The sequence below is a fragment of the Rhodococcus sp. ACS1 genome, from assembly GCF_002300155.1.
Classification (GTDB): Bacteria; Actinomycetota; Actinomycetes; order Mycobacteriales; family Mycobacteriaceae; genus Rhodococcus_F; species Rhodococcus_F koreensis.
Genome location: NZ_NSDZ01000007.1, coordinates 1 through 109,687, shown reverse-complemented (window position 1 = coordinate 109,687; position 109,687 = coordinate 1). Strand labels below are relative to the sequence as shown.

120 protein-coding genes and 5 pseudogenes (1 of these 125 cut by a window edge) are annotated in these 109,687 nt (G+C 66.5%); 74 read left to right on the top strand and 51 right to left on the bottom strand.

Going from position 1 to position 109,687, the window contains the following annotated elements; all coding sequences use genetic code 11:
- The 5 genes from CJ179_RS32035 to CJ179_RS32015 all read right to left on the bottom strand — a co-directional run.
- Positions 1-195: the 5' end (the start) of an ATP-binding cassette domain-containing protein gene (locus CJ179_RS32035; protein ID WP_095864112.1), read on the bottom strand. The gene continues 768 nt to the left of window position 1, outside the view; only the first 195 of its 963 coding nucleotides appear in the window; the start codon lies at positions 193-195; its stop codon lies off the left edge, out of view.
- A complete protein-coding gene (locus tag CJ179_RS32030; protein WP_095864111.1) occupies positions 195-1,073 on the bottom strand; it encodes a DUF4097 family beta strand repeat-containing protein in 879 nt (292 codons plus the stop codon). Before CJ179_RS32030 ends, CJ179_RS32035 begins: the two co-directional genes overlap by 1 nt.
- 51 nt (positions 1,074-1,124) lie before the next feature.
- Positions 1,125-1,643: a toxin-antitoxin system HicB family antitoxin gene (locus CJ179_RS32025; protein WP_095864110.1), complete on the bottom strand. Its 519-nt coding sequence runs from the start codon at positions 1,641-1,643 to the stop codon at positions 1,125-1,127.
- A 102-nt stretch (positions 1,644-1,745) separates the two neighbouring features.
- A complete protein-coding gene (locus CJ179_RS32020; RefSeq protein ID WP_095864109.1) occupies positions 1,746-2,795 on the bottom strand; it encodes a sigma-70 family RNA polymerase sigma factor in 1,050 nt (349 codons plus the stop codon).
- Positions 2,796-2,836: 41 nt separating this feature from the next.
- Complete coding sequence (locus tag CJ179_RS32015) at positions 2,837-4,039, bottom strand: serine hydrolase (RefSeq protein ID WP_095864334.1); 1,203 nt, start codon at positions 4,037-4,039, stop codon at positions 2,837-2,839.
- A 379-nt stretch (positions 4,040-4,418) separates the two neighbouring features.
- On the opposite strand from CJ179_RS32015, the pseudogene CJ179_RS32010 reads away from it, so the two are divergent.
- The 13 genes and pseudogenes from CJ179_RS32010 (at position 4,419) to CJ179_RS31950 (ending at position 11,646) form a co-directional block, all read left to right on the top strand.
- A pseudogene (locus tag CJ179_RS32010) lies at positions 4,419-5,271 on the top strand (cupin domain-containing protein).
- A gap of 65 nt (positions 5,272-5,336) precedes the next feature.
- Entirely contained in the window at positions 5,337-5,546 is a 210-nt protein-coding gene (locus CJ179_RS32005; RefSeq protein ID WP_095864108.1) for a hypothetical protein, read from the top strand.
- Between the two features lie 148 nt (positions 5,547-5,694).
- Complete coding sequence (locus tag CJ179_RS32000; RefSeq protein ID WP_083395884.1) at positions 5,695-6,024, top strand: hypothetical protein; 330 nt, start codon at positions 5,695-5,697, stop codon at positions 6,022-6,024.
- 266 nt (positions 6,025-6,290) lie between these two features.
- A complete protein-coding gene (locus CJ179_RS31995) occupies positions 6,291-7,004 on the top strand; it encodes a hypothetical protein (protein ID WP_095864107.1) in 714 nt (237 codons plus the stop codon).
- A gap of 5 nt (positions 7,005-7,009) precedes the next feature.
- Positions 7,010-8,185: an SRPBCC family protein gene (locus CJ179_RS31990; RefSeq protein ID WP_095864333.1), complete on the top strand. Its 1,176-nt coding sequence runs from the start codon at positions 7,010-7,012 to the stop codon at positions 8,183-8,185.
- Complete coding sequence (gvpJ, locus tag CJ179_RS31985; RefSeq protein WP_072943470.1) at positions 8,182-8,598, top strand: gas vesicle protein GvpJ; 417 nt, start codon at positions 8,182-8,184, stop codon at positions 8,596-8,598. The genes CJ179_RS31990 and gvpJ overlap by 4 nt, the downstream gene beginning before the upstream one ends.
- The gene (locus CJ179_RS31980; protein ID WP_072943468.1) at positions 8,598-9,386 is read left to right on the top strand and encodes a GvpL/GvpF family gas vesicle protein; all 789 of its coding nucleotides are present in this window, start codon (positions 8,598-8,600) and stop codon (positions 9,384-9,386) included. The genes gvpJ and CJ179_RS31980 overlap by 1 nt, the downstream gene beginning before the upstream one ends.
- Positions 9,387-9,389: 3 nt before the next feature.
- Positions 9,390-9,641, top strand: coding sequence for a gas vesicle protein GvpG (locus CJ179_RS31975; protein WP_072943467.1), 252 nt, complete (start codon positions 9,390-9,392; stop codon positions 9,639-9,641).
- A 6-nt stretch (positions 9,642-9,647) separates the two neighbouring features.
- Entirely contained in the window at positions 9,648-9,938 is a 291-nt protein-coding gene (locus CJ179_RS31970; protein ID WP_072943466.1) for a gas vesicle protein, read from the top strand.
- Positions 9,935-10,342: a gas vesicle protein gene (locus CJ179_RS31965; protein ID WP_095864106.1), complete on the top strand. Its 408-nt coding sequence runs from the start codon at positions 9,935-9,937 to the stop codon at positions 10,340-10,342. The genes CJ179_RS31970 and CJ179_RS31965 overlap by 4 nt, the downstream gene beginning before the upstream one ends.
- On the top strand, positions 10,329-11,108 hold the full coding sequence (locus CJ179_RS31960) for a GvpL/GvpF family gas vesicle protein (protein WP_095864105.1): 780 nt from the start codon (positions 10,329-10,331) through the stop codon (positions 11,106-11,108). The genes CJ179_RS31965 and CJ179_RS31960 overlap by 14 nt, the downstream gene beginning before the upstream one ends.
- Before the next feature lie 3 nt (positions 11,109-11,111).
- Positions 11,112-11,321, top strand: coding sequence for a gas vesicle protein (locus CJ179_RS31955; RefSeq protein WP_072943463.1), 210 nt, complete (start codon positions 11,112-11,114; stop codon positions 11,319-11,321).
- Positions 11,314-11,646 (top strand): gas vesicle protein K, encoded by a 333-nt coding sequence (locus CJ179_RS31950; RefSeq protein ID WP_072943462.1) that lies wholly within the window; start codon positions 11,314-11,316, stop codon positions 11,644-11,646. Before CJ179_RS31955 ends, CJ179_RS31950 begins: the two co-directional genes overlap by 8 nt.
- 26 nt (positions 11,647-11,672) lie before the next feature.
- Here the strand turns inward: CJ179_RS31950 and CJ179_RS31945 are convergent, their stop codons facing one another.
- The 3 genes from CJ179_RS31945 to CJ179_RS31935 all read right to left on the bottom strand — a co-directional run bounded on the left by CJ179_RS31945 (position 11,673) and on the right by CJ179_RS31935 (position 13,720).
- Positions 11,673-11,867 carry a CsbD family protein gene (locus CJ179_RS31945; protein WP_072943461.1) on the bottom strand — a complete coding sequence of 65 codons (195 nt, stop codon included), beginning with the start codon at positions 11,865-11,867 and terminating at the stop codon, positions 11,673-11,675.
- 90 nt (positions 11,868-11,957) lie between these two features.
- Positions 11,958-13,016 (bottom strand): S-adenosylmethionine:tRNA ribosyltransferase-isomerase, encoded by a 1,059-nt coding sequence (locus tag CJ179_RS31940; protein ID WP_072943460.1) that lies wholly within the window; start codon positions 13,014-13,016, stop codon positions 11,958-11,960.
- Positions 13,013-13,720, bottom strand: coding sequence for an SDR family oxidoreductase (locus CJ179_RS31935; protein WP_095864104.1), 708 nt, complete (start codon positions 13,718-13,720; stop codon positions 13,013-13,015). The genes CJ179_RS31940 and CJ179_RS31935 overlap by 4 nt, the downstream gene beginning before the upstream one ends.
- Before the next feature lie 240 nt (positions 13,721-13,960).
- Here CJ179_RS31935 and CJ179_RS31930 point away from each other — a divergent pair, with 240 nt between their 5' ends.
- Positions 13,961-14,281 (top strand): hypothetical protein, encoded by a 321-nt coding sequence (locus CJ179_RS31930; RefSeq protein WP_072943458.1) that lies wholly within the window; start codon positions 13,961-13,963, stop codon positions 14,279-14,281.
- Between the two features lie 20 nt (positions 14,282-14,301).
- Here CJ179_RS31930 and CJ179_RS31925 read toward each other — a convergent pair whose 3' ends face one another.
- The 4 genes from CJ179_RS31925 to CJ179_RS50725 form a co-directional block, all read right to left on the bottom strand.
- The gene (locus CJ179_RS31925) at positions 14,302-14,892 is read right to left on the bottom strand and encodes a class I SAM-dependent methyltransferase (RefSeq protein WP_095864332.1); all 591 of its coding nucleotides are present in this window, start codon (positions 14,890-14,892) and stop codon (positions 14,302-14,304) included.
- A gap of 273 nt (positions 14,893-15,165) precedes the next feature.
- Positions 15,166-16,167 carry a nitrilase-related carbon-nitrogen hydrolase gene (locus CJ179_RS31920; protein ID WP_083395883.1) on the bottom strand — a complete coding sequence of 334 codons (1,002 nt, stop codon included), beginning with the start codon at positions 16,165-16,167 and terminating at the stop codon, positions 15,166-15,168.
- A 13-nt stretch (positions 16,168-16,180) separates the two neighbouring features.
- Positions 16,181-17,734 carry a sodium:solute symporter family protein gene (locus tag CJ179_RS31915; protein ID WP_167372228.1) on the bottom strand — a complete coding sequence of 518 codons (1,554 nt, stop codon included), beginning with the start codon at positions 17,732-17,734 and terminating at the stop codon, positions 16,181-16,183.
- Entirely contained in the window at positions 17,731-17,955 is a 225-nt protein-coding gene (locus tag CJ179_RS50725) for a hypothetical protein (protein ID WP_143051476.1), read from the bottom strand. The genes CJ179_RS31915 and CJ179_RS50725 overlap by 4 nt, the downstream gene beginning before the upstream one ends.
- A 137-nt stretch (positions 17,956-18,092) precedes the next feature.
- On the opposite strand from CJ179_RS50725, the pseudogene CJ179_RS54105 reads away from it, so the two are divergent.
- A pseudogene (locus CJ179_RS54105) lies at positions 18,093-18,230 on the top strand (LacI family DNA-binding transcriptional regulator); the annotation flags it as partial.
- Positions 18,231-18,314: 84 nt separating this feature from the next.
- On the top strand, positions 18,315-19,085 hold the full coding sequence (locus tag CJ179_RS31910; protein WP_257015890.1) for a substrate-binding domain-containing protein: 771 nt from the start codon (positions 18,315-18,317) through the stop codon (positions 19,083-19,085).
- 43 nt (positions 19,086-19,128) lie between these two features.
- Here the strand turns inward: CJ179_RS31910 and CJ179_RS31905 are convergent, their stop codons facing one another.
- Together CJ179_RS31905 and CJ179_RS31900 are read right to left on the bottom strand one after the other, a co-directional pair.
- Positions 19,129-19,650 carry a hypothetical protein gene (locus CJ179_RS31905; protein WP_095864103.1) on the bottom strand — a complete coding sequence of 174 codons (522 nt, stop codon included), beginning with the start codon at positions 19,648-19,650 and terminating at the stop codon, positions 19,129-19,131.
- Complete coding sequence (locus CJ179_RS31900; protein WP_095864102.1) at positions 19,647-20,234, bottom strand: hypothetical protein; 588 nt, start codon at positions 20,232-20,234, stop codon at positions 19,647-19,649. The genes CJ179_RS31905 and CJ179_RS31900 overlap by 4 nt, the downstream gene beginning before the upstream one ends.
- A 128-nt stretch (positions 20,235-20,362) precedes the next feature.
- Between CJ179_RS31900 and CJ179_RS31895 the strand changes: the two genes are divergently transcribed.
- Complete coding sequence (locus CJ179_RS31895) at positions 20,363-21,397, top strand: Gfo/Idh/MocA family oxidoreductase (RefSeq protein ID WP_072943449.1); 1,035 nt, start codon at positions 20,363-20,365, stop codon at positions 21,395-21,397.
- Between the two features lie 343 nt (positions 21,398-21,740).
- Here CJ179_RS31895 and CJ179_RS31885 read toward each other — a convergent pair.
- Both CJ179_RS31885 and CJ179_RS31880 read right to left on the bottom strand, forming a co-directional pair.
- Positions 21,741-21,943, bottom strand: a pseudogene (locus tag CJ179_RS31885) (hypothetical protein); the annotation flags it as partial.
- The gene (locus CJ179_RS31880) at positions 21,940-22,749 is read right to left on the bottom strand and encodes an alpha/beta fold hydrolase (RefSeq protein WP_095864101.1); all 810 of its coding nucleotides are present in this window, start codon (positions 22,747-22,749) and stop codon (positions 21,940-21,942) included. The pseudogene CJ179_RS31885 and the gene CJ179_RS31880, both read right to left, overlap by 4 nt.
- A 311-nt stretch (positions 22,750-23,060) precedes the next feature.
- Here CJ179_RS31880 and CJ179_RS31875 point away from each other — a divergent pair, with 311 nt between their 5' ends.
- Positions 23,061-23,345, top strand: coding sequence for a hypothetical protein (locus CJ179_RS31875; RefSeq protein WP_257015889.1), 285 nt, complete (start codon positions 23,061-23,063; stop codon positions 23,343-23,345).
- On the opposite strand, the gene CJ179_RS31870 is transcribed toward CJ179_RS31875, so the two are convergent.
- Positions 23,336-23,812: a DUF6194 family protein gene (locus CJ179_RS31870; RefSeq protein WP_095864099.1), complete on the bottom strand. Its 477-nt coding sequence runs from the start codon at positions 23,810-23,812 to the stop codon at positions 23,336-23,338. The two genes, CJ179_RS31875 and CJ179_RS31870, sit on opposite strands and share 10 nt — an antisense overlap.
- 77 nt (positions 23,813-23,889) lie before the next feature.
- Between CJ179_RS31870 and CJ179_RS31865 the strand changes: the two genes are divergently transcribed.
- Positions 23,890-24,639, top strand: coding sequence for a TioE family transcriptional regulator (locus CJ179_RS31865; protein ID WP_095864098.1), 750 nt, complete (start codon positions 23,890-23,892; stop codon positions 24,637-24,639).
- On the opposite strand, the gene CJ179_RS31860 is transcribed toward CJ179_RS31865, so the two are convergent.
- Positions 24,590-25,219 carry a bifunctional 2-polyprenyl-6-hydroxyphenol methylase/3-demethylubiquinol 3-O-methyltransferase UbiG gene (locus tag CJ179_RS31860; protein WP_072943512.1) on the bottom strand — a complete coding sequence of 210 codons (630 nt, stop codon included), beginning with the start codon at positions 25,217-25,219 and terminating at the stop codon, positions 24,590-24,592. The genes CJ179_RS31865 and CJ179_RS31860 overlap by 50 nt on opposite strands.
- A 129-nt stretch (positions 25,220-25,348) precedes the next feature.
- Between CJ179_RS31860 and CJ179_RS31855 the strand changes: the two genes are divergently transcribed.
- On the top strand, positions 25,349-25,768 hold the full coding sequence (locus CJ179_RS31855) for a nuclear transport factor 2 family protein (protein ID WP_095864097.1): 420 nt from the start codon (positions 25,349-25,351) through the stop codon (positions 25,766-25,768).
- Positions 25,769-25,781: 13 nt separating this feature from the next.
- Here the strand turns inward: CJ179_RS31855 and CJ179_RS31850 are convergent, their stop codons facing one another.
- Positions 25,782-26,885: a substrate-binding domain-containing protein gene (locus CJ179_RS31850; RefSeq protein WP_257015888.1), complete on the bottom strand. Its 1,104-nt coding sequence runs from the start codon at positions 26,883-26,885 to the stop codon at positions 25,782-25,784.
- Between the two features lie 137 nt (positions 26,886-27,022).
- Between CJ179_RS31850 and CJ179_RS31845 the strand changes: the two genes are divergently transcribed.
- Both CJ179_RS31845 and CJ179_RS31840 read left to right on the top strand, forming a co-directional pair.
- Positions 27,023-28,387, top strand: a complete 1,365-nt coding sequence (locus CJ179_RS31845; protein ID WP_072943437.1) for a hypothetical protein — start codon at positions 27,023-27,025, stop codon at positions 28,385-28,387.
- A complete protein-coding gene (locus CJ179_RS31840; protein WP_072943436.1) occupies positions 28,387-29,376 on the top strand; it encodes a glutamate ABC transporter substrate-binding protein in 990 nt (329 codons plus the stop codon). Before CJ179_RS31845 ends, CJ179_RS31840 begins: the two co-directional genes overlap by 1 nt.
- A 19-nt stretch (positions 29,377-29,395) precedes the next feature.
- Here CJ179_RS31840 and CJ179_RS31835 read toward each other — a convergent pair whose 3' ends face one another.
- A complete protein-coding gene (locus CJ179_RS31835) occupies positions 29,396-29,809 on the bottom strand; it encodes a hypothetical protein (RefSeq protein WP_072943434.1) in 414 nt (137 codons plus the stop codon).
- Between the two features lie 424 nt (positions 29,810-30,233).
- Between CJ179_RS31835 and CJ179_RS31825 the strand changes: the two genes are divergently transcribed.
- A complete protein-coding gene (locus CJ179_RS31825; protein ID WP_095864096.1) occupies positions 30,234-31,376 on the top strand; it encodes an RNA-guided endonuclease TnpB family protein in 1,143 nt (380 codons plus the stop codon).
- Between the two features lie 111 nt (positions 31,377-31,487).
- Here the strand turns inward: CJ179_RS31825 and CJ179_RS31815 are convergent, their stop codons facing one another.
- Together CJ179_RS31815 and CJ179_RS31810 are read right to left on the bottom strand one after the other, a co-directional pair.
- Complete coding sequence (locus CJ179_RS31815; RefSeq protein WP_257015887.1) at positions 31,488-31,955, bottom strand: HAD family hydrolase; 468 nt, start codon at positions 31,953-31,955, stop codon at positions 31,488-31,490.
- Positions 31,956-32,036: 81 nt separating this feature from the next.
- On the bottom strand, positions 32,037-32,480 hold the full coding sequence (locus CJ179_RS31810; RefSeq protein WP_095864095.1) for a DoxX family protein: 444 nt from the start codon (positions 32,478-32,480) through the stop codon (positions 32,037-32,039).
- A 219-nt stretch (positions 32,481-32,699) separates the two neighbouring features.
- Between CJ179_RS31810 and CJ179_RS31805 the strand changes: the two genes are divergently transcribed.
- Positions 32,700-33,149, top strand: coding sequence for a DUF5990 family protein (locus CJ179_RS31805; protein ID WP_095864094.1), 450 nt, complete (start codon positions 32,700-32,702; stop codon positions 33,147-33,149).
- A gap of 8 nt (positions 33,150-33,157) precedes the next feature.
- Here the strand turns inward: CJ179_RS31805 and CJ179_RS31800 are convergent, their stop codons facing one another.
- From CJ179_RS31800 to CJ179_RS31790, 3 genes are all read right to left on the bottom strand, one after another.
- Positions 33,158-34,561 carry a CHASE3 domain-containing protein gene (locus CJ179_RS31800; RefSeq protein WP_257015886.1) on the bottom strand — a complete coding sequence of 468 codons (1,404 nt, stop codon included), beginning with the start codon at positions 34,559-34,561 and terminating at the stop codon, positions 33,158-33,160.
- 161 nt (positions 34,562-34,722) lie between these two features.
- Positions 34,723-35,088 (bottom strand): MmcQ/YjbR family DNA-binding protein, encoded by a 366-nt coding sequence (locus tag CJ179_RS31795; protein WP_072943505.1) that lies wholly within the window; start codon positions 35,086-35,088, stop codon positions 34,723-34,725.
- Positions 35,089-35,217: 129 nt separating this feature from the next.
- Entirely contained in the window at positions 35,218-35,922 is a 705-nt protein-coding gene (locus CJ179_RS31790; protein ID WP_095864092.1) for a FadR/GntR family transcriptional regulator, read from the bottom strand.
- Positions 35,923-36,132: 210 nt separating this feature from the next.
- On the opposite strand from CJ179_RS31790, the gene CJ179_RS31785 reads away from it, so the two are divergent.
- From CJ179_RS31785 to CJ179_RS52215, 15 genes are all read left to right on the top strand, one after another.
- A complete protein-coding gene (locus CJ179_RS31785) occupies positions 36,133-37,734 on the top strand; it encodes a bifunctional 3-(3-hydroxy-phenyl)propionate/3-hydroxycinnamic acid hydroxylase (protein ID WP_095864091.1) in 1,602 nt (533 codons plus the stop codon).
- Positions 37,735-37,758: 24 nt separating this feature from the next.
- Complete coding sequence (locus CJ179_RS31780; RefSeq protein ID WP_095864090.1) at positions 37,759-38,640, top strand: fumarylacetoacetate hydrolase family protein; 882 nt, start codon at positions 37,759-37,761, stop codon at positions 38,638-38,640.
- A 12-nt stretch (positions 38,641-38,652) separates the two neighbouring features.
- Positions 38,653-39,579, top strand: coding sequence for a VOC family protein (locus CJ179_RS31775; protein WP_095864089.1), 927 nt, complete (start codon positions 38,653-38,655; stop codon positions 39,577-39,579).
- 34 nt (positions 39,580-39,613) lie between these two features.
- Complete coding sequence (locus CJ179_RS31770; protein WP_095864088.1) at positions 39,614-42,016, top strand: LuxR C-terminal-related transcriptional regulator; 2,403 nt, start codon at positions 39,614-39,616, stop codon at positions 42,014-42,016.
- A gap of 141 nt (positions 42,017-42,157) precedes the next feature.
- Entirely contained in the window at positions 42,158-42,589 is a 432-nt protein-coding gene (locus CJ179_RS31765; protein ID WP_072943420.1) for a nuclear transport factor 2 family protein, read from the top strand.
- Positions 42,586-43,095, top strand: coding sequence for a nucleoside deaminase (locus CJ179_RS31760; protein ID WP_095864087.1), 510 nt, complete (start codon positions 42,586-42,588; stop codon positions 43,093-43,095). Before CJ179_RS31765 ends, CJ179_RS31760 begins: the two co-directional genes overlap by 4 nt.
- Complete coding sequence (locus CJ179_RS31755; RefSeq protein ID WP_095864086.1) at positions 43,092-43,796, top strand: dienelactone hydrolase family protein; 705 nt, start codon at positions 43,092-43,094, stop codon at positions 43,794-43,796. Before CJ179_RS31760 ends, CJ179_RS31755 begins: the two co-directional genes overlap by 4 nt.
- A 155-nt stretch (positions 43,797-43,951) precedes the next feature.
- A complete protein-coding gene (locus tag CJ179_RS31750) occupies positions 43,952-44,914 on the top strand; it encodes an ABC transporter substrate-binding protein (protein ID WP_095864085.1) in 963 nt (320 codons plus the stop codon).
- Between the two features lie 6 nt (positions 44,915-44,920).
- Entirely contained in the window at positions 44,921-45,748 is an 828-nt protein-coding gene (locus CJ179_RS31745) for an ABC transporter permease (RefSeq protein WP_095864084.1), read from the top strand.
- Positions 45,745-46,533, top strand: coding sequence for an ABC transporter permease (locus CJ179_RS31740; protein ID WP_072943413.1), 789 nt, complete (start codon positions 45,745-45,747; stop codon positions 46,531-46,533). The genes CJ179_RS31745 and CJ179_RS31740 overlap by 4 nt, the downstream gene beginning before the upstream one ends.
- Entirely contained in the window at positions 46,530-47,345 is an 816-nt protein-coding gene (locus tag CJ179_RS31735) for an ABC transporter ATP-binding protein (protein WP_095864083.1), read from the top strand. Before CJ179_RS31740 ends, CJ179_RS31735 begins: the two co-directional genes overlap by 4 nt.
- A 93-nt stretch (positions 47,346-47,438) precedes the next feature.
- Complete coding sequence (locus tag CJ179_RS31730; protein WP_072943410.1) at positions 47,439-47,966, top strand: flavin reductase family protein; 528 nt, start codon at positions 47,439-47,441, stop codon at positions 47,964-47,966.
- A gap of 26 nt (positions 47,967-47,992) precedes the next feature.
- Complete coding sequence (locus tag CJ179_RS31725) at positions 47,993-49,201, top strand: acyl-CoA dehydrogenase family protein (protein WP_072943409.1); 1,209 nt, start codon at positions 47,993-47,995, stop codon at positions 49,199-49,201.
- Positions 49,202-49,242: 41 nt separating this feature from the next.
- A complete protein-coding gene (locus tag CJ179_RS52220; protein ID WP_206012363.1) occupies positions 49,243-49,548 on the top strand; it encodes an NADPH-dependent FMN reductase in 306 nt (101 codons plus the stop codon).
- On the top strand, positions 49,545-49,703 hold the full coding sequence (locus tag CJ179_RS52215; RefSeq protein WP_206012364.1) for a hypothetical protein: 159 nt from the start codon (positions 49,545-49,547) through the stop codon (positions 49,701-49,703). The genes CJ179_RS52220 and CJ179_RS52215 overlap by 4 nt, the downstream gene beginning before the upstream one ends.
- Before the next feature lie 57 nt (positions 49,704-49,760).
- Here CJ179_RS52215 and CJ179_RS31715 read toward each other — a convergent pair whose 3' ends face one another.
- Both CJ179_RS31715 and CJ179_RS31710 read right to left on the bottom strand, forming a co-directional pair.
- Entirely contained in the window at positions 49,761-50,216 is a 456-nt protein-coding gene (locus tag CJ179_RS31715) for a hypothetical protein (protein WP_095864082.1), read from the bottom strand.
- Between the two features lie 33 nt (positions 50,217-50,249).
- Entirely contained in the window at positions 50,250-51,482 is a 1,233-nt protein-coding gene (locus CJ179_RS31710; protein WP_095864081.1) for a DUF6745 domain-containing protein, read from the bottom strand.
- 329 nt (positions 51,483-51,811) lie between these two features.
- Between CJ179_RS31710 and CJ179_RS31705 the strand changes: the two genes are divergently transcribed.
- The 3 genes from CJ179_RS31705 to CJ179_RS31695 all read left to right on the top strand — a co-directional run bounded on the left by CJ179_RS31705 (position 51,812) and on the right by CJ179_RS31695 (position 53,797).
- Positions 51,812-52,408 carry an FHA domain-containing protein gene (locus CJ179_RS31705; RefSeq protein WP_095864080.1) on the top strand — a complete coding sequence of 199 codons (597 nt, stop codon included), beginning with the start codon at positions 51,812-51,814 and terminating at the stop codon, positions 52,406-52,408.
- 117 nt (positions 52,409-52,525) lie between these two features.
- The gene (locus CJ179_RS31700; protein ID WP_095864079.1) at positions 52,526-52,957 is read left to right on the top strand and encodes a hypothetical protein; all 432 of its coding nucleotides are present in this window, start codon (positions 52,526-52,528) and stop codon (positions 52,955-52,957) included.
- Positions 52,958-53,092: 135 nt separating this feature from the next.
- A complete protein-coding gene (locus CJ179_RS31695; protein WP_095864078.1) occupies positions 53,093-53,797 on the top strand; it encodes a hypothetical protein in 705 nt (234 codons plus the stop codon).
- 32 nt (positions 53,798-53,829) lie between these two features.
- Here the strand turns inward: CJ179_RS31695 and CJ179_RS31690 are convergent, their stop codons facing one another.
- Positions 53,830-55,860 (bottom strand): TerD family protein, encoded by a 2,031-nt coding sequence (locus tag CJ179_RS31690; protein WP_095864329.1) that lies wholly within the window; start codon positions 55,858-55,860, stop codon positions 53,830-53,832.
- 428 nt (positions 55,861-56,288) lie between these two features.
- Here CJ179_RS31690 and CJ179_RS31685 point away from each other — a divergent pair, with 428 nt between their 5' ends.
- The 7 genes from CJ179_RS31685 (at position 56,289) to CJ179_RS31655 (ending at position 63,768) form a co-directional block, all read left to right on the top strand.
- Positions 56,289-57,362, top strand: coding sequence for an agmatine/peptidylarginine deiminase (locus CJ179_RS31685; protein ID WP_083395879.1), 1,074 nt, complete (start codon positions 56,289-56,291; stop codon positions 57,360-57,362).
- On the top strand, positions 57,359-58,354 hold the full coding sequence (locus CJ179_RS31680) for a nitrilase-related carbon-nitrogen hydrolase (RefSeq protein ID WP_095864077.1): 996 nt from the start codon (positions 57,359-57,361) through the stop codon (positions 58,352-58,354). Before CJ179_RS31685 ends, CJ179_RS31680 begins: the two co-directional genes overlap by 4 nt.
- A 71-nt stretch (positions 58,355-58,425) precedes the next feature.
- Entirely contained in the window at positions 58,426-60,066 is a 1,641-nt protein-coding gene (locus CJ179_RS31675) for an ABC transporter substrate-binding protein (protein ID WP_072943404.1), read from the top strand.
- A 1-nt stretch (position 60,067) separates the two neighbouring features.
- Positions 60,068-61,015 carry an ABC transporter permease gene (locus CJ179_RS31670; RefSeq protein WP_095864076.1) on the top strand — a complete coding sequence of 316 codons (948 nt, stop codon included), beginning with the start codon at positions 60,068-60,070 and terminating at the stop codon, positions 61,013-61,015.
- The gene (locus tag CJ179_RS31665) at positions 61,015-61,899 is read left to right on the top strand and encodes an ABC transporter permease (protein ID WP_095864075.1); all 885 of its coding nucleotides are present in this window, start codon (positions 61,015-61,017) and stop codon (positions 61,897-61,899) included. Before CJ179_RS31670 ends, CJ179_RS31665 begins: the two co-directional genes overlap by 1 nt.
- The gene (locus CJ179_RS31660) at positions 61,896-62,948 is read left to right on the top strand and encodes an ABC transporter ATP-binding protein (RefSeq protein ID WP_095864074.1); all 1,053 of its coding nucleotides are present in this window, start codon (positions 61,896-61,898) and stop codon (positions 62,946-62,948) included. Before CJ179_RS31665 ends, CJ179_RS31660 begins: the two co-directional genes overlap by 4 nt.
- A complete protein-coding gene (locus CJ179_RS31655) occupies positions 62,941-63,768 on the top strand; it encodes an ABC transporter ATP-binding protein (protein ID WP_095864073.1) in 828 nt (275 codons plus the stop codon). Before CJ179_RS31660 ends, CJ179_RS31655 begins: the two co-directional genes overlap by 8 nt.
- A 16-nt stretch (positions 63,769-63,784) precedes the next feature.
- Here the strand turns inward: CJ179_RS31655 and CJ179_RS31650 are convergent, their stop codons facing one another.
- The 4 genes and pseudogenes from CJ179_RS31650 to CJ179_RS31635 all read right to left on the bottom strand — a co-directional run bounded on the left by CJ179_RS31650 (position 63,785) and on the right by CJ179_RS31635 (position 68,150).
- Entirely contained in the window at positions 63,785-64,360 is a 576-nt protein-coding gene (locus CJ179_RS31650) for a TetR/AcrR family transcriptional regulator (RefSeq protein ID WP_095864072.1), read from the bottom strand.
- Between the two features lie 67 nt (positions 64,361-64,427).
- Complete coding sequence (locus tag CJ179_RS31645; protein ID WP_095864071.1) at positions 64,428-65,549, bottom strand: agmatine/peptidylarginine deiminase; 1,122 nt, start codon at positions 65,547-65,549, stop codon at positions 64,428-64,430.
- A gap of 137 nt (positions 65,550-65,686) precedes the next feature.
- Positions 65,687-66,709 (bottom strand): glutamate ABC transporter substrate-binding protein, encoded by a 1,023-nt coding sequence (locus CJ179_RS31640; RefSeq protein ID WP_095864070.1) that lies wholly within the window; start codon positions 66,707-66,709, stop codon positions 65,687-65,689.
- Positions 66,709-68,150: pseudogene (locus CJ179_RS31635) on the bottom strand (hypothetical protein). The gene CJ179_RS31640 and the pseudogene CJ179_RS31635 overlap by 1 nt, the downstream one beginning before the upstream one ends.
- A 276-nt stretch (positions 68,151-68,426) precedes the next feature.
- Between CJ179_RS31635 and CJ179_RS31630 the strand changes: the two are divergent.
- Positions 68,427-68,753, top strand: a pseudogene (locus CJ179_RS31630) (sugar ABC transporter substrate-binding protein); the annotation flags it as partial.
- Positions 68,754-68,824: 71 nt separating this feature from the next.
- Here the strand turns inward: CJ179_RS31630 and CJ179_RS31625 are convergent.
- Positions 68,825-69,250: a hypothetical protein gene (locus tag CJ179_RS31625; RefSeq protein WP_095864069.1), complete on the bottom strand. Its 426-nt coding sequence runs from the start codon at positions 69,248-69,250 to the stop codon at positions 68,825-68,827.
- Between the two features lie 199 nt (positions 69,251-69,449).
- On the opposite strand from CJ179_RS31625, the gene CJ179_RS31620 reads away from it, so the two are divergent.
- A complete protein-coding gene (locus CJ179_RS31620; RefSeq protein ID WP_072943393.1) occupies positions 69,450-70,322 on the top strand; it encodes a hypothetical protein in 873 nt (290 codons plus the stop codon).
- Between the two features lie 3 nt (positions 70,323-70,325).
- Here CJ179_RS31620 and CJ179_RS31615 read toward each other — a convergent pair whose 3' ends face one another.
- Complete coding sequence (locus CJ179_RS31615; protein WP_095864328.1) at positions 70,326-71,408, bottom strand: aldo/keto reductase; 1,083 nt, start codon at positions 71,406-71,408, stop codon at positions 70,326-70,328.
- A 155-nt stretch (positions 71,409-71,563) separates the two neighbouring features.
- Here CJ179_RS31615 and CJ179_RS31610 point away from each other — a divergent pair, with 155 nt between their 5' ends.
- The gene (locus CJ179_RS31610; RefSeq protein ID WP_095864068.1) at positions 71,564-72,487 is read left to right on the top strand and encodes an AraC family transcriptional regulator; all 924 of its coding nucleotides are present in this window, start codon (positions 71,564-71,566) and stop codon (positions 72,485-72,487) included.
- 84 nt (positions 72,488-72,571) lie between these two features.
- Here the strand turns inward: CJ179_RS31610 and CJ179_RS31605 are convergent, their stop codons facing one another.
- Positions 72,572-73,315, bottom strand: coding sequence for a Clp protease N-terminal domain-containing protein (locus tag CJ179_RS31605; protein ID WP_095864067.1), 744 nt, complete (start codon positions 73,313-73,315; stop codon positions 72,572-72,574).
- Between the two features lie 141 nt (positions 73,316-73,456).
- Here CJ179_RS31605 and CJ179_RS31600 point away from each other — a divergent pair, with 141 nt between their 5' ends.
- The 3 genes from CJ179_RS31600 to CJ179_RS31590 all read left to right on the top strand — a co-directional run bounded on the left by CJ179_RS31600 (position 73,457) and on the right by CJ179_RS31590 (position 76,266).
- Positions 73,457-73,819: a PadR family transcriptional regulator gene (locus tag CJ179_RS31600; RefSeq protein WP_072943389.1), complete on the top strand. Its 363-nt coding sequence runs from the start codon at positions 73,457-73,459 to the stop codon at positions 73,817-73,819.
- A complete protein-coding gene (locus tag CJ179_RS31595) occupies positions 73,819-75,165 on the top strand; it encodes a permease prefix domain 1-containing protein (protein WP_095864066.1) in 1,347 nt (448 codons plus the stop codon). Before CJ179_RS31600 ends, CJ179_RS31595 begins: the two co-directional genes overlap by 1 nt.
- A 111-nt stretch (positions 75,166-75,276) precedes the next feature.
- On the top strand, positions 75,277-76,266 hold the full coding sequence (locus tag CJ179_RS31590) for a rod shape-determining protein (protein WP_072943386.1): 990 nt from the start codon (positions 75,277-75,279) through the stop codon (positions 76,264-76,266).
- Here the strand turns inward: CJ179_RS31590 and CJ179_RS31585 are convergent, their stop codons facing one another.
- From CJ179_RS31585 to CJ179_RS31575, 3 genes are all read right to left on the bottom strand, one after another.
- On the bottom strand, positions 76,267-79,098 hold the full coding sequence (locus CJ179_RS31585) for an FtsW/RodA/SpoVE family cell cycle protein (RefSeq protein WP_095864065.1): 2,832 nt from the start codon (positions 79,096-79,098) through the stop codon (positions 76,267-76,269).
- Between the two features lie 14 nt (positions 79,099-79,112).
- Positions 79,113-80,333, bottom strand: a complete 1,221-nt coding sequence (locus tag CJ179_RS31580) for a hypothetical protein (protein ID WP_257015885.1) — start codon at positions 80,331-80,333, stop codon at positions 79,113-79,115.
- Between the two features lie 188 nt (positions 80,334-80,521).
- The gene (locus tag CJ179_RS31575; RefSeq protein WP_083395876.1) at positions 80,522-82,057 is read right to left on the bottom strand and encodes a hypothetical protein; all 1,536 of its coding nucleotides are present in this window, start codon (positions 82,055-82,057) and stop codon (positions 80,522-80,524) included.
- Positions 82,058-82,229: 172 nt separating this feature from the next.
- Between CJ179_RS31575 and CJ179_RS31570 the strand changes: the two genes are divergently transcribed.
- The 5 genes from CJ179_RS31570 to CJ179_RS31550 all read left to right on the top strand — a co-directional run bounded on the left by CJ179_RS31570 (position 82,230) and on the right by CJ179_RS31550 (position 86,787).
- Positions 82,230-82,712 (top strand): DUF1931 family protein, encoded by a 483-nt coding sequence (locus tag CJ179_RS31570; RefSeq protein WP_095864064.1) that lies wholly within the window; start codon positions 82,230-82,232, stop codon positions 82,710-82,712.
- 186 nt (positions 82,713-82,898) lie between these two features.
- Positions 82,899-83,297 (top strand): hypothetical protein, encoded by a 399-nt coding sequence (locus tag CJ179_RS31565; protein ID WP_095864063.1) that lies wholly within the window; start codon positions 82,899-82,901, stop codon positions 83,295-83,297.
- A gap of 278 nt (positions 83,298-83,575) precedes the next feature.
- Positions 83,576-85,045, top strand: a complete 1,470-nt coding sequence (locus CJ179_RS31560) for an APC family permease (protein WP_095864062.1) — start codon at positions 83,576-83,578, stop codon at positions 85,043-85,045.
- 7 nt (positions 85,046-85,052) lie between these two features.
- Positions 85,053-86,456, top strand: a complete 1,404-nt coding sequence (locus CJ179_RS31555; RefSeq protein ID WP_095864061.1) for an FAD-binding oxidoreductase — start codon at positions 85,053-85,055, stop codon at positions 86,454-86,456.
- 31 nt (positions 86,457-86,487) lie between these two features.
- Positions 86,488-86,787 carry an HNH endonuclease gene (locus CJ179_RS31550; protein ID WP_083395875.1) on the top strand — a complete coding sequence of 100 codons (300 nt, stop codon included), beginning with the start codon at positions 86,488-86,490 and terminating at the stop codon, positions 86,785-86,787.
- 22 nt (positions 86,788-86,809) lie between these two features.
- Here CJ179_RS31550 and upp read toward each other — a convergent pair whose 3' ends face one another.
- From upp to CJ179_RS31535, 3 genes are read right to left on the bottom strand one after another with little or no spacing between them, the layout of a single operon-like run.
- A complete protein-coding gene (gene upp, locus CJ179_RS31545) occupies positions 86,810-87,439 on the bottom strand; it encodes a uracil phosphoribosyltransferase (protein WP_072943378.1) in 630 nt (209 codons plus the stop codon).
- A 20-nt stretch (positions 87,440-87,459) separates the two neighbouring features.
- Positions 87,460-88,725 carry a URC4/urg3 family protein gene (locus CJ179_RS31540; protein WP_072943377.1) on the bottom strand — a complete coding sequence of 422 codons (1,266 nt, stop codon included), beginning with the start codon at positions 88,723-88,725 and terminating at the stop codon, positions 87,460-87,462.
- The gene (locus tag CJ179_RS31535) at positions 88,722-89,993 is read right to left on the bottom strand and encodes a GTP cyclohydrolase II (protein ID WP_072943375.1); all 1,272 of its coding nucleotides are present in this window, start codon (positions 89,991-89,993) and stop codon (positions 88,722-88,724) included. Before CJ179_RS31535 ends, CJ179_RS31540 begins: the two co-directional genes overlap by 4 nt.
- A gap of 175 nt (positions 89,994-90,168) precedes the next feature.
- Between CJ179_RS31535 and CJ179_RS31530 the strand changes: the two genes are divergently transcribed.
- Positions 90,169-91,554: a DUF2252 domain-containing protein gene (locus CJ179_RS31530; RefSeq protein ID WP_095864327.1), complete on the top strand. Its 1,386-nt coding sequence runs from the start codon at positions 90,169-90,171 to the stop codon at positions 91,552-91,554.
- A gap of 148 nt (positions 91,555-91,702) precedes the next feature.
- Here the strand turns inward: CJ179_RS31530 and CJ179_RS31525 are convergent, their stop codons facing one another.
- Entirely contained in the window at positions 91,703-92,083 is a 381-nt protein-coding gene (locus tag CJ179_RS31525) for a hypothetical protein (protein WP_095864060.1), read from the bottom strand.
- Between the two features lie 107 nt (positions 92,084-92,190).
- Here CJ179_RS31525 and CJ179_RS31520 point away from each other — a divergent pair, with 107 nt between their 5' ends.
- The 3 genes from CJ179_RS31520 to CJ179_RS31510 all read left to right on the top strand — a co-directional run bounded on the left by CJ179_RS31520 (position 92,191) and on the right by CJ179_RS31510 (position 94,542).
- Entirely contained in the window at positions 92,191-92,790 is a 600-nt protein-coding gene (locus CJ179_RS31520; RefSeq protein ID WP_095864059.1) for a TetR/AcrR family transcriptional regulator, read from the top strand.
- A 45-nt stretch (positions 92,791-92,835) separates the two neighbouring features.
- The gene (locus tag CJ179_RS31515) at positions 92,836-93,933 is read left to right on the top strand and encodes a calcium:proton antiporter (protein ID WP_095864058.1); all 1,098 of its coding nucleotides are present in this window, start codon (positions 92,836-92,838) and stop codon (positions 93,931-93,933) included.
- Positions 93,934-94,011: 78 nt separating this feature from the next.
- On the top strand, positions 94,012-94,542 hold the full coding sequence (locus tag CJ179_RS31510; RefSeq protein WP_072943368.1) for a hypothetical protein: 531 nt from the start codon (positions 94,012-94,014) through the stop codon (positions 94,540-94,542).
- A gap of 39 nt (positions 94,543-94,581) precedes the next feature.
- Here CJ179_RS31510 and CJ179_RS31505 read toward each other — a convergent pair whose 3' ends face one another.
- On the bottom strand, positions 94,582-95,100 hold the full coding sequence (locus CJ179_RS31505) for a PadR family transcriptional regulator (RefSeq protein WP_095864326.1): 519 nt from the start codon (positions 95,098-95,100) through the stop codon (positions 94,582-94,584).
- Between the two features lie 103 nt (positions 95,101-95,203).
- On the opposite strand from CJ179_RS31505, the gene CJ179_RS31500 reads away from it, so the two are divergent.
- On the top strand, positions 95,204-95,686 hold the full coding sequence (locus CJ179_RS31500) for a DUF1707 domain-containing protein (RefSeq protein WP_074933972.1): 483 nt from the start codon (positions 95,204-95,206) through the stop codon (positions 95,684-95,686).
- A 37-nt stretch (positions 95,687-95,723) separates the two neighbouring features.
- Here the strand turns inward: CJ179_RS31500 and CJ179_RS31495 are convergent, their stop codons facing one another.
- On the bottom strand, positions 95,724-96,434 hold the full coding sequence (locus tag CJ179_RS31495; protein WP_095864057.1) for a tyrosine-protein phosphatase: 711 nt from the start codon (positions 96,432-96,434) through the stop codon (positions 95,724-95,726).
- Positions 96,435-96,639: 205 nt separating this feature from the next.
- On the opposite strand from CJ179_RS31495, the gene CJ179_RS31490 reads away from it, so the two are divergent.
- The 4 genes from CJ179_RS31490 (at position 96,640) to CJ179_RS31475 (ending at position 98,506) form a co-directional block, all read left to right on the top strand.
- The gene (locus tag CJ179_RS31490; protein WP_072943340.1) at positions 96,640-97,395 is read left to right on the top strand and encodes a GntR family transcriptional regulator; all 756 of its coding nucleotides are present in this window, start codon (positions 96,640-96,642) and stop codon (positions 97,393-97,395) included.
- Positions 97,396-97,624: 229 nt separating this feature from the next.
- Positions 97,625-97,954: a hypothetical protein gene (locus CJ179_RS31485; protein WP_072943339.1), complete on the top strand. Its 330-nt coding sequence runs from the start codon at positions 97,625-97,627 to the stop codon at positions 97,952-97,954.
- 97 nt (positions 97,955-98,051) lie between these two features.
- On the top strand, positions 98,052-98,246 hold the full coding sequence (locus CJ179_RS31480; RefSeq protein ID WP_043824059.1) for a hypothetical protein: 195 nt from the start codon (positions 98,052-98,054) through the stop codon (positions 98,244-98,246).
- 5 nt (positions 98,247-98,251) lie between these two features.
- Entirely contained in the window at positions 98,252-98,506 is a 255-nt protein-coding gene (locus CJ179_RS31475) for a hypothetical protein (RefSeq protein WP_072943337.1), read from the top strand.
- On the opposite strand, the gene CJ179_RS31470 is transcribed toward CJ179_RS31475, so the two are convergent.
- From CJ179_RS31470 to CJ179_RS31450, 5 genes are read right to left on the bottom strand one after another with little or no spacing between them, the layout of a single operon-like run.
- The gene (locus CJ179_RS31470; protein WP_244163816.1) at positions 98,498-98,989 is read right to left on the bottom strand and encodes an OsmC family protein; all 492 of its coding nucleotides are present in this window, start codon (positions 98,987-98,989) and stop codon (positions 98,498-98,500) included. The two genes, CJ179_RS31475 and CJ179_RS31470, sit on opposite strands and share 9 nt — an antisense overlap.
- Positions 98,986-100,350, bottom strand: coding sequence for an LLM class flavin-dependent oxidoreductase (locus tag CJ179_RS31465; RefSeq protein ID WP_072943336.1), 1,365 nt, complete (start codon positions 100,348-100,350; stop codon positions 98,986-98,988). The genes CJ179_RS31470 and CJ179_RS31465 overlap by 4 nt, the downstream gene beginning before the upstream one ends.
- Positions 100,351-100,362: 12 nt before the next feature.
- A complete protein-coding gene (locus CJ179_RS31460) occupies positions 100,363-101,448 on the bottom strand; it encodes an NrtA/SsuA/CpmA family ABC transporter substrate-binding protein (protein WP_072943334.1) in 1,086 nt (361 codons plus the stop codon).
- A gap of 32 nt (positions 101,449-101,480) precedes the next feature.
- The gene (locus CJ179_RS31455) at positions 101,481-102,212 is read right to left on the bottom strand and encodes an ABC transporter ATP-binding protein (protein WP_072943333.1); all 732 of its coding nucleotides are present in this window, start codon (positions 102,210-102,212) and stop codon (positions 101,481-101,483) included.
- Positions 102,212-103,072 (bottom strand): ABC transporter permease subunit, encoded by an 861-nt coding sequence (locus CJ179_RS31450; RefSeq protein ID WP_095864056.1) that lies wholly within the window; start codon positions 103,070-103,072, stop codon positions 102,212-102,214. Before CJ179_RS31450 ends, CJ179_RS31455 begins: the two co-directional genes overlap by 1 nt.
- 222 nt (positions 103,073-103,294) lie before the next feature.
- Here CJ179_RS31450 and CJ179_RS31445 point away from each other — a divergent pair, with 222 nt between their 5' ends.
- Entirely contained in the window at positions 103,295-103,918 is a 624-nt protein-coding gene (locus tag CJ179_RS31445; RefSeq protein WP_095864325.1) for a GntR family transcriptional regulator, read from the top strand.
- Between the two features lie 52 nt (positions 103,919-103,970).
- The gene (locus CJ179_RS50720) at positions 103,971-104,150 is read left to right on the top strand and encodes a hypothetical protein (RefSeq protein WP_143051475.1); all 180 of its coding nucleotides are present in this window, start codon (positions 103,971-103,973) and stop codon (positions 104,148-104,150) included.
- Positions 104,151-104,174: 24 nt separating this feature from the next.
- Here the strand turns inward: CJ179_RS50720 and CJ179_RS31440 are convergent, their stop codons facing one another.
- Positions 104,175-105,365, bottom strand: coding sequence for a hypothetical protein (locus tag CJ179_RS31440; protein WP_095864055.1), 1,191 nt, complete (start codon positions 105,363-105,365; stop codon positions 104,175-104,177).
- A gap of 130 nt (positions 105,366-105,495) precedes the next feature.
- Positions 105,496-106,368 (bottom strand): alpha/beta fold hydrolase, encoded by an 873-nt coding sequence (locus CJ179_RS31435; protein WP_373560164.1) that lies wholly within the window; start codon positions 106,366-106,368, stop codon positions 105,496-105,498.
- Positions 106,369-107,097: 729 nt separating this feature from the next.
- Here CJ179_RS31435 and CJ179_RS31430 point away from each other — a divergent pair.
- The 3 genes from CJ179_RS31430 to CJ179_RS31420 all read left to right on the top strand — a co-directional run bounded on the left by CJ179_RS31430 (position 107,098) and on the right by CJ179_RS31420 (position 109,614).
- Positions 107,098-108,294 carry a hypothetical protein gene (locus tag CJ179_RS31430; protein ID WP_095864053.1) on the top strand — a complete coding sequence of 399 codons (1,197 nt, stop codon included), beginning with the start codon at positions 107,098-107,100 and terminating at the stop codon, positions 108,292-108,294.
- Between the two features lie 163 nt (positions 108,295-108,457).
- Entirely contained in the window at positions 108,458-108,787 is a 330-nt protein-coding gene (locus CJ179_RS53010) for an FCD domain-containing protein (protein ID WP_257015883.1), read from the top strand.
- Between the two features lie 104 nt (positions 108,788-108,891).
- Complete coding sequence (locus tag CJ179_RS31420) at positions 108,892-109,614, top strand: DUF3105 domain-containing protein (RefSeq protein WP_095864052.1); 723 nt, start codon at positions 108,892-108,894, stop codon at positions 109,612-109,614.
- The last annotated feature ends 73 nt before the right edge of the window (positions 109,615-109,687 follow it).

The window sequence follows — 109,687 nt, the reverse complement described above, 5'->3', positions numbered from 1 at the left end:
GCCGCCGTCGGGAGCGATGAGGGTGGACAGAATCTGCACCATGGTGGTCTTGCCTGCGCCGTTGGGCCCGAGGAGCGAGAAGATCGTTCCCTCACCGATGTCGAGGTCGATGCCGTCGAGGACGACTTTGTCGCCGTAGGACTTTCGCAGCCCGGTGGTGGTGATTGCGGACCGGGTGGTGATCGATGCTGTCATCACTCTGCCTTTCGACTGGTCGACTTCGGGGAATCGGGGCGGCGAATCACGATGTCGCCGAAACCGGTACGGGCGCGCACCTCGACCGTGTCGTCCGTCGATTCGGGCCGGTCGACGGAGTCCAGACGGTTCTGGACCTTCCCGAAGGACGTGTGCGCGTCGAGCCGGGCGGCGGTCCCGGAGCGGATGCCGATCTCGATTCGACCGTGACCGGTTTCGAGCGACGCCGCGCCCTGCGTCACCTGCCCGATGCGGATGTCGCCGTTCGCGGTTGCGGCGGCGAGGTCGGCGCGGGCGTCGTCGACGGAGATGTCCCCGTTCGCCGTCTTCACCCGCAGTCCGCCGCCGATCGCGCCGATCCAGTTGTCGCCGTTGGAGTTCTTGATCACGGCGCTGCCGTCGATCGCGCCGACGCGGAGTTTTCCCGACCCCGTGCTCAGGTCCGCATCACCTGCAACGTAGTCCACGGTGACCGTGCCGGCCCCGGTGTGCACGTCGAGCGGGCCCGTGTCGCCGAGTTGGACGTCCCCCGCCGATGTCTTGACGCGGCACGCGCCGAGCCGTCCGGCGCCGCGGAACGTCGCCACCGACGCCTCGCCCTCGAACTCGGAGCCGGTCGGCAGCGCGATGGTGACGTCGACGGAACCGGCCTTGCCGAACAGGCCGAGACCGCGCTGCTTCGGCGCCTTGACCAGCAGTCTCCCTGCGGAGTACTCGACGCGGGTCTGCTCGGCGGCGCGAACGTCCGATTCCCGCGAGCCGTCGCTGGGGCGCACGTCCACGACCGTGTCGTGGCGGTCGCTCGCCGTGATCCGTGCGTCGCCGACGACGAGTTCGACCGTCGCCGAGATCGGCGCCGGGGTGCTGAAAGTGGGCATGGTTGTCCTCCGGAATGTGGTGGTGGCGAATGAAAGGACGGGCCGGTCGGGTCAGCGCACCCAGCCCGTGAAACGGTCATTGCCGCGTGGAGCACGCCGTTCGGAACGATTACTGCCGCCGTCGGACTCCAACCCCGCGGCCGCGGACCGGACGAGCCAGGCGTTCACAGACAGCCCTGCCTCCCGAGCGGCCTCCTCGACGCGGTCCTTGAGGTCTTGCGGGAGACGAAGGTTGATCCGGGTCATGGCGCCGTCTTCCAATTCCGGGATCCGAGGCGGCGACATGTCCGGACCGGATGCGGCCTGCTCCTCGAACAATCGCTCGACCGGCGCGGGAGTGACGACGAACGTGGGCTCACGTCCGCGGAGACGAAGATCCACCGAACCCGGTGCGAGGTCACGGGTGATTTCACTGGCGGCCGCCGACAGCGCGTCGAGTAGCGCGAGCCGGACCCCGGACTCCAGTGGTGCGGTGAGTCGCTCGGCGAGGGCACGGGCGTCGTCTCCCCCGGCCTCGGCGGCTACGGCGAGTTCGTGACGGAGGGATGCGACGTAGGGCGTGAGATCCATGGTGCCATCATGGCATCACATTGGCACCATCGCAAGACTCGGCCGAAGATCGATGTGCCACCGTGGTGTCACGGCGGCACAATCGGTCACCGCGCGCGCAGGTCACGGCAGGAATTCAGGCAGCCCGAACGGCTCGAAGTGCTCCGCACCGATGAACGAGGTCAGCTCCGCGATCTTGGTGCCACGCAGGGTCAGCACCGTGATCGACCAGCGGAGGTGGGTGCCGGCGTCCTCGTCCCACAGATAGAAGGCCACGGCGGGCTGGCCGTTGGCACCGACCGGCAGGTGGCGCCACGAACCACACCCCGTGAGCGGGACCCGGACCGCGAAATCCGTGACCGCGGCCATGCCGCGATACCAGTGCGCCATCGGTGGCATCGACCAGGTGACGTCCTCGGTCAGCAGAGCGACCAGAGCATCGGCATCACCGCGTTCCAACGCGGTGGAGTACCCGGCGACCAGGGCACGCAGATGCGCGTCGTCGATTTCTCGCAAAGTTCGAGACTGGGTCACCGAGGGAATCTTCTCCGCCACGATCGCCCGGGCCCGCTGCAGCGCGCTGTTCACCGACGCCGTCGTCGTGTCCATGGCGGCGGCGATCTCGGCGGCGGAGAACCCCAGGACCTCGAAGAGCAGCAGGGCCGCCCGCTGATTGCCCGGCAGATGTTGCAGTGCCGCAACGAATGCCAGTTCGACGGCCTCGCGCTGCTCGTAGCGGGCGGCCGGCCCCACCGCACCGGCGGCCAGTCCCGCATCGGCGTAGGGACCCAGCCACGCCACTTCGGTGAGCGGGACGTCGCCGACGACGGCGCGATCACTGGACGGACCCAGGTCGACGGGCAGGGCCCGCCTACCGCGCGATTCGACGGCGTCCAGGCACGTGCGCGTCGCGACGGTGTACAGCCAGGAGCGCAGTGCGCTGCGGCCTTCGAATTTCGCGAATCCGCGCCACGCCCGCAGCAGAGCGTCCTGCAGGGCGTCGTCGGCATCGTGGCTGGAGCCGAGCATGCGATAGCAGTGGGCGTGCAGCTCCCGGCGCAACGGTCCGACCAGCCGCGTGAACGCGGCGTCGTCTCCGTCCCGTGCTCTGGCCAGGTCGGGATCGTCGGCATCTGCCGGCGCGTGCGGTGTTCGAACGGAGTTGTCGCTCACAGGGGACGATTCTGCCCCACCGGCGACTCACGCATCTGGCATCACCTGGTGGGGGTAGGGGCCGGTGTCGGCGCCAGCGACATCCCGGCGTAGATCTCGTCGAGAACGGTGGGCAGCAACGCGTTCGCGGTGGTTTTACCCTCGGGCGACAGAGTCAGATTCGCCCAGATCACGAGCGCGACGTCGTTGTCCGGGTCGTACCCGATGAACGAGTTGAAGCCCGGCAGCTCACCTCCGTGGTAGTACATCGACGCGTTCGGCCCGAAACGCTGGTAGCTGATCCCGTAACCGTATTGCTGCCCGTCGGGTGCGTCCGGGTCCTCGGGTTGCAGGCTGTCCCGCCATTGTTGCTGGTATTCCGGATTCAACACTTTGCCGGAGACCAGCGCCCGGATCCATGTGGCCAGGTTGTCCGCGGTGGAGATGGCGCCCCCGGCGGCAGTGGCGTAGGACGGATTCTGGTTGGTGTAGTCGAGGGGTTGCAGTGTTCCCGCCCGCGCGGCGGCCTGCATGTCGGCGGGATACGGCTCGTCCACTAGAGCGTAGGCCGATTCGCCGTACATGTAACCGTGCGAATACGGATCCGGGATCGCCGTATCGTCGGCGGCGGGTAACGAGGTCTGGTTCAGCCCGAGCGGCCCGAGCAACCGTTCCTGGAACTGCTCGGCCAGTGGGCGACCGCCGACCTTCTCGGCGATCAGACCCAGCAACGCGTAATTGGTGTTGTTGTATTCGTACGACGTGCCTGGTGGGAAGTTCGGCGGCCGGCTGAACGCGATGTCCAAGACCTCCTGAGGTGTCCAGGCCTTCGCCGGGTCGCTGTCCAAAGTCGCCGCCAACTCGGGCGAACTCGTGTAGTTGTACAGCCCGCTGCGCATCGTCAACAGCTGTGCGATGGTGATGTTCTCGCCGTTGGGCACGTCGGCGACGTAGGTCGACACCGGGTCGCTGAACCGGAGCTTGCCGTCCTGTGCCAGCAGGACCGTCAGGGCCGCCGTCAAGGTCTTGGTGTTCGAGGCGATCCGGAAATGAGTCTGCGCAGCCGGCGGTGTGTCCGCGCCCAGTTCCGTGGTGCCGACCGCCGCGACGAAGTCTCCCTGCGGGGTGCGGAGCTGCACCACCGCGCCGGGGATCATCAGCTCCTCGGCGGCAGCGTCGACCGCAGCCTGGAATGTGGCCGGATCGATGGAATTGAGCGCCGAACCCGAAGCAGTGGTCCCCGTCGCCGTCGTCGCGGCAGGCAGTGAACCGTTCTCCGAGGTCGTCGGCTCGGACGTCGGCGAGCACCCAGCGATCACGAGTGCGCCGCACGCCGCGATCACAACGAGGCGGGTGGCGCGCAGTGTGCGGAACCGACCCACTCCATTTCTCCGGCCCCGCATGTACTCCACCGGGAAATCCCTCATCGTCGCCATCACCGCCTCGGCGCCATGGTTCGAGTACCGCGCCGACGGGCGGCACCAGCTGGCAGGCCTTCTTCGAATCCTAGCCCGAGAGCCCACTCACTCCGTCGCGATCACCGGAACATTTCACTGCGGAAAGACATACTTCTACCTGTATGCGCGAACTGCTTCCCACCGCCGAGGCCGTCCCAGGCAACCGTCCGACACGGAAGGCACATCCATGAGCACGCGACGCAGCATTCACAACACCTCGTTGACCGACGGCGAGATCGTCGAGCAATCCGACATGGGCTCGATCACCCGGGTGACAGCGGACACCTTCCCGATCCTGAAGCGCCTGTCGATCAACCCCGGAGCGATGCGCACCTCGCATTGGCACGCCAACGCCAACGAACTCACCTATTGCCTGTCCGGAACGTCACTTGTCTCCGTGCTCGACACCGGCAGCGTGTTCTCCACCTTCACTGTCGGCGCCGGAGAGATGTTCCACATCGATTCGGGATCGCTGCACCACATCGAGAACATCGGCGACGAGGTCGCGGAATTCTCATCGCCTTCCGGAGCGAGCGCCCCGAGGACTTCGGTGGAGCCGCGTTCGGCGCGATGACCGATGCCGTCCTCGGCAACACCTACGATCTCGACGCCTCCGACTTCACCGCTCTCCGACGCGACACCGCGGACCGCGCCCTGGCGGCGCGAATCGGCGATCCCGTGGTGCCGTCGGCGGCGAAATGGGTTATGTGCGGCGCGGATCGGCGCGGATGACGGTCATGGACCCGGACGGCTCCCTCGACACCTGGTATCTCGAGCAGGGGGACGTGTATTTCATTCCCCGCGCATACCCACACCACATCGAGGTCGCGGGGTCCGACGACATCCATTTTCTGATTTTCTTCGACCAGCCGACGCCCGGTGACATCGGATACCGCGCATCGGTCAGCGCGTACTCCCGCGAAGTCCTCGCCGCCACGTTCGGCACCCACATCGGCGATCTGCCGAATTTCCCGTTCACCCCCGCCGACCCGCTCATCGTCACCCGCAACAACCCGCTCGACGAACGCGGAGAGCGGTAACCCGTCGTACCCGGATTGCCGCCGTTCCCGCTCCGGTTTCAAGAATTTCCCCGAGGGTAATTGGGGTGTATGGGCGCACGAGAGAGGACGACGACACGGTCGACGGCGCTCGCCGACGCTCCCCCGGGTCGACTGCCGCGGAGGCAGCCACTCCCGCCCAGGCGGCCGGCAAGCTCGACATCAGCGTCGGCCGGATCGCGGCACGGCCTTCCCCGGCGGACCGAGACGGCGGCCCGGCCGACGCGTACGGATGCCGGCACCGAATCCGCGACTAAGCCGACGGGGAAGCGTCCCCGGGACACAGGGTCCCCCGCACCGGCCCACACCCGATCCTCCGGCGCCGGCCGCTCGCGCCTGCCCGATCCGGTTCCGCAGGACTTCGGGGACGTCACCGAGTGGCTGAAGGACCAGGTTCGCCACCTCGTGGACGCACTGCGGGACCGCGGCGAGATGGAGGCGCAGAATCTTCGGCAGAAATTCAAGAAATGGTTGGCGTCGCTCGTCCACGAGGTGATACACAGCAACGCCGGGGTCGGCGCCGGACTCGAAGGCATTCGCGCCGCCTTGACGGGTAAGAATCCGGTGTGGGCCGCGATCAAGGCGCTGGTATCCGGCTTGAGCGGAAAGGCCAAGTTCGGCCTTGTTCTCCTTCTGATCGTCGCGCTGCTGCTCGGACCCGTATTACTCGTGGTTCTTCTGCTGGTGCTCCTTGTCGCAGTGATCGTCGCTGCGGTACGAGCCGCCGCCCAGTGACATTTTCCCGCTGTCACAGGGAACGCGTTGCAACTCAACGACTCTCGAAATACGACAACGACGCGTCGATATCGCCACCGCCCGTGTAAATACGCAGAAAGCGTGCTCCGCGGCACGCCGGCCGAACCGACTTTTCTGCCGCTGGTTGAGCGTCGTGCGGCTGGGGTAGTCGGGAGACGGCGCCCCCTTACCGCGCACGGTATTGCGACACATTGCCGAAGTTGGCGAGAGGTGCGCCGGCGACTACTCGGTAAAGGGGTTCGACGATGAAAACCAAAGGTCAGGTGGCGTTGGCCGTCGGCGCGGGGTACATGCTGGGCCGAACACACAGGATGAAAATGGCACTGATGCTGGCGGCTGCGGGTGCGACCGGACGCTTCCCCGGCGGGCCACGCGACTTGTTGGAACGCGGCACGAAGGTGCTCGCGAACTCCCCCGAGTTCGCCAAGATCAGCGATTCGGTTCGACAAGAGCTGGTCAGCGCGGCGAAGGCCGCGGCGGTCACCGCAGCAAGTCAGCGCATCAACCAGCTCAACAACCGGATTCTGTCGGGCGGCGGCGAAGCCGTCAGCGACGTGGGCGACACAGTCGACGACACTGTGGGTGGTGTCGGTAACTCGGTCGGCAAACTCAGCAGTCTCGGAAAACTCGGCCGCAAGCGACGCGGTCGGTCCAAGGACGAGGAGTACGACGAATCCGAAGTCGACGAAGAGCCGGACGAACAGTACGCCGACGAGGACGAGGACTACGAGGAGCCCGAACCCGACGAGGAGGAAGCCGCCGACGAGGAGGCACCCGCTCCACGCAAGCGACCCGCCGCACGTCGACGCGCGTCCAGCACCAACGGCAACTCCCGGCCGTCGAGCAGGTCGCGCAGCGCGAAATCCGACGAGGACGACGAGGAAGCCCCGACCCGCGGCCGCCGGACACGGGCCAAAGCGACGACTGATTCCGCGCCCGTCCGGCGCGGCGGACGGTGAGCACGATGACGAACGCCGCGAACAAACTGCGAGAAGCCGCACCGGGAGACGGGGGCGGATCGTCGGGTGTGCTGCAGGAGGCACTGCAGAAGCTGGTCGGCACGGTGACGGAGAAGGCGCTCACATCGGTCTCCGACAAGGTGCAGAACGCGTCCGGCAGGCTCACCGATTACGCCGAGGGCGGCGGAGGCGGGCTGCTCGCCGCCGTGACCGGTTCCGAGAAGCTGGCCGAGGGTGAATCACCGATCAAGTCGGCGGTGAGCGGTGGCTGGCAGGGCGCCAAGCAAATGGTCAAGGACACCGCCTCTGACGTCAAGGAGGCCGTCACCGGTGGTGGCGGCAGCAAGGGCAAGAAGCTCAAGTTGACCAACATCGTCGAAACGCTCGATGTCGGGGTCCCGGTCCAGCTCGCCTACAACCAGTGGACCCAGTTCGCCGACTTCCCCTCCTTCATGAAGAAGGTCGAGCGGGTGGAGCAGGAATCGGACGAAAAGCTCGAGTGGAAGGCGCAGGTGTTCCTGTCGCACCGCACGTGGGAAGCGTCGATCATCGAGCAGGTTCCCGATGAGCGGATCGTGTGGCACTCGAAGGGTGCCAAGGGTTATGTCGACGGCGCGGTGACGTTCCACGAGGTGACTCCCGATCTCACCCGCATCGTCCTCATCCTCGAGTATCACCCGAAGGGTCTGTTCGAGAAGACGGGCAACATCTGGCGGGCCCAGGGACGACGAGCGCGACTGGAGTTGAAGCACTTTGGACGCCACGTCATGACGCAGTCCGTTCTCCATCCCGACGAGGTGGTGGGCTGGCGCGGGGAGATCCGGGACGGCGAGGTGGTCGAGCCCGACGAGGAAGAGACGCAGCCGGACGAGTCGGACGAGCTCGACGAAACCGACGAAACCGACGAAGCCGAAGGCGAGGAGAGCGAAGACGAGGAGCCCGAGCAGGACGAGTCGGAGCAGGACGAGTCGGAGCAGGAAGAGCCCGAGGAAACCGACGAAGACGAGTCCGAGGAGGAAGAGGAAGAAGAGGAAGAGGAAACACCCCCGCGGGCACGTCGAGGTCGCCCACGCAAGACCGCTGCGGCCGCCGAGGACAAGGCAGCCCCGAAGAGGCGGGGCCGCCCGCGTAAGACTGCCGCCAAGAAATCCGCCGGCTCGCGTCAAGGAGCGCGGCAATGACGGCAATACAACCGGCGGGAGGCGGCGGAGGTGGTGGAGTCAGCGGCGGCCCCAGCTCCAGTAGCCTCGCCGACGTCATCGACACCATCCTCGACAAGGGCCTGGTTATCGATGCCTACGTGCGGGTGTCACTGGTCGGTATCGAACTGCTGACCATCGACGCGCGCGTCGTCGTCGCCAGTGTCGACACCTATCTGCGGTTCGCGGAGGCCGTGAACCGGCTCGAGATCGGCAGTGGCGAGCCGAAGGGTCTGACGGACCTGGTCGGCGACGTCACCGAGGGTGGCGCCAAATCGAAAACCAAGGGTGCGCTCGAGGCCGCGGGTGACAAACTCGGCGACATCCTCGGCGGCGGGCAGGAAGAACCCGAGCGCGAGCGGGTTTCGCGCAAGTCCAGTCGAGGGGACAAGTGATGTCTACGTCAGAAAAGTCCAACGACGCACCCGAGGAGCCGCGGACCAGCGGTGTCTACGTGTACGGCATAGTGCCCGCGGATGTGGAAGCCGAAGAGGACGCGGTCGGCGTGTGTGACGGACCGGTCAGCATCGTCAAGCACGGCGACATCGCGGCGCTCGTCAGCGAGATCTCGGTGGACAGGCCGCTCGGCAAGCCCGAGGACCTTCGAACCCATGCGCACGTGCTGGACGGTACCTCGCGTGTGGCACCGGTGCTCCCGCTTCGTTTCGGGGCGGTCATGACCGATGAGGACGCCGTCGAGAAGGAACTGCTCGAAGCACACGCCGACGAGTTCGCGGCAGCGTTGAAGGAACTCGAGGGTCGAGCGCAGTACGTCGTGAAGGGGCGGTACGTCGAGGAAGCGATCCTCCGGGAAATAATCGAGGAAAACCAACAAGCGGGCGAACTGGTCGACGCGATCCGAAATCAGCCCGAGGAGACCACCCGCGACGCCCGGATGGCGCTGGGCGAGATCGTCAGCAACGGCATCGAGGCCAAGCGGGACGAAGACACGCGCACGGTGGTCGAGGCGCTCGAGTCGCTGTCCGATTCGGTCAACGTGCGGGAACCGACTCACGAGGAGGAGGCCGCGCAGGTGGCCGTGCTCGTCGAGGTCGCCCGGCAGGACGAACTCGAGAAGGCAGTCGGAGACCTGGCCGAACGGTGGGACGGCCGCGTCGAGATGCGCCTGCTCGGACCCCTCGCCGCCTACGACTTCGTGGTGACGCAGAAGCCGGAGGGCTGACCGATGGGCCTGCTGTCGTTCATCGCCACGCTGCCGCTCGCCCCCGTTCGTGGAGTGATCTCGCTTGCCGAGCTGATTCAGCGGCAGGTCGAGGAGGAACTCCACAACCCCGCGAGTGCGCGGCGCGCGCTCGAGGAGTTGGAGGACGCACGCGCGGCGGGCGAGATCTCCGCCGAGGAGGAAGAGCAGGCCCAGCAGGCCATCCTCGACCGCATGACCGGAACGACACGGCCCAGCAGTACGGAGAGGGAGTGATCGGCGATGGCAGAAGAGGAGCCACCTCCGTTGCCGGCACCCGAGATCGCGGAGATCGCAACGCGTGACATTGCGCAATTGACCGGCAAGAAACCCCTGGGTGCCACATCGGTCATGCCCACCGACGACGGCTGGACGGTCGAGGTGGAAGTGGTCGAGGATCGGCGGATCCCGTCGTCGACGGACATGCTCGCGTTGTACGAGGTGGTCGTCGATCTGGATGGAGAACTGTTGTCCTACCGCAGAACCCGCCGCTACATCCGCGGTGTCGGTGACAGCGGGAGCACGCAGTCATGACGATCGCCGGCGGCGGTACGAGCAACCTTCCGCAGAGTTCGGGCGGCGGATTCGGCGGCGGGCATCAGTCGACGAATCTCGGCGAGATCCTCGAGCGGGTGCTCGACAAGGGGCTCGTGATCGCCGGAGACATCCAGGTCAACCTGCTCGACATCGAACTGTTGACCATCAAGGTGCGGTTGGTCATCGCCTCGCTGGAGACGGCAAGGGAGGTCGGGATCAACTGGTGGGAGAACGACCCCTGGCTGACCGGCAAGAGCAGCGACCTCGAACTCGAGAATCGAAAGCTCAAGGAGCGGATTGCCGCACTCGAGTCCGACAGGTCGGTCCGCCCTGCCGTCGAGGCCGCCGACACGGTCGAGGTGGAGGCGAGGCGTCAGGAGCGCGACGATGACCGCGGATGACGGTGTCTGGCTCTACAGCATCACGACGGACGGCGTCGGCGATGCGCAACTCGCCGGGGTCACCGGCGTGGCAGGCGAGCCGGTCCGGGCGGTGACGTCGTCGGGTCTGGTCGCGGTGGTGGGGACGGTGAGCCTCGGCGAATTCGGGCAGGAGCCTCTGCAACGCAAACTCGAGGACCTCGACTGGCTCGCCGCAACCGCGAGAGCCCACGACGCCGTGGTGGCGGCCGTGTTGCGCAACGGCCCCACCGTTCCGTTGCGATTGGCGACCCTCTATCTCGACGACGAGCGCGTCCGCCGCCTCCTCACGGAACGACAGGAGGAGTTCGGTGCGACGCTGCGCCGGGTGACCGGTAGGAGCGAATGGGGCGTCAAAGGATACGGCGACGCCAAGACGCTGTCGCAGGACGTGAAGGAGGAGCCGCCCCCGACGGGTGCGGCCGGAAAGGGAACCGCGTATCTACTGCGACGCCGTGCGGAATTGAGCGCGCAGCAGGACGTCGAACGCAAAGCGGCCGGCCACGCGGGAGAAATTCACACCGCGCTCCTGGACCGGGCCGTCGACGGGGTACGCCGGCAAGTCACCGACCCGGTGCTGACCGGCAAGCGGGCCTGGATGATCTTCAACGGCACCTACCTCGTCGACAATGATCGCGTCGAGGGTTTCGCTGCACTCGTCACGGCACTCGACACCCAACGTCCGGGCATCACATTGGAATTGACCGGACCGTGGCCGCCGTATTCGTTCGCCGGGATCGACGGGTGAGCCATGAGTGAGATGGTCCCCGCGGACGACACTCGACGCATCGCGCTCGTCGATCTACTCGACCGGGTGCTGGGCGGCGGTGTCGTCATCACCGGTGAGATCACGCTGTCGCTCGCCGACGTCGACATGGTCCGCATCTCCCTGCGCACGCTCATCGCGTCGGTGAGCGCACTTGTCCCAGATCCGGCCGAGCAGGATTCCACCGATGGCTGAGCCCGAGCCTGTCGATTCGGATGTCCCGAGCGACATCGGTCGCCGGGTATTGCCGCAGCGGATCGACGCGGATCCCGAATCGGTCGAGAAGGGCCTGGTCACCCTCGTGCTGACGATCGTCGAGCTACTGCGGCAGTTGATGGAACGGCAGGCGCTGCGCCGAGTCGAGCACGGCGATCTCAGCGACGACCAGATCGAACGCATCGGGACGACGCTCATGCTGCTCGAGGAGCGCATGGCGGAGCTGCGTGATCATTTCGATCTCACACCCGAGGACCTGAACATCGATCTCGGACCGCTGGGGCCGCTGCTGTCGAACGAATAGGCCGGACCCTGAAAGCGTCGTCGATATCAATGTTTGAGGGCGTTCTTGATCTTCTTTCCGGCGTCCTTGACCTTGTCTCCCATCTGCTTGGCGTTGCCCCTGGCCTGTTCTTTGCTCCCCTCTGCTTCGAGGTGGGCGTTGCCGGTGGCCTTGCCGACCGCCTTCTTGGCGGCGCCCTCGGCGGTTTCGACCTTGTGCCGGATCTTCTTTCCCATGTTCATGACGCTGTCCTGTCCTCTGCGGTCCCTCCCGATTGCCCTGCGCCACCGGTTTCAATCACGCCCCGTGCGGCGTCGCATCCGATCGTGCGATCACCGCCGCAGCAACAGCGCGCTGTCCCCGAACTCGTGCCACAGGTATCCGCGCGCGAGTGCCTCGTCGTAGGCGCGTCGGACGGCCGCCGCGCCCACCACCGATTCGAGCAGCATCAGGTGGGAAGCCCCGGGCGCGTGCCAACCCGTGATCAGCCCGTCCACCACGCGGGCCGGCCGCCCCGCGCTCAGCACCAGGTTCGTCCAGCCCCCGCCCGCCACCGCCAGCCCGTCCGGCGTTGCCCGGGTCTCGAGAGCCCTGGTCACCGTGGTGCCGACCGCGATCACGCGCCCGCCCGCCGCGCGACGATCATTGATCAGCCGCGCCGTGTGCTCCGGCACCTCGTACCGCTCGGGGATCGGCGGCTCCCCGCGCTCGGGCGAGGACACACCCGTGTGCAACAGGATCGGCGCTGTCACCACCCCCGAGGTCGCGAGATCGGTGACGATCGGATGCGTGAACGGCCGCGCGGCGCTGGCCATCTCGGCGCTCCCACCGGTCCGGCCGAAGATCGTCTGGTAGTAGGACAGGGGCCATCGCTCGTGGACGTACGCGTACGTGATCGGACGGCCCGCGGTGGCGAGCAGTTCCGCGGCTACGTCCGTGACGCCGTCGACCGAGGCCCGCCACAGCCGGGTCGAACCACGGGGCCAGGGCTCCTGGAGTGTCGCAACGGCGCCGCGCGACAGCCTGATCCGCGTTCCCTCCGTGACCGAGTCGAGGGCTCCGGATACCGGGCCCGGCGCTCGCACCTCGACCGCCCAGTCGCCACCCTCGAGTTCGGTGGAGAAGTGCACGACCACCGGTCCTACCGTGTCGACGGTGCCGTCCATTGCCGCGGCCAACGTCGCCGACGCGTTCACCACCACCACGTCGCCCGGCCGGAGAAAGCGGGGCAGGTCGTGAAATGTGCTGTGCACCAAGTTGCCCCGGTCGGACACGAGCAGCTTCACCGAGTCCCGCAGCAGGCCCCGCTCCTCCGGCGGGCCGCTCGCCTCCAACCGCTGCGGCAGGACGAACCGGAATTCGGTCACGGAGTCGCTGCCCGACCGGGTCACGACGACACTCCGGTGTTCGCGGCCGCGACGTCGGATGCACGGTACCGGCCGCTGGGCGGTCTCGTGTCGAGCAGCCTCAGCAGGGCCGGGACCACGGTCTCCGGCTCGGGCCGATCCGAGATGTCCTCGCCGGGGAACGCCGCCTGGTGCATCGCGGTGCGCATGTCGCCGGGATCGAACGCGTAGATCGCGAGATCCGGCTCCTCGACCGCCAGTACCGCGGTCGCGTGGTCGAGCGCCGCCTTCGCCGCACCGTAGCCGCCCCAGCCCGCATAGGCCTCGACCGCGGCGTCCGACGAAATGTTGATCACGATGCCGTCCGCGGCCTTTATCTGCCCGATCAGCGCGCCGATCAGCGCGAGCGGGGCCAGTACGTTCGTCGTGAAGACCTGGGCCAGTGCGTCCTCCGGGTACCGGGTCAGTGCGGGCATGGGGCTGGGGCCGAGCGCGCTGGCGTTGTTGAGGAGCAGGTCCAGTCGCCCCTGCGCCTCGATCACCTCGGCGATACGCTCGCGATGCCGCGGATCCGTCACATCACCGGGGACGGCGGTGATGGTGCTCCCCCGCGAGGCGACCCGATCGAGCGGTTCGACCCGCCTTCCGGTGACGATCACCTCCCAGCCGCGCTCCGCGAGCGCGAGTGCGCTCGCCCGTCCCAATCCTGCCGATCCCCCAGTGATCAGCGCCGTTCTGGTGCCGTTCATCGCGGACTCCTTGCCTCCAGTGACATCTGGCACCATCTTGAAACCTGAAGTCCACTTCATGTCAAGGGCCGCTGTCCTGCGGGGCCGGTCCGGGCGGGGCGCCCGCACCGAGGGGTGGGATTCCGAGGTCGATCGGACGATAATGAGTCCCTACCGTGAGACGAATGCGCCACGTGCCACGACCCGCGCTGAAGCCTGCGAGCCGAACCGGGGCGCCAACAGAATCGAGAGTGACTTCGCATGAACACAGTCGCAGTGCGCTCGGCGATCGCAGCGGCCGCTGCATTCGCCGCCTTCGCCGCACCCGGTATCGCGGCCGCAGCACCGAACCTGCACGGGGATCCGACGACTCCCGGCACCCAGGTTCAGGTGGAGAGCGAGCCGGGCGACTCGAACAGCTACACCTGTGGGGCAGTCGGCGTCGCGGGAGCCGGAGTCGGCTCGAATTCCTCCGGTAGCGCCGGTTCGGTCAACGGCGCCTATTTCGGACCCGGCCCCGTCCAGGGCGGCTGCGTCGGTAGCGACGGGTCGGTCTACTTCCCGACCGGCAACGCCGAGTAACAGCGCGCCGCACGCGATATCTAGATCCGCGTGACGGTCGCGAGCCAGGCCGGTGCGCCGTCGCCGTGGAATCGCGTGTGAATCCGGTCCGGTTGGATGGCTGCGATGGTCCATCCGGCTCCGGGGTTGAACGCTGCTCTCAACTCCTCCCGGCTGACGGGGTGCGGGCCGGCATCGGGTCCGTCATCACTGAAGCACAGCACATACAGGATCCCGTCGGGTTCGGTCACCGAGGCCAGACTCGCCACGTAGCCCGGCCACTCGCCGGCGTCGAAGGTGTGGAACAGTCCGCAGTCCAGCACTGTCGCGAACCGGCGTCCCAGCGTCTCCAGCCGGAGTGCGTCGGCCGCGGCGAACTCTATCTCGATCCGACGATCCTCGGCCTTTGCCCTAGCGATCGCCAGCGCCGTCTCTGCCACATCCACGCCCACAACCGACAGTCCCAGCACGGCGAGGTGAAGTGCGTTTTCGCCGGTTCCGCAGCCCGCGTCGAGGACCGCTCCGGCGAATCCGCCCTCGGATGCCACCCGCACGATCGCCGGCTGGGGCCCGTCGATATCCCAGGGCGCACGGCCCTCGTGGTACGACGCATCCCAGGGCAGCCCCGTCATCCGCTCGTGGCTGGTCGGTTCCCGACCGCCGAACGGATCGTCGGCTGGAGGTCCTGATCGCTCCGACACCACCGCCCCCTTCCTGCACCCGATCGCGCCAACCCATCGTGACACGGCAATGCGTGACACTCGGCCGGTTCCTCGTACACGCGATCCGCTCATTCGCCACCGTCGCAGGCCGTCACATTCCTCACAAGGTCACGGCCCGCACCCGGAGGTTCGGGTGCGGGCCGTGCACGAAGGGATGAACGAACCGCACCTTCGGCGTCTGGGTCAGAACGTTCCTACCGATACGGTCCGACGACCCCCTTGATGCTGATCTGAACTCGAGTTGTTCGGTGAAGGGTGAGATCCAGCCGTCAGGTCTGCGTAAGCATTTGGGCGGCGGTCGCGGAACAGGCCCCAACTCGCTCGCTGAGTGCGCAGCTGCTCCAAATCGTATTCGTGAAGGATGACGCCCTCGCCGTCGCCGCTGAGTTCCTCGACGACTTCTCCCCGTTGATTTGTCATGAAGGATTGTCCGAAGAAGTCGATGTGCGTGGAACCCTGGCTTTCGCAGCCAACCCGATTTGCGGCCACTACGGGCATCATGTTCGCGGCAGCGTGTCCGCGTTGCACGTTCTGCCAATGGGCGTGTCGCAGAGCAGTGTCCTGCAGGTCTCCCGGTTCCGTGGCGTGTTCACCGTGACCGTCATCGGCGATGGGACTCGATCCGATTGCCGTGGGGAAGAGCAGGATCTCTGCGCCCTGCAACGCCATGATCCGTGCCGATTCGACGAACCACTGATCCCAGCAGATGCCGACGCCGATGGTGGCGTAACGCGTGCGCCACACCGACAAGCCGGTGTCGCCGGGATTGAAGTAGAACTTCTCGTGATATCCGGGACCTTCCGGTATGTGAGTTTTCCGGTACGTTCCGAGCTTCCTGCCGTCGGCGTCGATGATGGTGACGCTGTTGAAGTACTTCTGGCCGTCACGTTCGAATGTGCTCACAGGGAGGACGATCTGCAGTTCATGGGCGAGGTGACGGCACAGTTCGACGGCCGGATTCTCGTCGATGGGCACAGCGAGGGCGAAGTACTCGTCGCCGAGGGTCTGGCAGAAGTACGGCGTTTCGAACAGCTCAGGGAGGGCTACGATCTGAGCACCCGAGTCGGCTGCGTGGCGCACGAGTCGTTCGGCCGTCTCGAGGTTCGTGTGCGGGTCCCAGGTGCAGGCGAACTGGGTGGCCGCCACGGTCACCGACCGTGGGTTCGTTGCGAGGGTGTGTCTCATTGGGCGTTGCCTTCTACTGGTGGGTGTACTGGCTGGTGGTGTCGGAATCGGATTCGGTGTCGGGGCTCGACCGGCTTTCGGGGTCCGGATCGGCCTTCGATTCGCTCAATCGGTCGAACAGCTGGCCGACTCGGTTGCGTTCGGTATCGTTCATCGGCGCCGAGTAAGTCACCGCCACATAGACGGCAGCGTTGACGGCCAAGGCTGCGACGCCGGAGGTCAGGCCCCCGAGCCATGGGATCGACACCGGGTAGAGCCACTGCAGCACGGCTGCCGTAGCGAAGCCACTCGACATCGCGGAGACTGCCGCGGCTGCAGTGCCTTTCCTCCAGAAGATGCCCAGGAACAGGGTCGGGGCGAGTTGGCAGATGCCCTGGTATGAGATGAGAGCGAGGGTGATCAGTCCGGAGGAGATACCGACGGTGGCGGAAGCGCCGAGGGCCGCCAACAGCGTCAGCACCCCCACCGCGATGCGTCCGATCCTTGGATCGGTGACCCGAACCCCCTTGGCGACACCGATGATATCGTTCGCGGTCTGAGTGCCGAGCGCCTGAAGGTTGGCGCCGACATTGCCCATGGTGGCCGCGACCACGCAAATGCCGGCGACGGTGATCAAGCCGATGCCGCCGACACCGGCGGCGATGAACCATACATCGTCGGGTGCCTCCGCGACACCGGGGACGCTGGACGCTGCGATCGCCATCAGGGTCAGTGCCGCCCCGAAGATCAGCAGGACCGGCGCCGCCTGTACCGCCGAACGTTTGATCGTCGCGGCGCTTCTCGCAGTGAAGAGTCGAACAAAGATGTCCGGCCAACACCACCCTCCGAGCGCACCGGTCAGTATCAGCGACGAAAGGTACAAAGGCCCCAAGGCGCTCCCCGGACCCGGCAACTCGAAGTGGGTCGGGTCGACGTCACCGAATCCGTGGCCGTTACTGACCAGCCAGGTGAGCAGGCCGAGAATGACGAGGGTGCCGACGAAGTAGGCGACGATTCCCTGCACCATGTCGCTGATGATCACACCGCGCATCCCGAATCGGATTGTCCAGATCTGTCGCAGCCCGATCACCATGATCCCGATCAGAACGGCGGTCGCTCCGCCGATTCGCCCGAACGACAGGTACTGGAACACCAGTGCCAGCGACTGCATCCCCAGAACGATCCACGGGAAGGATGCAGCGATGCCGATCAGCGCTGCGACCACCCGCACGGCTCGTGAGTTGTAGCGGGCGCCGAGGAGATCCGCCTGAGTTCGCAGGTCGTACCGCTTACCCCAATCGTGCACGGGTTTGGCGAGGAAGAACATCAGCACGACGGCGAGCAGCGAATAGATCAGTGAGTAGAAGCCGATGACCCCCGCGCCCGCCGCGAGACCTGCAAACGAGATGAACATCGTTCCGGGCAGCCAGGTGTTGAGGAACGCCATCGTTCCGAAGAACGATCCGAACGAGCGTCCTGCCGTCGCGTATTCGCTGAACGTCGCGTCTTTCCGCTTGGTCAGCTCCAACGCGGCAACGACGATCAGGAAGAAGACGGCGACGCTGCCATATCCGACGAGCATGTTCATCGACGATCACCGGGGTCCGAGTCGAGGGCGAACATTACGAGCAGGCTCAGGGTGATGGACACACCGGCTGCGAGGAAGTACCCCATCGACAGCAAGGCGGTGCCGTTGCCGGCAAGCCAATGCAGCGGCGGCGCCAAGCCGACGGCCAAATCGAGCATCAGCAGCCCCGCGATGACAGGGGAACGCCACCTACTCGCGGGCGAGCGGGTCGAATGTGTCATGTGCAAACTCCGAGGTAGAGCCGCCGAAGGCGGATGCCGGAACGTTCCGGCACGCATTAATCGTGCTCGTAACCCATGTCACATGTCAAGAGGTGTTACCGAGGTTTCCCGAATCGCTGGGTCGGTAGGATCGGGGCATGCCCACAGTGACGATCGTCGATCTGGCTCGCGAACTCGGCCTGTCGAAGACGACGGTGTCCGATGCATTGGTCGGATCCGGGCGGGTGTCGGAGGCGACTCGCCAGCGGGTGATGACGGCCGCGCAATCGATGGGGTACGTGTCGAATCGGGCAGCCCGGTCTTTGCGTCGGCGAAGCACCGGGGCTTTCGGGTTGTATATCCCGTCCGAGGTTCGAGGATTGTCCTTCTACATGCATTTCGCTTTCGGGGCGGCGGACGCGGCGGCGGCGGTGGGGCGAGATCTCACACTGCACACGCGAACGTCCGAACATTTTCAGGTCGACGGCGCGGTCGTCATCGATGCCCTGGACGAGGATCCGGTGGTCGAGAGAATGCTCAGCGCATCGATCCCGATAGTCTTTGCCGGGCGAAGCGGCCCACTGCCCACGGAGCCGCAGGGAACGATCGAGATCGACCATGCCGCGGTCGTCGATTTCGTTCTTGGGCAACTCGAGTCAACGGGAACGCGGCGTCCAGGATATATCGGCTTGGAGTCGTTCCACGGCCCCAGGTGGGCGGCGGACTCGGCGCGCAGCTTTGAACAGTGGTGCCTGCGAGAGCGCTTCGAGCCGCTTGTGTTCAGTCTGCCAGCCGACCCGAGCGAGGCCGAGTTGTTCGCCGTTCTCGAGAGGTTGGTCGGCGAATGTGAAGTCGACGCAATTGTTTTCGGACCTCAAGGATTGGCAGCTCGCGCCGTGCCGATGCTGCACGCGCTGGGGAAGGCGCCCGACGCCGACAGCGAGAACGGTTTTCGGGTGGCATCCCTTGCAGGTGACCCGGTCAGCGAGTTGGGAAGTTCGCAGATATTCGCAGTGGATCTCGCTCCTCGCAGTTTCGGTCGAGAGGCCATGGAGCTCCTCGTCGAGCTGTCCACCTCACTGCCGGCCGCGCCGCTACACCGATATCATTCGGCGAACCTGTCACGCACGTCTCCCTCGTCTGTGCAGTAATGGAATCAGGCCCTCCCCACTTACTTGCCCTCGAACTCCTCGCTCAGAGCTCGAGCAATCGCTGGAAGAACTCGCGATAGCGCTTCAGCGCAAGACGAAGGTCCTCCGTCGAGCCCTCTTCACCTCGGGCCCACTGCTCCTCGAGCCGCGAACGCGCCTCCGAGAACCCGGTCGTGATCCGGTCGACGACGTCCGACACGAGACCGTCCGCCTTCTGCACACACTCTCGGGGATCGTCGACGAAGCCCGCCTGAACCTCGTCCCAGCGCAAGCGAAGAACCGAAAGTTCATCCTCGGCGAACAGTGTCTGCCCGACCGGCGTGTCGGCGTCCTGTGCGGACGGTCGAGCCCCCTCGGCCGACGCGGGTCGGGCCTCGCCCGCCGAGTCCGGGACCTCCGTCGGCCGCTGGACACCCTCGGCCGGCGCGGCGGCAACCTCGGGGGCAGATTCGGTTGTTCCGGTGGGTGATCCGGTTCCCTCGACCGCCGAGGCGGGGTTCTCGGTGGACGTTTCGCCGCTCCCGGCCGGGCTGGTGCCCTCGGGTTGCCGGTCTGGGGTTGTCATGCGCGCGTCTCCTTCGACTCGTCCTTGTTCGGCTCGTCTTTGCTCTCATCCGTCTCGAGCAACTTCTCGAAAAGTTCGCGGTAGTGCACGAACGCCTCCCGCTGTTGCTCTGTACCGATGTCGCCCTGCTCTTGCGCGAGATAGATACCGTGCGCCGTGCGGTAGTTCTCGACGACCTTCGGGTGGTCTACCGAAATGTCGGCCGCGCGCTGATCGAAGTCGTCGATCGGGTAACCACGTTCGCGCATGACGTGTATTACGAGCCGGTCCGCAGCGGCGACCGCGCTCGACGGGTTGTCGACGAACTCGATCTGAACCGTCCGCCAGGAATCGGTGTACTTCGCGCGCGCCTCGGGTGGCAGCGGGACGATGTCGAGCTTCTCCCGCTTTCGTTCGCGGGCGGCGAGCTCCTTCTCGGCGGCGCCTTGGTCGCCCGCCTCACCGACCGTCCGCTCGTATTCGGGGCCGAACCGCCCTTTCAGCCGTTCCGTCCTCTTGCGACTGCTGATCGAGCGGGACGCGAAGATCGCCAGCACCGCGATCACGACGAGCACCGCGATCAAGATCCATCCCCAAACAGGCATTTCCTCAAACCTCCTCGTCCCTCGACCGTGTACCCCGATGGCTCATTCGAAAACGGCGCCACCACTGCGGACCCTTGCGTCCGCGCACACCGGTGGATTGTTCGAATGTCTTAACATAGACTCATGGCATGACCGTAAAGATTGGAATTGCCGGGTACGGCCTGGGTGGCCGGTATTTCCACGCGCCGTTCATCGAGGCGGCGGAGGGAATCACACTGGGCGGCATCGTGACCCGCTCCCCCGACCGCGTCGCCCAGGCTACCGCCGACTTCCCCGGAGTGCCGGTGTTCCCGAGCCTGGGCGAGCTCATCGATTCCGGCGTCGATGCCGTCACCATCACCACCCCACCGCAGACGCGACGCGAACTCGTGCTCGAGGCGGTCGGGCGGGGTGTGCACGTGGTCGCGGACAAGCCGTTCGCACCGGATGTCGCGACGGCCTCCGAGTTGATCGCCGCCGGCGACGAAGCCGGGGTGCTGCTCAGCGTTTTTCACAACCGTCGCTACGACGCCGATATCCGCACGCTGAAGTCGGTGTTGCCGCGGCTCGGCGACATCTGGCGTGTCGAGTCGCATTTCGACCTGGACGGTGCCGACACCCTCGAAGCGGGCCCGACCGGTGGGCTGTTGCGGGACATCGGCGCACACGTCGTCGACCAGATGCTGTGGTTGCTCGGTCCGGCCGAGCGGGTGGACGCACATCTCGATTACGTCGACCGGCCGGAGGGACGCACCGACGCCGGCTTCGTCGTCAACATCACCCACCGCAGCGGCGTCTATTCGACCGTCTCGTCGACCAAGGTCAACCATCTCGAGGGACGGCGGCTGCGCGCGTTCGGCAGTGCCGGCAGCTATGTGGCGGACGGCACGGACGTTCAGGCGCAGGCGCTGTTCGCGGGGAGTCGGCCCGTCGACGATCCGACCGGGTGGGGTCTCGAACGACCGGAACGGTGGGGTGTCCTTCACACGGCGCGAGGACCGGAAACGATCCCGTCTCAGCGGGGTGCGTATCAGGACTATTACACCGAGTTCGCGGCGGCAGTGGCCGGCGCCGGCCCGCAGCCGGTTCCGGCGCGCACCGCACTCGGCACCATCGCGGTGCTGGCGGCGGCACGTGAGGCCGCCGAGACCGGCCGCACGGTCGCCGTGCCGCCCGTCGACTGACGGGCAACTACTGCCGCTGAACCGCCGCGGTGCACCAAGCTCACGGGGCGAGGCACTCCTCTACGAAAGCCAACTGCCGCAGTACGTACGCACGTGCCCCATGGTGCAGTTCGATCGAGTGCCCCGCTCGGGTCCACCGAGTCTTGCCGCCGGAGGTGCCGCCTCCGGCGCGACCGCCCGCGACGACGGCGTCGAATCCGTGTTGCCGGAGGAAGACGTGACCGGCCGCCATATCGAGCAGCGCCTGCTCGTGCAGCAGCGTCAGATCGTTGCCCGTGGTGCGAGCGCCCTGCGTCCACACTGCGCATCCGCAAGCGAGGAACTCGGAAACGAGCACGTGAGCGATGCGCGAGTCTTCTAGGCCTGCAACGGAGCTGCACCAGACGGCGTGACGGCATCCGGTGGCTCGCCGGTCGATGACGATGTCCTGATCGGCGGTGATGCGGAATTTGGGGCCCACCGTGTCGACTGTGATTGCCGGGTCCTGTATTGCGACGTCGGTGAGCCGACGTTCTCCGGAACTCCGAGGACGTAGAGTCGGCTCAGCGTGCCGAGGAGAGGAATTCGGCGACAGCCGTGTTGACCGGATCCGGTCGCTCCATGTTCGTTGCGTGTCCCGCACGCGGGACAACGATCGACGCCCCCTTCGGCGACAGTGCCGCGGCCGCCTCCGCGTGTGCCGACGGCCAGAATTCGCTCTCGGAACCGGCGACGAAAAGCACCGGAAGATCACTCGAGCGGATTGCCGGACGCCAATCGCGTTTCGCGTGGTCGTTCAACAAGGCGAGTTCCGGTTGCGACAGTTTCCAGTCGACGCGGCCCATCGCGGCGATGAAACGGACCAGCCGCATCCCGCGCTTCCAGATCGGGGTGCCGTGGCCGGTCGAGGGAATTCCGTCCTCGAAGAACGTGTCCACCCCGTCCCCGTCGTAACCGTAGAACCCGTATTCCCAGTCCGGTGTGTTGAGCATCCTCGGTGTCTGGTCGACCACGACCGCGGCGCGAAGCCGCCCCGTGCCGTACGTGTCGACATACGACCAGATCGTGTTCCCGCCCATCGAGCCCCCGATCATCGCCGCATCCCGGAGGTCGAGTTCGTCGAGGAGCGCGTGCACGTGGTCGGCCCGTGTCTGCATCGTCGTTCCGTGCGGCATGGCCGGAGCAGTCCCGTGGCCCGGCAGATCCACGGCGACGACGCGGTGGCCGGCCCGGATCAGCGACGGGATCTGATAGCGCCACGAGGTGGCGGGCGCTTTGAACCCTGCCAGCAAGATCACGTTCGACGAGGACCGGCCGCCGTCACCGTGCACGGTGTAGTCGATTCGAGCTTCGCCGGATTCGATGGATGGCACCTTTTCTCCCGTCGCCCTCCTGCCAGGTGGCACGGTGTCCGCCTGCGTCACTGCGACGGTAGTACAGCGCGAGGGAGACAATCCATGGAGAACTTCTCCATGGCACAAGCATTCCTGTGTGGAGTTCAGCCCGGCTTTGTGGGAGGGCCACGTTGGCGGAATTCGTCGACCACCGGGTGTAACGTTTCGGGCCCTCACGGACACCATTCTTGTAGCTGTGGACGTCGGGTCCACGCATTCGGACAGGACACTTGAAAATGCACACCTCACTTCCCCACGAGGCTTCGCACGCGTCGAATCGTTCGGGCGCAGTGAACGCTCCCCGTCGAGTCCCGCTGCGGAACCGGCTCGTCACGGTCGTTGCCACCGCCGCACTCGCGGTCATCCCTGTCGGGGCGGCCACCGCCGTCGCGGCGGCGACCGAACTCCCCGCAACGACGGTCTCCGCGCCGACCATTCCCGGCGACCGCGGCGACAACGGTGACGGCCCCCGCCATGATCGGCAACGCGATCAACGGCAAGAGCGCAGGGACCAGGGCATGACGCTCGACGAACTCCTCGTCGGGTGGAACAGCAGCCAGATTCATCAGATGTGACGACGCACGGCATCCGCTTTTCGCTCGTACCGCGATCGGGCGACGGCGTATGCCGTGCGCAGTAACTCGCGGGTAAGTTGACTGGTGCGTGTTGCGGGATTCACGACGGCCAGCCAGGAGCCGTAGACGGGATGGGCGATGACCGTGTCGGGCGCGCCGGCGTCGACGTCGGCGGACCCTTGTTCTCGAGGTGCGTGACCGAGCGCCACGATGAACGGCTCCCTCCCGGCGTGGATATTTACTCGGAATGCGCCCGCACGGTCGAGCCGCGAATCTTCGTCACCCGGATAGTTCTTCGTGACGATCGTAGCGAACGGCTGGGTCGTCGTCGGTACGACCCCATCCGGTGAGTAGTAGAAGAAGGTGTCGCCCCAGCTGATCTCCGGCGAGCCGTCCCCCGGGACCGGCCTGAGGGTGAGGACGTCGTCGAGTCCTTCCACGAAGTCGATGATGTCGTCTATCGTCATGGTTCCAGCGTTTCATTGAGGTGCATGTGGAGACTCTGTAGTGCGTCTACAGGAGAAACAGGGGGTCGAGTCTCCACATGCAGAATTTCCGAACCGTGGACGTGGCCCGCCGTGCGGGGTGCTCCGTCCAGCAGATCCGCAACCTCGAACGCGACGGTGTGCTGCCTCCCGCCACCCGCACCGCCACCGGATACCGGATCTACACCGAGGTGCATCTGCAGTCCGCGCTGGCCTATCGAGAACTCACCGTCGCCGCCGGTCCGGTCGACGCCAAAAGGATCGTGCGCAGCGTGCACACGTGCCCGGCCTCGACGACGGTTGCTCTCCTCGACGCCGCGCACGCCCGGCTCCACGCCGAACGCGCCGAACTCGCGCTGGCGAAGAAGGCCGCCGCGGTGATCTCCACCGAGCCGATCGAGGACGTCCGGGCATCCGACTGGATGAGTGTGGCCGAACTCGCCGCCGCGCTCGGTGTCCGCTCGTCCACGTTGCGACACTGGGACGCAGAGGGACTCGTCATCCCCGATCGGAACGCACCCACGGGAGCGCGCCGATACTCCCCGTCCCAGGTCCGCGATGCCCGCATCGTGCATCAGTTGCGCAAAGCCGGTTACCGCATCGCACCCCTCTGCGCTGTGATGGCACAACTGCGGCACCCACCCGGATCGGGCGACGTCGGCGCCGCACTCGCCGTCCGTGACGAGACCCTCACGACCCGCTCCAGAGCCTTGGTCGACGCCACCGCCGCGCTCGCCGGGCTTCTGCCGCCCCACAGTGTCAGTCCGCGCGCGACAGCACCGCCACCAGAAAATCGGAGTCGTCGGTGAACGGACGCAGATCCCACGTCGAGAGCAGCAGATCCACCCTCAGACCGTTGGCTGCGGCGTCCGCGAGGAATTGCGGGAACTCGTAGCCCCGGTCGGCGCCGAACCCGACGATCACCCGGCCGGTCGGGGCGAGATGAGCGGCGAATCCCGCCAGCACCGACTCCCGTGTCGACGGCGCCAGGAAGGTCATCACGTTGCCCGCACACGCGATCACGTCGAAATCGGCCGCGACGCCGCGGGAGGGCAGATCCAACTCCGCGAGGTCGCCGACCAGCCACGTCGGGCCGGGGTGATCCTCCTCCGCGACGCCGATCAGCACCGGATCGACATCGACCCCGACCACGACATGACCTGCATCGTGCAGATAACCACCGAGCCGGCCCAGTCCGCACCCCGCATCGAGAACCCGGCCGCCACGGCCCAGCATCGCATCGACCAGCCGGGCCTCGCCCACGATGTCCTGGCCCTTCGCCTCCATCGCCCGGAACCGTTCGACATACCACGTCGAATGACCCGGGTCGGCCGCGGTGATCTCCTCCCACCTGCTGGGAGTGCGTCCACTGGGGGTGCGCTCGCTCATTGTCGATTCCTCCTCGATCCGGCCCGTTCGGCGGGCCAGTGCCACCGTAGCGAACCCGGTTCGCGCGAAAGGTCTCGGTCAACGGGACGCCGGGGCCCACCCGGCAAGGTCTCCGGGGAGAATCGAGCCATGAGCGAGTCTCTACCCGAACGCGTCCAGATCAGCGACCGCCTGCACACCGTGGCAACCCTGCTCGACACGAAGGACTGGCCGGGGTTCGCCGCGACCCTCACCGAGGACACCGTGGCCTACGGTCGGACCGGGCCCGCTGACGTGGTCGCGCGTGTCCGCTCCCACCTCGACGTCTGCGGCGCCACCCAGCACCTGCTCGGCAACATCCGCATCGACCTCGACGGCGACACGGCACGCACGACGTCCTATTTCCGGGCCTTTCACGTCGGCCTCGGCGACCGTGCCGGCGCGACGTACGAATGCCTCGGCGAATACCGGGACGAGTGGCGGCGCGGCCCGTCGGGCTGGTTGCTGTCCGGGCGGGAGATCGATGTGCGCGCCGAGATCGGCGACCGGAGTGTCATCGCGCCCCGCTGACCAGTCGTATGGCTCAGTCGTGCTCCCGGCACACTATGGAGGCCGGATCCGGTGCGCAGATCTGCTGCCAGGTGTAGAAGCCGGAGTTGACCACCACGTGGAGGTTGTCCTTCGTGATGTTCTGGACGGGCAGGAACACCGTCGGCACCGCCATGTACTGGTTGTCGATCGTGCCGTTGATCATGTCCTCGGGCACGCCGTCGCCGTGGAGAATCGACGTGGTCAGCTGCGCGGCGACCTTCGCCTGGTCGGACAGGTTCTTGAAGATCGTGTTGTCGAGGGAGCCCTGTGCGATGAGTTGCAGGGCAGCGAGATTGGCGTCCTGTCCCCCGGTGACGGGAATCCGACCGGCGAGCCCGCGGCCGGCAAGGGCGGCGACGATTCCGCCTGCCAGGTCGTCGTTCATGGTGACGAACAGGTCGATGTCGTTGTTCTCCCGGGTCAGGCATTCGTCCGCGAACGCTTGACCTTCGGCCGGGTCCCAGTCGTCGATCGTGGTCTCGCAGACCACGCGGATCTTGCCGCTGTCGATGAGGGGCTGCAGATACTCGTTCTGGCCGAGCTGAAACTGGCGGGTTCCGTATTCACCCAGATTGCCCTGCACCCTGGCGATTTTCAGACCGTCACCGGGCATCGCGGCGATCAGATCCGCGGCGCGACTTCCCTGTCGTCGGCCGACCTCGAGTGGATCGAAGATCACCTGGACCTCCGCCGGTCCGCCGACCGCGTCGTGGTCGTAGAGCACCACCGGAACATTCGCGTCGGCAGCGGCGGTCAATGCTCCCCCCGAAAATCTCGCGTCCGCGGAGATCAACACGAGCACCGACGCGCCGTCCGCGATCGCCGACTCGACCTGACTCTGCTGCCGGCCGGGATCACCCTCGGCGTTGCGGACCGTCACGGTCGCCTTCGGCGCGAACAGTTCGAGGAAGTCGGTGAACAAGGGTTCGTCTCGCTCCATGAACCGGGTCGTCGTGGTGTTCGGCAGAAAAAAATACACCTTCTTCGCCCCGTCGTCGCCGGGCGGCGGGGCCGCGCACGCCCCGAGCACCATCGCGGCGACCGAGGCTGCGACACCGAACGCGCGCACCCTTGCGTTCACGATGCTTGTCTTCATGAGTCGAGAACCTCCAGCCTGATCATGCCTGGTTCGGACATACCCGCGGGCGAGGACGGCTACGCGCGCTCGTCGATGCTTTCGGTGTTTTCCGGCACCGATCGGCGCACACTGAGGGCAGGGATGAGGAGGAGAGGGTGTTCGACCAGGACCGCGGCACCGTATCCAGCGAAGAGCGTGACACTTCGCCGGCGGACGAGCACCTCCTGAAAGAATCCCTGCTCGTCGAACCCGACATCCGCCGACGCCCGTGGCGCGAATTCCTGGAGTCGACGCCCGGGCGCCTTTCCGTCCTCGCTGTCGTCCTCGTCGCGGTGGCGCTGACGGCCGGTGTCGTGACGTCCGCCGTGATCGGTGCACGACAGCAGCGAATGGAAACCCTTCGCGCCCATACCGAACCGCTGGCGGACTCCGCGCAGAACCTCTTCAGCTCCCTTTCGATCGCCGACGCCGCCGCGACGTCGTCGTTCATCGCGGGCGCCATCGAACCGCTCGCGGTCCGCGACCGGTACAACCAGGCGATCGGCGACGCGTCGAACGCACTCGTCACCGCTTCGTACGGCGTCACCTCCGGTGATGTGGACTCGCTGCGCCTGCTCACCGAGATGTCGCGGCACCTCGCCGTCTACACGGACCTCGTAGCGACCGCACGGTCCAACGACTCCGCGGGAAATCCGGTCGGGGTGGCGTACCTGGGAACCGCGTCAGCCCTGATGCAGGACACCATCCTGCCGCTGGCCGAACGCCTCTACAACGATCAGGCCGGCGCGGTCGCCGACACCCAGTCCCACACCGCGCGACTGCCCGTCACCGCCATCGTGGTTGCGTCGGCGGGGGTCGTCGTCCTCGCCGTCGCGCACGTGTACGTGGCGCATCGAAGTCGCCGTCGGGTCAATCCGGGGCTTGCGTGCGCGACGGTCCTGCTCACTGCGCTCGTCGTGTGGATCGTGGTCGCGGGGCTGTTGTCGACGTCGGCGAGCGAACGCGCGCGGATCGACGGCGCCGAGCCTCTCGCGGCGGTCACGAAGGCGCGGATCCTCGCGCAGCAGGCACGCGCCGACGAGACGCTCGGACTGCTCCGGCCGGGGTTCGATCCGGCGGGCAGCGACTACACCCGGCACACGGACGCCCTGACCGCGATTCTGAGCTCGGACGCATCACCGGACGCCGTCGACGTGCCGGCGATCGACGATGCGTCCGCTGCGTTCGAGGGATGGCGGAGCGCGCACCGGGATTTGCTGCGCAAGCTTGCGGACGGCGACTACCAGGGTGCGGCGGACGTCGCGGTCGGCCCGGGATCGACGGCGTCGACGGCCCAGTTCCGGGCCCTCGACGAATCGCTCGAAGATGCCATCATCGCGCTGCGTGCCGAGGAACTCCACGCGATGCGTGAGTCGTACCGGACGATGGCGGCGCTCGCCGTGGGTGCCGTCGTGCTCGCCGTTTCCGCGGCACTCGCCGTGATCGCGGGGATCGAGCCCAGAGTGAGTGAGTATCACTGATGGTGCGACCTTTCCGCGCACGGCGACCGGGGCTCACTCGGCTGCTCGGCAGCCTCGCGTTCGAAACTGTGCTGATCGCCGGTTGCGGGGCACCCGATGCACCCACCCCGATGTTCTCCGGGGACTTCACGGAGTTTCCCGTGTCCGTCGGCGCCCGGATCATCGAACCGTCCGAATCGCCGCCACCCGCCGCGGAGCCGTCGTCCTGCGCACCAACGGCGAGCCTCCGTCCGGGGATCGCCGGCGTCGGCGGCACTCTCGACGAGATCCGGGCCCGCGGAACCCTGGTCGTCGCCGTCGATCAGAACACCAACCTGTTCAGCTTCCGCGATCCGACTACCGGCACCCTCACCGGCTTCGGCGTCGACCTCGCGAGGGAGGTCGCCCGCGACCTACTCGGCGACCCCAGCAAGGTCGAATTCCGGCCGCTCGGTTCCGACGACGGCGCCGACATGCTCGCGCACCGGGACGCGGACCTGATTGTGCGCCCAGTGGCACTGCCCTGTGAGAGCCCCCCGGATCTGGCCTTCTCCACGGTGTACCTCGAGACGCCCCGTCGGCTCGTCGTGCGGGACGGATCCGGGATATCCGAACCCGCGGACCTGGCACGGCGACGGGTCTGCACGCACGACGATCCGGCCTCGATATCGGCGCTGTCGCGGATCGCCCCCAAAGCCACGATCCTTGCCGTACCCGACTGGGACGACTGCCTCATGGCCATCCAGCAACGGCAGGTCGACGCCGTCGTGGGTGCTGCCCTCCTCGCCGGCCTCGTCGCCCAGGATCCGAATCTCGACATCGTCGGTCCCGACTCCGATTCCGCCCGGTACGCCATCGCCCTCGCGCCCGGCAACGACGACCTCGTCCGGTTCGTCAACGGCACCTTGGAGCGACTGCGCACAGACGGAACCTGGACTGCCCTCTACGATCGCTGGTTGTCGCCGCTCGGCCCGGCACCCGCACCGCCGTCCCCGGAGTACCGGGACTGATCACCTCGCGTAGCCGCAATTAGCGGGCCACCTCGGGATCATCGTCGGCAACGGTCCGCGGAAGGCCGGTCCCCATCGGGTCGAGCAGGGCGGTCGTGCGGGCACCCCATCGCTCGTGCGCCGACTGACGGGTCATTCCGGCGGCCTTCCCGATCGTTGCCCATGTCGCACCCTGAAAGCGCAGTCCGAGAACAGTTTCGATGCCGTCCAGTCCCGCCGCCAGTTGGATGCGAAGACTCAGCAGATGCCAGGCCAGGGTGCGCTGGTTCGGAATGTCCGTGCCCTGCTCGGCATCCCATTCGGCCGTGCCGGGAAGCGGCCCGGTGCCGATGATTTCGTCGGCGTGACGGCTCGCTTCGGCTGCCGCAGCCGTGATCACGGCGCGCGCAGCGGCGTCGATGTCGGCGCTGACGGCGCGTTCGACGAGTTCCATGACGATCTCCCATTCTGTCAGGACAAGCCTGACAGGTGTCGGCGTCGGCGTCAAGGATTACCTGACACGCGTCGGGATCAGCACGCACGGAGCTGTGCTGCGAGATCGGTGATGTCTGTCGCCGAAATGTCCCAGCTGCCCGTCGGCGCGAGATCAGTGGTCTGGTGAGGTCCGTGTTCGAGGGGCCGGAGAATGAACGCTGTCGCCAGGCCCGCGGCTTGTGCAGCCTCGAGGTCGCCGTTGTGCGCGGCCGCAAGCATGACTTCGCCCGGGTGGAGGCCGAGAAGTTGTGCGGTGTGCAGATAGGCCCGGGGATGCGGTTTGTAAATTCGGTTGATCCGTGAGTCTTTCGGCGCAAACCCGGTTCTTCAGGGCCGGGTGAGCCGATCTGGTTTTGTCGGACCGTGGGGTTAGTGTCTGGGGCATGGCGGGGAGGGTGGTGAAGCGGGCGTTCAAGTTTCGTTTCTATCCGACTGCGGTGCAGGCGGAACAGCTTGCTCGGACGTTCGGGTGCACCCGGTATGTCTACAACCGGGCGTTGGCCGAGCGCTCGCGTGCCTGGTTGCAGGAGCAGCGTCGGGTGACCTACGCGGACACCTCGAAGATGCTCACCGGATGGAAGCGGGACACCGAGACGGAGTGGTTGGCGGAGCCGTCGAAGGGGCCGCTGCAGGAATCGCTGCGGCAATTGCAGGGCGCCTTCGACAGGTTCTGGCGCGGGCAGTCCCGCTACCCAAAGTTCAAGAAGAAGGGGCGGTCGAAGGAGTCGGCGACCTACTACTCGAACTGCTTCACCTACCGGGGTGGGCAGATCCGGTTGGCCAAGCAGTCCGAACCTCTGGATATTCGGTGGTCGAGGCCGCTGCCGGAGGGGGCCGTGCCGTCGCAGGTGACGGTGTCGCGCAATGCTCGTGGTCAGTACCACATCTCGATTCTCGTCGAAGACGTGATTCCCGAGCTCGAACCGGCCGATCGGGTGGTCGGGCTCGATGCCGGGATCACCAGCCTGTACACGCTGTCGACGGGGGAGAAGATCGCCAACCCGCGACACGAGCGCACGGACCGCGAGCGGTTGGCGAAGGCGCAACGGGCGCTGGCCAAGAAGCAGAAGGGATCCCGGAACCGGGCCAAGGCCCGACTGAAGGTCGCGAAGATTCATGGTCGGATCGCCGATCGGCGTCGCGATTATCTGCACACACTTTCCACTCGTTTGGTGCGCGAAAATCAAGTGATCGCCATCGAGGATCTGAGTGTGCGGAACATGGTCAAGAATCGGTCGTTGTCTCGGGCGATCTCGGATGCGGGGTGGTCCGAGTTCCGGTCGATGCTCGAGTACAAGGCCGACTGGTACGGGCGGCGGGTGGTGGCGGTCGACCGGTTTCATCCGTCGTCGAAGACCTGCTCGGCGTGCGGGGAGGTCGCCTCGGCGATGCCGCTGAATGTGCGGGAGTGGACGTGCCGATGCGGCGCCGTCCACGACCGGGATGTGAACGCGGCGAGGAACATTTTGGCCGTCGGACTGGCGGTGGCAGCCTGCGGAGACGGTGTGAGACCACCCCGCACCTAAAGTGTGGGGAGGCGACTGTCGGTGAAACAGGAACCTCGGGACGCGAGTCCCGAGGAGAATCTCGGTCGTACACGGCCGAGAGGACGTCAAATCGGAGCCGATGATGATATCTCACGGGATTCCGGCGTTCTTGGCCATGTCGAGCAGCAGAGAGGTGTTGCCGTTCGAGAGCGGACCGATGATGTAGCCGGACCGGATTGCGGTGAGACCGGGCACGCTGTCGGGCCACGGAGTGAGTTCGTGCCAGGCACGCGCGAGCTCGTCCAGCTCTCCGGAGTCGTGATCTGTGGGGGCGATGCCCGATTCGAGGAGCGCGGCGTCGAGGTTTTCGCGGTGCAGGGTATCGAGTGTCACGAACTCGCGAGCACCGGACCGGATGGGTTCCATGGACGGCTGGTAGCGGTCCCGCCACCGATCGGCGAACGCGGCTGCGTCCAATTCGAGCTGGTGGCGTTCCGCGTAGCCCGCCACAGCGGAGGCGATACCGGTTCGCCAGTCGACGACGGTGCCGAACGTATCGAACAACACGGCACGAATACTGCGTCCCGTCGACAGGGACCGGAACCGCGTACCACCCATGAGGCGTCCTTTCGCTCGAACGTACGACGTCGCACCACAATAGTGCGGCGACTCGCCGTCACGAGTCGCCGCGCGGATGGTTCAGACGCGTCGAACGGGCATGATCGAGCGCACCAGCGGGTCACGGAGGTACAACCCACCCCACACGAATATGCCGACATAGATCGGGAACAGTGTGGTGCTGACGATCGGCTGCTCGGTGAGCATGTTGGTAGCGACCGCTCCACCGAGGTATCCGGTGAGCAGCACGGCTCCCAGGATCGAGGTGGCGGGCACGATGTAGAGAATCAGGCACACCAGCAGAACCACCCCGATCACACGGTTGAGGTTCTCGGCAAAGCCCAGTTCGGCCATCGCATCACGCACCATCTGGGTGTTCGCGATGTGGATCAGCGAGTCGAACAGGAGAAACAGCACCGCGAGTGCGCTGACGACGAGCCCTGCGACTCGGGCCTTCTTCGTCGTTCCGTCCGTGGGAGCGGATGTCGCGTCGGACGCTCCGGTGGCGGGAGGTGTCGAGGTCATGAGATTTCTCCTTGTTGTTCAGGAAGCTGCACACCGCCGGCCTGGAATGTCCGCCGTCGGTGTAGCGCGGCATATTGTCCGCTCCAACACGCTTCGTGGGTCCTCACACCAGTACAGACCGGAGGTGCCGGGAAAACTCACCGCGGCGGGGTGAACTTGGTGCGCCACCCGCGCTTCGACCGCCCGCACGGAGGCTCTCCCAGGTGATTGGATGAATTGGTGCAACTCGTGATCGAGGCAACCGACCTTCCCGGATCGTCGTGCCCGCCGGGGGCCGATTTCCCCGGCTACGACAACATCCATGTGGCCGTGCAGCGCCGCGGTTCTCCCGGCGATCTGCTCGACCTGCATCCCGGGGACGCGGCCACCGCCCGCTGGGTTCTCGAGTGCAAGACGACCCCGACGCCGGCGGGTCTCGACATCACCGGGCCGTACGTACAGGGCCGTCCCGGTGCACGGTTCGTCTACCTGTCGTGGGGGACAGTCGACGGAGACGGCGGATTCGTCATGTTCCGACGGGCGAAGTTGATGTGGGCCGGGGTGGATCAGGTCACCGCGGACGCGGCGGCGTCGGCCGGGCGCATCACCGCGCGACTCGGACTCACCGACGCCCGCGGGAATCCCCTGTGCGCTGCAGTGCGACCGCCGTTGATCGAGTGGTGTGCGTAGCCCCGCGATCAGGACACGGGCACTTCCCACTCGACCACGGTCCCCGGCGCGCCGTCGCGGATGACGGCACGACCACCGAGTTGCGCGGCTCGGTTGCAGATGTTCGCCAGCCCGTGCCCCCGGACAGCGTCCGCGCCCATCCCGGTACCGTCGTCGGTCACGCTCAGCGCCAGACGGTCGTCGGCGGCGGCGACCATCACACGGCACGATGTCGCATGGGCGTGCCGGGCAACGTTGTTCAGGGCCTCGCGGAGCACCGCCTGAAGTTCCGGACCGGCGTCGTGGCCGGAGAACTGGTCGACCGGCCCGTCCAGGCACACGTCGGGAGTGAATCCGAGTGCGGCTGTACTGCTCTCGACGATCTCACCGACCGCCGCGCTCAAACTTGCGGTGCCGTTCGTCGGTGCGGTCGCACCACTCTCGAGGTCGAAGATGACCGCCCTCAAACCGCGAACGATGCTGTCGGTTTCGTCGATCAGCGGATCGAGATCCGCGGCAAGACGGGGATGCCGTCGAGCCAGGGAAGTCAATGCCAGGCCCAGCCCGAACACGCGCTGAATCGTCAGGTCGTGCAGATCGGCCGCCATCCGGGTTTGTTCGTCGTGGCGGGTTCGTTCGTGTTCCGCCTGCACGAGTAGCCGATTCTGGGTGAGCAGACTGGTCCGCATGGTGTCGACGGCGCCGCCGATCATCGACACTTCCCTCGGCCCGTCGGTGCCGATCTCCCGCTCGTAGTCGCCTTCGGCCACCGCGCTGATGTCCGCGACGAGACGCTCGATCGGCCGGGTCAGCAATCGTCGCGTCAGATACAGGGAGGCTATCGCGGTGCCGACGGCGAGAACGAACGCGACGGCGGTCGCGACATTTGCCAAGACCTGCGCCGAGCGAACCCGATCGACCTGTTCGGTCACCCGTTCATCCGTCAGGGCATTGAGGTCCTGAAGCTGTGAGCGCAGCCCGTCGAACAGTTCCTTGCCCGTCGCGGTCATGGCCACGACCTGCTCGTCCGCTATCTCGTTGTTGCGACGAGCGAGGATCTCCGGCTCGCTGGCCTGAGTGGTCCAGGTGTTCGCCGCCTCGACGACCTCGTCCAGCGTTGCCGAAGCCTCCGCGTCGCCGGCAAGGAGCGCGGTCAGATCCGACAGGGACGCGGCCGCGGCGTCCCTGCCTGCGTCGTACGGTTCGAGGAAACTCGGATCACCGGTCAGAACATAGCCACGCTGCCCGGTCTCCTGGTCCACATAGGCGGTCGTCAGATCCGACACGGCATGCTGTGCGGGCAGGAGGCGCTCGGAGAGCAGGGTCTCGGACGCACGAACCACCAGTCTCCCGTACACGGAAAACGCGGCAGAAACGGCGAACAGGGCCACGAGGATCCCGATCGCCAGCCACAGCAATGTCCGCAACGACATCCGTCTGGCATTCGCAGTCCGACCCGACATGGTCAGCCTCTCACCCGTTCCGAACACGGGATCGGGTGCATGGACGTCCCGACCCCGCCGGTTTCCACACTATTGCGCCCGACCTGCGCGGCGGAACCGATTGCCGAGTCCGATCGCCACCGGATCGTGGGTCACGCGGGAGGGTGCGCGCCGAGCCAGGTCGCTGCCCTGCGCGCCGACGCGCGCGAGAGCCACGCATCCTGAACGAGCTCCACCAATTCTTGCCGGGACAACTCGCCGATGCGGCTCCCCCGCAAGAGCACCGACAGGTGGCCGTCGAAGTGTGAGGTGGTGAAGAACGGTGTCGCGTGGTCGCGGACAAGCGCCTGCTTGTCGGCTTCGGACGGCACCCAGAACACGATCACGTCGTCATAACGTTCCCCGGTGTCGGGGTCCGTCGCATCGGGTCGCGGATTGCGGAAGAACACGAACGACTTGCCCCCGATCTGGTAGACGGGATTGTCGCCGGGGCCGTGGATGACGGTGACGTGCGGCATGCCGAGAGCCAATTCGTGCACGTCTTCGACCCGTGCCGCCCGGCTACTGATTCCCACCGCACCACCCTAAATGCTCGGCATCCGGGGCGCCTCCGTATCGGGTTTCAGGCCGTGTGTGCGCGTCCGGCCTCAGGTTTGTGTTGTGTTGTGCGCATGGATGAGTCGAAGGGCAGCGTCCCGGTCACGGCGGTCCAGGGCGTCGACGAGGTCGACGTGCAACTGCTGTCGTTCGGCGATGTATCCCGGCAGAGGTCTGTCGCCGACCGGTTCGACGGAGACGGTGTGGGATTCGATCAGATCGAGCAGGCTCAGGTAGATCGACTTCAGGATCGCGTTGGGACTCACGCGAGCGATCGCGGCGTGCAGTTCCCAGTTGGCTCGGACGAATTCCGTCGCGTCGCCGGCGTCGGCGGACTGCCGCATGACGTCGAGAGCGGTGCGCATACGAGTGATGTCGACGGCCGAACTGTGATCGAGTGCGTCCTCGATGAGCAGCGGGTCCAGCGCGTCACGGATGCGTACCGCATCGGCGACATCTCCTTCCGCGGCGTCGAGGGAGAGGATGGAGTTCCCGAGACGCGCGATGGGGGTGGGTGAAGCGGCAAACAGCCCCCCACCGGGTCCCGATCGGACTGTGATCACCCCACGTGACTGCAGAATGCGCAGAGCTTCGTTGAAGGTGCCTTTAGCGACGCCGCATTGTTCCTGGAGTTCCTTTTTCGTCCCGAGGCGCGCCCCGTGCGGCGCCTGCTCCGCGAGTTGACCGATAGCCAATGCAGCTTGCTCGGTCCGGCTCAGCGATGCGTCCATCATCCGCTGCGCGAGATCGGTCATCGTGTCCTCGTTTCGTCGTGCCCATCGCCGCTTCACCGCTGGGAGTCGGGCCAACGCCGATTCTACCTTATTTAGCATGCTTGATACGGATTGATTGGGTCGAGTCTCTTGACATGCGGCGCGGGTCACAGCATGCTGTAGCTATTCAACATGCTCAATAGGGCTCAATTGGGGTCCTATTGCACTCGCACCCGAGGAAGAGCAACGAACATGCAGGACAACACGCACGATGTCGTGGTCGTCGGCGCCGGGCCCGTAGGACTGACGCTGGGTCGGATGCTCGGCCTGCGCGGCCACGACGTGGTGATCGTCGAACGCTGGCCGGAGCCGTACCCGCTCCCGAGGGCAGTCCATTTCGACGACGAGATCGGCCGTGTCTTCCAATCGATGGACCTGACCGATGAGGTCGAGTCGATCTCCGAGGCGGTGCCCGACTACTACGAATGGCGCAATGCGGCGGGCGAGGCGCTGGTGCGGATCGACTGGTCCGGCACCGGTCCGAACGGCTGGCCGACAGCGAGCTTCTTCTCCCAGCCGCAGCTCGAGAAGGTACTGGCCGAGGCGGTGGCGACGATGCCGAACGTCACTCTGCTGCGCGGCGCCGAAGTGGTCGGTATCGACGAGGGCGCAGACGACGTCGCAGTGACATTCACCAGCACCGTCGTCAAACAGCGGCAGGTGCGAGCACGGTTCGTCGTCGGCTGCGACGGCGCGAACAGCTTCGTCCGTGAGCGCATGGGTGCGGCCATGCACGACGAGGGCTTCTTCTTCGACTGGCTGATCGTCGACACCATTCCGCTCGACGACCGCGAGTGGGCACCACAGAACTGGCAACTGTGCGATCCCGCCCGGCCGACCACGGTCGTGTCGGGCGGACCGGGGCGTCGTCGGTGGGAGTTCATGCGACTGCCCGGCGAGACGAGAGAAGAACTGAACACGCCGGAGAAGGCATGGGAATTGCTCCGGGCGTGGGACCGGACGCCGGAGAACAGTGAACTCGAGCGGCACGCCGTCTACACGTTCGCCGCGCGGTGGGCGGACCGGTGGAACGCCGGCAGGCTCGCGATCGCCGGTGACGCCGCGCACCAGATGCCTCCCTTCGCCGGGCAAGGCATGTGCTCGGGTATCCGCGACGCAGCCAATCTCTCGTGGAAGCTCGATCGCGTCCTGCGCGGCGAATCCGACCTCGCATTGCTCGATTCGTACTCGTCCGAACGCAGCGCGCACCTGCAGCATGCGGTCACGATGTCGGTCGAACTCGGGCGGGTCATCTGCGTCCTCGACGAGGAGAAGGCCACCGAACGCGATACCCGCATGATCGGCGGTGACGCCGACCCCGCGAAGGTTTTGCCGGTCACAGCCCTTCCCGTCCTCGGAGACGGCGTCACCGCGCAGGACACTGACGGCGGCGGGCTGCGCGGGACCCTTGCACCACAGTTTCCGGTGCGGATCGGCGCCCACAGCGACCTCCTCGACGAGGTCACCGGCTTCGGTTCGGTCCTGCTGGTACGCGGTAAACCCGATGTCGCGCACGCGGATCCGACACTGCAGCGACTGCTCGACAGCACCGGCGTACGGCTGAAGACCGTCGCGGAGACCGGAGCACCGGATCTGCTCGACGCGACCGGTCAATGGACTCGGTGGTTCCACGGACAGAACATCAGCGCAGTGCTCGTCCGGCCGGATCACTACATCTTCGGCGCCGTCACCGACAACACCCAACTGACGGATCTGCTCAGCGAATACCGCGACCGACTGCGAGCCCTCGACCCATCCCCCACCAGCCCCCACCCCGCAACTACCACCGTGTGAACTCACTCCAGGAGAACCACTTTCATGCGTATCGCCAATATCGACCACCGTGCCGCCCTCGTCCTCGGAGAGGAGGGTTCCGAGCGGGCCGTCGACATCGCCCACGCCTCCCGCGGCCGGTTCGGCCCGAACCTGCAGGCTCTCTACGAGGCCTGGGACGACGTCACCGAATGGGCCGCAGTCCAGGACCTCTCGGCTCTGGCCGACGACAGCGTCCCGATCGACCGGTCCCACCTCCGCGCACCCTCACCGGCTCCCCGGCAGGTGTTCGCCGTCGGCCTGAACTACCACGCCCACGCCGCCGAATCCGGCTTCGAATCCCCCACCCACCTGCCACCGGTCTTCACCAAATACGCGTCCAGCTTCACCGGCCCCGACACCGACGTCGTGATACCCACCGGCGGCAACGTCGACTGGGAGGTCGAACTCGTCGCCGTCATCGGCCGCGAAGCCGGCAACATCGACGACGCCGACGCCTGGTCCCACATCGCCGGACTCACCGCCGGACAGGACATCTCCGAACGCATCACCCAGACCCGTGGCCCCGCACCGCAATTCGGTCTCGGAAAATCCTACGCCGGGTTCTCCCCGCAAGGACCGTGGCTGGTCACCCCCGACGAGTTCGCCGACCCCGACGACCTCGAACTCGGCTGCACCATCGACGGCGAACAAGTGCAGAAAGGCCGCACCCGCGACCTCATCTTCCCCGTCTCCACGCTCATCGCCACCCTCTCCCACACCGTCACCCTCTACCCCGGTGACGTGATCTTCACCGGCACCCCCGCCGGTGTCGGTGTCGGCCGCAACCCGCAACGGTTCCTGCAGCCCGGCGACACACTCCACAGCTGGATCGACGGCATCGGCGAACTGCACCAGAGATTCGTCGCCGAACCCGACGCGCAGTAAGGACACCACGTCATGGCACTACACGGACTGGGCAAGGTCACCATCGGCGTCCCCAACGTCGACGACACCATCGCCTACTACACCGACTTCGGACTCGAACACCACGGACACGGGGTGTTCGCCACCCGCAACGGCGGCGAACAACTCCACATCGTGCACGCACCGACCCGGCGACTGGTCGAGCTGACCGTCGCCGCCGACGACCCCGACGACATCACCGCCACCACAGCGCGGCTGACCAGGCTCGGTACCGCGATCCAGCACGACGGCACCTCCGTCAGCGCCGTCGAACCGATCACCGGCACCCTGGTGCACGTCGCGGTGCGACCCCGGATCGTGATCGAGCCCGCGGTGTCGCCGACGCCGTACAACGGTCCGGGCCGGATCGACCGGTGGGGGCGGGCCCCGTTCCTCACCCGCACCGAGCCGGTACGCCCCCGCAAACTCGGACACGCGGTGATCGGGTCCACCGACCTCGAGACCACCATGAAGTTCTTCACCGACGGCCTCGGCTTCAAGGTCAGCGACTACATGGGCGACAAGGCCGCGTTCCTGCGCTGCTCCGTCGAGCACCACAACGTCCTCGTCATGGCCGCACCGGTGAACTTCATGCACCACACCAGCTGGCAGGTCGACGACATCGACGAGGTCGGCCGCGGCGCCCACACCATGCTCGAGAACAACCCCGAACGCCACATCTGGGGACTCGGCCGCCACCACGCGGGCGCGAACTTCTTCTGGTACCTCAAGGACCCCGCCGGGAACTTCTCCGAGTACTACTCCGACATGGACACCGTCCCCGAAGACGAACTCTGGTCCCCGGAGGTGCTGCACGGACTGCAGGGCCTCTACGCCTGGGGACCGCCGCCCCCGCCGTCGTTCCTCGAACCGGACGACCTCGCGGCCCTCATGACCGGAGCGCATTCCGCGAAGGGGTGACTGCGGGCTTCGTCGACATCGAGAGGGTTCTGCCATGGACTCGGACACATTGCCACCACGCGCGCTCGTCGGCCGGGACGACGACGTTGCCTCGATCGTCACACTTCTCCGCGACCCCGCGGTCAGGATGCTGACCGTGGTCGGTACCGGAGGTGTGGGGAAGACCGCGGTCGTCGCCGCAGTGACGAGGGAACTGGTGACATCGGGCACCGACGTCACGCCGGTAGATCTGTCGGGATGCGAGTCCGCGACAGATGCGGTGACCCAGATCGGCAACGCCATGGCGACGCCGCCCGAATCGGAGAAACCACACGTCGTCGTGGTCGACAGTCTCGAACGGATCCGCTCCGAGGTGCGCGCCCTCGGCGCGCTCCTGACTGCCCACCCGCACGTCCGGCTCCTCGCAACGAGCAGGGCCGCGACCGATCTGTCACACGAATACCGATATGTACTGCGCCCTCTCCCCTGTCCGGACGCAGACGGTGCCCCCAACATCGACGCGTCGACCAGTCCAGCGCTGAAACTCTTCCTCGATCACGCCCGCCGGGTTGCCTTCGAACGAGACCTCGGGGCCCAGGCCCACACGGTCGCCTCGATTTGCCGGCAACTCGGCGGGCTTCCCCTCGCCCTCGTGATCGCCGCCCATCAACTGAGCACGTTGACGCTGGACGCCTTGGCGGCGCGGATCGAAGACGGTTGGTCGCCGAACATGCGTGGACCCGCTGATCTTCCCGACCGTCACCGCACCTTGGCCCGCACCGTGGCGGACACCGTGTCGCTGCTCGAGCCGGTCGATGCCGCCTTGTACAAGGTCCTTGCGGTTTTCGACGGCGTCATCGAACCTCGAGCACTGTCAGCGATTCTCGCCGATTCGGTGGGCGAACTGCATGGACCTGCCGAAGTCTGTTCTCCGCACGCGGTGGTGGATCACCTCGACGAATTCGTGCGCCTCAGCCTGCTCACTCCGGTGCCCGATCGGCCGGACCGTCGCAGACCCGCCTTCGCGATGGCGCAGACCACGCGCGACTACGGCCGGCTACTACTGCGGTCGGAACCACAGCCCGCGACCGCCCGAACTGCCCACGCACAGTACTTTCTGCACAGAGTGCTCGACGGCGCGGACCTCGTGGGGCCTGCCGCCGACGACTGGCTCACACGCACCGACGGTGACCTCGGCGACATCAGGTCGTCACTACGGTTCTACCTCGAATTGGGCGACGAACGCGCAGTCGACCTTGCCGCAGGAATGCGCAGCTACTGGCTCGCGAGAGGTCTCCTGCAGGAGGGCTTGCACTGGCTCACCGACAGTCTTCGGCTCACGGGAGACAGGCGGTCCGTGCCGGCCGTGCGCGCCCGCGAGGCCCGGGCAGTTCTCACCGGTGCCGCGTCGTCATATGCGCATGCGCTCGCCGAACTGGACGAATGTGCACGTCTTTGGCAGGAATTGGGTGAACCGACCGCGCGAGCCCGCACTCTCGTCGACCTTGCCGCCGCCCGATTCGAAGTACACGGATTCGACGCCGCCCGCCCGCTCTTCGAGGAGGCCATCGCCAGCCTCGACGACGCGGACGACCAGTGGTGGGCAGCCCGCGCCCGCAGCCTCTTCGGCGCCTCGGCCGCCGCGACCGGCCAGCACCGCGAGCTTGCCCGCAGCACCCTGGACCGTGCCGTCGAAGGGTTTCGCGGTGTCGGAGACAGCTCGTACACCAACGTGCCACTGCAACAACTCGGCCGCATTCTCCATGAGGACGGCCACGACACTCAGGCGACAGCGCTGCTCGCAGAGGGACTACGTCTGGCCCAGGACGCCGGTGATGCCTGGAACAGTTCGGTCTTCCTCAACCTCATCGCCGAGATCGAACTGGGCCGTGGCACCGTCGTCGCGGCTGCCACCCATTACCTTGAGAGCCTCGCGCTGGCGGCCGCGATCGGTGCGAGACCACGTTTCATCTGGTGTCTGGAAGGTCTTGCCGTGTGCCTGCACGATCTCGGCGACAGCGACTATGCCGCCCGGCTGGTAGGTCTGGCCATGTCTGTCCGCTCGACGTTGAATCTGCATGACTGGATCGAATTCCCGGCCAGAGCGATAGATTTGACCGGAATCCTCACCGGACCGCCGTCCAATCTCTCGGTGCTGCACGCAGAAGGCTTCCGAATGACAGTCGGTGACGTCCTGGCCTACGCACCGCAGCTCGTGGCCGCCCGCAGCGCCCGGCGTAGTCGACAGGATCGCTATCCCGACGGTCTGACCGCCCGCGAGGTGCAGGTGCTGCGGTTGATCGCGGCCGGTTCGACCAGCCGGGCGATCGCCACCGAACTCGTCATCAGCATCGAGACCGTCGGCAGGCACATCAGCAACCTGTATCGCAAGATCGGGGCCTCCGGGCGAGCGGACGCAACCGCGTATGCCATCAGATCCGGGCTGATGGACGACTGACGCCCGCCACGACTCGAGTGCGGTCGGTTGCGCACGGGGTGCGGTTCAGAGCCGGAGTTGACGAGAACTTGTGATGCGCCGACCGGTGTTGTCGGAGAAGGCTTACGAGCGATACGACAACTTCGACTGAAGGAGCGACTGGTGCACGCAATCCGCGGCGACATCGACACCCCCACGCGATCGGCGATACACGACCTCGTCGTCGAATTCACCTGGAAGCTCGACCATGCGGAGCCGGCCGGGTTCGCGGAACTGTTCGAGACAGACGGAAGGTTCGTCACCGGTCAGGCGGTCACGGCCGGCACTGCCGCACTGCAGGCGTTCGCCGACGGACGCACAGCAATGGCTCGCACGTCCCGAAGCGTGCTCAGCAACCATCGCCTCGTTCGTCTCTCCACCTCGTCGATCGAGGGCACGGTGCTCGTCACCTTGTACATGCACGACGGACTCGAGGCTGGTGAACCCATCGCACAGTCGGTGGCGGAATACCGGGACATCTACGTTCGGGGCGCCGACCATGTGTGGCGTTTCCGTGAGCGGCGCTCGGTTCCGATCTTCACGAGGTCGGTGTGAATCCGGCCGGCAGCACGGTCGGCGAGGCCACCGATCGAACGCACCTGCTGCACACGTTGGATCTGGCGAGAACGGCGCGCGCCGACGGCAACCGACCATTTGGTTCCCTTCTCGTCGATGCCGCAGGGATCGTTCTGCTGACGGCAACGAACACCGCCGTCACCGACCGCGACGTCACTGCGCACGCCGAGACCAATGTGGTGCGCGCGGCGTCGGCGTCGAGGTGGGCTCCGGCTCTTGCCTCGACCACGCTGTACAGCAGCGCGGAACCGTGCCCGATGTGCGCCGGGGCGATCTATCTGAGCGGCATAGGACGCGTGGTGTACGCACTCGCAGCCAAGGATCTGGCGTCATTTCCGGGGGCATCGGACCAGGTCCGCACGGTCCCTACGCCCATGGCGGAGGTGCTCGCAGGTGGCGATGGTCGTCCGGAGATCCGGCATCATCCGATGGGACAGGCCGCCCTCGAACCCCACGTCGACTACTGGACGGGGCAGGCACGATGATCCTCACCTCGACGGTTCGCCTCACTGCCGGGGACGGCCACACGTTCCGGGCCTACTCCGCGGGACCCGAAACACGTCACCATCGCGGTGGAATCGTTCTGCTGCACGAAATCTTCGGTATCAACCGTTACATGCGGACCATGGCTGAGATCTTTGCGGCGCAGGGGTTTCAGGCGCTCGTCCCCGACTTGTTCGCCCGCCAGGAGGCTGATGTCGAACTCGACTACACCGGGGAGGACTTCACTCACGCGATCGAGCTGCGGGACAACCTGGACCTGTCCACCGCCGGCCTCGACATTTCCGCGGCAGTCCAGTGGCTTCGCCGAAGCGACTGGGGCAATGGGCGGGTCGGTGCGCTCGGCTACTGCCTCGGCGGCGGTCTGGCTATCCTGGCCGCCGCGAGTACCGACGTCGATACTGCGGTGAGCTACTACGGCGTCGGAGTGCAGGACCGCCTCGAGGTGGCCGAACAGATCGATGTCCCCGTCCTGTTCCACTTCGCCGAAAATGATCACTATTGCCCGCCCGAGGCACGAACCGCCATCGCGGAGGCGTTCGCCGGGAACCCGGAGGCGGAGTTCTACCGGTACCCCGGTGCGAACCACGCGTTCGCCACCTTCGGACGCGACACGTTCGATTCCGAAGCAACCGATCTCGCGTTCGAGCGCACCCTGCTGCATCTGCAGCGGTGGCTGGACTGACCTGACACATCCCGAGTTCTCGTCATTGCGGCCACAACTCGAACCCGCCAGGCTCAGTACAACGAGACTTTCGCCACACCGCCAGTCTCGAAAGATCGCGCGAACCGCGAGTCCCTTCAGGTCCCCGACCTCATTCTCGGAGAAGGAAACGACCGATGCACATACTGCCCCGACACGCCGTCATCGCCGGCCTGGTCACACTTGCCCTGGTATCGACGGCAAGTTGTAGTTCCTCGGACACAGAGTCCCGAACCGATGGCCTTCTCGACGTCACGGTGGGTCAGCTACCCATCGTCGACTCCGTTCCCTTCACGTTTGCGGTCGACAAGGGATTCTTCCGCGAGGAAGGGATCAACGCGACCGCAGACTTCACCAATGCCGGTGCCATGATCACGAACTTGGTCAACGGCTCCGACCAGTTCGCTCTCGGAGAGACAGCGATCGTCATCCAGGCGTTCGACAAGGGGCTCCCGCTGCGGATCGTCGGGGGCGTCACCAAGAGCACCGATCTCCCCGCTGAGGACACCGGAGTCGTGCTCGTCGCGGAGAACAGTGCCGTCAAGACACCCGCGGACCTGACCGGAAGAACCGTCGCGGTCGGGGCACTGAAAGGCAGTGGAGAACTGTCTCTCCGTGCCGCGCTCGACAAGGCCGGGGCGGACAGCGACCAGGTGAAATTCCTGGAAATGCCGTTGTCGGACATGACCGACGCCCTCGCCAAAGGCCATGTCGACGCCATCAGCACGATCTCACCGTTCGATACCGCCGCGCTCGCCCAGGGTGCCACCCGCTTGATGTCGCCGGGCGCAGAGGCGGTACCGGGTGGCATGCAGCTGACCGTCGCCACCTCGCAGAAGTTCGAACAGGAAAATCCGGAGGTAGTGCAGGGCTTCGTCCGGGCACTGAACCGGGGCATCGAATACGCCGCCGCGCATCCGGACGAGGTGCGGGCAGTGCTGCCGACGATCAGCCCGGTTCCCGCTGAACTGATTCCGGCAATGCGGCTCCCTGTCTTCGACGCCGGCGACCCTCGCGCCGCACTGACGCTGTGGACCGGGCTGATGGAGCAGTATCAGTTCGTCTCAGGAGACGTCGATGTCGACGAGTTGATGAGCTGATCGATCATGACCACGCTCACGCGCACGCCTCGGCCCCCGGCCGCAACCTCACCCTGGTTTCCACTCCCCCAGCGACGCCTGGCCACGCGGGCAGTGGTCGTCGTCGCAGCCCTGGCTGGCTGGCAACTGGCGGTGCAGTCCGGGCTGTTGCCCTCGAGTTCGATACCGACTGCCACACAATCACTGTCGGCTCTCGCGTCGATGACGACCACGCCGGAATTCTGGATGACGCTGGGCCAGACCGCGGTGGGCTGGGTTGCGGGCCTCGCCCTGTGCGTCGTCCTCGCCGTCCCCGTCGGACTGCTGATCGGAACATCCGGGTTCCTCACCCGCAGCACACGCTTGATGTTCGACTTCCTGCGCACCATTCCCGCGGTCGCACTCACCCCCGTTCTGCTGCTGATCCTCGGCTCGACGATGGAGATGAAGGTGCTCCTGGTCGTGTTCGGGGCGTGCTGGCCGCTACTGACGTCCACCGTCGACGGTGTGCATAACGTCGACCCTGTCGCCGCCGACACCGTGCGGTCGTTACGACTCTCGCGGTTCGATCGCATGACGCAACTGGTCCTGCCGTCCGCGCTCCCCTTCGTGGTCACCGGATTACGCACTTCGGCCGCCATCGCGCTGATGCTGACGACGGCGGCCGAGTACCTCGGCTCGGCTCCGGGACTGGGCAAGTCACTGGGCATAGCGCAGCAGGCCGGTGGTGTGGACGTGATGTTCGCCTGGCTGATGGTCGCGGGACTGCTCGGTGTTGCCCTCAACGTGGTCTTCCTCCACCTCGAACGCCGGGTGATTCCGTGGTCGCCCGCCAACAGAGAGACAGTGAAATGATACGGAGAACAGCACGAGCGGCCGCCGTCGAACTGTGGCTGCCCATCGTGGCCGTCGCCGTGGTGTGGGTGGCGACAACACGCAGGGAGAGTTTCTATTTCCCTCCACTTCAGCAGGTGGCGCATACCTTCCAGCAGATGTGGTTGTTCGACCGGATCGGATCGGATGCCGTTCCCAGCGTGCGGAACTTCCTCGCCGGTCTGGTGATTGCGACAGTGATCGGAATCGGTGCCGGGTTGGTGCTGGCGCTGCGCGAGGGTCTCTACGATGCCGCTCACCCGGTGTTCGAGTTCATGCGCTCGGTACCTGGGATCGTGCTCGTTCCCGTCGGCCTCGTGCTGATGGGTGTCGGGGACGAGATGAAGATCGCGGTTATCGCCTACGGGACGATCTGGCCGATTCTGCTCGGCACGATCGACGGTGTCCGCTCCCTGGACCCGCTCGTACGAGACATGATGCGCAGCTATCACATTCCGGTCCACCATCGGTTGCTGCGGGTCGTCCTGCCGGGGGCAAGCCCGCAGATTCTGGCCGGAGCGCGGATCAGCGTCGCGCTCGGCGTGGTGTTGATCATCGCCAGCGAATACGTCGCGTCCACGCACGGAATCGGATACGTGCAACTGCAGGCCGAACGCACCTTCGCGATTCCGGAGATGTGGTCGGCATTGTTACTTCTGGGAATTCTCGGTTACACGAGCAACGTCGTGTTCCGCGTCATCGAACGGTATCTACTCCGCTGGTACTACGGGCTCAGGAAAGCTGGGCAAGGAGGTTCTGCATCATGACCACATCCACCACTACCCCGGCCGCAGCCACCGACCCGGATGTGCCCGCTCGTCTCACTCTTGATGTGCGGGCCGTGGCAAAATCCTATGGTCGCGGGACCGCCTCCCGGCACATCCTGGCCGACGTCACGTTCACGGTCCATCAAGGGGAATTCGTCACCGTGGTCGGCCCCTCGGGGGCAGGCAAGACCACCCTGTTGCGGTGCCTCGCGGGACTGCTCTCACCGGACGCCGGTGAGGTCGCACTGGAGGGAGAGAATGTCACCGCTCCCCCGAAGGGCCTGGCCCTCGTCTTCCAGGACTACTCACGGTCCCTGCTCCCCTGGATGAGTGTGCTGGGCAATGTCATGCTCCCGCTCCGCCGTTCGGGCCTGAAACGAACAGAACGCCACCGCATCGCCGAGCAGGCGCTGCAGGCGGTGGGCCTTGCACACGCGACGAACCTCTATCCCTGGCAGATGTCGGGTGGGATGCAGCAACGCGCCGCCATCGCCCGCGCAGTCGCGTGCCGGCCCGAAGTGCTGCTGATGGACGAGCCCTTCGCATCGGTCGACGCGCAGACCCGAGCAGATCTCGAGGACCTGATGCTCAGACTGCGTGAGGAACTGGGGATGACCGTCGTTCTCGTCACCCATGACATCGACGAAGCGGTGTACCTGGCCGACCGCGTCATCGTCCTCTCCGGCGCTCCGACGTCGGTCACCGAGATCATCCAGGTCCCCCTACCCGGCCCCCGGGATCAACTGCACACCAAACTCGAGCCGGCCTTCGCCGAGCTACGCGCACATGTCCTCGGACTGATCCGGCGCTGAAAAATCCCGAGTTCCGGGGATGAACCGACGTTGCCGGCCCGAGCAGTATCGAGCAAGAACACCTCCCACCACTGACCTGAAGTGAGGGCACGAATGTCGATCAGCACAGACACCCCCGACCGGACCGACACCACCTCGATCGCCGACGAATTCAAAGACACGATGGCATCCCTGTGCGCCCCGGTCACGGTGATCACCGCCATGACCGAGGACACGCCCGTGGGTGCCACTGTCAGCGCCTTCGGCTCGCTGTCGCTGACCCCGCCCATGATCACCGTCGCCCTCGACCGCCGCTCGCGGGTGCTGACCGCTGTCACCGCCACCGGCCGACTGGGCGTGAACATCCTCGGCGAGCACGATGAGGAACTCGCCCGCATCTTTGCTACCAGCGGCATCGATCGATTCGCCGACGCACCCTGGCGGATGGACAGCGGCCTGCCCCGCTTGATCGACGCCCCCGGCTGGCTCGGATGCGACGTCGCCCGGATCGTCGGCGGCGGCGACCACGTCATCATTCTCGGGCAGGTCAGAACGGTCGAAAACCGGCCCGCCCGCACCCTCTCCTACAGCAAACGCCGATTCGGGATCCATACTCCGCTGCCCGCCTCGGCCCGTCCGTGACTCCCCAACCGCAAAGGAACCGACCGATGACCTCCACCACGACTGCCCCGCTGACCTCGTGGCCGCTCGCCCGCACCGATCGGCGCGCCGCGGCCCTCGCCGCGGTCGATTCCATCCGTGACGAACTCGCGATCGGCGCAATCGAATCCGAATCGGGTCGGCGCCTCAGTGACCGCTCCATCGCAGCACTGCGGCAGTCGCGCGTGCTCGGAATCATGACTCCCGACGATCTCGGCGGCAACGTCGTCGATGCCGTCACCGCGTTCGAGGTAATCGAAAAGATTGGGCACATCGACCCCGCCACCGCCTGGACAGCCACGATTCTTCTCGAAGGTGCCGGCGAGCTCGCCACCGTGGTCAGCGAAGACACAGCCCGCAGGATCTTCGCCGGCGGCATCGCCCTCAAGGCGGCGTCCCTCAAGCCCGGCAGCGCGCAAAGGGTGGACGGCGGCTACGTGGTCAGCGGTCGGTGGGACTTCGTCAGCGGTCTCTACCACGCTGACTACGTCACCGCGACGTTCCTCATCGCCGATGAGGCCGGCAAACCGGTACGCCGGGCCGCGCTCCTGCCGCGTGGCGAGATAGAGATCCTCGACGACTGGCAAGTACTCGGCATGCGTGGCACGGGCAGCAGCAGCTTCCAGGCCGACCATGTCTTCGTCGCCGACGACATGATCTACGACCCGATGGGTGAAGGCTGCCGCACCGACACCCCGCTGTCCCGCCTCGGCATGGTGCCCTTCGTGTTGCAAATGCACCCCGGCATGGTCCTCGGCGCGGCCCGCCGGGCTCTGGACGAAATTGTCGGCGCCGCGCCGAAGATCCGGCGCGGTGGGCGGATCAACCTGCATCAGCCTCCTGCCCTGACCGAACTCACCTGGTTCCAACGCGAACTCGGCGAACTCGACGCCCGCGTCCGCGCCGCGCGCAGCCTCTGCATCGATACCCTCCACCAGGTCAACGATGTGATCGACGCAGGAGACCGTGTTCAGCTCCCACTGCTCGACCAGATGCAGACCGCCGCCTCGCTCGCCGCGAAGACCTCGGTGGAAGTGGTCACCCGCGCGTTCCGACATGCGGGTGCCGCCGCGATCCTCGACGACAGTCTCCTGTCCAAACTCCTCCGCGACCTCAACACCATCTCCGCTCATGGGGTGATGGGTGAGGCCGGTTTCGAAAGCCACGCAGAATTCATCCTCGGCCTCCAGACCGACGAGAACCGCCGGATGGTGTGACCGCGCGACCCTCGGACCCGTCACTCGAAGGAGGAACAGCGTTGCCCAAGCTCGACATCATCGTCGCCAGCACCCGTCCAGGCAGAATCGGTTTGCAGGTAGGACAGTGGGTAGCATCGGATGCCGATGTTCACGGGGGATTCTCGGAGGTCGAACTCGTCGACCTCCGAGAGGTGAACCTGCCGTTCATGGACGAACCCCACCATCGACGACTGAGCCAGAACACGCATCAGCACACCATCGACTGGACCGCCACGGTCGCCGAGACGGATGCGTTCGTCTACGAGCCGGTCGGCCTGGTCAGCTGCGGCGGCATCTCAGCCGGGACACGAGCGCCGCACAGATGATCAAGCAGGTTGTCACGACAGTGAACATGACCCCGGTGGCGGAGGCGGTCGCGATACCGTTCGTCGCCCAGTTCCTCGACGAGAAGCGCAACTTCGTCCCGACCCCGCCGTGTCCGCATCGGCCCAGGCAATGTTCGACGAGCTTGTCCGGGTGAGCACGGCCCTGCGTCCCCCGCGCGGCACGTAGAGCCGAATCGGACGGATCCCGGACGTCAATCGACGACGAAGTGCGTCCGCTCGAAGAACCGCCCGACGCCCCGTTCCCGCTGTCGTCCGATGACATACCGACCGGGGGCCATGCCGGTGGCTCCGTGCTCGGGGTGGATGAGGTAGGCGGTAACGCGGGTGTCGAGGATGCCGCGCGCGAGGCGCCGGGGGTCGTTCACCGGTGTCGACCATATGCACATGCCTTCGTCGGCGACGAGGCTGTGCGGGTTTCCGCCCGCCGCGCTCCGCAGCAACTCCACTCCCGACAGCGGGACGTTCTCCGACCGCGTCCATGGACCGGGCGTGACGACGTCGGCGACAAGCGAATACGGGACTACGATGAGGTCGCCCTGAGCCTGCATACCGTCGATGACGGGTACGGATACCTCCTGATCGAGATAGTCGAACACATCGAGGCCCGTGAGGGCCGTGAGATCGGACAAGGTCATGATCGAATTCATGCGAATCACCTTCGGAGTTCGGGTTTTCGGGTTTCAGGTTCGACGAACGAGCCGGGCGTAGTCGGCGCCATTGATGCCGTAGGTCCAGGCTGCGGCATCCAACGCCGACGAAATTCGTGTCGGCACATAGATCCCGTATCGTCGCCGACGGCCGTCGCGTTCGGGGGAACCGTTGACGGCGAGCAGGATGTGATCGCTGCGGCCCCAGCCGTCCGATATCACGTAAAGCTGCAGCGTGTGACCGACATTGCCGGGATCGTCGGCTCGGTCGATCAGCGCGAGTCCGGCCGCGTCGATGTAGGTGTCCCATCCGATGCGCTCGATCGCGCATCGGCGGACCTCGACATTACGTTCGCGGGCGATACGTTCGACCGTCGGCTCGAGGACGACCCAGTCGGGGACGACAGTCCCGTGCTGCACGAAAAGCGCCCGACCATCTTCGAATTCCAGCGCAGGCGCATCCGGGTGATGCAACCGGTGCTCGTTGTGAACACGGCCCGGTATGGGCTCAGCATGCAGGGCGGTGGGCCGTTCGGCAACGACGCACACATTGTCGAACGCCCACCACCACCCGGTCGCGCCGGTCAGGGCGGTATGGACGTCGAGTAGCTCGACATCGTCGGAGCGGAACCTGGCGAGCCCAAACCGACGGTACGCGTCGTAGTACGCGACCCGATGGGCCTCTTGCTGTCCATACCAGCTCACGCCGCCGACGACGGCGGGCATCAGTGTCCGTATCGCAGCCGCGGCCCCATCGAAAAGGCTCGTGCGCAACGAATCCCACACGGCGGCTCGAATGATTGCATTGGGGCTGATGCCGACGCGGGCAGAGTTGTCGGGCGACTGGGCTCGCGCGGTTTCGATCGCCCGGCGTTCGTGCGGCCAGTCGGATCGCCCTCGGGCGATCAATGCGTCCATGCGTCTGCGCGATTTCGAAAGCATGGTTGCTATTCGGGCGGAGACGCACTGAACTCCGTCGCCGGCAAACGACAGCGTCGTCGCCAACCCCTCGGCGGCGATCAGGTCCGATCCCGCTGGAGGTGACGGCACCCAGACGAACTCCGGCCGGCTGAATCCGGCTCGACGATAAAATGTTTCGACAGCCGATTCCGCCGTGGTGCGATCGGATGGGCGTGCACACAACCCGTGCGCGAGCCATGCGTCACGCGCAGCTTCGACACCGAACATGTATTCGGCGGAGTGATCAGTGTTATCGGTGAATGTCGCTCGGTGTCGAGTCGCCGAGCGAAACGGTGCGGCGCTCACGCGACTGTGGCGGAGTCCGCCTTTCCCATAGTCATGCGTATGAGCGTGGCACGCGAAGGCCTCGAACGCAAGGCCTCCGGCTGACCCCCGCGATCTGTCGAGGGCCGCATCCCTCGCCGACTCGGTCCAGAGGGGTGGCCAGACACCACCCCCAGGGGGTCTAACACGACCCGCCCCCTGCGCGCCACGATGGAGGAACCGGAATCGACAACACCCGCCCCGACCGCCAGAAAGCACACCATGACGTCGACCAACTACGGCGACCCGCCGACCGACGGAGCCCGGCAACACACTACCTCAACGGGCGCACTCCGAAAGGGGAACTCCCAGTGACGGACTCTGTTCTCTCGTACACCGACCGTGGGCGTACCGACGAGATGACTCTCGTCCCGGACCACTCCCCGATCGTCATCGGCCGCTCCTCGTACGCCGACCTGTCGCTGCCCACCGACCCCGACATCTCACGCCTGCACGCGACCATCGAACGCATCGGCATCCACTGGACCATCACCGACGACGGCCTCTCCCGCAACGGCACCTTCGTCAACGGCACCCGCCTGCAAGGACGCCAGACACTGCACCCCGGAGACGTCATCCAAGTCGGCGAGAGCATGCTCACCTACCATGGGGAGCCTGGCACCGACTGCGGCGTCACCCACATCGGGGGCACCGTCGACGCCGACATCGTTCTCACACCCGCGCAACGCACCGTCCTCACCGAACTGTGCCGGCCATTCCACGACGGCACCGACCACCCCATCCCGGCCTCGAACCGACAGATTGCCGACGCCCTGCACCTGAGCACCGAAACCGTCAAGACCCATCTCCGTGCCCTCTTCAGCACATTCCAGATAGAGGACCTCCCTCAGAATCAGAAACGCTCCCGACTCGTCACTCTCGCCCTCAACAACGGCATCCTCAACTAGGGTTCTGATCGGTTCCAAGCCGAAGGGGGTCGATTTCCAACCCTAAGATGCGTTTCGATGCGCGGGAGGTCCGGCGGATCCTGTTGTTGCCAACAAAATCTATCAAGCGAGGAATGCATGGATCCGATCATCGTGATTCTCAGTGGTGTGGTGGGCGCCGTCGCCGCATATGTCGTGCCGCTCTGGCTGATTCGAAGCGGCCGCAGTCCGCGGCTGGCCGCGAAACGTGAGGTGTCCACGGCGATCGACAACGGCGCGCTACCACCGAACGCAGACATCTGGTCATGGCGAACGCGAGTGGTCGAGAACCGACAGTCGGTCGCCCGCGGCAGCTGGGCGATGCTCGCCGCCGGTGTCCTCATGTCATTCGTCGCGCTCGCCAACTTCGCCGACGAGGGTGACTCCTTCCTGACGTGGGTGTTCGTATGGTTGGCCGCCACGTTACTTGCCGCGGCGTTCGGGATGCATCGCCAGGTGAAGCGGGCGGATGCTCTACTCGCGGCTGTCACCGCAGGACCAACTGGAACAACTAATTCCGGTCCTCGTTGAGTAGACACTCGCATTCGACATTCGGTCGTACGGCGACGCGCGCGAATAGGACGATCGCGAATAGACTGTGCCCGCAGGTACGCTCGCCGATCTCGGCGGAGCCCGATACTCGCGAGACAAGGAGGACGCATTCGAATGCGACGCGTCGTGCGGGCCTTCTGGGGGCCGCGGCCGGAGCCGGTCGAAGCGCTGGCGGGGCGGTGGCGGCAGACTGTGGAACAGGTCTCGCAGCTGCTGCCGGAAGTCGCGTCACCGGTGGAAGGCAACTGGCGGCAGGTGCACGCGTCGGGACCGGATACCGCTTGTGCGCCGGATGAGCTGACAGCCGTTCTCCTCGTCGCGCAGGAGGCGGAGGCGTGGTCGGATTTGACGGGCACCGGGTTGCGGTTGCTCTGTACCGGTGAGGCCGGGTGGGCGGTCGAACTCTCCGGCGAGGCCGGAGGTACCCCGCAGTTTCTGTTGCAGTCAATGGTGATGAGTGTCGACGCGCCCCACGGTGCCGTCGTCCCCGAGTCTGAACTGCTCACGATGCTTGCGTCGACGTGGGAACCGGACTTCGGCGACGTGACCGACGACGACACTCTCGATGCCCTCGAGGACGACGCCGGATTCGTCGTCGGCGATCCTGTGGTCGGCCGGTCCGGCTACCTGTGCTCGGCCCGCGCAGTCCTGATACCCGACGGCCTGGAGGCGAGCCGTCGGGCCGTTCCGGACGGCGGCGTGCTTCTGCAGATCGCAGCGTCGGGCGAGATCGACACGGTGGTCAGCGTGTACGAGCAGCTGCGGGACGCGGGCGCACTCGCACCGCTCCCACGGCCGCTGGACCGGCCGACGCTGTGAGGTCGCGGCCGGCCGCGCATGTCAACCGAGTTCTACTCGCCTTCGGGTTCTGCAGTCCTCGGCTGCTCGGTCTGCTTGGGTGCAGCCGGCACCCATTCCCGTAGTTGCTGCACCACCGTCCCGTAGAACGCGTCCGCCGAGGACGTCACGCTGCTGATGAAACTCGCCGCCGTTCCCGACCTTCGACCGCCCATCGGGAATGACTGCTCGAGGCAGAAGGACACGATGTCCCCGGACCGGCCGGCGGTGAGCACTTTCGGATCGGCCCGCACCGCCGCGATGTGCTCGCATGCTTCGTTTCCCCGCTCGGAAAACACCGCCTCCACCTGCACATCGCCGGGGACATCCTTGAGTTGCTTGAGCAGCCACGACAGCCGGCGACCGGAGGCTCCCTCGTTCGGTGCGTCTACGGTGGTGCGGCAGCGGATCTTGTTGGTCCGCACATCCGCGATCACCACCAGATCGCCCGCAGTCTCCGGGATCCGCAGGACCGCCTCGAACACGCCGTCGGCCGACAACCGCTCGGCAACCGCCGCATTGCGGGCCACCGGATCGGTGCTGTGCCTGCGCGGCAGGACGTGTTTGACGGTGACCCCCAACTCGGCCGTCAGTCGCAGTGCGAGATGCCGGGACAGGGACACCCAGGTGTCGGCCACGGAGGCGGCTTTCTGGTCGCCGGCGCGCAGGGTGCCGGCGGTGACCGCGTCGCGGACCGTGACCCAGTGCCTTCCCATGTCGACGAACTCGACCGCCCCGGAACGCGGATGGTCCAGGTACCGCACGAACTCGGCAAGGACCCACGCCTGCAGATCGTCGTCGATTCCGCCGTGGGACAGCAGCATCCGCGCCTCGTGCGCCACCTCCGCCCACGACAAATGCCGTAGAGCGACCTTGGCGAGCTTGCGCCGATCGACCTCCACCGGCAGCTCCCCCGCGCTGGCCGGGACATCGTTCGACAAGCTGACCACGACGTCGTACTTCTTCTTCCGAGCTACGTCGAGATAGTTCTCGAGCTGCTCCTTCTTCAGCTTGCCGCTGCCGGTCTTGACCTCGAGCAGACCGGTCCACACCCTGCTGCCGCGGGCCACCTTCAACACGGCATCCGGAATCACCTTCGTCTCGCCCCGCTCGTACGCCACCTCCACGTACCCCTCGAAGGTGCCCGCGGGAGCCCCCACCCGGGCACACACCGCGCGTGCGAACGGACGCACCGCCTGCATCGTCGCGATCAGTGCGGACGTGGCACGCCGCTCCTGCTCCTCACCCGCGCCGACGCCGATGACCGAGAACAACCGCGCCGGCTGCCAGGTGTCCTGTTCGGCGAGGCCGAACACGAGTGGCTTCGACTTCTTCACCGCCCGTTTGGCAGTGCGGACACCCCGGGTCGTCGCTTTCCGTGGTGCGGCCGGTGTCGTGGGCAGTTCGGGCACCAATTGCGGGGCGTCGCCGGTGGAGCCGGGCGGCGCCACCACGGCGGATTCCTCACTGTCGGATGGGGTGTCGGCGGTCGCGGTGAGTTCGGGGTCCTGGTCGTCGTCGATGTCGACTCCGAAATCCGTGGCCAACCCCGCCAGCCCGGACTCCCAGCCCTGCCCGACCGCCCGAACCTTCCAGTCGCCATTGCGGCGGTACACCTCGCCGAATACGAATGCCGACTCGGTGGTGGCATCGGCAGTGATGTACTCCGCCAACGTGTGCCCGGCACCGTCGACGACCCGGAGGGCGAGTTTGCCGAGGTCACCGAACCCGCCGGCAGCGACACTGCCGCCGAGGGCAACGGTGTGCACATCGTCCGGCACGGCGGACAGATCGATCGCGATCCTCGCCTGCGCCCCTTCCTCGGTGCCGCTCGCGCCCAGGAACCGAATCGATCCGTCGGTCGACTCCGGCTGGTTGTAGAACACGAAATCGGCATCGGAGCGCACCTTCCGGTCCGCGTTCAGCAGCAATGCCGACGCGTCGACCTCGACGTCCGACTCGGTCCACCCGAGCACCACGTCGATCTGCTCCACGTCAGCGGGCAGGGACAGGTTCTGCCCCTTGGACAGCATCGGAAACTCCACCAGAACCACCTTTGTTCGACCCGGTACCGCAACGACCTGTGCCGCCGGACAGGGCCTGTGCCGACAACCGACGTCCGTCGCATCAACTGCGCATACTAATCGGTTCGTTTCGCTCACGGACACCACCCGGCAAACATCGTGTCGCCGCGGGCATTCACGCCGTCAGCGGGTCGACAACACCCCCGGTTCTGTGTCGGCTGCGTGAATGACACTGCCGAACAGACGAAATGAGCACGGATCGACGACTGCCGAACACCAGCAGGTTTCAGCATTCGCAGCCGCGCGACCATGCCCCGCCGACGAGGCTCACCCTGTGCAGCTATCCCCGTGACCGCGCCGGCGGAGGTTCACGAGCAGGCCGCCGGAGGCCGTAGCGCACCACGAAAATGACCATTGACTAATTTTTTAGTCAGTGTGATGATTTCGCCATGACCAACACGCCACAACTGCAGAAGACCACCGGAAGTACCACCTCGACGATCTGGCAGATGCCCGCCGAATGGGCGCCGCACGAACGGTGCCTCATGGCATGGCCCACCCGAGAAAGCCTCTGGGGTCCGTACTTCGAAGAGGCAAAATCCGAATACGCTGCGACCGCGAACGCGATCGGCGAATTCGAACCCGTCCTCATGATCGCCAACCCCGGCCAGGCCGACGAAGCCCGCGCCGCGTGCAGCAGCCGGGTGGACGTCGTGGAACTGGCGATCGACGATTCCTGGATCCGGGATTCGGGTCCGTTGGTCGTACTCGACCGGACGGGGCAACGTTCCGCCGTCGACTTCGGCTTCAACTCGTGGGGCGAGCGTTTCCAGCCATACGACAAGGACGCCACCATCAGCCGGCGAGTGCTCGCGGCCCTCGGGATCGACCGCATCCCGTCGGGCATGGTCCTCGAAGGCGGATCGATCACCATCGACGGCGAAGGCACCCTGATCACGACCGAGCAGTGCCTGCTCAACGAGAACCGCAATCCGTCGATGTCGCGGGCGGAGATCGAGAACGAATTGAAGACGCGTCTGGGTGTGTCGACAGTGATCTGGCTCCCCTACGGTCACTTCGACGACGCCCACACCGACGGGCACGTCGACGGCGTGTGCACATATGTGCGGCCGGGAGTCGTGATCGCTCAGACGTGTGAAGATCCCGAGCTGCCCGATTTCGAGCGCATGGCCGCGAACCTGCAGGTCCTGCGCGAGTCGACGGATGCCGCAGGACGGCAGCTCGAGATCCTCGAGTTGCCCCAGTTCCCGGTACAGACGCTGCCGGACGGCACCGAGACGATGGTGGCCTACGCCAACTTCTACGTCGCCAACGGCGGAGTGGTCGTTCCGATCGCCGGGCACGACCTCGACGAGCAGGCGCTGGCGACGCTGCGCCTCGCGTTTCCCGACCGCGAGGTGGTCGGTGTGCCGGGCAACATCGTCGCGTACGGCGGCGGCGGCGTGCACTGCATCACCCAGCAGATCCCCGCGGCCCACTCCGCTCGGGAGACGGCGCGATGAACCCTCGTGACAGCGGCGCCCTTGCCGGGGTGATCGGTCAGAATGTCGTGGACGCCGGCGACTTCGTCGTCGTGACTGCGGTCGAGACCGTGCTGCCCTCGCCGGCCCGCGACCGGCCGTCGACAAGGATGCCGGTCCGCGTCGGCGCGGTGCAGACCTCCTGGCACCCGGATCCCGAAGAACATCGGGCCGTCCTGGCGAGCGGGGTACGGCGGGCCGCCGACTTGGGTGCGCAGGTCGTATGTCTGCAGGAGCTGACCCTGAGCCCGTACTTCGCGACCATCCCTGACAACACCGACGCCGCGAATCACAGCGAGTCGATCCCGGACGGCCCCACGACCTCGTTCGTGCGGGAACTCGCGGCCCGGCACGACATCTTCGTCCACGCCTCGCTCTATGAGCACAGTGACACCGGACGCGGGTTCAACACCGCGATCCTCGTCGCCCCGGACGGAGCGGTGCTCGCGCGGACCCGCAAACTCCACATTCCCGCCTTCCCCGGCTACCACGAGGATCGCTACTTCGACTCGGGTGACAGCGGATTTCCGGTGATCCCGGCTGCGGGTGGCCAATTCGGGTTCCCCACCTGCTGGGACCAGTGGTTCCCCGAATTGGCGCGAGCGTATTCGATGCGGGGCGCCGAGATCCTCGTCTATCCCACGGCGATCGGGAGCGACCCCGAGCTGAAAGATTTCGACACCCAACCGATGTGGCATCAGATGATCTCGGGGAACGGCCTGGCCAACGCCACCTTCATGGTTGCCGTCAATCGAATCGGCGACGAGGACGGGATCACCTTCTACGGATCGTCGTTCATCTCGGATCCCTATGGGCGCACGATCGTTCAGGCCCCCCGTCACCGCGACAGTGTCCTCGTCGCGGATCTCGATCTGGATCAGCGGCGTGACTGGCTCACGTTCGGCTTGTTCGACACCCGCCGGCCCGCCAGCTACCGCGATCTCGTCGACGAGTCGCACGCAACCACGCCCTGACGGGCAACTGCCGTGCCCGCGGCTCGCTCCGCGGCACAAAAGACAGGTTCACCACTTTCGAGGGATCGAACATGCGCATCAACAAGTTACGGATCGTGGCGGTCGCCGCGTGCACGGTAGTCGCCCTGGCGGGTTGCGGGGGTCGACCGGAGCTGGTCCCCGCAACCGGAAACAACACGACCTTCCTCAGTCTCCCCCCGACCACGGATGCTGCCACCGGTCACACCGACAGCGCGACGTGGGCGCTGTACCGCGACCCCACCACCGTCGATCCGGCCACCGCATTCGACTATCCGGAGAACACGGTCATATCGACCATGTGCGAGTCGCTTCTGCGGCAACAACCGGACGGCGCCATCACGCCCGGACTGGCGAGTGAATACCACTACACGTCACCGACCACGCTGGTACTGAAACTGCGCTCCGACGTGCGCTTCTGGGACGGACAACCCCTCACTCCCGCCGATGTGGTGTTCAGCTTGCAGAGGAACAAGGATCCCGAGGTCGGTGGCTTCTACGGCACCGTCCTCGATCGGATCACGTCGATCAGCGCCGACGGCCCCGACACCGTCACGCTCGTGCTGAGCAGCCCGGACTACTGGCTGCCGGGTGAGCTCGCGGCGATGCCGGGGGTCGTCGTCCAGGAACGGTTCGCCCGCGCCCGGGGCCGTGATTACGGGACACCCGGTGGCGGCGCCATGTGCACGGGCCCGTACCAGTTGGCGGAGTGGACGTCAGGGAAGACGCTGAAGGTCGAAGCGAACCCCGACTACTGGGACTCGTCCCTGAAGCCGATGACCCGCGAGATCGAGTTCCGCGGTGTGTCCGACGCGGCGACCCTGACGACGGGTCTGGCGACCGGCGAGATCAGCGGCACGTGGATCACCGACACCTCCACCCTGCCGCAGCTGCAGCGGACGAGCAACGTCACCGTGCACGTCGGGCCGTCGTTCGAGACCGAGTTCTTCATCCCCGCCAATCTCACCGGCGTCCTCGGCGACCGCCGTGTGCGACAGGCGTTGTCGCTCGCGTTCGATCGGCAGAGCTTCGACGGTGCCGTTTATCAGGGCAACGCGGTCGGCCCGCGCCTGTCGACGAACCCGGGAACGTGGGGATACGCCAGGGACACGTTCACCGCGGCCTGGGACGCCGCCCCCGAACAGACACGAGACCTGGCCAGGGCGAGACAGCTCGTCGACGAGGCAGGCGCGGCCGGCAAGCCACTGGTCATCGGCACATCCACCGGGCTCGCCACCGTGAACACCGCCGCGAACGCGTGGCTGGAGGCGGCCGAGGCGATCGGGCTCGACGCGAGCCTGCACAACGTCTCGCCTCAGAACTACATCAACTTCTTCACCGATCCGGACGCGCGCGCCGCCGTCGACGCATTCAGTTCGACGACGTACGGCGACTACGCGGATCCTGCGGCGTTGATCGCCTCCTACGTAGAGCCGAACGGCGTCCAGAACTACTCGGGTTACGCCAACCCCGACCTGTCTGCGGTGCTGGCCCGGGCCCGCACCGAACCGGACCCCGCACGCCGGGCCGAGGCGACGATCGAGGCCGACCGACTGGTCATGCAGGACCTGCCCTGGATCCCGATGTCCCACCCCGCGTCGTTCCTGGTTCTGGACAAGCGGCTGACCGGCGCCCCGTCGTCGTTCGCCTACATGCAGGCCCCGTGGCTGGCCCAACTCGGCGGCGGGAGCTGACATGCGTGGATTCATTTTCCGGCGCGGCGCCCTCCTGCTCGGGACCCTGGCGGTGGCCAGTGTTGCGATCTACGTCGCCCTGGACCTGGCGCCCGGTGACCCGATCGCGGTGCTGACCGGCGGACGGCAGGTCACGCCGGAAGCACGGGCCCTGCTGACGGCGCGATACCACCTCGACGACCCGCTGCCCGTGCGCTACTGGTATTGGCTGACCTCCGCGCTACAGGGGGATTTCGGGTACTCGCTCGCCGGCAAGGAAGACGTGTCGACCCTGATCGCGCAGCGTGCACCCACGACGATCGAACTGGTGGCCTACGCGTCGCTCATCATCGTCGTCGTCGGGATCGGCATCGGCGTTCTCAGTGCGCTGAAGCCCGGTCTCGTCGACACCGCGGCCCTGCTGGTCACCACGGTGCTCGCCGCGATCCCGTCGTTCGTCGCCGCCCTCATCCTGATCAGCATCTTCGCGGTCAACCTGAACTGGTTCCCCGCGTTGGGAGAAGGCGAGGGGTTCGCCGACCAGATCGTCCACCTCACGCTCCCCGCCGTCGCGCTGGCCTGCTCCTCCCTCGCGCTCGTCGCACGCATCACCCGCGCGTCGGTCCGTGACGAGGCCAAGCGTGAGCATGTGCACACCGCGATCAGTCGGGGACTGCCGTACCGGGCCGTGTTGCGGCGTCACATTCTCCGCAACGCCGCCATCCCGATCACGACCGTCACTGGCCTCACCATCGCCACGCTGATCGTGCTGGTGTCGATCGTGGAACAGGCATTCAACCTCAACGGATTGGGGTCGACGTTGGTCACCGCCGCACAGAACAAGGATTTCGCTGTGGTTCAAGCTGTCTCGCTACTCATGGTGGTGGCGTTCGTGATCGTCAACGGCATCGTCGACGTCCTCTACGCACTGCTCGACCCGCGCGTGAGTCTCGGAACGGCGGCGGCGTGATGGCCACCGCCACCGGGCACTCCCCCGTCATCGGAGCCGCCACAACCACCTGCAGGCGCGGAGTTCCAGGCCTGCGCGGGGTGGGATGGCTGGGCTACACGAGCGCGGCGATCATCGCGCTGGCCGCAGTCATCGCGGTGTTCGGCCCACTCCTCGCGCCGTACCCGCCGAATCAGAGCGATCTCGCCCACGCGTTCGGCGGGGCCGGCCCCGCCCATCCGCTGGGATACGACTCCCAGGGCCGCGGTATTCTGTCGCGTCTGCTGGTCGGTGCGCGCTCGTCCATGCTCGGCGCCTTCGTTGTCATCGCTCTCGCAATGGTCGCCGGGACGGTTCTCGCCGTTACCGCGGCCTGGCGAGGGGGTTGGGTCGACAGCGTCACCTCCTCGGGTTCGGACCTGGTCTTCGCCTTTCCCGGGCTGTTGCTCGCGGTGCTCGCCGCGGCGGTGTTCGGTCCCAGCCAGTGGTCTGCGGCCCTGTCACTGGCGGTCGCATACACCCCGTACGTGGCGAGGATCGTCCGAGGAGCGGCGATCCGGGAACGATCGCTGCCCTATATCGAGGCACTCGAGGTTCAGGGAAGGGGTGCCTGGGCCATCTGCGTTCGGCACATCGTCCCCAACATCGCACCTATGCTCGTCGGGCAGGGAACCATCCTCTTCGGCTGGGCCGCACTCGATCTGGCCGCGATCTCCTTCCTCGGCCTCGGTGTCCAGCCACCACAGGCCGACTGGGGCGTGATGGTCTCGGAGGGACAAACCGGTGTGTTGCAGGGATTCCCCGCCGAATCGCTGGCCGCAGGCACAGCACTGGTGCTCGTGATCGTCGCGTTCAACATTCTCGGCGAGCGGCTCAACGACAGACAGGCGAAGGAACTCTCATGACAGAAGCGATATCCCACCTCGCATCTCGTTCGCCCATTTCGGCGGCGCCGGCGCCGACCGCCCCGCTCGTCGCCGTCGAGGGGCTGAACCTGACGCTCGATGTCGCCGGCCAGACGCGGCAGGTTCTCCGTGATGTGTCACTGACGATCCAGCGCGGCGAGGCCCTCGGGCTTGTGGGTGAATCCGGTGCCGGCAAGTCCATGACCCTGCGGGCGATCGCCCGGCTGCTACCGGAGCGGGCGACCACGAGGGGCACCGTCCGGCTCGAGGGACACGAGATGCTGAGTCTGCGGGGCGAATCGCTGCTCCGGGCCCGCAGCGGAATTTCGGTGATATTCCAGGACCCCCGGGCGTACATCAATCCGGTCCGGCGCGTCGGGGACTTCCTCACCGAACAACTCCGAATCGTCGCCCGCGTCGACCGGCACGAGGCGACCCGCCGTGCCCAGAGAATACTGTCGGAGGTCGGCATCACCGACACCGCCCGGCGGATGCGCCAGTACCCCGGCGACCTGTCCGGCGGGATGCTGCAGCGGGTGATGATCGCCTCGGCCCTGCTGTCCGACCCGAAGCTGATCCTCGCCGACGAGCCCACCACCGCCCTCGATGTCACCACGCAGTCGGAGGTGATGGCCATTCTCGACGAACTGCGTCACGATGCGGGTGTCGCCCTGCTGTTCATCACTCACGACCTCGATCTGGCTGCCGCCGTGTGCGATCGGACCTCGGTCATGTACGCCGGCCAGATCGTGGAGACCCAGGCCTCCACCGGACTGCACCATCATCCGCGACACCCCTACACGGCGGCACTCGCCGCGGCCCGCCCGGATCTGGACCATCCACGGCCCAGGCTCGCCGCCGTCCCCGGCCGCCCGATCGGAGCATGGGAGGCCGCAGAGACCTGCGCATTCGCCGACCGGTGCCCCCGCAGGCTCACACTCTGCACGGAGTCGGGGCCGGTCCCCCTAATCCGAGAATCCGACCACGCGGTGCGCTGTCTGCGCATCGACAATCACGATCCACTTCAGGAAGGAACTCCGAATGACTGACCCGGTGCTGACGGTGACCGGTCTCAGCAAGACCTTCGGCACGTTCACGGCGGTCGACGGTGTCACGTTCGAACTTGCCGCGGGCTCCTCGCTCGGCGTCGTGGGCGAATCGGGCTCCGGCAAGACGACCGTCGCCCGCATGATCATCGGCCTGGAGCAGCCGAGCGCCGGCACCATCACCTGCTGCGGCATCGACCGCTCCCTCCCGTCCCGGGCGACCCGTGCCCGGCGCGCGCGGGCACGCGAGGCGCAGATGGTGTTCCAGGATCCGTACACGAGCCTCGACCCGCACAAGACGATTCAGCAGACGCTCACCGAGGCGGTGCGGCTGTACGACACCTACTCGGGAGCAACGCATTCCGATCGTGTGCAGGAGATCGCCGACCTGGTGTCGCTCGATACGCGGCTGCTGGCCTCCATGCCCGGCCACCTGTCGGGTGGCCAGCGGCAGCGCGTCGCGATCGCGCGTGCCCTCGCAGCCGAACCTCGCGTGCTCGTGCTCGATGAAGCCATCGCGGCTCTCGACGTGTCCATCCAGGCTCAGATTCTGAACCTGCTCGCCGACATCCGCGACGCGACCGGGATCTCGTACGTATTCATCACCCACGATCTCGCAGTCGTCCGGCAGGTCACCGAACACGTCATCGTGATGCAGAACGGGCGAATCGTCGAGAGCAGTCGAACGGAGGATCTGCTCCGCGATCCCCGGCACCCCTACACCCGCACGCTGCTCGACAGCGTTCCCCGCCCCGGATGGAGACCACAGCGGCGGCCGGTGCGGCCCGACGATTCCAGAACGCCCACCGCACCCGGAACGTAGGTGCGAGAGCGCACCGTCAGGGCCGGGGTCCGAGTTCTGCGGTGATCGCTCCGGCGGCGAGCTGCTGGGCCCGTTCGAGGGTGATGGATCCGCTGAGCCAGCGTTCGCTCAGCCCCTCGATGAGGGCGGTGAGGCGTTCGGAGGCATCGGCGGGGTCGGCGTCCGGGTCGGCCAGTTCGACGGCCTGCGCCTCGACGATGAGGGTTTCGACGTCCTTTGCCCAGGCGCGGGTCGCGTCGCGGAGTTGGTCGCGGAGGTCTTCGTCGAAGATTGCGGTGGCCCGGAGTTCGCCCCAGGCGATGCTGTTTTCACGGACGGAGGGGGTGTTCTGAATCTCGAGCAGGAGCGTCTGTTCGAGCTGGGTCCGAGGGTTCGTCGAGGCAAGGGCCTCCGTGGTGTAGCGCTCGGCCCTCTCGTTGATGTGCTCGAGGGCGCGGCGCAACACACCTGCCCGGTCCTGGAAGTGGTAATAGATCAGGGCGGTCGAGACCCCGGCCTCGGCGGCGAGCTTCTCGATCCGCAGCCCGCGCACACCACTTTGCGCGATCACACGGACGGCTGCTTCCAGAATCAACGTCTGACGTTCGGACACGGAACCTCACTTTACGGGAAGGCGGCGGGGCGGCCGGTGCGGAGACCTCGGTTGACGCAGCGCGCGATCAGCCCGCGGGCTCTTGCTGGGTGGTGCAGTGGATTCCGCCGCCGCCGGCGGCGATGGCGTCGATGTTGATCTGCACAACACGACGGTCGGGGAAGAGTCGTTCGAGTTCCTGTCTGGCGGCCTCGTCCGCGGCCGGGTCACCGAACTCGGGTGCGATCACGGCGCCGTTGCAGACGTAGAAGTTGATGTATCCGGCCGCGAAGTCGTCCGATTCGAACTCGGGCCGAACGGAACCCGGCGCCTCGAGTACCACGACCTCGAGCGTGCGGCCTTGCGCATCCATCGCCGCCTCGAGGGTCTCGAGGTGACGGGTGGTCACGTCGTGGTCGAACGATTCCGGATCCGGATCGTACCCGGCGACGACCACGCCGGGACGGGCGAAACGGGCGTAGAAGTCGGTGTGGCCGTCGGTGATGTCCTTGCCCGCGATCCCGGGCAGCCAGACGATCTTGTCGAGCCCGAGCAGCGGTCTCAGTTCGGCCTCGACGTCCGCCTTGGACCATCCGGGGTTGCGGTTGTCGTTGAGCACGCAGCTTTCGGTGATGATGGCGGTTCCTTCGCCGTCGACCTCGATCCCGCCGCCCTCGAGGATGAGGTCGGTGGGCAACGATTCGACGCCGGCGCTGCCCGTGACGATGTCCGCCACTCCCGCATCCTGGTCGAAGTCCTGCTTTTCGCCCCAGCCGTTGAAGTTGAAGTTGATCCCGGCCCTGGTCCCGTTACCCTCGACGAACACCGGGCCGGTGTCGCGCATCCAGAGGTCGTCGAGCGGGGCCGCTACCAGTTCGACGGCGGGGCCGACGAGCCCGCGGGCCAGGTCGAGTTCCTCTTCGCGTACCAGCATCGAGACGGGCTCGAACTGCGCGATCGCCTGGGCGATGGCGGCGAGGTTGCGGCGGACCTCGGGAAGCAGCTCGGCTCCCCAGATCTCCTCACTCGCACCGAACGCCATCCAGGTCCGCTTGTGCGGTTCCCCCTCCTCGGGCATTCGCCACATCCGCTGATCATCCTCATCGGCGCTGCTGCCACCTTCGAGGTAGGACACCGGGTCGGTACACGCTGCTACCAGCAGCCCTCCGACCGCGGCCAGCCCCGACTGGATGAAGCGCCGTCTGAGCATCACTCTGTTTTTCCTTTTTCCCTTGCATCGCAACTCCGGTCCAGCCGATAACCCACTGCGACCATACTAGCCTGACTAAATTTTTAGTTAGAGAGGATGCGCGAACGCATGAACACTCGTGGTGCGACCCCGTCCTTTCAATCTCGATAGGTGGCCGGGGGTGGGCCTGCGATCGGCCCGAGCGAAGCGGCGAGCCACCGGTCGTACAGGCGCATCCACGTGCCGTCCGCGCGCAGGCGGTCGAGGGTGCCGTTGACGAACCGCACCAGGTCGTCCTTGTACTTGTTGACACCGATTCCCCAGTGCTCTTCGTCCTCCATCGGTGGCCCCACGATCTGAAAATGCGGGTCCTGGGACACCAGGCCGGCCAGGAGCGAGTCGGAGGTGCTGGTCGCGTCGGCCTGCCGTTTCTGCATGGTGACGAGGCAGTCGTCCCAATCGGGGACCGCGACGATCGTGGCCTCCGGCGCGACCCGTTGGACGGTGGGAAGCGACGTGGTGTCGACGAACGTACAGACCCGCTTTCCGGCCAGGTCCGCCGGTCCCGTGATGTCGGAACCCCGCGGGACCATGATTCGCTGAAAGGCGCGGAAGTACTCGGTGGAGAAGGCGACGCGTTGGGCGCGTTCGCACGTGATCGCGGTGGCGTGAACGACGACGTCGACATCGTTGTGCTCGAGTGCTGTGAACCGGCCGGCCGAGGTGAGCAGCCGGAATTCGACTTTTGCCGGATCGCCGAAGATGTCCTTGGTGATCTCCTTCGCCACGTCGATGTCGAAGCCCTGCAGGGTGCCCGTGGTCGGGTCGCGGAAGCTGAACGGGTTCGTGTTCTGGTCCACACCGACAATCAACCGGCCGCGCGACGCGATCTCGGCGAGTGACCCACCGGGCGGCATCTGCCCGGGCGGGGGCTGCGGGCCGGGCCGCAGGCTCGCGAGGGCTCCGCACGACTCGGGGGACGGTCCTGCAGGCGGCGGGTTGTTCGTGGGCGGGATGATCTGTGCACCGTTTGTCATCGGTCGTGTGGTGTACGTGCCCGCGACCGTCGGGGTGAGGGGGTCGGGTGTTGCGCAGCCGGCGAGGACGGCGACCGCGAGAATGCCGACCAGGAGCCGAGCACGCGGCGTCGCCCCCGGTCTCGAAAGCCTCACCTGCGTCATCAGTGGTACTCGTTCAGTCGCGGCCAGATACCCCCGCCGACGGCGAATCCGCAGGACACGCCAATAATCATGCTACCGATCGCCAAGGACGACATCGACCGATAGGCGTCGGTCACGGCGCTTGCCTCGTCGTCGCGAAGTCGGTCGATCGCCTTTCGGAGGGCCGCGTCCATGGCCGCGAACTTCGCGGCCGACGTGCCGGAGCCGGACCCGGCGGCGATCGCCGCGGCGGTCGGGTAGTCACCGCGCTCGAGGGCGATCTCGATGTCCCGGTGCGCGGCCAGCCAGCCGTCGCGGGCCGCCACGGCGTCGCGGAGGTCGGCCGCGGCGACGTCGCCGTGCGAGCTGTCCAGCTGCCGGGTGAGCTCGTCGGACAACGCCTGGGAGTGCCGCATGTAGTCGACTTCCGATTGAGTGTCGGCCCCGCGCTGCAGGAGGGCGAGGGTCTCGTCGGCGCGGGCTTGCTGCGCCAGGATACGAGCGCGCGCAACAGTGTTGATGGGTTGTGTTCCTTCGGTTCTCGCGTGTTCGCTGGCCGACGTCGACACCAGGCTTCCGGCGATCAGCCAGATCAGGAGTCCCGCCATGAGCAGCGTCCCGACAGCGAGCCCGGGGTTGAACCGGCGCTTGCTCTTCCGCACGACGTACAGCTGGGCGAGAACGAGCGCGACGACGGCGGCCGCGGTCACCGTGAACGCGGCCGCGGGCAGTTGGGCCGTGTGCGTCTGAGTCTCGGCGACCGCCTCGGCCTGACGGACGTAGAGCTGCTCCGCCAACGGGAGGATGGTGTGCTGCATGAGCGCGGACGCATCGGACAGATAGGCCACCCCGACGGGGTTTCCGGCCCGATCGTTCGCTTGAGCCGTGGCGACGAGGTTGAAGTACTCGGCGAGGTTGCGCACGACGTCCGACAAGAGTGCCAGCGATTCGGCATCCTGAGACGACACCCCATTGGTCGCCGTGACCAGCGCATTCGACGCGTCCCCCACCGCCTGCGTGAACTGCTCCGCGCCGGTACCCGACTCGCCACCGGAGATGAAGGAGGTCGTCGCGGCGGCATCGGCGATCGACAGTGAGCTGTAGAGGGCCTGGGCGGCGTTCGCCAGGGGCTCGGTGTGGGTGCGCAGTACCTCGACTCGCTGTTGCCGCGCACCGACCGCCGCCGAGGTGATCACGCCGGCGGCGATGACCACGGCGATGAGCGCGATCCCCAGCACGGACAGCCGTCCGGGGGTGGACGTGAGGAATTCGACCCACGGGCGGCGCCCCTCGGGCTCGACGAGCAGATCCTCGTCGAGCGTCGGGGTTTCGGTGACCACGTGGTCGCCGCGGTGGAACATCCGGCCCTCCTGCACCGCCGCCGCGATTTCGGTTGAGCACCGATCCGGGCAGGGTGGCTGAGTCCAGTGTGCACCGAAGGTGGTGGTCGACGGACCGACATGATGGTCGTCGGTTGCGCTCAATCGGAGCGTGCGGGTGAACCCGAGGTCCTGCGGGGTAGCAGGGTCGGGTCGAGCAGGCTGACCGTACGCGCGGCTTTCCGGTCCCTCGATGCGAGCGACGAGCTTCTGCACGGCGCAGTTTGCCCATCTCGACGTAGGCCGAGCGTTGATCCCGCCGAATCGGAGACCGCACGATGAAAACCACCCGCACTCTGACCTCTCCCGCGGGATCGCTACTCACCCTGGCCACACCTGACGCCATGGGCCCGTCGGTCCGCGCCGCCGAGGACGCCCGCAGAACGCTCTGCATCAACCACGAACAGGGCAACGTCTCCCTCGAAGCCCGCTGCGCCGGTGTGGCGCAGGGCCTGTCGGGGGGCAACAGCGAGGTTCTCAATGTCAACAGCCAAGACATGACATCCGTCGAGGCGTCCATCACCGCCAAGCTCCAACAGGACCCTACGATCGACCACGTCGTGGCGCTCGATGCCGCCATCGCCCTCACTGCCGTGCAGTCCGAAGAGACCGCCGGCAACGATGCCACCATCGTCACATGCGATACCAACGCCGACCTCTTCGAGGCCATCCAGGCGGGTGATGTCGAAACGCCGCCGACGGCACACGCTGAGCGCGAGACCCCGCGCCCAGTGATCGAGCCCTTCGGTGCACCCGGTCATACACCGAGGAGCAGCACCCCGGTTGCGAGCAGAGCGACGACTTTCACCACTTCCAGACCGATGTAGACGTAGTGCGCGTGAGACCGCGGGACGTCCTCGCCGGCGAGGACGCGGTCGGATCGAGGTGTCAACCGGGGCCGGACCCCGACCAGCTGAACCACCAGCACCGCGACCGCGGTCGCGCCTGCCACCGCCACCCGGACCGGTGGCCCTTCGATGAGGAGTCCGGCGACGAGCAACGCTGCCCACACCATCTCGGTGACGTTCAGCGCCCGGAATACGAGACGGCCGATCCCCAGCCCGAGCCGCACCGTCACCCCGGGTGCACGGAACTTCAGCGGCGCCTCGAGGAACGAGATCGCGAAGACCATCCCGAGCCAGGTGAACGTCACCGCGATCGAGACTGCATGAGCTGCGGTCATCTGCCCCTCCCTTCGTCCTGCTCTCGCCCGTGTGCAGCGGGTGCGATTCGGAACTCTGCAGGCCAACATTGTTTGTCGGTATAGCTGTCTAGCGTGAGCCAGTCTCACTCGAAAGAGTCAGGCGGGTGATCATTGTCGCGGAAGTGTCGAATCCGTTTCGAGCTTTCCTCCCGGACCGGTCGGGTCCGACAATGGGACGGTGAGTTCGCGAGGTTCCGCCGCAGACTGGGCACTCGGCCAGGTCCACGCCGTGCGTGACGACCCTGATGCCCGCCTCGAGCTGAGCGCCCGCACGTATCACGGTCCGGTGGGCAACGCACCGCGGCATTTGCCGTTTCGCCGTGCGGCGCTGTCGTTCATGCGCTGGCAGGTCGGCCGCGGCGTGCTGGCCGCACTCGAGGCGACGCCTCCCGGGAGTCCGTGGTGGCGGGCAGTCAACGAGCGACTGCTGCGCGACGGGTGCGAGGCCGTCGCCCGGAGCGGCGGAATGGGAGGGACGCCGTCATCGCACGCGGTCGACCTGTGGATGCTGTTCGTTGCCGATCCGACCGCACGCACCTGGTACCGGGCCCACAATGCGAGCATCGTCTCCGCCTACCTCGACCATCGCGACCTCGCCGACACCGAGAGCCGTCCCGAGCGCTTCTTTCTCAACGTCGTGCTGCTCCGCGTTCTCTTCGCCCACGCCTTGGTCGCGGCGCCACGTCTGGCGCTCGGGCGGCTCGCGCCGGCAGGCCCCCTGCTCGGCGATCCGCGACTGTCGATGACCGGGATCTTCCTCTCCCTTTCGCGGATTCTCCCCGACCGCTATCCACTCGGTGACGACGTCGCCACGTACGTCGCCGCCGAGCACAACCTCGGCGAGCTGCTGGACTACGGCCTGATCGGGCCGCGCCTGCAGGACCTGTACGAATGGTCGGCCGACAAGCTCGACGAACCGCGGCTGCTCGACTGCATTCGCGACGGCAGCCCGACCTATGCCTGGTCGTACACCGATCGCGAAGTGTGGCATCCGGCGCGACCGGCCGCCACGATCCGCGCGGTCCGGCGCTTCGTACCGGCGCGCCGGTAGTTGTCAGTACCGCACGTCACTCTGCAGCAGCGGCGGGTACACGGTGGACCGCTCCCCGTCCACGGTGCTGCCGGCGAACTGCAGCATCGCCCGCAGTTCGCCGTGCATCGGCGCCGGATAGTGCAACGTGGGAGCCGAGACCTCGTCGAGCACGCGGAGATGCTCGGGGCCGAGGCTCACCTCGAGGCCGGCGATGTTGTCCGTCAGGTGTTCGACGCGCCTGGCGCCGAGGATCGGCACGACGGTCCCGGATCGGCCTCGCAGCCAGGCCAACGCGACGGCAGCCGAGGTGGTCCCGAGTTCGTCGGCGATTGCGGCGACGGCGTCGATGACGACGAACTCGGCATCGGTCGGGCCGCCGACGAAGGCGGTGCGGGCGGAGTCGGTGACCTCGGTGCCGCGCCGATACTTGCCGGAGAGGAACCCGTTCTTCAGTGGGCTCCACGGCACCAGTGCCATTCCCTGATCGAGCGCGAGGGGCGCGAGTTCGCCTTCTACAGTCCGTGCCAGCAAGGAGTACTCGACCTGCATCGCGATCAACGGCGTCCAGCCGCGCAACAGCGCTGTGGTCTGGGCCTGCGCGGTCACCCACGCCGGGTTGTTGGAGATCCCGACATAGCGGATCTTGCCGGCACGGACCAGGTCGTCGAGGGTGCGCAGGGTTTCCTCGATCGGGGTGTGGCGGTCCCAGTTGTGTAGCCAGTACACGTCGAGGTAGTCGGTGCGGAGGCGGCGGAGTGTCTCGTGCAGCTGGGCGATGACGGCGGCGCGTCCTGCACCGCCCCCGTTCGGGTCGCCGGGGAACAGGTTCGCGAAGAACTTCGATGCCAGCACCACGCGCTCGCGGCGTCCGCGGTGGGCGGCGAAAAAGTCGCCGAGAATCTTCTCCGAATGGCCGTTGGTGTAGAAGTTGGCGGTGTCGATGAAATTCCCGCCGAGATCGAGATAGGTGGCGAGGATCTTCTCGGATTCCGCCACGCTGCAGCCGGCGCCGCCGGCGTCCTCGCCGAAAGTCATGGCACCGAGGGCGAACGGGCTGACCCTCAGCCCTGAGCGGCCGAGGGTGACGTAGTGATCGAGTCGCATGATCTGCTCCATAGGGTGTCGGTCGGAATGTGCATGTTCATCGAAACGCGAACTGCGGTGACGGTGGTAGATCGATCCACGCCGGGGATTGCACGATCCTCTCGAGATCGCCGCGATCGGGTTGCCGGACTGCGACGCGGATGTTTTCGTGAAGTGTGCGCACCTCACCCGACCTGCTGGACGAAATCCGCAGCAGCATCGCGGCCCATGCCCGGCCCGATCTTCGGACGCCGATCGCCGGGCTGTTGTTGTCGAAAGTGACGACGGACTCGGCGGCGCCGGAGTATTCGTTGACGGCGCCACTGCTGGTGATCATGGCACAGGGCGGCAAGCGACTGCTGCTCGGCGACCGGGTGTTCGAGTACCGGGCCGGGCAGTGTCTGGTCGTCACCGCCAACTTGCCCGTCACCGGCAACTACATCGACGTCGACGACGGCGCGCCGTCGTTGGCCATGGGCCTGGTGTTGCGCCCGGCCGCCCTCGCCGCGCTGGTGCTGCAGGCCCCCACCGAACGGTGGTCCCGTGGAACGAGCGGCCTGCCGGCGATCGCAACCGGCGTCGCAGACGACGATCTACTCGACGCCGCGGCGCGGATGCTGCGGCTGCTCGATCATCCCGCCGATGCACCCGTGCTCGCTCCGCTCGTCGAGCAGGAGATCCTCTGGCGACTGCTCACCGGCCCGCACGGGAGCACCACCCGCCAGATCGGCGTAGCCGACAGCGACCTGTCGCATGTCAGCCGGGCGATCCACTGGATCCGCGATAATTACGCCGAGCCGATGCGAATCGACGATCTCGCGCGGTTGTCCAGCATGAGCACATCCGCATTTCACCGGCACTTTCGTGCCGTTACGGCACTGAGCCCCTTGCAGTTTCAGAAGCGAATCCGACTGCAGCAGGCCCGCTCGATGCTGGTTGCCCATCCCGGTGACGTCGCCGGTGTCGGACATCTCGTCGGCTACGACAGCCCCTCACAGTTCAACCGTGAATACCGCCGCCTGTTCGGTGCCTCCCCGGGGCAGGACGCCCAGGGATTGCGCACCAGGACCGCACTGTCCCACGCCGGACCGCTGCCCTGACCTGTCGCCTCTTGCCCATCTCGATGCAGCGCATCGACGGGTTGCCCCGGCCGCGGGCGGCGCCGCCTACGCTGTGTCGGGGGATCATTCCTTGGTGCGGGCGGCGACGATGGCGGCGAGGTTGGCGGCAACGTTCTCCTCGACGGCGGCTTTGTCGACGCCCAGGCCGGCGAGCACACCGACCCCGTCCTCGACCTCGAGTAGGGCGAGCAGAATGTGCTCGGTTCCGATGTAGTTGTGCCCCAGACGAAGTGCTTCACGGAACGTCAGTTCGAGCGCTTTGCGCGACTGGGCGTCGAAGGGGATGAGTGCGGGTATCTCCTCGGCGGCGGGCGGCAGCGTCGCGGTCGCGGCGTGCCGGACCGTATCCAGATCCACGCCCTGTGCGGCGATCGCCCGGGCGCCGAGTCCGTCGGGGTCGGTCAGGAGTCCGAGGACGAGATGCTGGGGCAGGATCTCGGAGTTGTTCGCGGCCCTGGCCTCGTTCTGCGCGACGACAACGACCTGCCGTGCGCGGGGAGTGAATCGGCTGAATCCCTGATTCGGATCGAGGTCGGAGGCCTGCCCGGGGTCCTTGGGGACGAACCGCTTCTGTGCGGCCTGCTTGGTGACTCCCATGCTCTTGCCGATTTCGGTCCACGACGCCCCCGAACGGCGGGCCTGGTCGACGAAGTGACCGATGAGGTGGTCCGCGAGTTCGCCCAGATGCTCGGCGGCGAGAACCGCGTCGGTGAGTTGCTCGAGCGGGGCCTCCGAGTGCACCTTCTTGATCGCCTCGATGAGGTCGTCGAGGCGGATGGGCGGGGTGGCGGGCGTTGAATTCTCCATGCGTCAACTCTAAGTTGACGCTCTCGAATCGTCAACCCCAGGTTGTCGATCGACGCATTCACGCCGATCCGCCCCGAGCGGGCAATGAGCGACGGGCGGTCTGCTACGTTGATGACTAGCAGATCTAGGGATAGGTGTTCTATGCATATCGAGAAGGACCTGGTTGCCGCGTCGGCCACTCCCCTGGTACTCGGAATTCTCGCCGAGGGCGAGTCCTACGGGTACGCCATCCTGAAGCGAGTCAACGACCTGTCCGGCGGACGGATCCAGTGGACCGACGGCATGTTGTACCCCCTGCTGCATCGGCTCGAACGGCTGGGATTGGTGTCGGCGTCGTGGGGCGCCTCCGACAGCGGGCGCCGGCGCAAGCACTACACGATCACCGATACGGGCCGGGAAATGCTGGCGGAACGGCGCGCTCAGTGGGACGTGGTCGCGGACGCGCTGAGCCAGGTGTGGCGCTCCGTCCAACTGCCCCCGGCACCCGCGGAAGGATGGTCGTGATGGATACCGACAAGGAACTCGAATCTCAGATCGGTCAGTGGCGGGGGTACGTCGAGCGCCGTCACGCGATATCGTCCGCCGACACGGATGAGATGGAAGACCATCTACGCGATCAGATTTCGGATCTGTCCGCCGCCGGCCTGAAGACCGACGAGGCGTTCCTGGTCGCGGTCAAACGGATGGGCAACGTGGACGACATCTCCCGCGAGTTCGCGCGGGAGCACTCCGATCGGCTGTGGAAGCAACTCGTCCTGCTGCCCGCCGCGCCCGACGGCGGTCGCACCCGCCCCACCCGTGAACTGTTCGTCGTTCTCGGGTTCGCGGTCGGCGCAGCACTCGTCCTCAAGGCAGGCTTGGCGACACTCGACGAGCAGGACCTCGCCCGCAACGTCAGCCTGTTCGTTCTTCCCTTCCTCACCGGATACTTCGCGTGGAAACGGAAGGTGACGCACCGACTGGCCGCGGCACTGGTGGTGCCGTTCGCCCTGGCGGCGGTGCTGTTGAACGTCTTCCCGTTCGTCTCGAACGGCTCCACCGAGGTGATCGCGGCGATCCACACACCGATCGCGTTGTGGTTCGCGGTCGGCGTCGCGTACGTCGGCGGCCAGTGGCGGTCGGACCGGCGGCGGATGGATTTCATTCGATTCACCGGCGAATGGGTGGTCTACCTGACCCTCCTCGCCCTTGGTGGCGGCGTGCTCATCGGCCTGACCGTCAATGCTTTCGACGCCCTCGGCCTGAGCGTCGAGTGGGTCGTCGAGGACTGGGTGCTGCCGTTCGGAGCGGCCGGTGCGGTCATCGTCGCCGCATGGCTCGTGGAGGCGAAACAGAACGTCGTGGAGAACATCGCCCCCGTCCTCACGCGTGTGTTCACACCACTGACGACTCTCATGCTGCTGGTGCTGCTCGTCGCATTCGCGACGACCGGCAGCGTGGTCGACGTCGACCGGAACCTGCTGATCCTGATGGACCTCATCCTGGTCGTCGTCCTGGGCCTGCTGCTGTACGCGATTTCCGCCCGCGACCCCTACCTGCCGCCCGAGCTGTTCGACCGCCTCCAACTCGTCCTCGTTGCGAGCGCCCTCGCGGTCGACCTGCTGATGCTGTTCGCCATGCTCACTCGAATCGCGGAATTCGGCTTCACACCGAACAAGGTGGCCGCACTCGGAATGAACCTGGTTCTCCTCGTCAACCTGACCTGGTCGGCCGTTCTCATCCTCGGGTTCCTGCGGGGCCGCCGCGAATTCGGCTCCACCGAACGCTGGCAGACCCGTTACCTCCCAGTGTTCGGTGTGTGGGCGGCGTTGATGGTCGGCGTGCTTCCACCACTGTTCGACTTCGCGTGACGACGTCGTGACCGCTTACCGGGATTCTTCCAATGCGCGCGATACCTTCCGAATGACGCTGCCGCTGCGTAACATCAAGCACATCTCGCTGGAATCCCTCTGGAGGCCGACGTGGGTGGACTTGGTATCGATCTCGGAACTGCCAACACTGTCGTCGGAACTCCCGACGACGGCATCGTACTGAACGAGCCTTCTTTCATGTTGGTTCGGACGAAGGAACCGAACCGTGCTCTCGCCATCGGCACCGAGGCGCGAAGTCTCGTCGGCCGTACGCCTATCGGAATAACTCCGGTGCGGCCGTTGCGTGACGGGGTGATCGTCGACCTGGAGTCGGCGCGGACCTTCGTGACGGCGATCGTCAAACGGGTGTCGCCGGGCAGGCGATACGGGGTGCGGCCCAAGGCCGTCATCTCGGTGCCCGCCGGCGCCACTCCGCTCGAGCGCAGGGCACTGCTCGAGGTCGGGCACGAGGCCGGTCTGCGAAAAGTGGGGTTGGTGCCCGAGCCGGTCGCGGGTGCCCTCGGCTGCGGAATCAACCCGCTCGAACCGCGCGCCCACCTCGTCGTCGACATCGGTGGCGGCACTTCGGAAATCACCGCCATCTGTTTCGGTGGCATTCTCTCCCACCGCAGTTGCCGACTTGCGGGCGACGAACTGACCAACGCGCTGTACCACTACCTGCGGGAGGAGCACAACATCGTCGTCGGCGAGCTCACCGCCGAACGCGCGAAGCTGGGCGCACCGGACACCGACGAAGGGCAGTCACTCGTCGTCGAGGGCCGCGACGCCGCCACCGGCCGGGCACGGTTCGTCACTCTCGAAACCGAGGAGATCGTGGATGCATTGCGGGCGACCACAGCCGGAATCGTCCATACCCTGACCGAATGCCTCGAAGACCTTCCGCCGCAGGCGATCGGCGACGTGATGTCGGAAGGGCTGCTCGTCATCGGCGGCGGGGCGATGCTGCGTGGTCTGTCGCAACTGCTCGAGGAGGCGTTCGGATTCCCGGTGAAGACGGCCGAACGCCCCCTCACCTGCGTCGCCGAAGGCGCTACGGCATGTCTCGTGCACCCCGAGGTCGTTGCCGCCTACAGCAGCTGATCACCGGGTCGGCGCCGGAGCAGGTGGTCGCGGGAAGTAGTGCTCGAGAATCTTCTTGACCACGGGGCCTGAAGTCGCCGACCCGAAACCACCACCACGGACCAGCGCCGTCACCACGATCTCGGGGGCATCGAATGGCGCCACCGCGGAGAACCAGGCGTTCAGTCCCTCCCCCGGCGCCGACGGATCCTCCGCGGTTCCCGTCTTGGCGCCGGCCGGTACCGGGAGGTCCGCGAGTTGCCCGGCGGTCCCGGCCGCCGCGGACGCCCGCATTCCCGCCCGGACAGGATCGAGACGGTCGGCGAACGCGAGCCGCTGTGGCGCCGCTGTGGGGATGGGGATCAGTTCCGGCCCGTACGCCGCGGCGAGCTGAGGGGTCACCATCGCGCCGGTGGCGATCCCGGACGTCCATCGCGCAACCTGGATAGGGGTCGCGCTGACCGTGCCCTGCCCGATACCCATCAACAGCGTCGACCCGGGATACCACGTGGCTCCGATGCTTCCGACGTTCTCCGGGGTGCCGAGAAATCCCTCCGCCTCGCCGGGCAAGTCGATCCCGGACCGCCGTCCCGCGCCGAGTTGGCTCGCGACGTCCGCCATCTTCTCCGGGCCCAGGAGCTCACCGAGCTTGTAGAAGTACACGTTGTCGGACCATTGGATCGCCTGCAGCATATTGTTCGGGCCCATCGGCTGCCAGTTCCGGAAAGTGTGCCCACCGTAGGTGTAGGCAGCGCCGGTCTCGATCACCGCGTCGGGCGACAGCACCGGATACTGCATATCCGTCGACGCGACGACAATCTTGAATGTCGAGCCGGGCGGGACCGCGGTCTGGGTGGCGTGGTTGACCAACGCACTCGGGCCCGGGGTCTGGCTCTGCGCCGCGAGCGCGACGAGGTCGGCCGGGGGTCCGTAGACATTGTTGTCGGCGCCCGGGACGCTGGCGAGAGCCAGCACGGCCCCGGTCCGCGCATCCATCACGACGGCGGCGCCGAGGTCGCCCTTACTGGTGCGCATCGCCTCCACGAGCGCATCGGTGGCCAGGGTCTGCACACCGATGTCGAGGTGTAGGCGCAGATCGTGGCCCCGCACCGGGTCGACGCGCTCGCCGGTGGCCACCGGATTGCCGGACGGATCGACGTACATGCACTGTGTGCCGTCGCTGCCGCGGAGCAGAGCGTCGTACTGCTTCTCGAGTCCCGCTTTGCCGACCCGTGATCCGAGTGCGAGGTGAGGCCAGCGTTCCATGTCGTCGGCGTCGGCGACCCCGACGTGTCCGAGGATGGACGCGAGTACGGCACCGTACGGGTACTGCCTGCGACCGGACGGCACGACGAGGACACCGGGAAGGTGCGCATCCACGATGCGCCGAGCCTGGTCGGGCGCGACTGTGCCCACGGCCACCTGGGTTTCGCCCTCACCGCCGGCGTCGATCAGGTCCGACAACTCGTCGGGTGACTTCGCGAGCAACGCGGCGAGCCGGTTGCGGGCGTCGTCGTCGCTGTCCTCGAACATCCGAGCGACCACCGCGACGGCGTACTCGGCGACGTTCACTACGAGAGGGACACCGTTGCGGTCGACGATCAGTCCGCGTTCGGCAGGCAGGCGGATGCACCGCATCATCTGTGCATCACTCATCGCCCGATATTCCGCACCCCGGTCGTGCTGCACCTGCCAGGCGAACACCGACATGGCGACGAGTGCGGCGATCATCGTCATCGTGCCCGCCGACATTCCGCGTGGGCGGCGCCGGCGCCGGGGGTCGGGGGCCCACAGCGGTCGCGCGACGCCGTCTCGGCGCACCGCGAGTACCAGTCCGATGGCGGCGAATCCGACGATCGCGGCCGTCCCGCCGTAGCTGAAGAGCGGAATCGGCATTCCGGTGTGGGGCAGCAGCGACAGACTCTGACCGATCGACACCAGCGCGTGGATTCCGAACAACCCACCGATTCCGGCAGCGACGAGTGCAGCCTCCCGGGTCCGTGCCGTGCGCGCGGCGAGTGCGGCCCGCCACACGATCACCGACGTCGCCACCACGACGGCCAGGCCGGCGATCAGACCCCACCCGTACACCAGGCTGGCGAACGCCAGATCGTGCTCCGATTCGGGGAGAAACTGTGCCCGCACGTCGTACAGCGGGTCACGCGCCAGACCCCACAGGCCGCCGCTGCCGATCGCGATGTTCGCCTGCAACTCAGCCCACCCCGCGCCTGCCGGGTCGGCGTTGCTCGACAGGAACACGTGGACCCGTTCGAGCTGATACGGCCGGAGGAACAGCACCGCGAGCGGCAGCGACGCGATCCCCATCACGAACAACGGGACCAGCGGCAGCAGCGGGACCCGCGCGAGGATGAGCATGAACCCGGCCGTCGCAACGAGCACGACGGCCGTCGACAGGTCGGGCTGGACCGCGACGAGTGCTACCGGCACCGCTGCAATCGCCAGGGTCGCGACGAATCGTGCGAGGGTGAACCCACCCGCGAGCATGCCCGCGGGCACCAGAATCAGGGCAAGCTTGGCCAACTCGGAAGGCTGAACGGTGAACACGCCGAAGTTCAGCCAGCGCTGCGCGCCCTTCGTCGCAACCCCCGCCAGGGGAACGGCCGCAAGCAACAGGGTCGCCACCGCGAACACCGCCCAGCCGAAGGCGCGGAGGTCACTGATCCGCAGGCGGGACACCACCCACATGATCGCGAGTCCGGCCACCGCGAAGAGGAGATGGCGAACGGCGTGCCCCGTCATCCCGGTCGCCGTGAGATTCAGGAGTCCGAGCACGACGAGGACGATCGCCGCCCCGACTATCCACGGGTCGGATTCACGCTTGCCGTCCTGCATGGCTGCCCCGGCACTCAGCAGCGTGCGTTTTCGGCGGGCATCAGCAGCGGCTCGGACGCGGCTGTTGCCGGGGCGCTCGTGATCGCCGCGACGGCGAGCGCGGCCCCGGGCGGCAGATCGGTCCGGACGATGCCGTACACCTGCTGCGACCCGGGCTGAACGCGCTCCGACACGTCGCCGCCCGCCCGCACCTCGCCCGAACAGCGGTCGTACACGTTCACCCTCCAGGTCACGGCATCGACAGTCGCCGCCGGATCGAGGTGGACGTCGATCCGGATCTCGCACGCCTGCCCGGGCCCGCACTCCCCGTTGGCGCGCGTGGCCGTGACGAGCGTGATCGGCCCGGCGCTGCCGGGAGCACCGACGTCGACGGGTGGCGGCACTCGTCCGGCATCGGTCGTAGCCGGCGTGGGCTGTTCGGCCGGGGGTTCCGGTGGCGGCGACACGGGTCGAATCTGATTCTGCTCCTCGGGATTCACCGGATTCAGGACGGCGTCCCAACCTCGCCGCAGGTCCGACCACGCCCGCGGAGCCATCCACACTGCGGCGAAAAGTATCAGGATCGCGACGAGCCCGAGGGCTCCCTGCCTCCGCGAGGGCCGTCTCTTCCTGCGATGCCACGGATTCCGGGCCGGCGGGAACCAGCCCGGCGATGCAAGGGTGGAACCGGTGTCCACCGGCGGCGGCTTCTCACCGGCCGTCCGCTCCTCCACTGTCCGGTCGTCCGGGCGCGGCCGCCCCCTGGTCGCCGCGACCAGCCGGGCGAGCTGGCAGCGTTTCCGACTCTCCTCGGCGGCATCGACGTCGGGTTCGACAGCCAGACGAACTCGCTGCAGCAGCACGTCGAGATCTGTTGTTTCGAGCAGCGATTCGTGCAACCGGCCGGGCAGTGCCGAACCGCGACAGTTCGTCGCGATGCTTCGGAACAGCCCGGTAACCTCCTCGGTCACGTCGTGGCCGGACACCGCACCGCGCGCGTACTCGATCGTGAGATGCCCGCTGTCGGACACCGTCACGTTCCGGAGACGGATCCGGTCCTGCCCCTCGCTGCGCGCCGGTTCGAGCTGATCGAGCGCATCGGCAACGAGCAGCGACGCCTGTGCCGGTGACAGTATCGCCGCCGCGAGGAGCCTTCCGAGTGCCACACCACTGACAGGGGCGGCGTGATCGGGTTGTTCGGGCGGTTCGGATCGAGCATCGGCGGGTTCGTTTCTCCTCGTGAGGAGCCCTGTCACTGCTTCGATCATCGCGCACCCCGACGCTCGGCCTCCCGCGCCGTGGGAACGAGACCGGAGCGGGCGGCGACGGACCTTGAGTTGGGCTTACCCTGTGCCGAAATCCTTTACGCCTGCGTCATTCCATTTAACTCCGGCCGATGCTCCGGCGTCCGCGAAATCGTCCCGTCCGCTTCCGCACATTCTCGTCAGCGTGCACTCGGGGGCACACCGAAGGCCTGCATCACGACCGCACCCCAGTCCCGCCATACCGGGCAGGGCACAGGATCCCGGTGGTTCAGGAACCGGATCACCTCATCGTTGAAGGCAGCGGAGGTCGGTAGAGACGAGTGCGCGGCGCGAACCGGGCAACCGTTGCGTTCGACGTCCAGGCGCCAGCCGTGCGGCATCAGCGGAAGATCGGCGGCCGACGCGATACTCAGCACGCGCACGTCCTCGGGCAGTACCTCACCGAAAACGGCCTGTGCGGTACCCGCGGTACCGAGCAGTTGGCGCGCGGCGGGTGTGTCCGGGTCGAACTGAAAGAAGACGAAGTCGATCGCGGGCACCGCCCACCGCAACAGGTCGCCGAACACCCTGCCCGGTCGGTCGACTTCCGGCGGCGGAAATCCGAGCGGGGTCTCCGGGAACACACCCACCAGGATCAGCACGTCCACCTGTGCCCGACCTGTGGCGACCGCTTCCCACGCGATCCAGCCGGCGTGCGAATGCGCGGCAACGGTCAACGGCCGCTGCAGGTTCGCCGCCTGCTCGGTGAACACGGCGACCTGTTCCTCGACGGGTCGATGGGTGTCGGCCGGTTCGTAGGGGGCGCCCGTTCGGATCGGGCAGGTGGCGTCGCGTCGGGGCTGCCCACCCCCGGTTCCGGCGTAGGAAAAGTAGTACACCTGTTCGCATTCATACCCCAGCCGCTGCACGTCGGCCCGGTGGATCGTCCCCTCCCCCGAACGCGAGTCGATGCCGGACATGACGAGCAGCGAACCAGCCTGTCGTGGTCCGGGTTCCGGATCGTCGTAGACGCGGGTCCGAACGAAGATCACCGACACGATCGTCGACGCGACGAGCACCGCGGCGAGCGCCGCGACGGGCCGCCTCAGCGGCGCACGGCCCATCGCCCACACCGTCAGTCCCGTTGCCGCTGCCGATACCGGCACGAGCAGCACGGTGAGGGCAGGCACGCGGTCGGCCAGGGCGCCCAGTGCGAGGATCGCCGCGCAATACGGCACCATCACCTCGATTCGCAGGCCCCGGCGCCACGCCCGCCCCGTGGCCGCGCGCAGGCCGGCGCCGCCCTGCCACGGCACCGGCCCGAGTATCGACACCAGCACCGCGACGAGCGCTACCGCCGGCCAGAACGCCCGCGAGTACAGCATCGCGTAGGCGGTCGCATCGGCGCACGACGCCAGCAGGACGGGACCGAACGCAGTCGCGTAGAACGCCACGGCGAAGCGGATACGCCTCGTGTCGAGTCCACCGAGCAGCCAGGCCATCAGCATGATCCGCACGGCCGACACGACGCCCAGCAGCACGATGCACTGCGACCACGAGTCGGTGCGTACCAGCAGAAGTCGCAGGTCCGCGAACTGATCCAGCGGCGGCAGCGCGACGAGGTGCAACAGTCCCGGCCACACGGGGACCACCCCGCACAGCGCCAACACGACGACCAGCACCGCGGCGGCCGCCAACGGCCACCACCGCGCCCCGCGCCGCACCCACCGGGCCATACCCTTCGCTGTACTCGCAGTCGGTGGTCGTGCACAACCCGGTCGGCCGGCCACGCAGGACTTCGTGCCGGACAACGCGATTCCAGAGCGCGACATCCGTGACCTCGGCATGACCTCCGGCGGAAGAATGAACATGACATAGCCGGGGCGTATCGGGGAGGATGATCACCTGATGGACGGTGCGGAGGTCGGAAGCCACGGGTCGCTCATGACGTTCGACCAGTTCGAGGACATCTTCCGGGTGGCCGCCAGTATCGGCGTCGTGAGGGACGACTTTCACCGATTCGACGACGTCGTCACCGGGAAGCTGTACGACCTGCTGCTGGTCGCCCAGTCGGATGCAGCGGCCCAGCACCGGCACGTCATCGAACTCACCGACCTGCCGATCACCAGAGGCCTGCAGGAGAATATCGGGTTGTTCCGGGAACTGGGCCCGCACCTTCGGGTCGACCCGATCCTCGAGCGACTGGCCGCCTACCCACCCCTCGACCGCGTCCTCGCAAGCGACACCCGATCAGGGCTCCCCGACATCACCGGAGGGCTGAGTGTCGCCCTCGCGCGCACCTTCCGCATCATCTACCCCGAACTGAGGACCCTGCGGGCCCGCACCACGCACTGGTCGCTGGTCAGCACGCTCGTCGACCTCTATCTCTGACGCAGCGGCGGCGGGCCACTGTCCGTTCACAGCTGTGGGAACACCCCTGGGGGTGCAAACATCCACCCCCGGATGGAGGGCCGACCACCCCTCTGGGGGGAGTTGGCGGGGTCCTGTAACGGCGAAGACTGGTGTCAGTCCACAAGGGACAGGGATACCGACCACACCACACTCAGGAGAAACGCAATGAACTCGACCAAGACACGCATCGCCGCAGCCGCCGCAACAGGCGCCGCCCTCGGACTCGGAATGTTCCTGGGCCAGAGCGCCACTGCCGTCGCCGCACCCGCGCAGTCGACGTCGCCTCAGGTCGTCTCCCCGGACTCCGGGCTCTCCCCGTACAAGGTCGAGGTCAGAAACCGTATCGGTTGCGCCAATGCATGGCCCATGGTCGCATGCGACGCCCCCGACGAGGACGTGCCCCCGCAGGTCACCCTCGTCGAGCCCGGCACCACCCTGGTCGAGCCCGGTGGCACGTCCCTCTTCGGACCCGCCTCCGCGACCATCCATCAGGTCAACTACCCCCTCGAGCCCGACGACGGGGTGATCTCCCACCCGCTCGATCCCGACATGCCCTGGATGTGATGTGACGACGACCTGGAGTAGACGACTGTGGATTGATGGATCTGCAGATTCTCGGCCGCCGGAGCCAATGGCACCGGCGGCCGAGGTGTGTGCGACGACGCGTGCCGTGCGCAGCCGGAATATTTAGAAAGACGAACCATCGCTGACATTCGCACACGCGAGGAGGACGATGAAACAGACCGGTCTCGCTCTGATCGTGGAACGGGTCCCGTAGTCGCGGGTTTATTCGAAGCAATTCACCTTCTCCGCAGTTCCCGATCGAACGTGAGGCGGCCGAGATGACGGCAGAAAACGTGTTGGGCTCGCAGACCGCCGATCAAGAGTGTGAGGACTGCGGCTACAAGCCGGAACTGAAGCGAACGCTCGGCTCCTTTCAGGTGTTCGCTGTGTCGTTCGCGTTCATCTCGGTGGCGGTCGGGATCTTCGGCACCTACGACGACGTCCTTCGAGACGCCGGGCCGGTGGGGATCTGGCTCTGGGTCGTCGTGGCTCTGGGGCAGACCCTGGTGGCGCTGGTGATCGCCCAATTCGCAGCCCGCATCCCCCTCAGCGGCTCCTCCTACCAATGGGCGTCACGGCTGGCCAACCCGAAGATCGGCTGGTTGTTCGGTTGGCTGACCTTCTGTTACCTGGCGCTCGGCGTGGTGACGGTCGACAACGCGATGGCAAGCTCCGCCCTCATGCCGCTGTTCGGCATGCAGCCCGACGAGGCCACGGCGCGCATGATCACGCTCGCCGTGGTACTTGTTCAAGCGGTGCTCGTCGTGTTTTCCACGCGCCTCGTCGGCTTGATCACGTCGGGCGCGGTAGGGCTCGAACTGGTGATCGTCGTGGTGCTGGCGATCGGGCTCTTCGTCGCCGTGGCGATCTCGGGCGAGGGCTCGGTCGGCAACCTCACCTCCCGCGGTATCACCGAGGGCGCCCCCAACTACTTCGCCGTCGGCGGCGGGTTGATGGCTGCGATGATCATGGGCCTCGCCACGCTCGTCGGCTTCGACTCCGCGGCGAACATGGCTGAGGAGGCCAAGGATCCGTTTCGCAGCGTCCCGCGCGCAATCGTGGGATCGGTCGTGGCAGCGGCCGTGCTGGGACTGGTGTTCCTGATCGCGCTCACGATCGCGATCAAAGACATCCCCCGGGTGAGCACCAGTGACACACCGGTGGCGGCGATCCTGCGCGATCAGCTGGGTCCGGTGATGGAGCGGACACTGCTGGTCGCAATCGCGTTCGCCTTCTTCGGCGCGGGAATGGTGACCTTGGCGACCTGCTCGCGGATGGTGTTCGCGATGTCGCGCGACGCACGTTTCCCCGCTCACCGGCTGATGCGCCGGGTCAATCCGCGCACGCAGACGCCCATTCCGGCGACGATCTTGATCGTCGTCGTGGGGGTCGTGCTGATGGCCGCCCTGCCGGGCGGCGCACTGCTGGAGTTGCTCACGGTGGGAACGGTCATCTCGGCGTGCCTCTACGGCGGGATAATCGTCCTGTATCTCGCGGTCCGAAAACGGTTGGATCACAGGGCGGGCGCGTTCGATCTCGGGCGCTTCGAACTGCCGGTCGCGATCGGTGCACTGGTGTGGTCGGCCTTCGTGGTGTTCGTGATCGTGTCGCCCTCGAGTGCGTTGACCTCGATACTGATTGCGGTCGGGTTGCTCCTCGCGGGCGGGGTGTATTTCGCCTACCTCTTGATGTTCAAGCGCGAGGTACTGGACACCGAGCCCGGAGACGCCGATGTCTTCGCGCACTGACCGAACGATGCAGCCCCTCACCACCACCACCACCACCACCATGCTCACGGGTGACGTGGTGCGTCCGGGCGATTCCGGGTACGAGGAGGCGCGGGTCGGCTGGAACCGCCTGTATTCCCGCTACCCCGAGGCCATCGTGTTCTGCTGCGACACGCAGGATGTGGTCAACGCGGTCTGCTGGGCCCGAGAAGAAGGCATCGCCCTCCGTGCCCGCAGCGGACGCCACAGCCTCGAGGGGTGGTCGTCACTCGACGGCGGCCTCGTTGTCGACGTCAGCAGAATGAAGAACATCGTGATCGACGAATCGGCGGGTACGGCGACGGTGGGAACTGGTCTGACGCAGATGGAGACGGTCGCGGCGCTCGGGCAACACGGCTTCGTCGTTCCGACCGGCTCGGAGGGCGGTGTCGGACTCGGTGGCGTGATTCTCGGGGGTGGCTTCGGACTTCTGACCCGCACTATGGGCATGGCCTGCGACAACCTGCTCGCCGCAGAGGTCGTGGTCGCCGACGGTGCGCGCTCGGCGAAGGTCGTGGAGGCCTCCGAGCACAGCAACCTCGATCTGCTGTGGGCGTGCCGTGGTGGGGGCGGCGGCAACTTCGGGATCGCGACGTCCTACACGTTGAAACTGCACGAGCTGTCTGACGTCACATTCCTGGTCGCGAGGTGGACTGGTCACGGCGACCTGGGTGACCTACTTCGAGCATGGCAGCGCGAGGCGCCGGTCGCCGACGAGCGGCTGACGAGCGCACTCGAGGCAGATTCCACCGCGGTCGAGCTGTCTGCACTGCTGCACGGCGGTTCGCGGCAAGAACTAGAGGACCAACTGCGCTCGCTGTTGACGATCGGCAGTCCCGAGGTGACGGTGACGGAGGGTGCCTGGCCAACCGTGTACGGCGACGTGGACAGGGGTCCGAACGATGTCGCCCTCTGGAAGTTCTACTCCCAGTTCGTCACCCGCCCGTTCCCCGATGAGGCGATCGACCTGATCGTCCGCTTCATGGACAACACACCCAGCCCGACGAGCAACTTCTTCTGCTCGAGCTTCGGCGGGGCCGTGCGGCACGCGCCGCCAGGGGGATCCGCGTTCCCGCACCGCGACGCGCTGTTCTACTGCGAGCCGGGCGCGGCGTGGAACGACCCCGCCCTGAACTCGGTGGCGCTGGGCTGGGCCTCCGACTTCTGGCGCGCGCTGCGCCCCTTCGGCGACGGCGCGTATGTCAACGTGCCGAACGCGTCGGCGTCGGACTGGGAGCGCGAGTACTACGGCTCCCACCGCGAGCGGTTGCGCGAGGTCAAGGCCACCTACGACCCGGAGAACGTGTTCACCTTCGAGCAGAGCGTGCCCCCGTTGCCGTCTGACCCGTCGCGAGCCCTACGCTGTGGCGATGGCGGTCAACCGAAGTCGTAAGGCCAGGGGAGCCCGTAAACGCAAGCGTCGGATGGACAGTGTCGAGCACGACCTCACCGACGAGCAGTGGAGTGCGCTCACCGAGGCGTGGGGCGGCTGCGCGTATTGCGGTGCGACCGACAAGCCGCTGCAACGCGACTGCGTACAGGCACTGTCGCGCGGCGGGCGGTACACCCTCGACAACATCGCCCCGGCCTGCGGCTCCTGCAACGCCAGCAAATGCAACGACGAGGTCACCGGCTGGCTGCGGCGCAAGCGGCTCGACGAGCGCGCCTTCCTGCTGCGTCACATCGAGATCAAGACAGCACTCGCGTTGCGGTTCCCCGCGTAACCGCCGGCAACGACCGCAGCTGCTATTTGGTGCCGAAGATGCGGTCGCCTGCGTCGCCGATGCCGGGCAGGATGTAGCCGTGCTCGTCGAGTTGGCGGTCGACGGCGGCGGTGTAGATCGGCACATCGGGATGCGCCTTGTCCAGCGCGGCAACGCCTTCCGGACAGGTCAGCAGGCACACGAATTTGATGGATTTGGGACCGCACTCCTTCAGCCGCTCCACCGCCGCCACCGCTGAATTGCCGGTGGCCAGCAGCGGATCGACCACTACCACGTCGCGCTCGTGCAGGTCGCCGGGCATCTTGAAGTAGTACTCGACCGCCACGAGGGTCTTCGGATCGCGGTACAGACCGATATGCCCCACCCGCGCACCCGGCACGATCGTCAGCATGCCGTCCAGGATGCCGGTACCCGCGCGCAGAATGGAGACGAAGACCAGCTTCTTCCCGTCGATGACCCTGCCGGTCGTGACCTCGAGCGGCGTCTCGATCTCGACCTCCTGCATCGGAATGTCGCGCAGCACCTCATACGTCATCAGCGCGGAGATCTCGTTCGCCAGGCGCCGAAAGCTGTTGGTGGAGGCATCCTTACGGCGCATCATCGTGAGCTTGTGCTGCACCAGAGGGTGGTCGATCAGGTGTACTGTCCCCATGTGTCCGTCCTCGTTTCGTTCTAGAAGACCGTGCCGTCGCTGACGACGGAGAGCGGAGGCAGCCCGCCTCGCGTGCGCTGTGCCAGCGCACGGCCCGCCGCCCAGGTGCCGCCCTCGAGGACGCAGGCCAGCGGCATCTCCCGGGCATCCAGACCCAGGCGTGCGCGCACCAGCGGGGCCAGTTCGTCCAGCAGCGCGACCGTCAATGCGCGCCACTCGACGACCAGTTCGTCGCCCGCCGCCCAGCTGCACACAGCCCAGTCGGGGTCGCGCAGGCGCAGCGCGCCGGTGTCCAGCAGCAGGCCGCCGTTGCGGTATTCGGGCAGGCCCGTCAACGCGTCCAGCCCCACCACCTGCACACCGGCCCACTGGAAAGGCTCGAGCAACGAATAGGTCAGCCACTGCGACAGTTTGTGGAACGGCACCCAGCCCCGGGTCAGACCCGCACCGTCCACTGCCTCGTGAGGCCAGCAGTCGCCCAACGGTTCGGCGCCGATGGCGTTGCCCGCCGGCCAGATGCCCGACAGCGACGTCAGCAGCTGCGACAGGATGTCGTGGGCCGCCACCGTCGACGCGGCCGGCCCCTGCGGCGCAACCAGTAGGTCGAACAGTCCACCCGGCCGGCCGTGCGGACCGAACACGTCGGGTTGCGCGGCGAGCGCCTCGCCCAGTCGGCGCAGCAACAGCACGCGACCGTCGAGTCCCACCAACGGATTCGACGGACCCACCTGGAACGCCTCGGCCAGCCGGTCCGCGTCCAGGCCACGAAGTCCGGCCGCGTCGACCTGCAGCGGCCGCGTCACGTCGCTCGAGAACAGTCCGCCCAAGAAGGCGTGCCAACTCGCGACGCCCAGACCCTCGGAACGGGCGAAGTGCTGTCCGCTCGCCGCCTCGCGGTATCGCCAGTCGGGACCGGCGCCGGCATCGAGCAGCACGCTGACAACGGCGAGGTCGATCATGGCGCGGGCGCGGCCCGGCGCGTCCAGCGCGGCCAGGCGCGCGTCCAGCCCGGCCTTTCGCTCCACTCCGCCGGCCTCGAAATGGCGCCACCGGCTGTGGTAGGGAATCTTCAGGTCCGGATAGCGGGCACGCGTGACGTCCACGACCTCGCCCGCGGCCGTATGCAGCGCGCCGTCGTCCACGCCGAACCAGCGTGAACCGTCCTCGCGCGCGCGACGCAGCAGCAGTTGCGCGCGTTCCCGCACGGCGGACGTGGTGCGCAGGGCCGCGGCCGCACCCTCGGCCCGCCCGACGTCCAGTGCGGGACCGACGCCGGTCACGCTCATTCGTCCAACTCCCGCCCCTTGACCTTCGCCAACTCTTCGGCGTCCGGCACCGCGCCCGGGGTGAAGTAGCCGGCCGCCATCTTCGCGTCGATCTCCACGCGCGCGTCGGCCGGAATCAGGTCGGCGGGGAGGTCCACCCGCTCCCCGACCTCGATCCCAGACCCGGTGATGGCGTCGTACTTCATGTTGCTCATGGAGACCAGGCGGTGGATCTTTCGGACGCCGAGCCAGTGCAGCACGTCGGGCATCATTTCCTGGAAGCGCATGTCCTGCACGCCTGCCACGCATTCGGTGCGGGCGAAGTACTGGTCGGCAGTGTCGCCGCCCACCTGGCGCTTACGGGCGTTGTAGACCAGGAATTTGGTCACCTCGCCCAGCGCGCGGCCTTCCTTGCGCGAGTAGGCCACCAGGCCGACACCGCCACGCTGCGCACCCTGGATACATTCCTCGATCGCATGTGTGAGGTACGGACGGCACGTACAGATGTCGGAGCCGAACACGTCCGAGCCGTTGCACTCGTCGTGCACCCGCGCGGTCAGCTCCACCGCGGGATCGGCCAGGTCTCGCGCGTCACCGAAGATGTACACGGTCTGCCCGCCGATCGGAGGCAGGAACACCTCGAGATCCGAACGCGTCACGAGCTCCGGGTACATGCCGCCGGTCTCCTCGAACAGCACGCGCCGCAGATCCGTCTCGCTGCAGTGGAAGCGCTCCGCCACACCCGGCAGATGCCAGACGGGCTCGATCGCCGCCTTGGTGACCAGCGCAGCACCGCTGGGCAGCAGGAAACGGCCGTCCGGGTGCAGCCGACCTTTCTGGATCGCCTCCATGATCTCCGGCAGGATCACGTGTGCCTTCGTCACGGCGATGCTGGGCCGGATGTCGTGCCCCGCCGCCAACTCGGCCGCGAAGACCTCGGCGACCGTGGCACCCCACGGGTCCAGGCTCACGATCTTGCCGGGCTCGCTCCACTGCGGATACGGGCCGATGGCGTTGGTGGGCGCGGTGTTGGTGAGGTCGGCCTTGTGGTGGCGCGACAGTGCACCCGACGCGACCGCCAGAGCCCGGTAGATGCTGTACGAGCCGCTGTGCGTCCCGATCACGTTGCGGTGGGCGCGATTGGTGGTGGTGCCGACCACCGGACCGCGCTCGGACGCCGTGGGTGCGCCCCAGTTGACCGGAATAGCCCCGACGCCACCACTGTGGGACGTCAATCGGATGTGGCCGGCGGGGTTTTCGGGCGTCGCGGCAACGGGTTCAGCGGACATGACATTCCTCCGTCAAGGAAGGCCCGGCGGCACGGCATGCCTCCGGAACGTGTCTCCGGCGCCGGATGCTGCCTGCGACCGGAAACCGAAGCATAACCACTCTTCAGCCACAATGTCGTGCGGCGAATGCGCCGAGCGTTCAGGCCGCGCAAATGCCTCCGATAGTGTCGCCGTGGTGACGAAGAATCGAGCGCGCGCCGTGGACCTGCGAACCCAGGACGAGGCGGACGACGTCTTCGCGCGTGGAGGTGCGTTGCAGGCAACCGGGCCGTCGCGTGCACACGATCACGCCGCGGCCGGCGCCGGCCGGCCGGATGTGCTCGACTTCGTCGAGGCCGACAACGAGGGCAGGCTGGCGAATCTCGTCCCGCTGCGGATCGGGCGGATGATCGCCTCGCCGTTCGCCTTCTTCCGCGGCGCCGCCGGTCTGATGGCGGCCGACCTCGCCGCCTCTCCGGTCACCGGATTGACGGCGCAGCTGTGCGGTGACGCGCATGCGGCTAACTTCGGCCTGTACGGGACGCCGGACGGTCACATTGTCATGGACATCAATGACTTCGACGAGACGCTCCCCGGTCCGTGGGAATGGGATCTCAAGCGCCTCGCCGCCAGCCTGGTACTCGCCGGACGCGAAGGCGGTGTGACCGAGAGCGCGTGCGCCGAGGCCGCCGAAGACGCCGTCAAGTCGTATCGGCGCACCATCCGCGATCTCGCCGAACTTCCGTTCCTCCAGTCCTGGAATGCGCTGCCGGACAAGTCGGTGCTTGCGCGGGCGAAGGCCGACGCTCTGCTCGACGACTTCGACAAGGCCGCGCAGAAAGCGCGACGCAACACGAGCGAGAAGGTGGCGGCGAAATGGACCGCCCACATCGAGAACCACGAGACCGGGATCCGCAGGCGACGGTTCATCGACGATCCGCCGATCCTCACCCATGTGGATCAGGCGACCGCCGATGCGGTGACCGACGGGCTGGAACGCTATGTCGAGTCGCTTCGGGAGTCGCGACGGAACCTGATCACCCGATTCGCCGTGTCCGACGTCGCGTTCCGGATCGTCGGAACCGGCAGCGTGGGTCTGCGCAGCTATATCGCCCTGCTGCACGGCAATCGGGACGAGGTGCTCGTACTTCAACTGAAACAGGCCCGGCCGTCCGCACTGGCGGCGTACCTGCCGGTCGACGAACCGAAGCACGAGGGCAAGCGGATCGTGCACGGCGCCCGGCTGGTGCAAGCGGAATCGGACATCCTCCTGGGCTGGACGACCATCGACGGCCTCCCCTACATCGTGCGGCAGTTCCGAAACCTCAAAGGCGACATCGATCCAACCGGTCTCGAGCAGGATCATCTCGATGACTACGGCCGCCTGGCGGGCGCCCTGCTCGCGCGTGCGCATACCCGCTCCCTCGATCCGCGGGCGCTCGCCGGATACTTCGCCGGCGACACGGAACTGGACGAGGCGATCGGGCGGTATGCCGTCCGCTACGCCGATCAGACCGAAGCCGACCACGCAGTGCTGGTGGCCGCCGTGAAATCGGGGCGGATCGCCGCCGAACCGGTTTGATCCGGCACGACCAGCTCGATCGTCGTGGGCCGAGACAGATCGCCACTCCCCCGAGATACGACGCGCGGTTGCGCCTCGTATCCACCCGAGCCGGAATGCCTCGGATTCGTGAGTGTGAGTGGCGACCTGTTTCGTCGCAATCAGAAACCTACCTCGCCCCTCCGACACGAATCTCCCGGCCGGACTCTGCAGCGGCGGACCGCCGTCGCCGCCAGCTGAACCACCGGAGGGACAAGGCAAGCACTCGCGGCACGACGAAATAGACCGCGGTGGGAACGACGACCCCGGTCAGCGACAAGGCTCGAAGCCAAGTCGGCCAGGCGGCAGTGATCGGGCCCGACAGCGTCATGACGGTCATGCCCAGTGTGACGAGCGGGAAGATCGAGACCCAGGTGACGGCGACCCGCAGGTGGATGGACGGCACCGACACGACGTCCCGGACAGGCCGGCCCGCACGCTTGCGGCGCGGCTTTGTCACCGCCGGGGCGAGTTGCTCGACCACTGCGGATGCGAGAGCGAGAGATTCCATCCTGAGGCAGACCTTTCGAAACTCCAACTATTCAGTTGCACTTGGAGCGTAAAGCGTGGCGAAGCAACTTGCAACCAAACAGTTGGAGTTTGTCGTAGGATTCACCGGTGGCGTGGGATACCGAACGAACCAGGAGACTCCTCCTCGAGGCCGGCGCCGAGGAGTTCAGTGCGTTCGGCCTGGCCGGCGGCCGAGTCGATCGGATCGCCGCGAAGGCAGGCGTGAACAAAGAGCGCATCTACCAGTACTTCGGCAAGAAGGAGGCGTTCTTCAGCGCCGTCGTCGAGAGTGAACTGACGGCGTCACTCGCCGCCGTCGAACTGTCCGGAGACGGAGTGTCTGCCGTCACCGACTACGCCGGCCGTCGATTCGACTACCAGCGCACGCACCCGGCCTTCACCCGCCTGCTGTTCTGGGAAGGCCTCGAACTCGAGGAACCGGTAGCCGAGGAAACCCGTCGGAAGCACGCGCAGGCGCTGGTTGCGGGAGCACGGAAAGCCACCGACCTTTCCGTGGCCGACGCCCAGGAACTCCTCATCACGGTGATCACACTGGTCGACGGTTGGGTCACGCTCCAGACCGCGGACCGACTGTTCTCGCCACCTCGTTCTCGCCGCGACGACCGGGATTCACGAAGACGCGAATTCATCGTGATGACCGTCGAAGCCGCCACCCACGCAGCGATCGCCCGGACCGATCGGACCTGACCCATTGCGGTGCACCGGAGCGGATCGAGCTGGCAAGGTCTAGTCATGGCATTCGGGTGGCGGTCGGTCGCTGCGGAGTGGCCGCTGGTGATACCACCCGTCGCGGTTGCGGTGCTGGGCATGACGTGGGGCCGCCACATCGGCACAGTCCTGGTGCTCGCCGTCGCGGTGGTCCTGGTCGGTGCGGTGCTCGCGGCGGTTCATCACGCCGAGGTGGTTGCGCACAAGGTCGGTGAGCCGTTCGGATCGCTGATTCTCGCGGTCGCCGTCACCGTCATCGAGGTCGGACTGATCGTGACGTTGATGATCTCGGGTGGTCCGGCGACGGCGTCGCTGGCCCGCGACACCGTGTTCGCGGCGGTGATGATCACCGTCAACGGCATCGCCGGGTTGTCGCTGCTCGTCGGCTCACGAAGGTACGGAGTCGCGCTGTTCAATGCGGAGGGAACCGGCGCAGCACTGGCGACGGTGGCATCACTCGCGACGTTGAGTCTGGTGCTCCCGACCTTCACGACGAGCCGGCCGGGTCCCGAATTCTCCTCGGCCCAATTGGTATTCGCGGCGGTGGCGTCGCTGGTGCTGTACGGGATGTTCGTCCTCACTCAGACCGGCCCGCACCGGCACTTCTTCCTGCCGGTCATCGCCGATGAACCGGAAACCGGCGACCGGAACTCCGCGCCCCCGACCGGCCGGATGGCCGGGATGAGCCTCGCCCTGCTGGTGGTGGCGCTGTGCGCAGTCGTGGGATTGGCGAAAGTGGAATCACCCGCGATCGAGGATGCGGTCGAGGATGCCGGATTGCCACAATCCATCGTCGGTGTGGTCATCGCGCTGCTCGTGCTTCTGCCGGAAACCCTCGCCGCGGTGCGGGCGGCGCAGCGAAACCGGATCCAGATCAGCTTGAACCTGGCCTTCGGATCCGCGATGGCCAGCATCGGCTTGACCATCCCCGCCATCGCCGTCGCGTCCATCTGGCTGGACGGGCCGCTTCTGCTCGGCCTCGGTCCGACCCAGGTCGTGCTGCTCGCGATCACCGTGGTGGTGGGCATGCTGACGGTGGTACCCGGCCGCGCCACCCGACTCCAGGGCGGCGTCCACCTGGTGCTGTTGGCCGCGTACGTGTTTCTCTCCGTCAACCCTTGAGCGCGGTCCGCTACCTCGCCGCCCGTGGAGACGTCACCAGCGCGCCCGCCGGATTCGCGTTCGGGTAAGTTTCCGCGCATGAGAACCGCATCGTGGGTCAGCGCGGCGACTGCGGTGTTGCTCGGCGCCACCGCTGCCGCAGCGTGGAGGAAAGCGAGTCTTGCCGATCAGGCCAGGCGCGAAGCGGAGGTCGCACTGGATGCGGCGCTCGAGCAACTCGAAGCGATGACCCGGATCGCCGAAGCCGCGCAGCAAGCGCTCCCACGGCCGCTGGAAGTCGAGTTCGACGTCCAGCGCATCCGTGGACCCGTCGACCGATTCCGGCTCCGCAACGTCGGAACGGGAATCGCCACCAACGTGCGATTCGTCGTCGATCCCGCCGAGGAGCAGAATCGGCGGGTCCCGACGCCGCAGTGGCTGGACGAAGTCGCGGTGACGCTGCTGCCGAAGGAGTGGGCCGATTTCTCCGCGAGCGCGCTGTCTCCCGTCGCCGGCTCGTGGCGAATCGTGTTTCCGGCCTTTGTCACCGTGATTCACGACGAGGCCGGGACTCCGCGACGACTGGACCTGCCGACGGCCGTCGTCACCGAGGACGGCGTGATCGGCTGACTGCCCGACACCAGCACCCGGCGAGGCGCGATCGAACGTTCACTGCCCCAGCCGGTCCTCGACCAGGTCGAACCAGTCGAGCACTGCGCGCTCGTACACGATCCCGAAGTCGAGTGTCGCCAGCGCAAATCGGTTGGATCCGTGCACGGCGGCGTCACGCTCGTACTCGGCGAGCTGACTCTCGTGGGCCGCGCGGTGCGAGTCCAGCATCGCGGCCAATCGCTCGGGCGGAAGGTGCGCGCCGAACGCGACGGTGAGAAGCAACGGGTAGCGAATGTTCTCCTGGCCGGGTTCTCGCTCGATCCATTCCGCGAACGCCCGGCGACCCTCGTCGGTGAGCGTGTAGGGCTTGCGTTCGCGGGCACCGCGCTCCCCCGCCTCGATCAAACCGGCACGCTCCATTGCCGCGAGTTCTCGATAGACCTGGCTGGTCGTGATCGACCAGAACTTGCCGATGCGTTCCTGCGCGGTCACCACCAGATCCCATCCGGTCTTGGAACCCTCGTGCAGGAACCCGAGGAGCGACGCCGCAGTGGCGTTGAGGGGGCGTTCGTCCATCTCGCGGTCCTTCGCTCGATCGGGGTTGACATTCCACTGTGTCATATCGATCATGGTTATCAGCGACATTCCACAGTGGAACGTCATCGCCAAGGAGGGTCCGATGCAGTACGCGGACAACATCCGGATATCCGATTCCGAACGTGACCAGGTCGTCGGTGAACTCGGGCGGCACCTCACCGCCGGGCGGCTGACCATCGTGGAGTTCGACCAGCGGGTGGCAGAGGTCTATCGATCGACCACCCGGCAGCAGGCGCATCAGGTGTTGCGCGATCTACCGTCCGCAGCCTCAGCAGTTGCCACTGCCCCGGTCGCGACACCACCCAACCGTCCCGCGCGTCGCCGCATCCCGGGTCACCAGCAGATCGAGTGGCTCGCCTGGGCCGTCGCGGGCGGAATCAATTTCGCGATCTGGGGCATCATCTCGCTCGCTACCGGGATGATGATCTACTTCTGGCCGGTGTGGGTGATAGGCCCATGGGGGTTGGTGCTACTGGGCCGGACCCTGCTCGGCCGCGAGAGCGGGTGCAGCAAATTGACCGACGCTCTGCGCGACGACCGGATGAGAGCCGTCGCGAGTCGGTGAGCCGCTGCCCGCACCCGTCCCGCTCAGCCGAACTGCGTCACCCGGTGAAACGCGTGGTCCAGAGTCGGATCGTCTCATCGGCGGCACCGCGCTCCCTCAGCCACCCGTGCACACCGCCCGGGTGCGCATCCCAGCGGTCGAGGACACCCTCGATCGCCTCGGGGACGGCACCGCGCAGATCGCGGTCGTTGGGATGCGCCTGACCGAGTTCAGGGGCGAAACGGGTAATGCGCGCCAGGACGGCAGCCATGTGTTCGTTGGTCGATTCGTAGTCGGCAACGATGCGCTCGGGTTCGACTCCGGCGGTGCGCAACAGCAAGGCAACCGCGACCCCGGTGCGATCCTTGCCGGCCGCGCAGTGCAGCAGCACCGGGCCGGGCGCGGTGGCCGCCACTTGCAGGACGTCCACGAGTCGCTCCGCCGCATTCGCGAGGATGCCCTGGTAGATGTCGGCGAGCCTCGCCCCCTGATTCGGCGCGGCGACCTCGGCGTCTGACAGCAGGGAGATCTGGTGCACCACCGTCTCGGCCGACCGCAGCGGGTGCTCCCGGGTCGCGAACTCGCGGGGGCTGCGGAGGTCGACGACGGTGCGGACAGGCCATTCGTCGACCGCGGTGGGGCGGGCGTCGCCCGGCGCGGGCAGTGCGCTGCGATACAGCACTCCGGTCCGCGTCCGACCGCCCTCGGCAACGGGAAGTCCGCCGAGGTCACGCAGGTTGGGGAGTACGTCGAGGTCGGTCACTGTCATATGAGCTTCTTTCCGATGGAGGAGGCGCTGCGGTCGAGTCGCCGGGTCGGTTCCACAACGATGTCGACGGAGCTGGTGCCGAATATTCATCTATACAACTAGCCTAAACCACGATGCCGGACAACCGGCTGGTGAATGCATCTGGCCTGCAAAGACGGGCATCACTCGCGAGACTTGCCATCGATGGGTCCTCTAGACTTACGGAATGCCGAGCAAAACGCCGACTGGTCGGGTGCCGCTCTACCGGCAGGTGCAGGACGTCTTGTTGCAGCGACTCGACGGTGGCACGTTGCAGCCGGGAGACCGGTTGCCGCCCGAGACCGACCTTGCGGCCGAACTCCGCGTCAACCGGCTCACGGTGCGGCAGGCGATCGGCGAACTGACCCGGGCCGGGCGGCTGGTCGCCAAGCAGGGGTCCGGCACGTTCGTCGCCCCGCCGCCCCGGCACTTCCCCATCGAACTCGCCGCCCGTTTCATCAACGATGCCGACGGTCTCAGCGAGGCGTTCAGGTCGGTGGGCCGAGAACTGACCGAGTCACTCGTCTCGAGCGAGATCGTCCTCGGCGGCAGTGCACCGCGAGTAGAGGAGTATCTGCCGGGATGCCGGTTGCGCCGCGTCGACACGGTGCTCGCGGTCGACGGTGAGCCGTGGTTCGCGAACTCGGTCTGGATGGACGACCGCCGGTTCGCCGACATCGACGGGCACCTGCGTGACGGCGTCCCGCTGTACACCGTGTGGCGTGACGTCTACGGCGTCCGACTGAAGGCCGCGTGGCGTTCATTCGCCGCGGGCGCTGCGTCTCCGCAGGTAGCAGCACTGCTCGGGGTACCGCCGGGTGCGGCGGTCCTTTTTCGCGACGGCCTGAATCTCGACGAGGACGAAGCCCCCACCGTGTACATCCACCGTGCGTGTCGCAGCGACCGGGTGCGGTTCGTCGCGAACTACGCCGCGCAAGACTGACCGGGTATATCCGGAGCGCGGGTCGGCCAAACCTCGACGCTGTGACCAGGCCAAACATTCCCGGGCGCCGACCGGGCAGGGGCGGCGCGGACCAGAAATAGGTATACCCCCCGGTGATTCGGCCGATGTGTCCCACACCCCGCATGGGCGACGATGTGAGCTGTCTCACTCATAAGCACGGAGTCGCCCGATGGTCCGACGCCGCCACTGACGGAGGATGCCCGCACCGATGAACGCACAACCGATGACCTGCGGTGACTACGTCACGGCCACCTTCGCCCGCGACTTCGTCGCCGACGGGTTCGACCACGACACTGTCGAGCGCATCCACCGCGGGCTGTTCGACGAGTGGACACACGCCCTCGCCCAATCGGGCCTGTTCAGCAACGGAACAGTCGCGGACGCCCTGGACTCCTGGCAGGACGACCCGCACTCGCTCCTCAGCGCCCTGCTCGCCAACGCGGACGAAATCACTCTCAAGCGCTACGACCTCGTCTGGGAAGCCCTGGAACGAAGCGCTCACGCCGGGTCGGCCGACGCCGTCGTCGAATACGCATGACCCGCCCGCCGGCGGCAATGTCACCGCGAAGTCCACCCCGGCCGGGCCCGACCCCACCGCTGCACCGACCACACCACCCACACCGACGAACGAGACCATGAGCACCAACACTTATCCCACCATCGAAACCATCCGCATCGGGCAGTACGGCCACGAATGCCGCTACTGCGGGCACGCCGTCGCGAAGGACGGCCCGGGCTACCGGCACACCACGACCGGGCAGTTCCGCTGCGATCCCACTAGTCGAGCGCTGCAGGAAGCGCGACTGTCGGACAGCCTGGTTCGGAGCTGAGCACGATGAACGTGCACGCGATGCAGTTGCTCCCGCCGCGCGACGGCCTCGCCGACTACCGCGACGCGGTCGATGCGCTGGCCGCCCTCGAAACCCAGGGACCCCTGCGGGCCGACCCCCGCACGGCATTGCTGTTCGACAGCCTCACCGACGACCTCATCGAGGCCGCTCAAACGAACGGCCTGGGTGACACGATTTCACAGCGCGACATCGTCGCCATGATCGATTCCGCGATCTCCCGCCCGCGCCCGTCACTCTGAATCGGCCGAGCCAGAAGCGCGCTGCCGGGCGCACCCATTCGATTCATGGGGCCCGGGTTGGGCGGTGACGATCAACTCGATGCCGCTCCCCCGCCTGATGGTGTTGTAGATCGGGCAGGAGGCCGCGAACTTCGCAGCCAAAGCGTCCGCCGTCGACTGGTCGACGCCGCGAATATCGATGCGCACTTCCGTGAACTCGTATCGAGTCGGGTCGGCGGAACCCCGTCGATGGGACGCGTGCACCTCGATGTGGGTGACGGGGATGTCGTCGGCCTCCGCGTTCGACTGGATGTTCGCCATCGCGCACGACGTGACGGCGGCCAAGAGCAGTTCGCCTGCCTGAATGGCCTCGGCCGGGCCGAACCTCGAATCCGAGACGAGGTGGTTCTCACGTGCATCGAGGATGAAGCGCCCCGGCGTCCCGGCGACGGTATGCCCGAACACCTGCGCGACGTCCGAAGTCACCGCGACGTCCGCAGTCACCGTGAGGCCTCGGTCGCTCGACGTACCCGGTTGGCCCACTCCCCACTCTGCACACGAGGGAGCCCGAGATTCTCGCGGAGCGTGCTCCCCTCGTACTCGCTGCGGAACAGTCCTCGTTTCTGCAACTCGGGAACGACCTGCCGGGTGAAGTCCTCGAATCCGCCGGGTTGATACGGCGCCTGCACCATGAAGCCGTCGCACGCTCCCTGCCGGAACCATTCCTCGAGCCCGTCGGCGACTTCTGTCGCGGTGCCGATGAACCCACCCTCGACACGGCCCCCGTAACGCTTTCCGAGTTCGCGCAGCGTGAGCCCTTCGCGCTCGGTCATCTCCTTGACCTCCTGGTAGTGGCCCTCGACGCCGGGAACTTCGACGTCGGGAAGCCGCTCGTCGAGCGGGAAGGTCGAAAGGTCCACATCCAAGTGGTATGCGAGCGTGGACAGACCCCCGAGGGGCGGTACGAGGTCGAAGAGTTCCTCGAACGTCTGCTGCGCGATCGCGGACGTCGCCCCGACGACGGGCGCGACGGACGGGAGGATCTTCACGCCATCCGGGTTGCGACCGTGCGTCGCCGCCCGTTCCTTGATCTCCGTGTAGAAGTCCCGGGCGGACTCGAGTGACGCGTGGCTGCAGAAGATCACATCGGACCAGCGTGCTGCGAAGTCCTTGCCCTTGGCGGACGCACCGGCCTGGATCACCACGGGGTAGCCCTGCGGTGGCCGGGGTACGTTCAGCGGTCCCTGCACCGTGAACCAGTCGCCCTTGTGGCGAATCGGGTGCACACGATCCGGATCCGCGAACAACGGCTGTTCGGTGTCGAGGACGAGAGCGTCGTCCTCCCAGCTGTCCCAGAGCTTGCCCGCGACCTCGAGGAACTCGTCCGCGCGCTCGTAGCGCTGATCACGGGGAAACTGCTCGTCCCGGTTGAAGTTTCGCGCCTCCGACTCCTGGAACGAGGTCACCACGTTCCAGGCGGCGCGTCCCTCCGTCAGATGGTCCAGTGTGGCGAAGGACCGCGCGACCGTGAACGGCTGCGCATACGTGGTGGAAACCGTGGCGGCGAGGCCGAGGTGCGAGGTGACCGCACCCATCGAAGACAGGACGTGCAGCGGGTCCAGTCGCATCGAACCGAGGGCACCGTTACGCAACTGGGAGTCGGGGCTGCCGCCGAACCGGTCGGGCACCGACAGGATGTCAGCGAAGAATGCAAGGTCGAAACGAGCATCTTCGAGCGTACGAGCGATGTTCTGGTAGTAGCCGGCGCTGAGCCAGCCGGGAACCGACCCCGGGAACCGCCAACCGCCGGGCCTGCCGGGGCCGGCGGTGACGAAAGCGGCCAGATGCATGAGAGAGGGAGACATGTGTGGTGATACCTACTTTGCAAGAGCCTGAGTGATGACGGACTTGATCGAGTCGAACCGCGAATCCTGCAACCAGGTTGTGACGTCGACGCGCTCCGGATACACGCCGAGTTCGTGAAAGTTGTCCGCCAGGTCCTGGGTTCCGTTGATCGCCGCCGCATCGACGGCAGTGAATTCTCCGGCGCCGGAGTAGGACAGGCGCTTCGCCTTCACCAGGTCGAGATACACCTTCTCCTCGAGATCACTGTTCCCGAAACCACCCAGCTCGGCAAATGCGGCTACCGCGACCTCGGGATTGCCGTCGATCCAGCGCTGCGCATCACGCACGTTCCGGACCAGTGTGGCGGCGGTATCCGGGTGATTGAATGCGAAGTCCTCACTTGCGACGAAGAAGGCGTAGTCGTAGGTCTTCACGTCAGGCAGCGCGACCGCGTTGTGTTTGCGCTTGGCCAACTCGATGGTGGGCTGCCAACTGATCCACGCGTCGACCTTGCCCTCCGCGAAGGCCGCTTCCGCGTCCGCAGCGGGAAGATTGACGTATTCGACGTCTTCGAGTGTGAGGCCCACCGATTCCAGGTACTTCACCAAGCTGTACGTCCCGGTGGTGCCGCGATGATCCGCGACCTTGCGTCCTCGCAGATCTGCACCCGACTTGATGTCCGATCCCTGCGGAACGAGGATGTCCACCTCGTTGGCCGGAAGTGGATACGCGACCAGCGGAACGATCGGTACGCCACCACCGATCGCGTAGATCACCGCAGTGGCGGTGGCGAAGGAGAAGTCGACACTTCCGGACTTGACGGCTTCCATGACCGGAAGGGAGGCCGGGAATCCCGACGGCCACTGGACAGGGACTCCAAGATCCTTGGCGAGGTCGAATCCGCCGAGATTGTTGCGCAGGATGGTGCCGGGCTCTGCCTTCCCGTCGCCGATCAATGCGTATCGCACCTCGGTCAAGGGACCGCCGGCGGAGCCGGAAGCCGATGCGCCGCAACCAGTCAGCGAGAGAGCGGAGAGGCCGAGGACTCCGGCGCCTGCCGCCTTGAGGAATCCTCGCCGATCGAGGGCGCGCAATTGTGAAGGGACGCGGGGTGACATGAGGGGTGAAGACCTTTCGGTGAGACTGGGGATCAGGCGAGTGCGTTGTCTGCCTGGAGGAGTCCGTCGAGCAACTCCTCCTTCCAGGCGGCGAGTTGGGCGTCTCCACGGTGCCGTGGCCTGGCCTGCCCGATCCGCAGATCGCGGGTGATGCCCTGTTCGGTCAGGAGGAGCACACGGTCGGACAGCACAAGTGCCTCCTCCACATCGTGGGTCACGAGCAGGACCGTTCTCGGTTGCTCGGCCAGGACGCGTTCGAGGAGTTGCTGCATGGCCACGCGAGTGATCGCGTCCAGAGCGCCGAAGGGCTCGTCGAGGAGGAGGACGTGAGGCCGGTGCAGCAACGCTCGGGCGAGCGCCACCCGTTGACGTTGTCCGCCCGAAAGTTCTGACGGCCAGTCGGTCTCACGCCCGGACAAACCTACTTCGTTCAGCAGCTCCACTGCGCGTTCGCGTTGGTGCCGGGTTCCGAGCTGCACGTTGTCCAGGACATTCCGCCACGGCAGCAGTCGATCCTCCTGGAACATCATCCGCGACATCGGGCCGCCCGACCTGTCGCCGGTGGATTCGACCGCGCCGCGCGTCGGTTGTTCGAGGCCGGCGATGATGCGCAGAAGCGTGGACTTGCCGACCCCGCTGGGTCCGAGGAACGAGACGAACTCGCCGGGCGCGACACTCAGGTCGATATCGTGGAGAACGGTCTTGTCCCGGTAGCGGTGGCCGATTCCGGACAATTCGAGGCCGACGAGGTCGGTGGGCGGCATCAGCGATTCCCTCCCTGGTAGTGGGGATTCCACCGCAGAACCCGGGCTTCGATCAGCCTGGTGATCTGGTCGGCGAGTAGTCCTGCGACTGCGTACAGCAGGATCGCGAGAACGATCCGGTCGTTGCGCAGCATGTCCCGGCCGTTCTGGGCCAGGAACCCGATGCCCTCGCTGGTGGCGATCGTCTCGGCGATCACCAGCGTCAGCCAGGCGACTCCCAGCGCATACCGGATGCCCGTGAGAATCATCGGCATGGCCCCGGGAATGATGATGTCCCGTATGCGAGCGCCCCGGCCCAGTCCGTAGGACTCGCCCAGCTGAACGAGTTTCGGATCGACGGTGCGAATTCCCGCGACGGTGTTGAGGTACACGGGAAAGATCACACCCAAGGTCACGAGCACGACCTTCGGGAGTTCACCGATGCCGAACGCCGCGATCAGCAGCGGGACCAGGGCGAGGTGCGGAAGGGCACGCAGCATCTGCAGGGTGCGGTCCACCAACCCCTCGGCGATCTTCGACAGTCCGACGACGAAGCCGAGCGCGAGTCCGATCGATGCTCCGAGGGCGAACCCGATCAGGATCCGCCGCAGGCTGACCGTCAGGTGCCGCTGCAGCTCTCCCGCGGCCCACAATTGGTCTGCAGTGGCCAGGACCTTGCTGGGTGGAGGCAGGATCGAGGGTGAGATCGCCCCGGTCGAGGACGCCCATTGCCAGCCGAGAATCACGAGGACGGGCACCACCCACGGCAGCAACGACAACGGTTGAAGTCGGTAGCGAGGAACGGAACGTCGCGGCCGGCGGGGATCCTCCGTCGGCTCGGCCCGGGCGGCTCGCGGTGCAGCAAGTTGTGTCTCAGACATTCCCGGCGACACCTGATCCGGGTTGTGCTGATTTTCGGATACGAACTCGCGCTGAGTGGATATTCATGGCTTCTCCTTGTGCTGACGCCGAGGAGCCTACGAACATCTGCACAACGTTGTCTGCATCTGTATACACATGGATTCAAACTCTTTACTTCGGTTGTCCGCCTCTGGTAAGGCTTGCTTCACGGCACGGCGTTCGTGCCCGGACAGGGGAACTCGGTGGAGAGAGAATCATCGGTGTACAAGCAGCTACGTGAGCGGATAACGGGTGGCGCCGATCGGCCCGGGACGATGCTGATACCGGCGACGATCGGCGCGGAGCTGGGACTGTCCCGCACACCGGTGCGGGAAGCGCTGCAACGGCTCGAATACGAGGGGCTGGTTGTTCAGGCACCGCGCGGATACCGCGTACGTGAACGCACCGCCGAAGAGGTTCTCGAGATCTGCGAGGCACGGATCGCACTCGAGTCCGCGATCGCCTACTCCGCCGCGACCCGTCACACCGAATTGGACCTTGCACGGTTGACCCGACTGTTCGAGCAGGCGATCGAATCACCCGACCCCTCGACGAGCCTGGCGCTTCACAACGAATGGCACGGCGCGCTTCGGAGCGCGGCACACAATCAGACCATCACGCAACTGATGGACCGGCTGGACGCCCAGTTGCGGGTCTACGACGCCGAGGAAGCGCAGGCCTCGTCCAATCTGCAGCAGATCGAATCGGAACACCGCGAGATCCTGACCGCGGTGCAGGCCGGCGATGCCGAGAAGGCGCGAATCCTGATGATCGCGCACCAGGCGCGCACCCGCGATCTCCGGATCGCAGCAATGGCGCGGCGGTAGATCACCCGCACCGCCGTGCGACCGGACCCCGCAATCCCGACCGAAGCCGGGCGTGCCGCGGCGGCGTCTGCCCTGGCTGGTGGCCGCCGTGGCGGTGCTGGGGACGCCGCTCGGGCCAGCTGGGCCGTGTGGCCCCGTGGCCGATCCGTTCGACACGGTCGTCATCGACGAGCACGTCACCGAGATGATGCTCCTGGCTACGAAATGCCGCCATCACAGCACCGCCACATGACGGCTCAGCCCGCGATCGTCGGACTCATAAAGCCGTCGTCTTGGCCGGCCGGTTGCTGCCGAAGAGTTTTCGTGCCTGGTATCGCACCAGCCCGAAGCCCACGTCGATGACATAGAAACGGGCGGTCACGAGGAATTCCTGAAACTTGTTGCGGTTGACCGCATAGCTCAGGGAACGGACGAGTTCGGTATCGGCTTCGCCGAGCTCCGCCAGCCGCTCGAGGTTCTCGCGAGCGAACAGCTCACCGCCCTCCCCGGCAGCGTTCAAGTACATGCGGCGGACCGCCCTCGACGGGATCTCCCGGGGCAGGCTCGTGCACTGTCCGGATGCACCCACGATGTGGAGTCCGATCATCGTCCGCAGGCACTTCTCGCATCGGCCGCAGTTGTATTTGCTCGCCAGATTCCACCAGCACACCCGCAGGTGATTCATGGCGACCGCGGACTCCTTGATGCGGGCCAGTTTGGCAACACGGTCCGCTTCGATGCCGTCGTGCACGATCTCGACATCACTGCTCGACCACAGCGGGTCGAGGTCGGGATGCGTCCCGAGCGGGGCAAGCCGCGATTCGTCGTCGGACGCCGGAATGTAGACCTTGCGCAGGTGAGGGGACAATAGTAGCGAAACGTGGGCGAGGAAGGCGCCGTGTGCCTGGCTCTGCCAGTGCGGTCCGTGCTTGGCGTGGAGCAGGCGAACGTTGGATCGGACCTCGATCAGTTCCTTTCCGAGTTCGGTCGCCATCGTCCGGGCCCGATCGACCGCCTCCTCCCACAGCACGTGGTTGTCGAGACTGATATCCAGTCCGTGGATGATGATCAAGTGCGTGATCTCATCGAGATGCTTCAGTGCGGTGTAGAACGAGTCCACGCCACCCGAGAAGAAGCACCCGACCCCTCGACGGTCCTGCTCCAGCGGGCTGGGTGCCGCGGTCTCGGCCTGCGTGGAGGTGCGCTGAAGCATCTCGGGGAACCAGTCGAGCAGCACGTCCTGGGCGGCCAGGCTGCCCTCCAACGCGGTATTGTCGACGGCCGGGGTGATTGCGAGCTGCAACCCTTTTCGCATCGCTGTCACACGAAGCGTGGGCAGCCACGGGGTACCGGTGACATCGACAGCCACGTCGGACTCGGTCCACACGGTGAACGATTCGCCATCGATCACCAGCTTCGCAGTCGAGCGGTACGTGTCGTCAACCGACACCGAAGCCTTCAGTTCCATTGCCGCACCTCAATATAGGTATTCATTCGAGTTCCTCGTTCAGCTCTGTGTGACTCTCGCAAGTTACCGCACCGTGTCGTCGTCGGCCGAGCAACCATCGGAGTGGGACCGGGGACGAAGGAAGCCTGCGTCACTGAGCACCGGGCCCCGCAGCGGCGCCTACCTGCCTGACCAAGTCCCGAATCTCCTGCGCGACGAGATGGGGTTCGACCAGCGGAATGTAGTGATGCCGGTTCTCCGAATAGACGTGCCGTCCGGACGGGGAGAGTTCCGCGGTTCGGCGGTGCGCGGCGCCGAGGAAATCGCGATCGCGATCCTTCTCGGGTGGGATCCTGTTCGACGAGATCGTGGTGAGCGAGACGTCGGGTATGTGGGGGCCACTGTCGTGAAGCGCAGTGAAACTTTCGCGGAAGGCTCGCCACTCGGCCCGCGCAGCGCGGACGGAGTTCATCGTCGATCCCTCGTCGACCGCTTCCTTCAGCGCCGCACCCTGCAAGAAGCGGTAGTAGGACTTCCCCAGCAGCGGGCGAAGAAGTTTCAACCGCGCCAGAATCACCTGCGAACCGTACAGCACCGAAGCACCCCGCATGGCTGCCATCATCCGCTCGGGTTTGCAGATCTCCGACACTTCGTCGACCAGAGCGACGGCCTTGATCGTGTCCGGTCGACGGTTCGCCGCCACGCGTACCACCGGGCCGCCGTAGCTGTGTCCCACAACGACGCAGGGGCGGTCGACGGTGGCGTCGAGGACGGCCAGATGGTCGTCGAGTATCCGATCGAAATCGCGTCCGGTCTCGTCGGGGTCGCTGAGTCCGTGCCCAGCGCGGTCATACACGATGGTGTGTGCAAACTCGGCAACCAGTGGTTGAACAAGCGACCAGGTCGATCGACTCTTCCCCATCCCAGACTCGAAGAACACCGACACCGACCCATCTCCGGCAGTGCAGTAATGCAACCGACGATCGGCGATGAGAACAAAGCTGGACGTACTTTCAACAGGCATGGTGGAGCGGCCCTTCGGTCGGGCGCTGTGCGGCAGCGACGTGTCACGCCTCGAAATACACCGCTACGCGCCTATTTTCCTGCTCGGTGGTCTCTCGGAAGTTGGCACAGTTACTGATTCGAACTGATTCACCATACCCAGCATCGAAAATCGACTCGCCATCCCCATCGGCAGTGATGACAGACGGACGGGACGGGTGCCGGAATCCATGGATCTCCAATACCTGAGGTCGGTTACCGGGCCTCCTCACGAACTGGACTGTCGAACTACCCCTTTGGAATTGGACTCAGACCGTCAGGTCGATGCGCTGCGCCCACCTGACCACCCTCGACGCGCAACTGCGCGAGCGCGGGGTTGGTTTGCGAACGCACCGTCGCCCAGGTCCCCGACCCCCTCGGTGTTCGAGGCCCCCACCGGCGCCGATCCGGCTGTCACCTGGGTGTATCGAGGTCACGATGTCAGCAGCGACATCGCCACTCAAAACCATTGCTGTAATTGCCAACCCGTTGACCCAGTGGCCGACATAGCCCGTACCGTATGCGGCGACTGTCCGATCCGCGCCGGAGCTCGATCTGCCTGAACACATCTGTGCGGCGTTACTTTGTGGGTCACGTTCGGGAAGATCGTGCCAGTACGGCACACTTCGACGGAAGATGGTGGAATCGAGATTCGGTGATGACCGGGGACGCGCGTGCCTGGCATCATCACCGTGAAGAGAGGGATCAAGGCATGGCAGTGCAAGCATCCATCGACCTCGTCGAGGTGAACGTCATCAAATCGGTGTTCTCCATCGATGGCAAGCACTTCACCGTGCAGACATCGGCCAACGTCTCCCTGGATCGGAGCGGAACGCCATGGCTGCCCCCGGGAGTCGTGGTGGCGATGACGACCGAGCAGGACTTGGAGCTCGACGCCCCCGTCGATCCTGCCGCACTGTCCGGTGCCGAACAGGCACGTGACCTACTGCACTCGTGGTACCCGCAACTCCACACCCCGAGCGTCGTCGCGCCCGTCATTTCAACAAGCGATCGTGAGGGCGGCGGGGTCGGATGCTTCTTCAGTGGCGGTCTCGACGCGTTCTACTCCGTTCTGAAGAATCGAGCCGAGATCACGCATCTCATCCTGGTGCACGGATTCGACATCGATCCTCGTCGCCCGAAACCATACGAGCGAATATCGGCAGGTGCGCGCGAAGTTGCTGCCGAGATGGGAGTAGAGCTGATCGAGATTCGTACCGACCTCCAGTTTCTCCACACGAGACACGGAAACAACTGGGGTAGCACCGCACATGGCGCTGCGCTCGCACATGTGGCGCTCCTTCTCTCACCCCACCTGCGCAAGGTGATTGTGGCCGCGTCCGGGTCCTACGACACGGGCAACATGACCCCGCACGGGAGTCATCCGGATCTCGATCCGCTGTGGTCGAGCGGAAACCTCGAGATCGTTCAGGACGGTACGGACGCCAACAGGATCGACAAGGCCGAGGCCATCCAGGACAGCGATCTGGCGATGCGCCACCTGCGCGTGTGCAATTTGAACTGGGACGGCGACTACAACTGCGGGAAGTGCGAAAAGTGCATCCGCACCATGATCAACCTGTACATCGCCGGAGGGCTGGAACGGTGTGAGACGCTTCCCCATACGATCCCGATCGAGAGAATGAACCGCATGCACGTCACGTCGGGGGCTTTCCCCTTCGCGAAGGAGAACCTCGACGCGATGCGCGCCCGGGGAATCCACGACGCCGAGCTGGAAGCCGCTCTGCAACGCATTCTCGACCGCACTCCCCGCGAGCAGCGAATTCTCGAGTACCGGTGGTTGCTTCTGGAAGTTGCACCGCGCGTGCCGCGCGTCCTGATCGGCCTCCTGGTTCAGCGTCTCCGGACAATTCGCGCTGATCGATCCTCGCACTCTGCGCAGCATTGACCGTGCGCGGAGTAGCATGACCGCGCTGTCGTGAATACCCGAGCAAGAAGAGCGGCATCCCGAGCCCGTGGTGGGCGGGGCTGTGCCGAGTTCCGCCGATACACCGCTCCGGCAATACGCGGCGTACAGCAGGATCGCGAGAACGGTCCGGTCGTAGGGGTTGGTGGACCACACCCTGCAGATGCTGCGTGCCCTTCCGCACCTCGCCCTGGTCCCGCTGGTGATCGCCGACACGATCGCCACCAGCGAGGGCATCCGGTTCCTGGCCCAGAACGGCCGGGACATGCTGCGCATCTTCGACTACGAGTTCGCGCGCGCTTCGGAGCGCGGCACACAATCAGAGGCCTCGTCCAATCTGCAGCAGTTCGAATCGGAACACCGCGAGATCCTGACCGCGGTGCAGGCCGGTGATGCAGAGGAGGCGCGAACCCTGATGATCGCGCACCAGGCGCGCACCCGCGATCTCCGCATCGTAGCAATGGCGCGGCGGTAGATCACCCGCACCGTCGTGCGACCCGGGCCCACCGCACCCGTCCACTACCATCCTTCGCAGATGGGACGCGCGGTCTGGGCGCCCGGTGAGACGAAGGATCGGCAATGACGAACGACCGCAGGGAGAGCCCGCAATCCCACCCGAAGCCGGGCGGCCTGCGGCGGCGACTGCACTGGCTGGTGGCCGCCACGGTGGCGGTGGTGGGGGTTGTCGCCGTCGGTGCGTACGTGCTGACCGCCGGATCCGACGACGCGGGCGAAGCCCACGACTTCGCACCCAGCGCGGACAATCCCGACCCGTCACTGGCAATCAAGGGGATCGTCACCGTCGACTATGGGCCCGCCGATCATGTGCAGGCACCGCAACGGGTGGCCTACGACCAGAGTCCGCCGTTCGGTGGTGCACACGATCAGTACTGGGCAACCTGCACCGGAATTGTCTATCCCGATGCGATCCGCACCGAGAACGCCGTGCATTCCCTCGAGCACGGGGCCGTGTGGGTGACCTACGACCCGGATCGTCTGAGCGCCGACGACATCACCGCACTGGCGGCGCACGTCGAGGGCGAACCGTACAGCCTGATGTCGCCGTACCCGGGTCTCGGTTCGGCAGTGTCGCTGCAGTCGTGGGGTCACCAACTCCGACTCGACGACGTCCACGACCAGCGGATCGCCGACTTCCTCACAGCTCTGCGACAGAACCCGAACACGTACCCGGAGCCCGGAGCGACCTGCTCGACGGTGCGCGGCGGATTCGACCCCGCCGATCCGCCGCCGTTCGATCCCTCCGCACCGGGCACGGATGCAGTTCCGGTGGACGGCAACTAGTAGACTGTCGCGGCTAAGTGTTGGGATATAGGTGGCGGAGTTTGATGCGGGCGTCGTCGGTGGTGAAGTGCCA

Bases quoted from the DNA above. Each gene is read 5' to 3' on its own strand.
- CJ179_RS31435 (WP_373560164.1), bottom strand. From the start codon at position 106,368: ATGCCTGTTGAAAGTACGTCCAGCTTTGTTCTCATCGCCGATCGTCGG.
- CJ179_RS31565 (WP_095864063.1), top strand. From the start codon at position 82,899: ATGAACTCGACCAAGACACGCATCGCCGCAGCCGCCGCAACAGGCGCC.
- CJ179_RS31930 (WP_072943458.1), top strand. From the start codon at position 13,961: ATGAACACAGTCGCAGTGCGCTCGGCGATCGCAGCGGCCGCTGCATTC.
- CJ179_RS31460 (WP_072943334.1), bottom strand. From the start codon at position 101,448: ATGTCACCCCGCGTCCCTTCACAATTGCGCGCCCTCGATCGGCGAGGA.
- upp (WP_072943378.1), bottom strand. From the start codon at position 87,439: ATGGGGACAGTACACCTGATCGACCACCCTCTGGTGCAGCACAAGCTC.
- CJ179_RS31625 (WP_095864069.1), bottom strand. From the start codon at position 69,250: ATGACCGCAGCTCATGCAGTCTCGATCGCGGTGACGTTCACCTGGCTC.
- CJ179_RS31655 (WP_095864073.1), top strand. From the start codon at position 62,941: ATGACTGACCCGGTGCTGACGGTGACCGGTCTCAGCAAGACCTTCGGC.
- CJ179_RS31480 (WP_043824059.1), top strand. From the start codon at position 98,052: ATGAGCACCAACACTTATCCCACCATCGAAACCATCCGCATCGGGCAG.
- CJ179_RS31570 (WP_095864064.1), top strand. From the start codon at position 82,230: ATGGACGGTGCGGAGGTCGGAAGCCACGGGTCGCTCATGACGTTCGAC.
- CJ179_RS31740 (WP_072943413.1), top strand. From the start codon at position 45,745: ATGATACGGAGAACAGCACGAGCGGCCGCCGTCGAACTGTGGCTGCCC.
- CJ179_RS31500 (WP_074933972.1), top strand. From the start codon at position 95,204: ATGCAGTACGCGGACAACATCCGGATATCCGATTCCGAACGTGACCAG.
- CJ179_RS31975 (WP_072943467.1), top strand. From the start codon at position 9,390: ATGGGCCTGCTGTCGTTCATCGCCACGCTGCCGCTCGCCCCCGTTCGT.
- CJ179_RS31955 (WP_072943463.1), top strand. From the start codon at position 11,112: ATGAGTGAGATGGTCCCCGCGGACGACACTCGACGCATCGCGCTCGTC.
- CJ179_RS31810 (WP_095864095.1), bottom strand. From the start codon at position 32,480: ATGACCTCGACACCTCCCGCCACCGGAGCGTCCGACGCGACATCCGCT.
- CJ179_RS31915 (WP_167372228.1), bottom strand. From the start codon at position 17,734: ATGAACATGCTCGTCGGATATGGCAGCGTCGCCGTCTTCTTCCTGATC.
- CJ179_RS31870 (WP_095864099.1), bottom strand. From the start codon at position 23,812: ATGACGATAGACGACATCATCGACTTCGTGGAAGGACTCGACGACGTC.
- CJ179_RS31770 (WP_095864088.1), top strand. From the start codon at position 39,614: ATGGACTCGGACACATTGCCACCACGCGCGCTCGTCGGCCGGGACGAC.
- CJ179_RS31780 (WP_095864090.1), top strand. From the start codon at position 37,759: ATGCGTATCGCCAATATCGACCACCGTGCCGCCCTCGTCCTCGGAGAG.
- CJ179_RS31560 (WP_095864062.1), top strand. From the start codon at position 83,576: ATGACGGCAGAAAACGTGTTGGGCTCGCAGACCGCCGATCAAGAGTGT.
- CJ179_RS31920 (WP_083395883.1), bottom strand. From the start codon at position 16,167: ATGAGACACACCCTCGCAACGAACCCACGGTCGGTGACCGTGGCGGCC.
- CJ179_RS31535 (WP_072943375.1), bottom strand. From the start codon at position 89,993: ATGTCCGCTGAACCCGTTGCCGCGACGCCCGAAAACCCCGCCGGCCAC.
- CJ179_RS31855 (WP_095864097.1), top strand. From the start codon at position 25,349: ATGAGCGAGTCTCTACCCGAACGCGTCCAGATCAGCGACCGCCTGCAC.
- CJ179_RS31775 (WP_095864089.1), top strand. From the start codon at position 38,653: ATGGCACTACACGGACTGGGCAAGGTCACCATCGGCGTCCCCAACGTC.
- CJ179_RS31430 (WP_095864053.1), top strand. From the start codon at position 107,098: ATGGCAGTGCAAGCATCCATCGACCTCGTCGAGGTGAACGTCATCAAA.
- CJ179_RS31440 (WP_095864055.1), bottom strand. From the start codon at position 105,365: ATGGAACTGAAGGCTTCGGTGTCGGTTGACGACACGTACCGCTCGACT.
- CJ179_RS31450 (WP_095864056.1), bottom strand. From the start codon at position 103,072: ATGTCTGAGACACAACTTGCTGCACCGCGAGCCGCCCGGGCCGAGCCG.
- CJ179_RS31860 (WP_072943512.1), bottom strand. From the start codon at position 25,219: ATGAGCGAGCGCACCCCCAGTGGACGCACTCCCAGCAGGTGGGAGGAG.
- CJ179_RS31895 (WP_072943449.1), top strand. From the start codon at position 20,363: ATGACCGTAAAGATTGGAATTGCCGGGTACGGCCTGGGTGGCCGGTAT.
- CJ179_RS31790 (WP_095864092.1), bottom strand. From the start codon at position 35,922: ATGACCGATCTCGCGCAGCGGATGATGGACGCATCGCTGAGCCGGACC.
- CJ179_RS31840 (WP_072943436.1), top strand. From the start codon at position 28,387: ATGGTGCGACCTTTCCGCGCACGGCGACCGGGGCTCACTCGGCTGCTC.
- CJ179_RS31835 (WP_072943434.1), bottom strand. From the start codon at position 29,809: ATGGAACTCGTCGAACGCGCCGTCAGCGCCGACATCGACGCCGCTGCG.
- CJ179_RS31600 (WP_072943389.1), top strand. From the start codon at position 73,457: ATGCATATCGAGAAGGACCTGGTTGCCGCGTCGGCCACTCCCCTGGTA.
- CJ179_RS31745 (WP_095864084.1), top strand. From the start codon at position 44,921: ATGACCACGCTCACGCGCACGCCTCGGCCCCCGGCCGCAACCTCACCC.
- CJ179_RS31515 (WP_095864058.1), top strand. From the start codon at position 92,836: ATGGCATTCGGGTGGCGGTCGGTCGCTGCGGAGTGGCCGCTGGTGATA.
- CJ179_RS31755 (WP_095864086.1), top strand. From the start codon at position 43,092: ATGATCCTCACCTCGACGGTTCGCCTCACTGCCGGGGACGGCCACACG.
- CJ179_RS31800 (WP_257015886.1), bottom strand. From the start codon at position 34,561: ATGTCGTTGCGGACATTGCTGTGGCTGGCGATCGGGATCCTCGTGGCC.
- CJ179_RS31670 (WP_095864076.1), top strand. From the start codon at position 60,068: ATGCGTGGATTCATTTTCCGGCGCGGCGCCCTCCTGCTCGGGACCCTG.
- gvpJ (WP_072943470.1), top strand. From the start codon at position 8,182: ATGACGGCAATACAACCGGCGGGAGGCGGCGGAGGTGGTGGAGTCAGC.
- CJ179_RS31465 (WP_072943336.1), bottom strand. From the start codon at position 100,350: ATGTCTCCCTCTCTCATGCATCTGGCCGCTTTCGTCACCGCCGGCCCC.
- CJ179_RS31970 (WP_072943466.1), top strand. From the start codon at position 9,648: ATGGCAGAAGAGGAGCCACCTCCGTTGCCGGCACCCGAGATCGCGGAG.
- CJ179_RS32030 (WP_095864111.1), bottom strand. From the start codon at position 1,073: ATGCCCACTTTCAGCACCCCGGCGCCGATCTCGGCGACGGTCGAACTC.
- CJ179_RS31645 (WP_095864071.1), bottom strand. From the start codon at position 65,549: ATGCTCAGACGGCGCTTCATCCAGTCGGGGCTGGCCGCGGTCGGAGGG.
- CJ179_RS31730 (WP_072943410.1), top strand. From the start codon at position 47,439: ATGTCGATCAGCACAGACACCCCCGACCGGACCGACACCACCTCGATC.
- CJ179_RS31980 (WP_072943468.1), top strand. From the start codon at position 8,598: ATGTCTACGTCAGAAAAGTCCAACGACGCACCCGAGGAGCCGCGGACC.
- CJ179_RS31750 (WP_095864085.1), top strand. From the start codon at position 43,952: ATGCACATACTGCCCCGACACGCCGTCATCGCCGGCCTGGTCACACTT.
- CJ179_RS31475 (WP_072943337.1), top strand. From the start codon at position 98,252: ATGAACGTGCACGCGATGCAGTTGCTCCCGCCGCGCGACGGCCTCGCC.
- CJ179_RS31715 (WP_095864082.1), bottom strand. From the start codon at position 50,216: ATGAATTCGATCATGACCTTGTCCGATCTCACGGCCCTCACGGGCCTC.
- CJ179_RS31615 (WP_095864328.1), bottom strand. From the start codon at position 71,408: ATGCGACTCGATCACTACGTCACCCTCGGCCGCTCAGGGCTGAGGGTC.
- CJ179_RS31575 (WP_083395876.1), bottom strand. From the start codon at position 82,057: ATGGCCCGGTGGGTGCGGCGCGGGGCGCGGTGGTGGCCGTTGGCGGCC.
- CJ179_RS31485 (WP_072943339.1), top strand. From the start codon at position 97,625: ATGAACGCACAACCGATGACCTGCGGTGACTACGTCACGGCCACCTTC.
- CJ179_RS31785 (WP_095864091.1), top strand. From the start codon at position 36,133: ATGCAGGACAACACGCACGATGTCGTGGTCGTCGGCGCCGGGCCCGTA.
- CJ179_RS31945 (WP_072943461.1), bottom strand. From the start codon at position 11,867: ATGAACATGGGAAAGAAGATCCGGCACAAGGTCGAAACCGCCGAGGGC.
- CJ179_RS31675 (WP_072943404.1), top strand. From the start codon at position 58,426: ATGCGCATCAACAAGTTACGGATCGTGGCGGTCGCCGCGTGCACGGTA.
- CJ179_RS31960 (WP_095864105.1), top strand. From the start codon at position 10,329: ATGACCGCGGATGACGGTGTCTGGCTCTACAGCATCACGACGGACGGC.
- CJ179_RS31660 (WP_095864074.1), top strand. From the start codon at position 61,896: ATGACAGAAGCGATATCCCACCTCGCATCTCGTTCGCCCATTTCGGCG.
- CJ179_RS31925 (WP_095864332.1), bottom strand. From the start codon at position 14,892: ATGACGGGGCTGCCCTGGGATGCGTCGTACCACGAGGGCCGTGCGCCC.
- CJ179_RS32025 (WP_095864110.1), bottom strand. From the start codon at position 1,643: ATGGATCTCACGCCCTACGTCGCATCCCTCCGTCACGAACTCGCCGTA.
- CJ179_RS31850 (WP_257015888.1), bottom strand. From the start codon at position 26,885: ATGAAGACAAGCATCGTGAACGCAAGGGTGCGCGCGTTCGGTGTCGCA.
- CJ179_RS31900 (WP_095864102.1), bottom strand. From the start codon at position 20,234: ATGCCTGTTTGGGGATGGATCTTGATCGCGGTGCTCGTCGTGATCGCG.
- CJ179_RS31865 (WP_095864098.1), top strand. From the start codon at position 23,890: ATGCAGAATTTCCGAACCGTGGACGTGGCCCGCCGTGCGGGGTGCTCC.
- CJ179_RS31555 (WP_095864061.1), top strand. From the start codon at position 85,053: ATGCAGCCCCTCACCACCACCACCACCACCACCATGCTCACGGGTGAC.
- CJ179_RS31605 (WP_095864067.1), bottom strand. From the start codon at position 73,315: ATGGAGAATTCAACGCCCGCCACCCCGCCCATCCGCCTCGACGACCTC.
- CJ179_RS31700 (WP_095864079.1), top strand. From the start codon at position 52,526: ATGGATCCGATCATCGTGATTCTCAGTGGTGTGGTGGGCGCCGTCGCC.
- CJ179_RS31680 (WP_095864077.1), top strand. From the start codon at position 57,359: ATGAACCCTCGTGACAGCGGCGCCCTTGCCGGGGTGATCGGTCAGAAT.
- CJ179_RS31510 (WP_072943368.1), top strand. From the start codon at position 94,012: ATGAGAACCGCATCGTGGGTCAGCGCGGCGACTGCGGTGTTGCTCGGC.
- CJ179_RS31735 (WP_095864083.1), top strand. From the start codon at position 46,530: ATGACCACATCCACCACTACCCCGGCCGCAGCCACCGACCCGGATGTG.
- CJ179_RS31585 (WP_095864065.1), bottom strand. From the start codon at position 79,098: ATGCAGGACGGCAAGCGTGAATCCGACCCGTGGATAGTCGGGGCGGCG.
- CJ179_RS31950 (WP_072943462.1), top strand. From the start codon at position 11,314: ATGGCTGAGCCCGAGCCTGTCGATTCGGATGTCCCGAGCGACATCGGT.
- CJ179_RS31995 (WP_095864107.1), top strand. From the start codon at position 6,291: ATGAAAACCAAAGGTCAGGTGGCGTTGGCCGTCGGCGCGGGGTACATG.
- CJ179_RS31595 (WP_095864066.1), top strand. From the start codon at position 73,819: ATGGATACCGACAAGGAACTCGAATCTCAGATCGGTCAGTGGCGGGGG.
- CJ179_RS31525 (WP_095864060.1), bottom strand. From the start codon at position 92,083: ATGGAATCTCTCGCTCTCGCATCCGCAGTGGTCGAGCAACTCGCCCCG.
- CJ179_RS31455 (WP_072943333.1), bottom strand. From the start codon at position 102,212: ATGCCGCCCACCGACCTCGTCGGCCTCGAATTGTCCGGAATCGGCCAC.
- CJ179_RS31665 (WP_095864075.1), top strand. From the start codon at position 61,015: ATGGCCACCGCCACCGGGCACTCCCCCGTCATCGGAGCCGCCACAACC.
- CJ179_RS31505 (WP_095864326.1), bottom strand. From the start codon at position 95,100: ATGGACGAACGCCCCCTCAACGCCACTGCGGCGTCGCTCCTCGGGTTC.
- CJ179_RS50725 (WP_143051476.1), bottom strand. From the start codon at position 17,955: ATGACACATTCGACCCGCTCGCCCGCGAGTAGGTGGCGTTCCCCTGTC.
- CJ179_RS31540 (WP_072943377.1), bottom strand. From the start codon at position 88,725: ATGAGCGTGACCGGCGTCGGTCCCGCACTGGACGTCGGGCGGGCCGAG.
- CJ179_RS31695 (WP_095864078.1), top strand. From the start codon at position 53,093: ATGCGACGCGTCGTGCGGGCCTTCTGGGGGCCGCGGCCGGAGCCGGTC.
- CJ179_RS31965 (WP_095864106.1), top strand. From the start codon at position 9,935: ATGACGATCGCCGGCGGCGGTACGAGCAACCTTCCGCAGAGTTCGGGC.
- CJ179_RS31685 (WP_083395879.1), top strand. From the start codon at position 56,289: ATGACCAACACGCCACAACTGCAGAAGACCACCGGAAGTACCACCTCG.
- CJ179_RS52215 (WP_206012364.1), top strand. From the start codon at position 49,545: ATGATCAAGCAGGTTGTCACGACAGTGAACATGACCCCGGTGGCGGAG.
- CJ179_RS31420 (WP_095864052.1), top strand. From the start codon at position 108,892: ATGACGAACGACCGCAGGGAGAGCCCGCAATCCCACCCGAAGCCGGGC.
- CJ179_RS31640 (WP_095864070.1), bottom strand. From the start codon at position 66,709: ATGACGCAGGTGAGGCTTTCGAGACCGGGGGCGACGCCGCGTGCTCGG.
- CJ179_RS31725 (WP_072943409.1), top strand. From the start codon at position 47,993: ATGACCTCCACCACGACTGCCCCGCTGACCTCGTGGCCGCTCGCCCGC.
- CJ179_RS31495 (WP_095864057.1), bottom strand. From the start codon at position 96,434: ATGACAGTGACCGACCTCGACGTACTCCCCAACCTGCGTGACCTCGGC.
- CJ179_RS31935 (WP_095864104.1), bottom strand. From the start codon at position 13,720: ATGAACGGCACCAGAACGGCGCTGATCACTGGGGGATCGGCAGGATTG.
- CJ179_RS31825 (WP_095864096.1), top strand. From the start codon at position 30,234: ATGGCGGGGAGGGTGGTGAAGCGGGCGTTCAAGTTTCGTTTCTATCCG.
- CJ179_RS31550 (WP_083395875.1), top strand. From the start codon at position 86,488: ATGGACAGTGTCGAGCACGACCTCACCGACGAGCAGTGGAGTGCGCTC.
- CJ179_RS31490 (WP_072943340.1), top strand. From the start codon at position 96,640: ATGCCGAGCAAAACGCCGACTGGTCGGGTGCCGCTCTACCGGCAGGTG.
- CJ179_RS31990 (WP_095864333.1), top strand. From the start codon at position 7,010: ATGACGAACGCCGCGAACAAACTGCGAGAAGCCGCACCGGGAGACGGG.
- CJ179_RS31795 (WP_072943505.1), bottom strand. From the start codon at position 35,088: ATGCCGCACGTCACCGTCATCCACGGCCCCGGCGACAATCCCGTCTAC.
- CJ179_RS31815 (WP_257015887.1), bottom strand. From the start codon at position 31,955: ATGGGTGGTACGCGGTTCCGGTCCCTGTCGACGGGACGCAGTATTCGT.
- CJ179_RS31905 (WP_095864103.1), bottom strand. From the start codon at position 19,650: ATGACAACCCCAGACCGGCAACCCGAGGGCACCAGCCCGGCCGGGAGC.